Below are 100,658 nucleotides of genomic sequence, written 5' to 3' on the forward strand. Positions count from 1 at the left end.
AATCTATATATATTAATAAAGATAATTAACTAGTGTCAATCTAATTATAACTATGGGGATTCTTAGTCGAATGAAAAAAAGCCCCCTTAAAAAGGAGGCGAGATGCAGGATGGATAACGTCGATCTTGTTAGTGGTACTTATTAACTCTGCCTTCGACGAAAAAGACTTCACACTGATAACGTTGAGCAATATCGCGAAGCATTGATTGATTCATTAGGGCAATCTTGTTCGATGCGACGACAGCGCTAGCGTTACCAGACTGAATAGCTTTAATCACGATTTCCACTTCAGAAAGCTGTTGAGACGGCTTCATCTGAATGATGTTTTTACAGCAAATATTAGAAGCAGTGAGTTGTTCAAAGTCTGGACGAGGGCAGTCTGCTGTAAACAAAATCCATTGTTTCTGCTGCGATAAAACAGCCAGCTTAGATAGAAGCTGATCCGAAACGGCCATGGGCTTAGTTGCTTGTGCCAATACGTTGTAGCGAGAGTATGTATGAGATTGACTTTGTAACTGCATCTTACTGTTCCTTTATACATGCTGTATGCCTATACAGTAGTTTGTTTTGGCGACCTGATCAACAAGTTTCTCAAAAGTTATTTGCGGTTTTTTGAGAAGGAAATAAAAGGATTTTATTTTAAGTAATTGAATTTATTTGTTTATTTTTCATTTCTGATATGTCTAACATCAATTTAAAAATGTGAGGTGAGTAGAAAGTTGGACGAGAGACATACAGGGGTTTACTACTGTATATACAGGTGTTTTTCACGGACAATGGTTTGTATACAGTGGGAGAGGGCTGATAACCGATGCGACGTGCTATGTAAGATAGGAGGGAATACGAGATAGAGATTGGAAATAGGGCTTGGCCGATCAAAAAAGCGCCTTAAAAGGCGCCTTTGAAAATCAGTTCCGTTGATTCCGTCTTGCTTAGCTCGCTTGTTGCAAGCGTTCGCGCATTTGTAATTCGCCTAGGTTAAATAGGCGCACGTCGATTTTCGCCATATCGTAGCAAGCTTTACATGAGTAGTGGTGCTTGCCATCTAAATAATCGTGACGAGTTACAAGGCTAGGTTTTTTACACCAATCACAGGTGCCTTCTTCAGTGAACATTGATTTTCTCCCCACCTAGATTAATTTGAGTCGTTAGGTGTTATTTTGCGCCGGGCATTATGGCATAAAAGCGCGACTTAAGTTAAATGTCTGTTAATTTGTTTGAGAGGGAGATCGATTGCGGCGCTTGATTATATAGGTCTAAAAGCATGCTAGCCAAAGTATCCTGACCTATTTTTACTGTTTTGTAACATTTTGTGAGACGAGCTTAAAGGCATGATTGAGTCGCTTCATTTCTTCTTCACTGCCTCTTGTGTCAGGATGATAAAGCTTTGATAGCTGTCTATAGCGTAGCTTGATTGCTTGTAAATCAGGGATGTGTTGTGGTGTGTAGCCAAACATAGCACACGCGACGCTTAGCTTATGGTTCTCTGCCTGGGTTTTGGATTTCTTAAATTCTTTGAATACTTTCTCTAGCTGGCGTTTCAGTTGCTTGTTCGTAAACTCTAGCTCTTTTATTTTTTTCGCCATTCGTTGATTTTGGCTTTCCTCTTTGGCTTCAAGCGCTTTTCTATTCTGCTTAAGTTTCTTGATTACGAGAAAACTTAAGCCGCTGATGATGAGTATCGCCGCTAGCCAGATCAGCCATAAAAACTGCGAGTGTTCTACTTTGGGGTTTGCAACTGTGCTTTTCTCTTCCTGTGCTTGCTCAGCCTTTTTATCGAGCGACTTTATTTGCGAGACTTGTTTAGCTCGCAGTTGGTTGAAGCGCTGCTCTAATAGTTGATTATAAGCTTGTTCTGCTGCTGGATTATGCTGAGAAGCCATTTGATACAAGGCTTCAGTCAATTGAGAAGTTGTGACCTTATCTGGATTGCGCTGAATAAAATCGGCGAGAAGAAAGCCACGATCGGTTGGGTCATTGAGTGCGATAGAGGTTAGCCAATATAACGCTTGTGTTTCATTTTTTTCACCATTGATCCCTTTAGCAAAGTCGTTCGCGAGCTGTTTTTGTGCAGGGAGGTAACCTTGGTTGGCGGATTGCTCTAGCCAGTAGCGCGTTTCTGGTGAGGCTTCAGCTTCGTTTGATGCCAATAAACGTTGTGCGTACTCGTATTGTTCGATGGGGTCATTTGGAGCTTGAGAGGCAAGCGAGTAACCAGAAAAGCTGAGGCTAAATAAGCAGAGTAGGGCAGACGTTTTGACAGACATCAATATGTCAGGCCTAACGATAATGGTTAGGCCTGCTCCGGTAATTTTTTATTATTACCGTTATGGTGCAACCAAATTACTTCAGTGGCAAGATCTGGATTTCAACACGACGGTTGCACGCACGACCTTCAGAAGTTTGGTTTGAGCAAATTGGGTTACGTTCGCCGTAGCCGCGTGCAATTGCACGACCAGGTGCAACGTTTTGAGATACTAGGAATTGACGTACGGACTCTGCACGGCGCTCTGACAACGTTTGGTTGTATGACTCACTACCTGTGCTATCCGTGTAACCGTCAATAACGAGACTGGTATCTGGGTACTCAACTAGGATGCGAGCAACACCGCGTAGAGTATTATGGATACTAGCATCAAGCTGGTAAGAGCTTGAAGAGAAGCCGATACCGTTTTCCATACGCAGTAAAAGCTGATTTTCACCAACACGCTGAACTTGTACGCCAGAGTTTAGCAAAGCGCGACGTAACTCCGCTTCTTGTTGGTCAAAGTAGTAACCAACGCCAGCGCCAGTCGCTCCGCCTGCGGCTGCACCAATGAGTGCATGCTGACGACGTTCTTTAGCATCATCACCCGTTGCTAGGCCGATTGCTGCGCCAGCGATCGCACCAATAAGCGCGCCTTGCGTGGTGGAGTTAGTTTCGTATTCACCCGTTGTTGCATTTTGGCGTTGAGTGGCTTGACAGCCAGTAAGAGCTAGCACTAGAGCTAGTGCAATAGGCATCTTTTTCAAGGGAAAATCTCCGTATAAAACTGAGGCGAAACCATGCCTCATAATGGGATGCGAATTATGAATAAACAAGCATTAATATTTGTTATGAGAAAGTAAGATTGATAAGAGTTTCTGTAAGAAAATTCCTACCAATACTGCCAAAGCTCTCAAAGTAAGCCCCATCGACATCGAAGTCATTGCTGCTTATGTGAATCCTTTACTATTCTGGCTATTTCGATGAATCGCCCAACATTTTGCGTGCTTGTTCGCCGCCCACTCCACGGTTAACTGAAACCTTTCTACCTTTCTTTAAGCCCACTTCGTAGTCTTCAGTTAGGTTTTTCATTGCTTCTTTCAATTGCTTCTTGAACGTTTCGCGGTCAATGTTTTGGAATTCTTTATCAATATAGTCATTAATTTTATTGGCCGACTCTTCATCTGGAGAAATAATTGGCAATTTTTCAATCGCGCCTTCCACCCAGCCAGATACAAATGAGTTCACACGGCGAGTCACTTCCTGAGAAGAGGTGCCGGTGCCAGCAAAGCTGTTTCGGAATTGTCCGGTACTTTCGTTCATCTCGCGATAAACAATATCGAAAGCAAATGCAGCAAAAATAGCGCGATCTGCTTCACCGATAAATTCGACACGTTTGAGCCCTTTGTGATTCAACAATACTGCTTCGACACCGAATTTTGTGTTAATGCCGCGAATCACTCGCAATATGGTAGAACTGATGTTCGCTGGTAGCAGATGAGAAGATTGTGTTTTTCCCATTCTGATGAACTCAATATCGTCTTTATCGAGACCATATTTAAGCATGAGGCGATGTGCCATTTTGATAGCATTGGCAGCCTCATTAACATTAGCGGAATTGCCCAGTTCTAAGCACTTGGCGATTTTTTTCAGAGCTTTTTGTTTATCCATCGACAACCAGTAACGAAAGCAGAAAATTTATGAAGTCAGACATATTACCTTTTTTGACATAAAAACGAAATACAAGGTGGGACTGAAGATAATTTCAGCACATAAAAAGAAGCCTCGCATTAAGCGAGGCTGGCGTTTTAGTTCGTCGTAATCAGTATGAAGTCGTACTTGTGTCTAAGAAGCCATTCTTCATTAAGATTCGTTAGAATTACAACCCGAGCTGGTTGAGCAAGTCATCGGCATCATCGTTTGATCCCGACGATTTAGATTCTTTCTCAGCCAACTGTTTACGTGTTGCCTCTAAAATGTCGTCTGGGTTTTCGTCTTCAGCAACTTCAAACTCTTCCAGTTGGATGAACTCAGTTTTATCCATTGCTAGTTCGAGATAGAAAATATTGTTGTTTTCGGTGGAGAACGTCACTCTGCGCGCTTGAGGGCGGTCAAGGTTGGTATCAACTTGTAAGATAACTTGCTTATTCAGCGCCAGCATTTTTGGTTGGTTTTGTGTGATGTTCGTTTGCAGGTCTTTACGAATTTTATTAGTGAAGTCTCCGACCAGTTGATTCATGAGTTCACCCAGAACATCGCCTACCTCGTCAGAAGTATGAGATATTGCCAGTTCTTCTTCTGGCATGCCCATATTACGCATGTAGTTGGTGTAGATCTCCAGTGCGGCTTTTGCCGTAAAATTAATCACAACTAGCCCGGTAAATCCGCCATCAAACAGAACAAAACAGCCAAAATCTGGTTTGAGGCTAGTCTTGTGGATTTTTTGCACCATTGCTGAATAATTTACTTGAGAAGATGTCGCCGAAGTAAGTACGCCAGAAACAGACTGGCAAAGTTTGAGAAGGATATCTTCAGTGGTCACAATTTTATTTTTTTTCATTCTGAAAACTCATCTAGAAACGCGATTCGTTCCCCAATGTAGGCATCAAGCGTGAAAAAATAAAGCATAAGTTTAATTATTGTATCGAGATTCTGATTTGCTCGTCTTTTTAAATGTTGTAAAGTGACGAAATTCAAAGAATATTACTTCACTAACTCTTTTGTGGTGTTTTTTCGCTTAGCGCCAATTTGTATGAGAAGTGAGCAAATAATTACACAACCCGCAGCTGATCGGATCAGCGTCGTAGGGGCAGGAAGCAAATGTTACCAAGATTACACTCGCAAACTGATGTCGATCCTCTTGTTCTTAGTTTTCTGAAAGAGCTTGAGCACGCCGGATTCACTGGTGATATCGAAAGCCAATATTCAAGCCGACTAGCGGTTGCCACTGACAACAGTGTTTACCAGCAACTTCCTCAGTCTGTCGTTCATCCCAAAACGACAGAAGATGTTTCTCTCCTCGGGAAACTGAGCAATAAAGAAAAGTACGAACGAATTACCTTTTCACCTCGTGGTGGCGGCACAGGGACCAATGGTCAGTCGCTAACCAAAGGTATTGTGGTGGATATGTCTCGCCACATGAACAAAGTGCTTGAGATTAATGAGAAAGAAGGCTGGGTTCGTGTACAAACTGGTGTAGTGAAAGACCAGTTAAATGACGCTGTTCGCCCTTATGGCTACTTCTTCTCTCCAGACTTATCTACCAGTAACCGTGCAACGATTGGCGGCATGGTCAACACCGATGCTTCTGGTCAAGGTTCTCTGAAATACGGAAAAACATCCGATCATGTTTTGTCGCTACAAGCGGTGTTTGCTGATGGTTCAATTTTAGAGTCGGACTTGTCCCATGGTTACCCAAAAGAAGGCGAGTTTGCTGCCAAGGCGCTACGTGTAACGGAATCCGTATGTCGTGAAAAACGCCAGCAGATCGTAGATAAGTTTCCTCCTCTTAACCGATTTTTAACGGGCTACGATTTAAAAAATGCCTTGAATGAAGACGGTGACCGTTTCGATATCACACGAGTACTTTGCGGCGCGGAAGGTTCATTGGCATTTATTACCGAAGCAAAGCTGAACCTGACGCCAATTCCGAAAGCGCGTACGTTGGTTAACGTTAAATACAACAGCTTTGATTCTGCACTGCGTAATGCACCGTTTATGGTAGAGGCGAAAGCGCTGTCTGTAGAAACCGTTGACTCAAAAGTGCTTAATCTCGCGAAGCAAGATATCGTTTGGCACACCGTGAGCGATTTACTTACCGATGTTCCAAATAAAGAGATGCTTGGCATCAATATGGTGGAATACGCAGGTCAGGACGAAGAGGAAGTTGCTGCTCAGGTTGCAGCGTTGACCGCCAAGCTCGATACCATGTTGGAAACAGAAGAAGCGGGCATTATCGGCTACCAAGTTTGTAACGATGTAGCGAGCATTGGGCGTATTTACAACATGCGTAAAAAAGCGGTGGGTTTGTTAGGCGCAGCAAAAGGTCGTGCTAAACCGGTCGCATTCGCTGAAGATACCTGTGTGCCACCAGAAAACCTGGCGGACTTCATTGTAGAGTTTCGAGAACTGTTAGACAGCAAGTCTCTGAATTACGGCATGTTTGGTCACGTCGATGCTGGGGTGCTTCACGTACGTCCTGCGTTGGATTTGTGTGACCCGCACCAAGAAGCATTGATGCACGAAGTTTCTGATGAAGTGGTCAAGCTGGTGGCGAAATACGGCGGTTTGATGTGGGGTGAACACGGCAAAGGTTTCCGTTCAGAATATGGCCCTGAGTTTTTCGGCGACGAGTTGTTTACTGAACTGAGACGTGTGAAAGCGGCATTCGATCCACACAACAAAATGAACCCGGGCAAAATCTGTACACCGCTGGATAGTGATGCAGAGCTTGTCAAAGTTACCGATACCAAACGTGGTTACTATGACCGTCAGATTGACGTTCAAGTACGTGACAGCTTTAAACAAGCGATGGAATGTAACGGTAACGGTTTGTGTTTTAACTACGATACCAGCTCGCCAATGTGTCCATCGATGAAAGTAACAGCCGATCGTCGTCATTCACCGAAAGGTCGTGCGGGTTTGGTTCGCGAGTGGTTGCGTCAGCTTACTGAGCAAGGCATTGATATTCTTGACTTAGAAAAGCAAACACTAGAAAACAAAACATCAATCAAAACCATGATTGACCGCGTACGTCATTCTATCAATCGTCGTCACGAGTATGACTTCTCTCACGAAGTGTATGAAGCGATGAATGGTTGTTTGGCGTGTAAAGCGTGTGCGAGTCAGTGTCCGATTAAAGTCGATGTTCCGAGCTTTCGCTCGCGCTTTTTAAACGTCTATCACTCTCGTTACCAACGTCCTGCAAAAGACTATCTGGTTGCGAACATTGAGACTATGCTGCCGATGATGGCGAAAGCGCCAGGTGTCGTAAATGGTGTTTTGAAGCAGTCGTGGGTGAAAAGTTTAACGGCATCTACGGTCGGGTATGTCGATGCGCCGTTGTTATCAGTACCCACCTTGAAACAACGAGTAGAGTCGCTGACAACGCCTTATGATCTGCAAGCGCTCAGTGGTTTGTCTTCGTCTGAAAAGAGCAAACATGTTTTAATTGTTCAAGACCCATTCACTAGTTACTACGACGCTGATGTCGTTGAAGACTTCGTTAAGTTATTGAAAAAGCTGGGTATGAATCCGGTGCTTCTGCCGTTTAAGCCGAATGGTAAAGCACAACACATTAAAGGGTTTTTACGTCAGTTTAAGGACACAGCAGCCGACACAGCGAAGTTCTTGGCGATGGTAGCGGATCTGGATATTCCATTAGTTGGCGTCGATCCTGCTTTGGTGCTGTGTTATCGAGATGAATACGCTGAAGTGCTTGGCAGTAAGCGAGGTAATTTCGATGTACTAACAGCCCACGAATGGCTTTACCCAAGACTAGAAGCGTTTGAAAGCGGAGAGCATAAGGCGCAGGAACCTTGGTATCTGTTTGCGCACTGTACTGAAAAAACCAAAATGCCAAATGCGGAAAAAGAGTGGGGCGCTATTTTTGCTCACTTTGGTGCAGTTTTGAATACGGTGCCTGTTGGTTGTTGTGGTATGGCGGGTACGTTTGGTCATGAGGTTGATAAGTTGTCGATGTCGAAAGACATTTACAATTTAAGCTGGAAGCCAAGCTTAGATAAGTTGGATAGCGAGAGATGTTTGATTACAGGCTATTCTTGCCGCAGCCAAGTGAAACGCTTTGAAGGAACGAAGCCCAAGCATCCCGTTCAGGCATTGTTAACTTTGTTGTAATCGGACTAAATCAAGCCCAGTTTTACTGGGCTTTTTAGAAACCGTACTTAGACCCTTTCAAAGGATATGAATCTTGAGAAAACTTGAACTCAAAGTCCCACCTGTTGCGGTGTTTTTGCTAGTCATACTTTTGATGTACGGACTTAAAGTTTTGACGCCGAGCATGAACATTCGAGTCCCCTTTGTTGAATTTGTAGTAGGTGTATTAACTTTGTTGTCTGGCTACATGGGCATTGCTGGCGTGTATGAATTTCGCAAAGTAAAAACCACAGTGAACCCAGTAAAACCTGAAGCGGCATCTTCTGTTGTAAGAACTGGTGTGTTTGCCTTTTCACGCAACCCTATGTACACGGCATTATTGCTTCTAATCATAGCAACTGGTTTGTGGTGGCAGCACTTGAGTGTGGTGCTTTGTGGCGTGATATTTGTCAGTTATATGAATCGGTTTCAAATCAAGCCTGAGGAACGCGTTTTAGAGCGATTGTTTGGTGAAGAGTATGTGGATTATAAAAACCATGTTCGTCGTTGGCTCTAAGCATTGCGTTTAGTTTTGTTTGGATGAGACATAAAAAGAAAGCCCAACGGTCGACGTTGGGCTTTCTTTTAGTAAACACGTTTTTTGTGCGCTTCTGATAGGGCAGTCGACTAGGCTGCCTTAACGAACTTTGCTAGGAATGCATCCTTACGTTCATTAAAGCGGCGTACAAGGTCGTCAACCGCTTCTTGGTCATATGGCTTCAAGCCACTTGCAACCATGCGCTTAATACCTTTACCAACGACTTCACCGTCTTCTTTGAACGCAAAGTTTAAGGTGACTACACCTCGTTTTCCTTCTACATCGAATGTTGCGCCAGTGAAATCCACCTCTGGATGCGTAAGGTCTAAGCGTGAAAATTCGACTTCCATGCTTTCATAAATAACTAATGGACGCTGGCAGTTAATCATCATTTGCTTCTCTTCCATAAGAGGAACCATGATGTGAGGGAAGTTCATACCAGAAAATTGCACGTAATTTGTCACTACATGCTCAATAAATGCCGGATCGTGGTTAGTTTCACCTTCACGGGACATGTGTAAGTATTCTTTACCTGCCTCGTCAACAACAGCGCTTTCTTTGTCACACTTATTTTCAATATGAAGTGCTACACCATCGTTTACCATGCCAGAGAAGTTAAAACGCATCTTTTGGCTAACGCCTTCTTTACTAAGGAGCACTGCGAAAAGTAAATCCCCAGGGACACAAAAGCGTTTGTTGTCTTCATCATGAATTGGGTTGTAGTCACCTGCGACACGTTTTGCAAAGTGGCTTGCTTGTTCGCGAGTGAACTGAAACTGGTGATTAGTGTTTGAAAAATAAGGTGTTAGAAACATAATTTTTACGTAGTAACCAAAACTGTGTGGGATTATATGCGAATATCTGCGTAGCAATGGTCCATCCAGTGAAAACTTCACCGTATCCTAACAATAAGACACTATTTCGGCGGATAAACCGTTAAAAACGCATACTTTAGCAACGCTTTTATTTGTGAAAGCAATAAACAACGACCTTTTCGCTCGCCTATCTTTTAAAGTATAGCCATCAAAGTAGACAGGCGTTCATAAACAGTGCCATCAACATGTTTAATCGTATGTAAAAAGGCTCCACGCAGAACGTAGAGCCTTCAAGTCATCATCTGTTTATTCGATGAAATGCCAGTTATGCTTAATTATTGAATACTTGGTAACAAGCTCTCTGGCATGAGCGTGTTGTGGATAGCCAGCTTAAGCAGAGTGTTTGCCTGTTCAATGTCCGGCGCAAAGTAGCGATCTTTATCGTAGAACGATACTTTTTCACGCAACATTTGTTTCGCAATCTCAATACGCTCAGAGGACTTGTTTGGCGCTCTAAAGTCTAGGCCTTGTGCTGCTGAGAGGTATTCGACAGCCAGAATACCGCGAGTGTTTTCGCCCATTTCTTTCAATCTGCGAGCCGCGAATGTTGCCATTGACACGTGATCTTCTTGGTTTGCAGATGTTGGCAAGCTGTCTACTGACGCTGGGTGAGCGAGTGTTTTGTTTTCACTTGCTAACGCAGCAGAGGTAACCTGAGCAATCATGAAACCAGAGTTCACACCACCATTGTCGACTAAGAACGGTGGCAGTTTTGATAGCGCGCTATCGATAAGTAATGCCATACGACGTTCAGACAAGCTGCCGATCTCGGCAATCGCAAGTGCTAGGTTGTCGGCTGCCATTGCAACAGGCTCCGCATGGAAGTTACCGCCAGAGATGATGTCACCATCTTCAGCAAACACCAACGGATTATCTGATACGGAGTTCGCTTCTACTTGTAATACTTCCGCCGCATTGCGGATTTGCTGTAAACACGCGCCCATCACTTGAGGCTGACAGCGCAAAGAATACGGGTCTTGTACTTTTTCACAGTTAGTGTGCGAATCACCTATTTCACTCGATGTGTCTAACAAATGACGGTATGCGAGTGCTGCGTCCATTTGGCTGCGATGACCACGTACACGGTGAATGCGCGGATCGAATGGACGTCGGCTGCCGAGAGCGGCTTCAACAGACATTGCACCACAAACGGTTGCTGACGCGAAAAGGTCTTCCGCGATAAACAGGCCTTCCAATGCGAACGCTGTGGATGCCTGAGTCCCATTTAGTAGCGCTAAGCCTTCTTTTGGCGCCAGAGTGATAGGCTCTAGACCTGCGATTTTTAATGCTTCTTGCCCGGAAATGATTTTACCGTTGTGGCGAGCTTGTCCTTCTCCCAGTAATACAGTGCTCATATGGGCTAGAGGAGCTAAGTCACCTGATGCGCCAACAGAGCCCTTTTTAGGTACGCAAGGGTAAACTTGTGCGTTGACTAGGTCGGTCAGCATATTAATGACTTTTAGGCGAATCCCAGAAAAGCCACGAGACAGACTATTGATTTTTAATACCATCATCAGACGAACCGTTTCATCTGACATAAACTCACCGATACCTGCCGCATGAGAAAGAACGATACTGCGTTGCAGTGTTTCTAAATCTTCTGGTGCTATTCGTGTGTTAGCCAATAGCCCAAAACCAGTGTTAATTCCGTAAACCGTTCTATCTTCCGCGATGACTCGGTCTACGACCTGTGTGCTTTCTTCAATGGCCGGAATGGCTTCAGGATCCAAAGTAAGGTTGACTGGTGAACGGCTCACTTGGCGTAGTTCGTTTAAGCTAATATGACCTGGCTTTAGCGTTAAATTTAACATCTCTTTCATCCTTACTTGAGCTTCTTCAGTTCTTCGTTGAGCATTGGCAAATCTAGCCCTTGCTCTGCTGCACATTGTTTAGCGATATCGTATCCCGCATCAGCATGACGCATCACGCCTGTTGCTGGGTCGTTATGCAGCACGCGGGCAATACGTTCTGAGGCATCTTCACTGCCGTCACAGCAGATAACCATACCTGAGTGTTGCGAGAAGCCCATACCTACGCCACCACCGTGGTGTAGTGAAACCCAAGTTGCGCCGCCCGCCGTGTTGAGTAGCGCGTTTAATAATGGCCAGTCTGATACGGCGTCAGAACCGTCCATCATACCTTCGGTTTCACGGTTCGGGCTTGCTACAGAGCCAGAATCTAAGTGATCTCGACCAATGACAACGGGCGCTTTAAGTTCGCCATTTTTCACCATTTCGTTGAATGCTTGACCAAGACGCTCACGATCTTTAAGACCAACCCAGCAAATACGCGCAGGTAAACCTTGGAACTGGATGCGTTCGCGAGCCATATCTAGCCAGTTATGTAAGTGCGGATTATCTGGAATTAGCTCTTTTACTTTTTGGTCGGTTTTATAAATGTCCTCAGGATCGCCAGAGAGAGCAGCCCAACGGAAAGGACCGATACCTTCACAGAATAGAGGACGAATGTAGGCTGGAACGAAGCCAGGAAAATCGAATGCGTTTTCTACGCCTTCTTCCAAGGCCATCTGGCGGATGTTGTTACCGTAGTCGAGTGTTGCGGCGCCGCGATTTTGCAGCTCTAACATCGCTTGAACTTGCACAGCCATGGATTTTTTCGCTGCTTTTACGACCATTGCTTCATCTTGCAAACGCATTTCTGCTGCGTGAGACATGCTCCAGCCTTGTGGTAAATAGCCATTGAGCGGGTCGTGTGCAGACGTTTGGTCTGTTACGACATCAGGCGTGATATTACGTTCTACCAGCTCAGAGAAAACGTCTGCTGCATTACCTAGTAGACCAACCGATACTGGTGTGTCTGACTCTTTAATGATAGCTAGCGCTTCATCTAAAGAAGTCGCTTTCTTATCGACATAGCCTGTACGTAGGCGGTAATCGATACGTGATTCATCACACTCTACTGCAATCATGGAGAAGCCCGCCATTGTACCAGCGAGAGGTTGAGCACCACCCATGCCACCAAGACCACCTGTTAGAATCCAACGGCCATTTGCGTCACCGTCAAAGTGTTTTTTTGCAACAGATACGAACGTTTCGTATGTGCCTTGTACGATACCTTGCGAGCCAATGTATATCCAGCTGCCAGCGGTCATTTGGCCGTACATCATCAAGCCTTGTTTATCGAGCTCGTTGAAGTGTTCCCAGTTTGCCCAATGCGGAACAAGGTTTGAGTTTGCGATAAGCACGCGTGGGGCATTTTTATGAGTAGGGAAAACACCAACAGGCTTGCCTGATTGAACTAAAAGCGTTTGGTCATCTTCGAGTCTTTCAAGTACTTCAACAATCTTGTCGTAACATTCCCAGTTTCGCGCTGCTCGGCCAATGCCGCCATATACAACCAGTGAATGTGGATGTTCTGCAACATCAGGATCAAGGTTGTTCATCAGCATACGAAGAGGGGCTTCGGTTAGCCAAGATTTTGCGCGCAGTTTATCTCCGTGAGGTGCACGAATTGTTCTGCTTGTATCAAGTCGTGGATCTTGTCCCTGGCGCTGTGTCATTTCAGACTCCTTTAGTTTCTCGTGATGACCAAGTACTTGCTTGGTCGTAATAATCAGTGGCATCTGGGATGCATTATGGTTTGTGCTGTTTTTCCGCCATTGCGTTGGCGATATCCCAACACAAACGGGCAGCTAATCGTGCTGTTTGACTATCGACGTCATAATTTGGGTTGTATTCGGCGATATCAGCCAGCATTAACTTATTTTTGTAATGAAGAATTCGATCTAAAAAGGGGGCAATTGTGTCGTAACTCACTCCCCGAGCTGCTGGTGCGCTGACTCCAGGTGCGGTTGCAGCAGGGAATACATCCAGATCAATAGTCAAATAGAGGTAGTCACAGTCGTCAATAAAATGCTGAAGCTGAGTTAAGTGATAACTGTGGTTTAAGTAGCAGAGCTGATTGTCCTCTACATACCAAACATTTAACGCATCTGCTTTTTCAAATAGCGCTTTAGTGTTGCTACTGCGGCTTACACCAATACAAGCGTAATGAAAGTCCCAATCGTTACGTTGACAAAAATGGTGAATTTGGTTGAAGGGTGTACCAGAGCTCGGTCTTATGTCGGCGAGGTTACTCTCGAATGCGCGCAAATCGAAATGCGCATCGAAATTGATAATGCCGATTTTAGGCTTCTTCTCTGGATGGTGCGCTTTAAAATATTCCGCTAAGCCGGAAAACGAGGCCCACGCAATCTCATGCCCACCACCCAGCACGATGACTGGCGTATGGGGCAGTGCGCTTGAAATGGTTGCTGCACATAGAGCTTGGCTCTCTTCCAGTAAGTCGTCTTCACACACCACAGTACCTAAGTCATATAGTGGGGCGTCTTGGTGCCATGCTAAATTAGCGAGTGCTCGTCGGATTAAGTCTGGCGCTTTTTTCGCGCCAATGCGTCCTTTGTTTCTCGCAACGCCAGCGTCGGTAGCAAAACCGAGTAATGAGACGCCATGCGCAACGGCACTCAACTCATCTGCTTTTTGGCGTTGAACAACGTGATGAATTCGCTGACCAAGCTTGCCGTCCTCGGCATCATGACGGCCTTGCCAATGAAATAGGGGAGAATGTAGGTCGAATTGAGACATATTATTGGCCTCCGTGTGAAATGTATTCACCATTTACTATACGACCTACCAGACGTTTTGCTCCGACTTGATAGCTTAAATCCGCAGGGCTTTCGATATCCCATATAGAGAAGTCCGCATCAAACCCTACTTTGATTTCGCCACGTGAGTTTTGATAACCCAGAGCTTTGGCTGCATGTTGCGTTACACCACGCAGTGCTTCTTGCGGTGTAAGGCGAAATAGCGTGCACGCCATATTCAGCATGAGTGTGAGATCAGAAAATGGTGATGTACCTGGGTTGACGTCCGTAGCAATTGCCATCGGCACGTTATGCTCTCTCAACAACTCAATCGGTGGTAACTGAGTTTCTCTTAGAAAATAAAAAGCGCCAGGCAATAGAGTGGCGACGGTGTTTGATCGAGCAAGTGCTTTAACACCTTGCTCATCTAAAAACTCGATGTGATCCGCTGACAGACCGTTGTATTGCGCAGTGAGGGCTGTACCACCGAGATTAGAAAGTTGCTCAGTATGCCCTTTAACCTTTAAGCCGTGGCGTTTTGCAGCTACAAACACTTTTTCTGTTTGTTCAAGATTGAAACCAATCGATTCACAAAAAACATCGACACTCGTAGCTAATTCTTCCTTTGCGACAACAGGGATTATGTCCTGACAAATGTGCTCAATATAATCATCTGCACGACCTTGGAACTCTGGCGGAATGGCGTGAGCGGCGAGAAGTGTAGTCGTGATTTTAACTTTGCGCTCTTGCTCCAGCATTTTGGCGGCACGGAGCATTTTTATTTCATCATTCAGTGTCAATCCATAGCCAGATTTCACCTCGACAGAAGTGACGCCACTCGCGAGTAACCCATCTAAACGTGGTAACGCTAACTCAACTAGTTGTGCTTCGGTTGCAGAGCGTGTCGCATGCACCGTTGAGAGAATCCCGCCGCCTTGTTTAGAAATTTCTTGATATGGCACGCCGTTTAAGCGCATTTCAAATTCGTTGGCACGATTGCCCGCGTAAATAAGATGAGTGTGACAGTCGATCAGGCCGGGCAGCACTAACTTGCCTTGAAGGTCGATACTCTGAGGGTAATGTTGGGCAGACAGCAGAGACTCGGTTTGCGGTGCGTCTTCACCAATGGCACAAGTGCTGATCGCAACGATTTTTCCAGATTGAATACCAATGCGCGCTGGAGGCGTTGGAAGGTATCCGCATTCTCCCGATTGCATGGTAACTAGACGTGCGTTTTCAATCAGCAAATCCATGTTTGTGTCCCTGTGTTTATTTGTATCATTAAATGTATATACAAATAAATAGAGCAAAATAAGAACACTGACAAGATTGATGTTGCTAAAATGTGATCAAAACGTAGATCTAGAGGACAAATATTGTCCTTAAATGAGCACTTTTGAGCTCAGCTTATATTTGTTACCAGGGTGATAAAGTAGGGCGGTACTGACTAACTTATCTTGGCTCCACGTTCTGCGATTCAAGAGAAGGCAAGGTTCATTGGCTTGCATTTTTAAGTCTTGCTTAATACGGCTTTCAGGCACAATTGCCTCTACAGTATGTTCTATCGCGCTGAGTGGGCAATTATCTGACAGGTATTGATTTGGAGTGATTTGTGTGAAGTCTTGATTTAAATAACTCGGGGCATATTGGCTATTCACCCAGCGGAGCTCCAATTGAATCGGCGTTTGGTCTTCATAGTGAATAATTTCACTGTAAAACACTGTCGTGCCTAACATAACGCCGAGTTTTGTCGCAATGTTGTCATCTGCTTTTATAGCAATCTGTTTGAGCACTTTACTGCCATACTTTCGCCCTCTATCGCTGACTTCTTCGGCAATGTTTCGAATGTCTAGCAGGGGAGATTCTGACTTTTCACCAGGATCACACACGAACGTGCCTAAGCGTGGGCGACGTTGTAATCGGCCCTCATTTACTAAATCCCGAATTGCTTTGTTCACTGTCATTCTACTGACACCAAATTGCTCGGTAAGCTCAATCTCGGTGGCGATGCGATGACCAACTACCCACTCTCCAGCATCAATTTTATCCAGGATAAATTGTTTAATTTGAATGTAGAGTGGTGCAGACATAATGATTTCCCTTTATTTGACTATACAAATACTGCTTAATTTAGGTACAAATTGCAAACATTTCTCGACGAATGTACCGCTTAGTGACCGAGCAATCCTATTGCAGAGCTGAATGACTATTGCTGCTGAGCATTATTTGGATTGATGATTGAATTCAAACATTTTCTTGTGGTCTATTGCTTGCACAGCAGAAAACAATTGTGTAAACAAACGATTATTAGAAGAAAAGTCGCTAAAAAAGGAAAAATATGTTTAAAAAATTGAAAGCATCACTGGGGATCGGCTCTGCAAAAGTAGATACCATTTTGGACGAAATGAGCGTGTTTCAAGGAGCGACGCTGAAAGGGCATGTTCATATCAAAGGCGGAGATGTCGAACAACAAATTGATGCTATTACGATTAAATTGAACACGGAAATGAAAGTCGAAGTGGATGATAGCGTAAGTTACCAAACCTTCACTATTGATCAATTGAAAGCAGTTGACCCTTTTGTGATTCAACCTAATGAAGAAAAGCAGGTTCCGTTTGAGCTAGAACTGCATGATGAAACACCAATTACTGCGGTTAGCGCACTTAAGAATCAATGTCATGTTTGGGTCGAGACGACGTTAGATATTGATTTTGCAATTGATCCGCGTGACCGTGACTATATTGAAGTGAAACCTTTACCAGTAGCATCTCGGGTTATTCAAGCGATCGAGCAAGCTGGTTTCACTATGGTTAAAGCCGATGTTGAAAAAGGCTTTTTGCGCGGTGGCTCGTTTTCCTCTCGCTCTGGTATTTATCAAGAGCTAGAGTTCCGTAACAACGGCTTTATCTCATCAAAAGAAATTGAGCTTTCTTTTATTCTGGAAGGACAGGTCATGCATTGTTTGGCAGAGATTGACCGTTCGCTCAGTTTGGCTGGTGACCAATATCGCTCGTTTACGTTGCCGATCAATGCAACCGATGCTCAAGTCGCAGCCGCAGTTGCACCAACGCTAAATCTATAGCTCTCATCAACTTGATGAAAATATGTACCGATATCCTATTGTGAAAGCGATATCGGTACTGTTATCCATGTTTCTTGCGTTCTCTACGGCTAAAAACTCAAGCGCTGAATTTTCCATTAGATATCGATAGCCCAATACCAGTTCATTAGAGGCATCAGCAAACTCTGTGGGTCCTTCTGTTGAGCCTTGATACCAATGATATTCCAACATCAGGTGATGGTTATCTTCTAAGGCATAACGGTACCCACCTGCAATGGCAATCGTATTATGTCGATAAGGCAGATCGAGCAAGGCACGGTCATCCGAACGAAAAGTCATGCCAATCATCGAATAAAATGCATGAGCATCACTTAAGTAGCTGTAGTTTAATTGGAAGCCTTGCTCGAAACTGCTACCTTGAAAAGTACCGTGAGCCACATCGTTAAAATACAAACTGCCGCCAATCGATAGGCCGTGATGTTCATTTTGGAACACTTGATACTGTAAGTAAGTAGATAGGTTATTGGCCAGTGTTTGTCCTTCGAAATCATCTTCAAGCACATCATATTGCGACATTGAAATGTAAAAACGATCTCTGTCTACTTTATCCCGCCCATTTTGTCCGATACCGAAAAGTTTATGGAAGCTTTTCGTCAGTCCATCTAAATGGTTGTCAGCGGCAAAGACCCATCGATAGTTGAGCTCCCACTGCCAACGGTTGCTGACTTGCCATTTGCTGCCTAATTCGATTTGATTGTGGTAATAATCCAGTGCGTATTCATCAGTATGAGCCCAAACACTTGCCACGGTTCCCGAACCATAGGCTTCGACAAACCCAGAGGGCAGACTGTGTCCTGAACGTAGTATGTTGGTGTGACTAACCACTTGCATTGGGGATTGTGCGTAAGAACGCAGCGGGCCATATAAGTCACTTGATGCGAAGGCTTGCAAAGAACATATCGAGGTGCTTAGAAGCACCATAAAGCGCGATTTGAAATAGACCATGATGAATACCTACATACAAACTACTCTATAAAACAACTATATACCTAAATCGCACGTTGAGCTCTCGCCAAGCGTGTTAAGCTTTGTATCGGTTCACACGTAATAGGCAATATTGTAATTTGTTGTGTAAGTTCATTGAGGGGTAATTCCGTTTACAAGTTATGCGGTCTCTTAAAAAAGCATGATCAGATTGTCGTGACGGGTCTGCGGTTAAGTTCTTATGACAAAACAAAATCGCGCTTTGCATTCTAAATGTGAGCTAGGTACAATCCCATTTTCGATAACGGTCCGGTATTCGTGTTACCGAGAGGCCTTTATTGACTCTCAACTATTTTCAACAAATAGCTTCTAATTTGAATAACATGTGTTGCTTGGTGTGCAACACCACTGTAAAGGACATAGCATGCCTATTATTACTCTTCCTGACGGCAGTCAGCGTCAATTTGACAACCCAGTATCTACTATGGAAGTTGCGCAATCGATCGGTCCCGGTCTTGCCAAAGCAACTATCGCTGGTCGTGTAAACGGTAACCGCGTTGATGCGTGTGACCTAATTGAAGAAGACGCAAGCCTTGAAATCATCACAGTTAAAGATGAAGTAGACGGTCTAGAAATCGTTCGTCACTCTTGTGCTCACCTTCTTGGTCACGCTCTTAAGCAGCTTTACCCTCAAGCTAAAATGGCGATTGGTCCAACCATCGACAATGGCTTCTACTACGATATCGACCTAGACGAATCTCTAACGCAAGAAGATCTTGAAAAGATTGAAAAGCGTATGAAAGAGCTAGCGAAAACCAAGTACGAAGTGGTTAAGAAAAAAGTAAGCTGGCAGGAAGCGCGTGATACGTTTGAATCACGTGGCGAACCATACAAAGTGGAAATCCTTGACGAAAACGTATCTCGTGATGATCGTCCAGGCCTTTACCACCATGAAGAATACATCGACATGTGTCGTGGTCCTCACGTTCCTAACATGAGCTTCTGTCAACACTTCACTTTGCTGAATGTTGCAGGTGCTTACTGGCGTGGTAACAGCGACAACAAAATGCTTCAACGTATCTACGGTACGGCTTTCCACGACAAGAAAGCACTGAAAGCGCACCTAACTCGCCTAGAAGAAGCGGCGAAGCGTGATCACCGTAAGATTGGTAAGCAACTAGACCTATTCCACATGCAGCAAGAAGCACCGGGTATGGTGTTCTGGCATCACAATGGTTGGTCTATCTTCCGTGATCTAGAAGTATTCATCCGCGCTAAGCTAGATGAGTACGGTTACCAAGAAGTGAAAGGTCCACTTATGATGGACCGTGTTCTTTGGGAACGCTCAGGTCACTGGGATAAATACGCTGATGCAATGTTCACAACTTCTTCTGAGAACCGTGAATACGCAATTAAGCCAATGAACTGTCCAGGTCACGTACAGATCTTCAACCAAGGTCTAAAATCGTACCGCGACCTACCGCTACGTATGGCTGAGTTTGGCTCATGTCACCGTAACGAACCATCTGGTGCACTACACGGTATTATGCGTGTACGTGGCTTTACTCAGGATGACGCTCACATTTTCTGTACTGAGAGCCAAATTCAAGAAGAAGTAACAAACTGTATCAAGATGGTGTACGATACGTACCAAACATTTGGTTTCGACAACATCGTAGTGAAACTGTCTACTCGTCCAGAGAAACGTGTAGGTTCAGATGAAATCTGGGATCAATCTGAAGAAGCATTGAAGCAGTCTCTTGAATCGATGGATATTCCATACGAAATTCAAGAAGGCGAGGGTGCGTTCTACGGTCCTAAGATTGAATTCACACTATACGATTGTCTAGACCGTGCGTGGCAGTGTGGTACTGTCCAGCTAGACTTCAACCTACCAGGTCGCTTAGGTGCAACTTATGTAGGTGAAAACAATGAACGTCTTGTACCGGTAATGATTCACCGTGCGATTCTAGGTTCACTAGAGCGCTTCATCGGTATCCTTATCGAAGAATATGCTGGTTTCTTCCCAACTTGGTTGGCGCCAGAACAAGCAGTTCTTATGAACATTACTGATAAACAGTCAGGTTATGTTCAAGAAATAGTACAAAAACTACAAAAAAGTGGAATTAGAGCTAAAGCGGACTTGAGAAATGAGAAGATTGGCTTTAAAATCCGCGAACATACTTTGAAGCGTGTACCGTATATGCTTGTTGTTGGTGACCAAGAAATGGAAGCTGGCGAAATTGCAGTGCGTACTCGTAAAGGTAAAGATCTTGGTAAATTTAAAGTGGATGATTTTATTGCATACATCCAAGACGAGATCTCTAGCCGTAAGCTCAATCTGGAGGAATAAGCTATTAAAGGCGGAAGACGTGGCCAACAGCCGGTAAAACAAAACCCGCACCGTATCAACGGTGAAATTCGTGGTATTCGTGAAGTTCGACTAACAGGCGCTGACGGTGAATCAGTTGGTGTTGTATCGATTCAAGAAGCCATTGCAGCTGCTGAAGAAGCTGGTATGGATCTCGTTGAGATCAGTCCTAACGCCGAGCCACCTGTTTGTCGTGTGATGGACTATGGTAAGTTCCTCTTCGAGAAGAGCAAAACTGCTAAAGAGCAGAAGAAGAAGCAAAAGCAGGTCCAGATCAAGGAAGTAAAATTCCGTCCTGGAACTGATATTGGAGACTATCAGGTAAAACTACGCAACCTGACGCGTTTCCTTGAAGAAGGCAACAAAGTGAAAGTAACAATTCGCTTCCGTGGCCGAGAGATGGCACACCAAGACATCGGTGTTGACGTTCTAAATCGTCTTAAGGAAGATACTGCAGAAATTGCTGTAGTTGAATCTTTCCCTAAGAAGATTGAAGGTCGCCAGATGATCATGGTGCTAGCCCCTAAAAAGAAGTAATTAACGGCTCATCAAGTAATTAAAACCTAGCCGCTTTCCTTTATATAAAGGCATATGGCTGGGTTTTGTTCGCCCTAATTACGTTGTTTATTAAACCTACTCAATGCGGAGTTATTCATCATGCCTAAGATGAAAACCAACAAAGGTGCTGCTAAGCGTTTTAAGAAAACTGCTGGTGGTATTAAGTACAAGCACGCTACAAAACGTCACATCCTGACTAAGCGTACTACTAAGAACAAGCGTCAACTACGTCCGAATGCAATCCTTCCAAAATGTGAAGTGGCTGCAGTAATCCGTATGTTGCCATACGCTTAATTCTTTTTAGTTATCAATCGTTTAGTTTAGGAGAAGCATAATGCCTCGCGTAAAACGTGGTGTACAAGCTCGTGCACGTCATAAGAAAGTTCTAAAACAAGCTAAAGGTTACTACGGTGCGCGTTCACGTGTTTACCGCGTAGCTTTCCAAGCAGTTACTAAAGCTGGTCAATACGCTTACCGTGACCGTCGCGCTAAGAAACGTCAATTCCGTCAACTATGGATTGCACGTATCAATGCGGCATCTCGTCAAAATGGTCTATCTTACAGCCGTTTCATCAACGGTCTGAAGAAAGCATCTATCGAGATCGACCGTAAGATCCTTGCGGACATCGCAGTATTCGACAAAGCTGCATTTGCAGTTCTAGTTGAAAAAGCGAAAGCTGCTCTTTAATTAGCAGTTTAGGATTAAGAGAAGGAGAGCATTAGCTCTCCTTTTTTATTGCTAAAATTTATACCCAAATGACTTTTAGCTTGGCTATTTAGAGTATTGTTTATCAGTCTTCTCAATTTATTGGTTAGCATCTTATGTTAGTTATAAGGTAGCTTGGGTATAAATTTTTACGTTTATAAGGGATTAAAAATGATCTACACAACGACCGAAAGCATTCCTGGCAAGCAGATCTCTGAAATCAGAGGGGTTGTAACTGGTAATGTTGTTCAATCAAAGCATATTGGCCGTGACCTCATGGCGGGTATCAAGAGCATTGTTGGCGGCGAAATTCGTGGTTACACGGAAATGATGACCGACGCGCGTGATATTGCTATACAGCGCATGGTGGCGGACGCTGAATCTAAAGGTGCCGATGCAATAGTAGGGATTCGATTTACCACAAGCTCAATCGTAGATGGTTCTTCGGAAATTTTGGCATTTGGTACTGCAGTGAAACTAGCGGACTAGTCTACTTGAATAGCATTGCAAAAATGCTAATAGAGAGCGGTGAATTATTATGCATTTACCGTTCTGTTCCTTTTAGGTTAATTATTCTAGATTTTTGTAGAGAGAATAGGTTTATATTCTCAACTTTACGTTACTATTAAAATTAATCACGATGATTTAGAGTAATTGCTTCACTTTTATTTTGCATATTATTTTATATCTATAATGAAATTGAATTCATATTGAATTTTTCATTTGTTGTGTGAATTCTCTTTTCGGTATATTAATTCATGTTTTTCTTATAAAAATATGAACTTATACCTTGCCAAGCGGTTCTAAATTGTTACAAATACTATACAGCTGTAACATTGCCAAAAGGAATTGTAGATGAGAGATCTGACTCCCGAATACTTGCTAGCCGCATTACGCCAAGCGATTAAAACAAAAGGGCTAACATATCGAGAGCTATCTGAGAAAATGGGTATGCCACTATCTACCTTTAAGAGACATCTTACAAGCACGAATCTCGCTTTAGATAAGTTGCTGGAATATTGTAGAGCGGTTGATTGCACGTTAGATGAACTACAAAAGCTCGCAAATCAATTGCAAGGTGAAGACGAGGATTACTTTAGTCGCACACAGGATGAAGTATTCTTTCAATTCCCTCACCTTTACGACTTTTATCGTGAATTGAGAATGTTACGAGGTAAAGACGGCTATTCTATTTTAAAGAAAAAGTATGACTTGTCTGAGCAGAGCATGTCCGATTACTTAAAAGCATTAGAGTTGTTGGATCTCGTTTACGTTGATGAAGATAAAAATATAACGCTGCACGGGCCTTTATATTATAGCTATGCAGAGAACTCCAAGCTCAACGACAAATATACAGAAATCATAAAAGAGCAGACGACTACCCACGATAAGAGTGTTCGCGTTGCTTTGGCGCGTATGAAAATTACCGAAGAACAGCTTTTGTTACTGGAAGATCAAGTCGCAAAGACCGTCATCGATTTTCATTCCAAAAATGTTGTAGCAGAGAACTTTAATGTCTCTGATTTTACTAATATTGTTCTACTTGCTGGGCCACATCAGCCAGTCACATTCTCTGACGGCATTATTGAGACAGAGGGGCGATTTATTGATGATATTCGTTATGCCATCGCAGCTGCAGGTGATAAGCCAAGCCTATCGATATAGATTTTGAGCCTTTTTTGAAGAGAGTTTCTGAAAGGGCGTTGCAAAAGAAAAAGCCTAAGACAGCAAATACTTTGTAAGTAGGGCATTCAGCGGTGTTTGCTCTTAATTCAGACTTAAAGTGTTTTGGGCTTATTTCGAATAATACCTGTTCAGCATCTACTTTCGTTATTTTTAACATGCTGATTTCCTTCGTTGTTCCTCCCAAAGCCTCTCTCGCTTCCTCTACAAAGAAACCATTCTCGTTGAACCAAGCATCCAGTAGCTACTTGGGTATGCATAATTGGTAGCTATTTATCTTCTAATTATAAATTCATACTTGAAATGTTTGTTTTTTGATCTATTATGACGAAGTGTCATTTATGACGGTTCGTCAACTTTGGTTGCGTTCCTGTATTAAAGAATCGTGTTACAATTATTGGGAGTGTGTTGGTATACGGATCAAAGGATTATGTTTAACTTTCGCTGTAAAAAATATAGCAAGCAAGACGGATGTCGTGTGTCTTCAGGGCTAACAAAAAAGCAACAGGCGATTGCTGATCGTGAGATAGAGCTTATTCAATTGGCTAAGTCTTTAGTTCAAGAGCAAGGCTTTGCCAACTTAACGATGGACAAGCTTACAGCGTCAAGCCCTTATTCTAAAGGGACGATCTACAATCATTTTTGCAGCAAAGAAGATGTGATTCTTGCGCTTTGTATTCATTCGCTGAAAAGCGAAGCAATATTTTTCGAACGTACCGCCAAATTTAATGGTAATACCAGAGAAAAAATCATTGCGATGCATGTAGGTTATCGTATTTACGCTCGTATGGAGCCAGTACTATCAACCTGTGCGATTGTTGCAAAGACGCCTTGGGTTCTAGAGAAGGCTTCGCCTAAACGTGTGAATGAACTGAATAACTTGGAAGAACAAGTAATAGATGGTGCTGATGCGCTAGTGAACAATGCGGTAGAATGTGGTGATCTTAAGTTTTCTCCCGCAATTGGTTCAGATGCTATTGTATTCGCCAACTGGTCTATTGCCTTCGGTTCAAACGCTTTGGCGCAAAATGCATCGAACAGTCGATGTATTCAGCGAATTCAAGACCCATTCTCAGTACTGCACAACGCGAATATGTTACTTGATGGTTTAGGTTGGTCGCCTTTATCTACAGAATGGGACTACCGTAAAACCTGGCGTCGGGTGGAGCAGGAGTTATTTAGTGAAGAGCTTGCTTATTTAGAGTCAGTGAATCGCTAATAAACTGGAAAGGCCAATCTGACGTTATGGTTGGCTTTTTTATCGCACTATTGTGACGAATCGTCATTAAATCTCGAAGGTTGGCGTTCAGCCAATGATCACGAGAAGCATAGGAAGTTACTAAAAACTAACTTATGTAGCCAAATTCATTCGATCTAAAGTTTGCATGTCGAGTTTGTCTGGTTATTTACAGCATTTGCTGTTTTTTTAGTTTTTAAATTTGACGAAACGTCACAAAAGGAGAGTGTGATGCCACATCACAACGTTCAACAATACGCCCGTTCAGGGTGGGGTAAGCTACCAACGAATTACAGTGTATTGGTGATGCTTGCTACCGTTTTATTGATTGTCATAGCAACTATTGGAGGAAAAAATCTTTACTTTAGAGGAGATTACGACATCTTCTTTGATGGAACAAATGAGCAGTTACTTGCGTTTGATGAAATTCAAACCACCTTTGCAAAATCTGACAGTCTTGCTTTGGTTATAGCGCCAAAGAGCGGCACTGTTTTTACTCCTAGCACATTATCTCTTATTCAGCAGATCACTGACGAGGCGTGGCAAGTTCCATACTCCACCCGCGTTGATTCCCTCGCTAACTACCAGCATACCGAAGCGTTTGAAGATGATCTTCTTGTCGAAGATTTACTGTATAGCGAATATGAATTGACACCTCAACGAATAGACAAAGTCAAAAGTATTGCGTTGAGTGAGCCGGTTTTGAAAAGTTCACTGATTTCTGAAAAAGGAGATGTCACGGTCGTAAACATTACGGTCCAACTCCCTGAAATAGATAAAACTGCTGAAGTACAAGAGGTGGTTGCTTACATAAACGGAATGATTGAGCGTTATCAGCAAGTGTACCCAGACACGGAATTCCACAAGGCTGGTATTATTGCAATGAACTACGCGTTTATGACCGCAGCCCAAGATGATAGCGCAACATTAGTGCCAACTATGTTACTAGTGATATTGGTGTTTCTGACCATCATGTTGCGCTCATTGCTTAGCGTCATCGCGACGCTCATCGTTATTATCGGCTCGGTTATGGTTACAATGGGCTTGTCAGGATGGGCTGGTATGTTCTTAAGCACGGCGACCGTTAATGTGCCTACCTTGGTGATGACGCTTGCCGTCGCAGACTGTGTACACATCATCACGACAATGCGTCAGTCTATGCAAAACGGCTTTAGTAAAGCCCACTCTATTGAGCGAAGTATTGCGCTCAATTTCATGCCTATCTTGATTACCTCCATTACCACCGCGATCGGCTTTTTAATGATGAATATGTCGGATTCTCCAATCCTGAGAGATTTCGGCAACCTATCAGCCCTTGGCGTCATGGTTGCTTGTTTCCTTTCCATCACGTTACTTCCCGCCTTGCTTAATATCCTTCCGGTTACGGTGAAGTCGGATACTTCTGATGAAAGAAAGCACTTTATGGATCATTTAGGAGATTTCGTGGTGTCAAAGCGACATGCGTTATTGCCGTTGTCGGTGCTTGTTATTGTCGCGAGTGCGAGCTTGATTCCGCTGAACAAAGTCAATGATGAATCCGTCGAGTACTTTGGCCATAGCAATGAATTTCGCCGAGCGGCTGATTTTATGGAAGAGCGAATCAGTGGCATGGCGAACATCAGTATCGCGATAAAAACTAACGAATCGTAGGGCATTGCCGATCCTAATTTTCTCAATTCCGTGGGTAAATTTACTGACTGGCTAAGGTTGCAGCCAGAAACGGACCATGTTGCGACCTTGAGCGATGTTTATAAGCGCCTAAACAAGAACATGCATGGAGATGATCAGGCTTATTACTCGCTCCCTCAAGACAGAGAATTAGCGGCTCAATATCTGCTGCTTTATGAAATGTCACTACCGTATGGTTTAGATTTGAACAACCAAATCAATGTAGATAAGTCGTCGATCAAGATGGTTCTCACCGTGGAGAACTTGGGCAGCGTCGAGCTTGTTGATTTGGAAAATCGCATTTACCAATGGTTTAACGAAAACGCGCCTCAATATGATGTTGTTGCGTCTAGTCCTTCATTGATGTTTGCGCATATTGGTGAAACGAATATGGCCAGCATGCTGTCAACCTTGCCCATTACTCTTGTCTTAATCTCTGCATTACTGATCTTTGCCTTGCGTTCGTTCAAGCTTGGCTTAATTAGTCTTGTCCCGAATATTGCTCCTGCGCTTATTGGTTTTGGTATTTGGGCGCTGGTTTCTGGCGAGATTAACTTGGGATTGTCTGTCGTTGTGACATTAACGCTTGGTGTTGTTGTCGATGACGCCGTTCACTTTCTTTCTAAATATCAACACGCTCGTAAAGATGGCCACAGTGCGGAGCAAGCGGTTCGCTACGCCTTTCGTACCGTGGGGCGCGCACTCTGGATTACGACGGTCGTGCTTGTTGCTGGTTTCTCTGTTCTGGCGATGTCGAGCTTCCGTTTAAATGCCGATATGGGACAGTTGAGTGCCATTGTCATCTTTATTGCCCTTGTTGTGGATTTCATCTTTCTACCGACTCTACTGATGTTGTTTGACAAAGGCGTCTACGACGAGGTGGACCGCCGAAACAAGCTTAAATCAACTGACTCTCAAACCACGGCTGTTACTCAGTCATAACGAATCAAAGGATTGAACATGAATTTACTAAAAAATGCCTTAAAAGTATCTGCACTTTCTGTCTCGCTTTTTATGAGTCATGCGGTGTTAGCGGATGAAGCGAAAGGATTAGAGATTGCTCAAGAGCGCAAAGCCCGTGATGAAGGGTGGGGGGATTCTGTTGCTACGATGCAAATGATTCTGCGAAACGCGCAAGGAGAAAGCAGCACACGTTTAATGCGCTTACAATCACTTGAAGTTGATGGCGATGGTGACAAAGGGCTCACGATATTTGATGAACCGAGAGATGTAAAAGGCACGGCGTTTCTCAACCATTCACATACGGTGGGTGCCGATGACCAATGGCTTTACCTTCCTGCACTGAAACGTGTGAAACGTATTTCCTCGCGTAACAAATCAGGTCCTTTTATGGGCAGTGAATTCGCGTATGAGGATCTCAGTTCCTTTGAGATTGAAAAATACCGTTTCAACTACCTAAAAGATGACAGCATAAACGGGCAAGATGTTTTCGTCGTAGAGCAAATTCCGACCGATAAGAACTCAGGTTATACCAAGCAAACGGTGTGGTTAGATAAAGCGCATTATCGTCCACTTAAAGTTGAGTTTTACGACCGCAAAGGCTCTTTGTTAAAAACGCTTTCTTTTTCCGATTACAAGCAATATCTCAACCAATATTGGCGAGCGCACACTATGGCGATGACAAACCATCAAACAGGAAAAAGTACTGAGCTAACGACTAGCGAAATGCGTTTTAACACTGGATTACAAGACAATGACTTTCATAAGAATGTGTTGAAGCGAGTGAGGTAGTGGAGGAAAAATGAAGCGATTAAATGTTGGGTTGTTGCTTAGTGCAGCAGCCTTTTTTTACTCGATGCCTCTGACTGCCGTCGAGCTCGCAGGACAAGTCAATATTGAGCATCGTCAGTTTTTTAAAACGGGCTCTCAGGGTCAGAGCAAAGCGCAAACGTCATTGGTTTTGCAGCCAGAATTTTACTGGGAGATGCAAAATGGTGATGCAAACTTTACTTTCACACCTTTCTATCGTCTGGATGGTCTAGACGATGAGCGAAGTCATGGCGACATACGAGAGGCACTTTATCTGACTTATTGGGATGATTATGAGCTTCGAGTTGGGATTAGTAAGGTCTTTTGGGGAGTGACTGAATCAGCCCATTTAGTTGATGTAGTAAACCAAACAGATGCCATTGAAGCCGTCGATGGTGAAGATAAACTCGGTCAGCCGATGTTACATTTTACCTCTTTCAAAGACTGGGGCACCGTCCACGCAATGTTATTACCTTACTTTAGGGAGCGAACGTTTGCGGGTACAGATGGTCGCTTGCGAACCGACCCCGTTGTCTCTGATGATGCTATTTATGAATCAAGCAGAGAAGAGAAGCACGTAGATGTGGCTTTTCGATATTCGAAAATGCTTGGCGATTGGGACGTAGGCCTAAGCTATTTATATGGAACAAACCGGGATCCTTACTTTCGTTTAGAGTACGGAGAATTAAAGCCTTACTACGCTCTGATGAGTCATGTCGGTCTCGATGTGCAAGGAATTGTTGGCGATTGGTTATGGAAACTAGAAAGTGTTTATCGAGATAGCGCTGATAATCATGTCGGTCTTGTGACGGGTTTTGAGTATACCTTCGTCGGTGCATTTGACACGGTTTGGGATGTGGGGGTTATTGGTGAGTACCTCTATGACAGTCGTGGAAACAACGCACAAACTATCGGTCAAAATGATGTGTTTGCAGGTATTCGTTGGGCGCTCAATGATGAGGACGGAACGGAAGTATTGACGGGAATCACGAAGGATTTAGATAATGCTGATGTTTACAATGCTAAGTTAGAGGCGTCGAGCCGAATATCGAATCACGTTAAGTGGCAAATTGATGCTTGGTTGTTTAAAAATGAAACACCAAATGATTTGCTCTACTTCGCTAGAGATGACGATTTTATCGAGCTATCTATTCAATACTATTTCTAAAACAAAAGGGCACAACTAAACGGCAGATTAACTAAAGATGACATTTTTGACGTTTTTGTGCTCTTTTTATTCAATAACCTCTTCTTTTCGTAATTCAATTTGGCATTGGTGCCCGGTTTGGCTACTATGTACAGCTATCAAAAAACCAATCACTCCCTTATGGACACTACCTACAGGTAGATGAGGAAACGATGCAACATCTAGAAGAGATCATTGCTAGCGCGAGCACTGCAATTGAAGCTGCCGAATCGCTAGTCGCACTTGATGAAGTGCGTGTTCAGTATCTGGGTAAAAAAGGTGAGCTAACTGCTCAACTTCAAAGCCTAGGCAAACTACCACCAGAAGAACGCCGTGAAGCTGGTCAAGAGATCAACAAAGCGAAAGGCGTAGTTCAGCAAGCTATCGCAGCTCGTAAAGATGCACTACAACGTGCTGAGCTTGAAGCGAAACTAGCAGCAGAAACAATCGACGTAACACTACCAGGTCGTCGTATTGAAAACGGTGGTTTACACCCAGTAACTCGTACTGTAGAGCGTATTGAGAAGTTCTTTGGCGAACTTGGTTTTAACACCGAGGCTGGCCCAGAGATCGAAGATGCATTCCACAACTTCGATGCGCTAAACATCGCAGCTGATCACCCAGCGCGTACTGACCACGATACTTTCTTCTTCAACCCAGACTTGATGCTTCGTACTCATACGTCAGGCGTACAGATCCGTACGATGGAAAATGGTAAACCACCATTCCGTTTCATCGCACCAGGCCGTGTATACCGTAACGACTACGACCAAACGCACACGCCAATGTTCCACCAAGTGGAAGGCATGCTGGTTGATGAGAACGTAAACTTTGCTCAGCTGAAAGGCATCCTGCACGATTTCCTATGTAACTTCTTCGAAGAAGAAGTAGAAGTACGTTTCCGTCCATCTTACTTCCCATTCACTGAGCCTTCAGCTGAAGTAGACGTGAAAGGCAAAAACGGTAAATGGTTAGAAGTGCTAGGCTGCGGTATGGTTCACCCGAACGTGCTACGTAGCGTAGGTATCGATCCTGAAAAATACTCTGGTTTCGCATTCGGTATGGGTGTTGAGCGTCTAACAATGCTTCGTTACGGCGTGAACGACCTACGTGCGTTCTTCGAGAACGATCTTCGTTTCCTAAAACAGTTCAAGTAATCCAGAGGGTTCATCAACATGAAATTCAGCGAATCATGGCTTCGTGAGTGGGTAAACCCTGCGGTTACTACTGACGAGCTAACTCACCAAATTACAATGGCCGGTCTAGAGGTAGACGACGTTCTTCCTGTTGCTGGTTCTTTTACTGGCGTTAAAGTCGGTCACGTTGTTGAATGTGGTCAACATCCAGATGCAGACAAACTGCGCGTAACTAAAGTTGACGTGGGTGAAGAAGAGCTTCTAGACATTGTTTGTGGCGCACCTAACTGTCGCCAAGGTCTGAAAGTAGCAGTAGCAACAGTTGGTGCTGTTCTTCCAGGTGATTTTAAAATCAAAAAAGCGAAACTACGTGGCCAGCCATCTCACGGCATGCTTTGTTCGTTCACTGAACTAGGTATCGACGTTGAGTCAGACGGCATCATGGAACTAGCAGAAGACGCAGTAATCGGTACTGATTTCCGTGAATTCCTAGGTCTAGACGACGTAACAGTAGACGTAGACCTAACAGCAAACCGCGCTGACTGTTTCAGCATTCGTGGTCTAGCTCGTGAAGTTGGCGTACTAAACCGTGCTGACGTGACTGAGCCATCAGTAGAAGCAGTTGCCCCTTCAATCGACGATAAAGTGTCTATCGAAGTGAAAGCTCCTGCTGCGTGTCCTCGTTACCTAGGTCGTGTTATTAAGAACGTAAACGTTCAAGCTGAAACACCACTATGGATGCAAGAGAAACTGCGTCGTTGTGGTATTCGCTCTATCGACCCTGTAGTAGACATCACTAACTACGTTCTTCTAGAGCAAGGCCAACCAATGCACGCATTCGATCTAGCGAAGATCGAAGGTGGCATCGTAGTTCGTATGGCTGAGCAAGGTGAGAAGCTAACGCTTCTTGACGGCAACGAAGCAGAACTAAACGCAGATACACTAGTAGTTGCTGACCATAACAAAGCACTTGCAATCGCAGGTATCTTTGGTGGTGAAGAGTCTGGTGTAACAACTGAGACTAAAGACGTTCTACTAGAGTGTGCATTCTTTGCACCTGACCACATCCGTGGTCGCGCACGCAGCTACGGTCTGCACACTGACTCTTCAATGCGTTTTGAGCGTGGTGTGGATTACGCACTACAAGTGAGCGCAATGGAGCGTGCAACACAGCTTCTTGTTGAAATTTGTGGCGGTGAAGTAGCACCTGTTGTTGCAGTAGAGTCTGAAGCAGACTTACCTAAGCCAAACAAAGTTGCTCTACGTCGTACTAAGCTAGACAACCTGCTAGGTCACCACATTGCAGATAGCGACGTAGTAGAAATCCTAGAGCGTCTAGGTTTGACGGTTGAAGCTTCAGAAGAAGGTTGGATGGCAGTAGCGCCAACATGGCGTTTCGATATCGCTATCGAGCAAGACCTGATTGAAGAAGTTGGCCGTATCTACGGTTATGACAACATTCCTAACCAACACCCAGCAGCAGCACTTAAGATGCACAACCACGTTGAAGCGGATCTTCCACTGAAACGCGTTCGTGATCTTCTTGTTGATCGTGGTTACCACGAAGCAATTACATACAGCTTCGTTGAGCCTGAGCAACAAAAGCTAGTTGTACCTGGTGTTGAGCCTCTAGTGCTTCCAAACCCAATTTCTGCAGACATGTCAGCAATGCGTCTTGGTCTTATCCAAGGTCTGCTGAACACGGTTGTTCACAACCAGAAGCGTCAACAGCCACGCGTTCGTCTATTCGAATACGGCCTACGTTTCATCCCATGTGAAACTGCAGAAAACGGCATGCGCCAAGAGCCTATGCTTGCAGGTGTTATTGCTGGTACTCGCGGTGAAGAACATTGGGATATCGAAACTAACACGGTTGATTTCTTCGACCTTAAGGGCGATCTAGAAGCGATTCTAGAGCTATCTGCGAACGAAAAAGCGTACTCTTTCGCTGCACTGTCACCTGAAAGCAAAAAAGCTAACCCAGCTCTTCACCCAGGTCAATCTGCGGCAATCATCGTAGACGGCAAAGAAGTAGGCGTGATCGGTACCGTTCACCCTGAGCTTGAGCGTAAGTTCGGTCTAAATGGTCGCACTATCGTATTCGAAATCGAATGGTCTGCAATCAACAGCAAAGTGATCCCAGAAGCGGTAGCACTTTCTAAATTCCCTTCAAACCGTCGTGATATCGCGGTAGTAGTGGATGAAGCTGTTGCATCTGGTGACATCGTTAACGCTTGTCTAGAGCAAGGTGGCGAGTTCCTTAAAGATGCGAAACTGTTCGACGTTTACGTAGGTAAAGGCGTTGAAGATGGTAAGAAGAGCCTAGCAATCGCTCTGACTCTACAGTCACTTGAGCGTACGCTTGAAGATGCAGATATCGCTGGTGCGGTTGACGCTATCGTTGCTCACGTTTCTGAGAAGTTTGGTGCGTCTCTGCGTGACTAATCTCGCGTAACGTATCTTCTTAAGAAATGAAAACCCTGCCAGTTTGGCAGGGTTTTTTATTTTTAGGATTACCTTATCGTTGTTCAAGTTCCTTACTGCTCGCACCACCCCTCATTATTTTAAAATACTAGACCAAACTAGGGATGGCCCTTACCCGAGATTAGGAACGTATTGTTTTTCAGCTAATACACGCTAACGATAGCTTATTGGCGGTTAGGCAGCGAGTGAGAGGGTATAGCTAAGCAGAAGAGGCAGCGTAAGAATGCTGAAAAAGTTGCCAAATAGTACCATTGATGCCACCTTCATGGGTTCTATATTCAGTCTTTCCGCAAATAGGTAATTCATGACGGCTGGTGGCAGCATTGTGAAGAGCACCATCATTTGCAATTGCATCGTTGGAAGGGGAATTAACCAATAAATAAGTGCAAAAGCGACAGCACCAGTTGCCAGTGACTGCACGGTACACAACACACCAATCTTTAAACCGTCCAACCGTAAATGACACATTTGTGCCCCCAGAGATAAAAGCATCACGGGTACGGCCGCTTGCCCAAGTAGAGCAGTGGTTTCGTATAAAGGCGCCCATGCACCCACATTTGACACGTTGAGAAACAGAGCCAGAGACGCTGCTAAAAAGATTGGCATCTTGACTATTTGCTTAAAAGGGTTGCCATGACTAAGCAGCATTACGCCTAAGCTGATATGCAAGCATGCTGACACGACAAATAAAAGCACTGCTGAGGACAGCGCAATTTCTCCAAACGTATAGGTAAACAAAGGAATAGCTAGATTTCCGCTATTGCGAAACATATGTGGTGGCGCCCAGGTTTTAAACGAGAGTGACGTCCATCGACATACCGGGAGCATGAGTAGTGCGGGAATTAAAACCGCGACAATTGCCGCCAAAAGAAGCGGCCCCTGATTTGAATCGAGCGGCATGCTAACGAGTGACGAAAATACCAGTGCTGGCGTAAATACCTCAATATTAATGCGGTTTATTGGGCGAAAGTCAGGCTTGATGTAACGACCGACCAAATAGCCAACTCCGACAAGAGCAAAAACAGGGAAAAGAATATTTATGATTTGATTAATCATGGTCGCCTAGAAGCAGTGTAAGAAGCTAATGAGGAAATACACGAACTTCCACATTATCAATCTTTGTATATGGCGTCATCGTTAAACAGCGAGAAGCGTGGGTTTAATCAAGCTTTCTAAGCACAGTTGCAAAGTACAGGTGGTCATACCTTTTAATCTAATTGTTACGTATCGAGTTACATACAAATCACTGAATTTACGACAAGTTCTATGTCAAGTGTCTGTTAAATAACCAATATCTGATATTTTTATTAAATAGTGTTTAATGTTGATATTTAAACTAATTTTAGTTTTATAGTCTGGATGTTTTTCCTGATAAAGATGAAACGAAAACAAAAATATCAAATTTCTGGCGTTTAACAATAATTTACGTAGTGCTATTCCTTTTGTTCGCCAAGAAAAAAGTTGGCGAAAATCATAAGCTTGTCATACACTTCCTGATGTAACCCCGATATGTTGTTGAATTGGTAGGGTAAAACTGCTCTGGCGCTACACTAACGTAGCATTGTTTAACATAGCTTTGAGGAAAGTTTTATGGCGCTCACAAAAGCCGAACTGGCAGAAAACCTGTTTGATAAATTAGGATTTAGTAAGCGGGACGCCAAGGAAACGGTGGAAGTGTTCTTTGAAGAGATTCGTAAGGCACTGGAAAGTGGCGAACAGGTAAAACTGTCAGGTTTTGGTAACTTTGATCTTCGTGACAAGAATGAACGACCTGGTCGTAACCCGAAAACTGGTGAAGATATTCCAATTACTGCTCGACGTGTAGTGACTTTTCGCCCGGGTCAGAAGTTAAAAGCTCGTGTAGAAAACCTGAAGAAAGTACAGTAAGCCGAATAAATGGATCACGCTAAGGCGTGGTCTTTTTTTGCGTAAAATTCGTGTGCATACAAATGAAAACCACCGCAATGCGGTGGTTTTTCTGTTTATGAGAGACGCTTAATGATATCGGTTACGCCGCTTCTAGATGCGTTGTTAAGTATGGTTGCCATGCTTGTTGGTACAAGTTCTTAGACTGTGTACGCATGTTGTGAATAGAGGCAAGCTCTATTTCGCTTAGCTCACGTTTTTCCAACATCGCTTGACGTTCTAGTTTCTGGATTTTTTCGTATAGGTCGTGTTCGGGACCGCTTTTTACATCTGCGATTGCTTTCAAGTGCAGTTGAACTTCGGCTACTAGGTTTGTTTTTGGTAAACGAACGAGCAAGTTCAAGTCTCTATATCCTGAAGGGCCAGGTTTTTTGAATCGATTTTTTACTTTCACAATCGTTGTTTCACGCTCTAACGTTTCATAAATGGAGACTAAACTCGCGACGTCTTCAGCTACAATCGTTGCACGTGCTAGGTCAGTAATACGTTCAACTTTCCCATCTAACTCTAAAGCTATCTTTTCTTCTGCTCGTTGTTTGGATTTCACGCCTGCGAAGTATGGCTGAGCGTCATTAAGAAGTGCGGTACTTTTACAGATAGTTTCAAGTTCAAATTGCGCTTGGTGAGCTTTGCTGTAAAGAATGTCGAAGTCAGAATATGGCTGAGTTGGTGTGGTGTCGATTGACTGAATGCCATATAAACCGCTAAGGCTGTGTTTAAAAAGTTTCGAACAAACTTCGTTTTGGCTGGTTGAACGATTTTGTTCGCCATTAGGCGCAGGGGTAATTGGAAGTGCGGCAAATGCCGGTGCACGGCTAAGTACCAAAAGCATCAATGCTGTAGTACGAAGAAATAAGCTCATTCACTCTCCTTAACTTGCTTGTACTTAGAAAATAGGGAACATAAAGGTCGCTAAGTTCGGCAAATCAGGTACTAACTTATAAATGGGGCCATTACGAAAGATTCCAAGGTTTCAGTTTTATCTTGAAGTAGAATCGTGCGTTAGATCACCATTTCTCTTTTCTTTATTCTGATTATCAGATAAAGGCGCGTCTCCTATGAGACCGATTACATCCTATCACCGCAGTATTAACCAAAGATGAACGGCATAGACAAATTGAAAAAAAACGTTAGTCTTACCTCTCAAAATGAAAACAGCCGACAAGTAGAAAGTAAAATGAGAGACCAAGAATTTTGGCATAACAAATGGGCCAGCAATCAGATCGGATTTCACTTGGAAGATGTAAACCCGCTATTACCAGTATATTGGAAACACACTAATCCAAAGCGTGAAGATAAAGTGTTAGTTCCTTTATGTGGAAAGTCAGAAGACTTGATTTGGCTAGCGATGAAGCATGATTCGGTTGAAGGCGTTGAGCTAAGCCATATTGCTGTGCGTGCCTTTTTTGCTGAACATTTTTACACGCCAACGGTAACGCCTCTTAATGGCATGCACGAGCTTTATCAATTTGATGAGCTCTCTATTTATACTGGGGACTTTTTCACTGCACCAGTATCTCAAGCCGATATCATTTATGATCGCGCCGCGTTGGTTGCTTTACCGCAAGATATGCGAGAGGAGTATGTAGAGCGTCTCAAGCAACTGCTGAACCCAGGCGGTCGTATTTTGCTTGTTACACTCAACTATCCTCAAGAAGAGATGGTGGGGCCTCCATTTAGCGTGCCGGTCGAAGAAATTGAGCAGTTATTTTCAGGTTACAAAGTTACTTGTTTGAACGTAGATGAAGCTGACGAGAATCATCCTAAAATTGCGAAAAAAGGCTTAAGTCGCTTCTCTGAAGAAGTGTACTTAATCCAGAGTGAATAGGCTCTCTTCGGTTTGGAACACGAAATAGCGCAGCAATTTGAGCTGCGCTATTTTTGTATGAGTGGTTCGTATTTAATAAATGATATTCACTTTTGAAGCACTTTCAACAGCATCTTGAACGGCTTCTTCGGTGGTTTTTCGTCGCGTAAGGACAACACCTAAACGGCGGCGACCATCGATTTCTGGCTTACCGAATAGACGAACTTGTGTTTGAGGTTGAGCTAAAGCTTTGCTTAGGTTTTCAAAGCGAATGTTTGTGGAAGTCCCTTGTCCAAGAATAACAGCAGACGCAGATGGGCCATATTGCACAATATTATTAATTGGCATTCCGGTAAACGCGCGCACGTGGAGAGCAAACTCAGACATTTCCTGCGAAATCATTGTAACCATACCCGTATCGTGAGGGCGAGGAGAGACCTCATTGAAAATGACTTTATCGCCTTTGACAAACAGCTCTACACCAAAGATGCCGTAGCCACCGAGCGCGTTTACCACTTTCTCAGCCGTGTATTCAGCTGCTTTTACTGCGTTTTCTGACATAGCTTGCGGTTGCCATGATTCGCGGTAGTCGCCATCTTCCTGACGATGACCAATTGGAGCACAGAAATGCACACCGTCAACGGCTCTGATGGTCAATAAAGTGATTTCGTAATCGAAGTCGATAAAACCTTCCACGATAACGCGACCTGCACCCGTACGCCCGCCTTCCTGAGCGTAATCCCATGCTTTTGTAACGTCGTCTTCGGTCTTGATAACACTTTGCCCTTTACCTGAAGAGCTCATCACAGGCTTCACCACGCACGGAATACCCACATGCTCAACCGCGGCTTTGAAGTCTTCAAAATTATCTGCAAAACGATAAGGTGAAGTCGTCAATTCCAGTTCTTCTGCTGCCAAACGTCGGATACCTTCACGATTCATTGTTAGCCTGGTTGCCTTAGCGGTTGGAACAACATTCAGTCCTTTTTCTTCAAGCTCTACCAGTTTGCCGGTTGCGATGGCTTCAATTTCTGGTACGACGTAAGTAGGTTGTTCCTTCGTAATAACTTCTTCTAAGGCGTTCCCATCTAACATGTCGATAACATAACTACGGTGAGCAACTTGCATCGCTGGAGCATTGGCATAGCGATCACAAGCAATCACTTCTAAACCAAGTCTCTGGCATTCAAGGGCGACTTCTTTACCGAGTTCGCCAGAGCCTAAAAGTAATACACGGGTAGCATTTGCGCTAGTTGCAGTGCCAAACATAGTGTTCCCTTACAAAATAGAGTGATGAGACAGAAATTGCAGGAGATCATACTGAAGTTTTATGACAAAGCAAACGTTTGCTTTTGGTTTTTAGGTAATAAAAAAGCTCTACATGTTGTAGAGCTTTTTGTTGAATTTGTCGTTTATACGTTGACAAAACTAAGCGGAATATCTGGATTCAACGCTTCCAACGTTGATTGCGTATCGGCTAAGTGACTGATCTTACCTTCAGAGTTTTCTACCAATGCAGCGGCTTTGATGCTGTCAAAGGTTTCACCCGCAAGTAAAACTTGGATTAGCGCAACTTGTAGCGGTGGCAAGCTAGGATTAAACGCTGCATTTTCTGCATAAGCACCTTGGAATACACGGCCGCTAGTCATCTCTAATGCTAAACCACTCAAGTTGTTGGTGTATGGAGAGTGGCTCATGTTCATCGCTTCAACTGCACTTTGGATGAGTGCGTCTTCATCATCACATGAGAATTGGTGTTTAACTTCTGCCATTAAGCCGGACTCGATACCGAGATCGTTTGGTCCAAAGGCTTCAGGCAGGTATTCATGAAGTGACTTTTCTTCACGTTCTGGGAGCTGGATTTTAAGCTCGTTTGCGGTAGATAACTCATTCATGAACTGGCGGCAGTGACCACATGGGCTGAAGTTGATAGTGATATCCTTAACACCACGTTCTCCTTTCATCCAAGCATGGCTAATCGCAGACTGCTCTGCGTGAACCGTTTGACCCAACTGTACACCAAAGAATTCCATGTTGGCACCGAAGTAAAGGCGACCTGAAAGACCACGAACGATAGCGCCGACATAAAAGTCAGAAAGGGGAGCATAGGAGTACGCTGCGGCAAAAGGAAGTAGCGCAACACGAAGCTCTTTGTCTGATAGACCGGTAGCTGAAAGCAACTGCTCAAATTGTTGAACTGAAAGCGTAGCATCAAAATCATCAGCTTGGATGATAGGAGCAAGTTGTTTGGAAAGTGCTTCTGGAGCGCCTGCTAGCGCCTGTTCAATGCGACTTTTCATGTTGAATCCTTGTTATTGCATGGACAGTTATTCTATGTGAAAGATAGAAATGTTCCGTGCGTTAGATCACGATAAATAATGCAATTGATAATTCCGTTACATAATTAGAGTGAGCTCACACATTTATTCGATTGCACAGGTGTGAAGCGTTATCTCCGTCTCACAATTAACCATATCAGTATATATTCATATGACCAAGGAGCAGGAGTATGTTGCCAACGCGACTTTTACCGCTATGCTACTTTATACCTACGTAATCTAGAGCGAGTGGTAGCAGCTAGAATGCTAACGCTATGAATGTATATCTCGATCAAGTCCCTTCACGATATTACTGGGTGAGGTTGATAGATAAGATAGGGTTTTGAAAAGGGTAAGGAAGAAGCGGAAAGGCTACGGCCTGCCGGAAGGAGGGCAGACCGAGAGCGCTTAACTATTGATATAGCCAGACCGCCAAAGCAAAAAAACTTGGAGCCAAAATAGAAGTTATGATCCCACATAAAACCAATGCGAGTGATGAGAACGCGGCATCAATGGGCTGTTTCTCTGCACATGTCGCGGTGCCTAAGGCATGAGACACGGTACCCATTGTTAGGCCACGTGCAATCGGGTGTTTAATTCCAATTAAGTTGTAAATTGGGTATGCCAAAATCGCGCCCAATAAACCAACAATCAGAACCAAGATCGCCGCAACGGCAGCTTCACCACCGAGGTGACTCGAAATTTCCATTGCTATTGGCGTAGTGACGGATTTACCCACTAGACTTGCGATTAAACTGATATCCGCTTTGAAAGCGACTGCGATCAAGGTGGTTGTCATCATCGACATCACACTGCCTACTGTGCAAGCAAAAGTGATGATTCGCCAGTTTGCTTTAATCTGTGGTAGTTGTTCATATAGTGGATAAGCCAGAGCAACTACGGCTGGTTGAAGTAAAAAACTGATCCCTTCGTTATCCGCATAATACGTTTCAAACGGTACATTTAAGTAAGTAAGCAAAGGAATGAGCACTGCAATACTGATCAGCAAAGGATTTGCTAGAGGATTATTCACTTTGATTGCAATTTGGCGCGCGACAAGAAAAACCGCAATGGTAACAACTAACCACATATCAGTGCTTCTCCTTTAACAAGTAGTCCAGCAGCCAAGCGAGGCTGACTAGTACAATGAGTGAGCCTCCAACTGCGCTAGCAATGATAGGGAGGGCATTAGCGAGTAGCATATCGAAATGTTGCATTAATCCCACGCTAATAGGAACGAACAATAAGATCATATAGCGGATAAATAGCGTGGCGCCCGGTTTGACCCAGTCGACTTTTACAAGCCCAAGAGTCATGGAGAAAAACAGTACGAGCATACCGATGACACTTCCTGGAACGGAAACGCCAGTGAACTTTTGAATGGTAATTCCGATGCCAAGTGCTCCCATGATGAGGAAGATTGAAATGAGCAGTTGGATCAGTTGTAAGAATCGTTCTTTAATCATTTTGACAGTATATAAACAACAAGCACACCATAAGGTGCGCTTGTATTAGGAGGAGTTAGGAAGCTAAGCTCTCTACATAACAGTACACGGATTTTAATATCGCAATCTTCTTTTCGTCACTTTCATGTTCGTGAACTAAGTTTTCTAAATTCAGCATGTACTCTTCAATTTGGCTTTCAAACACTTCTCGACAGTGTAGTGCCCAGCGTCTTTGTTCTTGCTCGTCTAATGTGCCTGGGAAGTTACGCGCACGATAGCGGAACAATAGAGGTTTAATACGCTTGTCATCAAATTCAATGTCTAATGCAGCAAGATTATTCGGGTCGGTTTCTCGAATGATATCCATAGCTGCGCGATCAGCCGGAGAAAAGAACCCGTCGTAAAGCTGTGTATCGACGTCATCACTTTTATCGAATTTACGCTCGACTGAAAAGAGGCTAATCAGCTTTTCTCTAATTTCAGGATGTTGGCGCAACAAAGCGAGATTAGCGAGACATTGCTGGCGATCAATGCCAATAGACTCTGCATTTTCAGCCGTTAACGTTTTTGCAGGGGCGAGAATAGGGCATTTGTTCAAATGAACTAGTTTAACTGGCACTGGTAGCAATTCACCAAGATCTTCGCGCTTAGTGTAGAGTCTTTCGTGCAGCTCTTCTGCGGATAGCTCAAGAATAGGTTGAGGGTCTTTCGCTAAATCGATGGTGATAACGGCATTATTATTGGTTGGATGCCAAGCAACAGGCACAATCCAGCTAGTGTACTGGCATTCGCGCCCTAACATGCCTGAAACGTGCATCAACGGTGTCATGTTGACGATGTCGACTAAATCATTGAGCTTGCGCTTTTGGCGCATAGAAAAAAAGTAATCAAACAATTTTGGTTGCGCTGCTTTTACTTTCTTTGCCATTTCGATAGTCGCAATCACATCTGCCATGGCATCGTGCGCGTTACTATGTTCTATGCCGTTAGCCACAGACAAGTGTTCTAATTTAAAGCTAGTGAAGCCATCTTCGTTTTCTGGCCATTCTACGCCTTCTGGGCGAAGGGCATGGCACGCGCGTAGTACATCGAGTAAATCCCAACGCGAGTTACCGTTTTGCCAACTCCATGCGTATGGATCGATAAAGTTGCGATAACAAGTATAACGGGTCACTTCGTCATCAAAGCGAATGCTGTTGTAGCCTAAACTGGTGGTATTTGGTCTCGCGAGTTCAGCGTGAATCTTAGCGATAAACTCTGGCTCAGAAAGGCCTTCTTGAACCGTTTTTTTCGGAGTAATACCAGTAATAAGCGCAGCTTCAGGAGACGGAAGATAATCAGCAGGTGGCTGGCAGTACATGACTAAAGGCTCGCCGATGATATTAAAGTTTTCATCTGTACGAACACCAGCAAACTGGCTTGGGCGATCTTTCGCGGGGTTGGTTCCCCATGTCTCATAATCAAAGAAGAAAAAAGTGGGCTGATTATCTTGGTGCATTCTGCTTACCGTTTACAAAACCGATGACAGTATTAGACCATTCAACGCCTTGACTAGCAACGAAAGATGCAAGTTGAATTTTTTGAAAATGAAAAAAGCCGATGGCGAACCATCGGCTTGATATTTTACGTTTTATCGCTTTGGAAGGAATTTGAGTTCTATGCTCGTGTTTCTTCCAATGTTGCTTCACTTTCTGGTGACTTCAGCACTCGGCTAGCAATTGTACCCGCAGTCATTGAGCCTGAAACGTTTAGTGCGGTACGTGCCATGTCAATCAATGGTTCAATAGAGATAAGCAGCGCTGCGATGGTCACAGGTAAGCCCATTGCAGGAAGAACAATCAAGGCTGCAAACGTCGCACCGCCGCCGACACCTGCAATACCAAATGAGCTGATGGTGATAATCGCAATCAATGACAGGATAAAGTGTAGATCAAGTGGGTTGATGCCCATTGTTGGAGCTACCATCACTGCCAGCATTGCAGGATAGATACCCGCACAGCCGTTTTGGCCGATAGTGGCACCAAACGATGCTGATAGGTTTGCAATCGCTGGTGGTACGTTAAGCTTGGTGATTTGCGCTTCTACGTTTAGTGGAATTGTTGCTGCTGAGCTACGAGATGTAAACGCGAAGGTCAGTACAGGCCAGATTTTCTTAAAGTATTCCGCAGGGCTAACGCCAACAAAAGAGACCAATACGCCATGAACAACAAACATCAGTGCGATAGCAACATAAGACGCCACAATAAAGCCAAGTAGGTTTAGGATGTCGCCTGCGCTTGATGTCGCTACCACTTTTGCCATCAGTGCTGCGATGCCGTATGGCGTTAGGGCCATTATCATCTTCACTAATCGCATAACGATAGATTGAGCAGCTTCTACGAAAGTACGAATCGGTGATTCCAACTCTGCTTTTTCCATCATCACTTTACGAGCGGCGATACCAGTTAACACGCCGAAAATCACAACAGCGATAATTGATGTCGAGCGAGCACCTGTTAGATCAGCAAATGGGTTGGTTGGAATGAAGCTAACTAGCATTTGAGGAATAGTTAGGTCACTTACTGTACCGGCACGGCTTTCTAAAACGGCGATACGAGCGGTTTCACGCGCGCCTTCAGTTAAACCTTCTGCTGAAAGGCCAAATGTCGTTGTCACCAAGATACCGATAAGTGCAGCAATTGCAGTCGTTACTAGAAGAACAGAGATGGTCAGGCCAGAAATTTTACCTAATGATCCACCTTTCTCCAATTTAACAACTGCAGAGATCATCGATACCAACACCAGTGGCATGATGACCATTTTCAGTAGACCAACGTAGCCACTGCCTACAATGCCTACCCATTCAAGTGTTTGAGCAATTGCGCTGTTACCTTCACCGTGAATGAGTTGCAAAGCAAGACCAAAAAGAGAACCGGTAACAAGACCGATCAAAACGAGACGTGAAAGAGTGTGTTTCTTTTGTTGTTGATTAAATAGAAAGAACAATATTCCAACAAAGACGGCTAGAGAGGCTATCACTGCAAAATTCATAATTTGACCTTATCAACCAACCTAAGTGGCGGTTGTTTTTTATACGGGGTTTTATACGGATTTATTTATGGAGCGTAAGATAACGCTCGTGATATAACTTTAAAAATGACAAACGGGTATTAGCTAGATCTAAAATGAATATAAAAACGAGATCTAAGTCGCGTGAGAGTGTGAATTAGCACGTTAATTGTACAAAATGGTTATTCGTAGTGATGCAGTAAGTCACGCATTTCTTTCCTTTGTAAGTAAACCACCGAGTCTTCTTGATAACTGAAAAGTTGATAAATCATCGCTTTGGCGACATCTTCTGCTCGAATAGGTAAAAAGTTGGACAGTTTGCCAAGCATAAGTGGGCGAATTACCTTAAACAGAGTTTGTACTAACTTCTCGTCCATTCTTGGGTTTTGACGTTGACCAACAAGCGGGCCTGGGCGAACAAATACGATTTCCTCAAAATCCATAGCTTCGATTCGTTGTTCCATTTGTCCTTTACAAGCTAAGTAATGGGATGGCGATTTACTATTTGCACCGAGGCTAGAAACAACCGCAAGGCGTTTGACTCCGATTGTTTTCATTTGTTGGGCGACTTTGCACACCAGATCAACATCTACTCTACGCAAATTATCCTTACTGCCCGCTTGCTTAAGGGTCGTGCCTAAACAGATAAAGCCGATGGTTGGTGTTGGTTGGTTCTCATCCCATTGGTGGATAGAAAGGTCTGCATCAATGAGAGGAATAAGCTTGTTGTCCACATCTAGGACGCCATCGAGTGGGCGGCGAGAAAGATAATATAATGTTCCAACACCTGATTGATTTATGAGGTTTGCAATGACTTTTGAGCCTACTAAGCCAGTTGCACCGGCGATGATTGCGCAGGTGTTGTTATCCATATCTTTTCTCCTATATGGGAACATAGTCTAAGCTATTGTAGCGGATTTCAACGAGTTACTTATAATATCGTGCAAGAAAGGTGAGACGCTCTGCGAACTCGGCAGACTATCCTGAGATAAACTTGATTAGCGCTGCCCCAATTGGATGCAAGTGTATACAATAGTGGGGCGCGCAAAAACTGTCGCTGAACAAGACCTCTTGAACAACAGAACACCTCTCACCCAGACAACATCAAAGGAACGTAAAAAATGGATGACTCTTTTGCTGCGGAGATACAAGCACGCATAGATAACAAAACCAAACCCGTCGGTTCTTTAGGCTTATTGGAAAAGGTGGCACTGCAGTTAGCTCTTATTCAAAGTCAGGATAAACCTCAGCCAGTTGATTCCATCGCTATCTGCAAACCGAGCATGCTGGTATTTGCTGGAGATCACGGCGTTGCAGAGGAGGGTGTGAGCATTGCGCCAAGCGAAGTCACTCAGCAAATGGTGGCTAACTTTCTCGCTGGCGGCGCAGCCATCAACTGTTTTTGCGACATTAATGGCATTCAACTCAAAGTAATAGATTGCGGCATGTTGGCTCCTATTGATGTGCTGGTTCCAGAATTTAAATCCCATCCCAACTTGGTTGAACAACGGTTGGGTAACGGTACGGCTAATTTTTCTAAACAATCTGCGATGTCCCCAGAACAAGTGGCGTTAGGTTTAGAATATGGTGCGAAGATTGCTGAGCATACCATTTTGCATGGTTCAAACCTCTTAATGTTCGGCGAGATGGGCATCGGTAATACCAGTTCGGCCTCAGCACTGTTATCGGCGCTGAGCTCATTAGATATTGATTATTGTGTTGGCGTTGGCACCGGAATCAATCAACAGCAGTTGAGCCGCAAATATAAACTGGTAGCACAGGGGGTAAACCGATGTCGAGGTCTTGATACCAAAGCGATTCTCGCACAGGTTGGGGGCTTTGAAATCGTACAAATGGTGGGCGCTTTTTTAGAAGCCAAGCGGCTTAAAACTCCAGTTTTAGTGGATGGGTTTATCGTATCGGTAGCGGCTTATATTGCGACGTTGTTAGACGAAGAAACGCGTGAATACATGTTGTTTGCCCATCGCTCTGAAGAAAATGGACATAAATTTGTATTGGAACATCTTAAAGCAGAACCTCTGCTCGACCTTGGTTTACGGCTAGGGGAGGGAACAGGAGCCGCTCTTGCCTTGCCTCTGTTAAAAGCTGCTGCCCAGTTTTACAACAAAATGGCGAGCTTTGAGAGTGCAGGAGTTACAGTTTAGTGTCAGTCCCTGATAATTCTGAGAAAGTCATGCCGTCATCGTTAAGATACCAGTGGGAGTTATTTCTATTAGCTACCAGTTTTTTTAGCCGCTTACCCGTGCCCCAAGCGTTGCCTTACAGTGAAGAACGCATGAATCAGGCAGGCCGTTACTTCGCGTTAGTTGGTCTCGTGCTTGGAGCGCTTTGCGCTTTGGTATTCTCGCTCACCTCAATTCTTTTCCCTGAGTCGGTTGCCATAGTATTAACGATGGTGTTTAGCTTATTGTTAACTGGGGCTTTTCACGAAGACGGCTTGACCGATATGGCGGATGGCATTGGCGGTGGCATGACCGTAGAGCGACGCCTCTCTATTATGAAAGACAGTCGTATTGGCACTTATGGTGCCGCCACTCTCATTATGGCGTTATTGGCTAAGTATGTTTTTTGGAGTGAACTGGCTAACTTGCCGCACTTTTGGTTGGTCATTGTCGTCGCTTACACCGCAAGCCGAGCACTAGCAGCGACGCTTATTTATGACATGCCTTATGTCAGTGACAGTGATACGTCGAAAAGTAAACCGCTAGCAAGTCGCCAGTCTTCTCTAGAAGTCTCCATTTTGTTGTTTACTGGTGGCGTAACATTGCTTGTGCTTGGTATCGCGGATGCGATCTTGATATCGCTTGTTCTCGTGGTATTTCGTTTGATGTTCAAACGTTGGTTAACCAAGAGAATTGGCGGCTTTACGGGGGATTGCCTTGGCGCAGCGCAACAGTTGTCGGAACTGCTTATTTATCTCACTATGATTGGGTTGTATCACTCCTCATGAAGCAATTGATACTCGGTGGCGCGCGCTCTGGGAAGTCGCATTTGGCAGAAAAAACAGCTAAGCAATTATCGGTCGCTTCTCATCGATCATTACACTATGTTGCAACCGCGCTGCCATTTGACCAAGAAATGCGAGAGCGAATAGCGCATCATCAAAAGCAACGCGGGGGCGAGTGGCAAGAGCATGAATGCCCCCTTCATTTATCTGAGTTACTGACAAATTTCGCTATCACCGATGTTGTATTGATCGACTGTTTAACCTTGTGGCTCAACAATTGGATATTTGAGTTAGGTGATGAATGTTCCAATGAGAAGCTAGAAGCAGAAATTGAAAAGCTTATACAGGTGGTACGTGGCTCAGATGCGACGTTAATATTCGTCTCTAACGAGGTTGGAATGGGCATTGTACCTTTGGGGGCGGTTAGTCGTTATTTTGTGGATAATGCAGGACGGATGAATCAAAAACTAGCCAGTGTTTGCCATCGCGTTACCTTTGTTGCTGCTGGTTTGCCGTTGGTTCTTAAAGAGTAGGATGGAACAAAATGAAAACACTCAATATCTATCTTGTGCGTCATGGAAAAGTAGACGCTCCACCAGGACTCCATGGCCAAACAGATGTAAAAGTTACGCCTGCTGATCAAGAGAGTATTGCTCGGGCTTGGGCCGAGAGTGGACGAGGTGTGGGTGGAATAATTTCTTCTCCGCTTTCACGCTGTCAAGAACTGGCAAACATCATTGCTGAACAGCAATTATTACCAGTAATGACGGATGAGTCTTTACAAGAGATGGCATTTGGTGATTTTGATGGTATGCCTTTTGATATGCTCACTGAGCAGTGGAAAAAGCTAGATGCTTTTTGGCAATCGCCAGCACAACATACGTTGCCGAATGCTGAGAGCTTAAGCACATTTTCTGAGCGCATATGTCGCGTTTGGTCTCAAATCATCAACGATATCAATGACAATCTACTTATCGTCACGCATGGTGGCGTCATTCGTATGATTCTTGCTCATGTATTGGAGTTAGATTGGCGTAACCCAAAGTGGTATTCGACGTTGTCGATAGGAAACGCTTCTGTCACGCATGTAACAGTTACCATAGATGAGCAAATTTACGCCTCGGTGCGTTCGATTGGCGTACCTCTTTTAACTCGTTAATTTATAAATATTAAAATGCCCAGAACGATATTGCTTACGGGCATAGTCACGGAAGATGTCAGTGGAAGCCCATCTGCTAGGTGCAGGAAGCGAAAATTGACTCAGTTACATAAAAAGGAAATATAGAAATGACAACGCCGAGTTGGGATTTGTCCATCGTTTATAACGACCTTTCTGACCCACGAATTCAAGACGATATTGCTCTTGTGGAACAATGTATTGATCTTTTGAATAAACAATCAGCAGATTGTGGCAACGTAGAGATCATGCAAAATGCGATTTTGACCAATGAAGCCGCGAGTCGTTTAGCGGGTACAGTTGCAAATTTTGCGAGTTGTTATGCTTCTGTTGATGCAACAAACGCCGAAGCGAAATCGTTACTTGGTAAAATGACCCGCATCTTTTCGGAGCTTTCCCAAGCGTTCAGTCCCTTTGATTTGACACTAACGCATGCCGACGAAGAGTTTATCTTGCGCGTGTTAGACCATGAGAATCCTGATATCAGTGGGCAAGCTTTTTCTATCTTGAATTCTAGAAAGTTGGCGGATACTCGTCTTAGCAACGCAGAAGAACAGTTACTGGCTGCGATGAGTGTGGATGGCAAATCGGCTTGGGGTAACCTATACGATAACCTGACTGGCTCATTGAAAGTGAAGCTTGAGTACACAGATGGTAATAGTGAAGAGCTTGGGTTTTCTCAAGCGGCAAGCATTCTTTATGGTTCTGAATTCGAGCGTCAAGAAGCCGCGTGGCGAGGCGTACAAGATGCAATGCAAACGCACCAAGAATCATTCGCTGCGATTTTGAATGCGTTAGCAGGATGGCGCTTAACTGAAAACAAAAAGCGTTCTACGAAGCGTGAAGTTCACTTCCTAGAGCCGAGTTTGCATGGTAGCCGAATCCAAGCTGAAACTTTAAATGCGATGATGACCGTAGCCAAAGACAGTCGAGCTATTGGTCAGAAAGCGGGTTTATTGATGGCGCAAGTACATGGTCTGGATGAGATGAAACCTTGGAATCATCTGGCGGCTATGCCTGCTTTGAGCGGTGAAGCGAAGGTTTACGACTTTGATGAAGCGATTGATGTTATTTGTGAAGCATTTGAAACAGTAAACCCTGAGATGTCGGAGTTTGTCCGTTTGATGGTACAAAATGGTTGGATTGATGCCGCGCCAAATGCTAACAAGCGTCTTGGCGCATACTGCACCAAACTGCCAGCAACGCGAACACCACTTGTGTTTATGACTTGGAGTGGCAGTCGGTCAGACCTTATGACTCTGGCACATGAACTTGGCCATGCGTTCCATAACTGGGTTATTCGTGATTTGCCACTTTGCCAAACTTACTACCCAATGACGTTAGCAGAAACCGCCTCTATCTTTGCAGAAAACATCGTTCGTGATCATTTGATTTCGAAAGCGGAGAGCGTTGATGAAAAGCTCGAGATGTTGTGGGAAGAGTTGTCATCTGCGCTAGCTTTAATGATCAACATTCCGGTTCGCTACGAGTTTGAAAAATCGTTCTATGAACGCCGCCAGGATGGAGAGTTAACCGCAGATGAATTCTGTGAGTTGATGTCAGAAACTTGGAAAGAATGGTATGGCGACGTAATGAGCGAACCGGATCCGTACTTCTGGGCAAGCAAGCTGCACTTTTCTATTGATAGCGTGAGCTTTTATAACTACCCATACCTATTTGGTTTCTTGTTTAGCAAGGGTATCTATGCACAGCGAGAAAACAAAGGCGAAGCGTTTTACACCGATTACATCAATTTGCTGCGCGATACAGGCTGCATGATGGCGGAAGATGTCGTCGAAAAGCACCTGTCGATGGATTTAACCCAGCCAACGTTTTGGCAGCAGAGTGTTGAGCTAGTGCGTGAAAAAGTCGATGAGTTTGAGCGTTTGCTCGCACAGCGCGGCTAAGTTTTTCGCAGTGTTGATGCATAATCTGCTTTATAGCTACAAAAATTTGATCAAATCATAATGATCTTAATCAGGGCTGTGGTAAAGTTCACAGCCCTAACACTTTGTAATTGTTTGAAAATTAAACGCCTCAATGCTTGATTTGAGTGCCTGGCGCGAAAAGGCATCGGATTTTCGAGGGAAATAGTGATTTCTACTCATAAGTGAGATCGCAGCAACAAAAATCCTTTGTACAATTTATTAACATATCCGCCGTGCTATTAAGGAGTAACGCATGACGAAGTCTCTCTTTCGCCAATCGTTTTTAACTGACACGTTAGATGTTCATATTGATGTTGCACCAGCGGAGCAGGTGCTTTCTAACGGTGTAAAACTTAAACTCTATCAGCGTGGTGTATTAGAAGTAATCCCTGCGAATTATACTCAGGATACGAAGAACATCATCATCTCTTGTGGGGTTCACGGAGATGAAACCGCACCGATGGAGCTGGTGGATTCCATTATTCAAGACATAGAATCTGGGTTCCAGACGGTCGATACCCGTTGTCTGTTCATTATCGCTCACCCAGAGTCCACTCTGGCGCACACGCGATTCCTTGAAGAAAACCTCAACCGTTTGTTTGACGAAAAAGAACACAAACAGACAAAAGAGCTTGTTATCGCCGATACGCTTAAGCTGCTTGTTCGAGATTTTTATCAGGATACCGACCCGACAACACGCTGGCACCTTGATTTACACTGCGCGATTAGAGGCTCGAAGCACTATACGTTTGCAGTAAGTCCTAAGACTCGTCATCCTGTGCGCAGCAAAGCATTGATCGATTTCTTGGACAGTGCACACATTGAAGCAGTGCTCCTGTCAAACTCACCATCGAGCACGTTTAGCTGGTACAGTGCCGAGAACTTTGGTGCGCAGGCTCTCACAATGGAGCTTGGCCGTGTGGCTCGTATCGGTGAAAATGACCTCGATAAACTGACCGCGTTTGATTTGTCTTTACGTAATTTGATTGCGGAAACGAAGCCAGAACACTTACCAAAACCATGCATTAAGTATCGCGTAAGTCGCACAATCGTTCGTTTGAACGAAGACTTTGACTTTATGTTCGACGACAATGTTGAAAACTTCACCTCATTTGTTCACGGCGAAGTGTTTGGTCATGATGGCGACAAACCATTAATGGCGAAGAATGAAAACGAAGCGATTGTCTTCCCGAACCGCCACGTCGCAATAGGTCAACGTGCAGCTCTGATGGTTTGTGAAGTGAAAACCCGTTTTGAAGAGGGTGAGTTGGTTTACGATTAATCCAACATTGCTTTGAGAAGTTAATTGCAATTTACCGAGGCTTAACTGTAAGGTTAAGCCTCGTTTGTTTTTATCGGCCGCTATGGATTTTCAACAACTTATCCTGAACAAGGAACGACGCTGGCAACGTAACCTGATGGTTATGTCGATCGTGCTCGCTGTACTCTCTGCCATTCACTTGATGGTCGGAGAAATTTTCCTTTCTCCTTTTCAATCCTTATCTGCATTTGAACAGAAGTTATTGGTGGACTTGCGTTTACCGAGGTTAGTGTCTGCGGCAATTATTGGTGCTGCGTTAGCGGTATCTGGCGCGACGTTACAAGTGTTGCTTGGGAACGTGTTGGCTGAACCTGGCGTGCTCGGTATATCTGGTGGTGCAAGCTTAGCAATGGTCTTAATCATGTTCGCGTCACCTGTTCTTCCTACCCCGATTGTTTTTATGTTGGCAGCGATTGCAGGCTCGATGGTCTTCACGTTTGTTTTGGTGGCGATAGCAAGGGCAATGCACCTGACGACGGCTCGATTGCTTTTGGTTGGGGTCGCATTGGGTATTTTATCGAGCGCGATTGTGACGTGGGCTTTTTACTTTAGTGATGATCTTAGCTTACGCCAACTGATGTATTGGTTAATGGGCAGTATTGGCGGTGCGAGTTGGTATCAACATACCGTTACCTTGGTGATGTTACCGGTGCTCATCTGGTTATGTTGTAAAGGCAAATCGCTTGATAGATTGATGCTGGGTGAGATTCATGCGACCCAATTGGGTGTCGATGTGCATCAAATGCGTTGGAAACTGATCCTCGCCATTTCTGTTTTGGTGGGTAGTTCAGTCGCTTTGGGTGGCATCATCAGTTTTGTTGGTTTGGTGGTGCCGCACTTGTTGCGTTTGGCTTTTGGTACGGAAAACCGTTATTTATTGCCACTTTCTGCAATATCTGGTGCTGCGTTGCTTGTATTTGCTGACATCGGCGCAAGACTGTTATTGGACTCCGCAGAGTTACCTTTAGGTGTCATGACAACATCGATTGGCGCACCTATTTTCATCTGGATGCTGGTGAAGAGTCATGATGCACGTTAAACATATGTCGGTTGGTAGTCGATTATTGCCTCTTTCTTTTGAATGCAAAGCTGGCGAAATCGTACATGTAGTTGGGCCTAATGGTTCCGGTAAGAGCACTTTATTGGCTGCGATTTCTGGTACGTTAAGTCACCGAGAGGGTATGAGTGGTGAAGTGTACGTTGGCAACAAAAACTTGCTTACTTTACCGTTGTCAGAGCAAGCTCATGTTCGAGGTTATTTGTGTCAGCAATCGCGCCCAGCGTTTAATGTTGATGTGTTTCAGTATCTCGCTTTATCTCTGCCAAGTGGTGCTGAGATTGCGGATATCAAAGTGCGTGATGCCGTCAATATGGTGGTGGAGCTGGTACAACTGCAAGATAAGCTTCATCGCAGTATTCAAACATTATCCGGTGGTGAGTGGCAGCGTGTCCGATTAGCAGGTGTATGTTTGCAGGTGTGGCGTACCATTAATCCTTTTTCGCAGTTTTTAATTTTGGATGAGCCAGCAGCACCGTTAGATATTGCGCAAGAGGGTCTGCTCTATCAATTGATTAACGCTATGGCGGCGCAGGGGATTGGAGTATTAGTTGCTAATCACGATCTCAATCGCACATTAAAGCACGCAGATAAAGTATTGCTGCTTAACAACGGTGTGCTGCACTCATCAGGAAATGCCGATACTGTGCTAACGGAAGAAGCTCTCGGGGAAGTGTTCAATACTCAAGTCAAAAAGGTCATCGTAGATGAGCAACCTTATTTAATCTTTGATTAGTATTTAGGGACAACAAAAAACGACCTACTTGAGGTCGTTTTTTTTAATCGAGATAGCCAAACTCAACGCTTATTGAGTTAACGGTTTTAGATCTGCTGGGCGGTAGTAAACAGATTTGAGTACTTTGCCTTTACGAATGGTTTTACCTTCCGATACGAAATCTTCGGCGCATTTCGCGATGATGTATTCACCTTTCTGCACCGCCATCAACTTGATGCCTTGTTCCGCGTAGAATGCTTCTGTTTCTGAGTACTCTTGCTCGTTACGGCATACTTTGCTCATGTTGCTTGAATGGACTTCATCCCAGCAAGGAATAAATTCGATACCACGGTTTACCGCAACGTTTAATAGAAGATCAATTAAGTAGCTGATCGCCAGGTTGTCTTCTACTTTGCTGTGGCCAAGATGAACGAGACGGCCCATTAATACATACACGCTGTCTACGATGGCATCTGCTTGCTCAGTTTTACAATCTGCTTCTGCTAGCTCTGTTAGCTCTTCGATCGCCAAAGAGGTGTGTAGTGTGTCTGCTTGCGTATCAAGGCTTGCAGCGTCTGCGACTGGTAAGTCGAACGTACTACGGAACTCGGTAATATCACGGTATAAGTGATCAAAAATCTCTTGGGTTAGCTTTGACAGTTGCATTCTAATTTCCATTGAATCGATTGAAGCGGCAATGATACCAAACCGCACTTTGAACCCCAAGGGCATTGCATCTAACTGGTGATAAATCTGCCTTTGGGAATGGTGGTGCTTAACGAAATAGGTAAGGGAACAGCTTTTTACGTTCTTCCTCTGAAAGGGCGGAAACACGAGCGATGTTCGTATCGGGAATGGATTCAGGATCAGGATAGTGTTTTAGTACCTTTTCCATACTCTCTTCGCGAATCAAATGGAAGATCGGGTAAGGAGAACGATTGGTTAGGTTTTCGTCGTCTTCAGGCCTTGCGCCGCCAAAACAGTAATCAGGATGGAAAGTCGCTACTTGGAAAACACCTTCCCAGTTTTGCTGCTTAATTAATCCTTCAACCCAATCTATGCAAAAGTTGTAGTCCCAGAAATCTTGTAGCATGTTGGGAACCACAACCAACGTGGTCTCAAGTTGTTCGGGTTCTGTGTTACTCAGCTCAATCAGCTGCAATAAAATATCTTCTAGAAGCGCTTCTTCTTGAGTCGCTTCACTAACAAAGATTTTGATTTGTTTATTACGTTGCGGCTTGGCAGCAAATGGACAAAGGTTGAGACCGATTACTACATCGTTGAGCCATTGATCGACCTGTTGAGTGATCGCTTCGATATCTGTGTTTTGTGTTGAACGCGTTGACATACGACTTTCTGGTTTTTATTAAAGTAGCGCAAGCATAGCAGAGTTGGTTATCCAAGTAACCAGAGAGGTATTACGCAAATGAGCGTACCTTAGCTACTCTTTAAACTCGCAGCGTCAGGTGTTTGGTCAGTATGCTTTCTTTCGGCAATGTGTTTCAAATACGCAATTGCAGCAAACATCGCTAGGTAGACTGCGCTTCCTCCCATAAGAACACTCGACCAACCACCATGTTGCCAACAATAAAGAAGTAAGAATCCTCCTAAGCTACCGCCTACGTAGTAGTGTACTAAGTAGAGCGCTGTCGCGGTGGCTTTGGCGCGAGTGGCGTTCTGACCGACCCAACCGTAGGCGAGGGTATGAGTAAAGAAGGCACCAAAACTTATCAGCAACAACCCAAATAGCATTGCAGTCAAGCTTTCAACCGCCGCAATCCACATCCCCGCCATGCTCACTATCGCGCCTAAGAACATACCGAGGATTGATGAATAACGTTTACTCCAGTGGCCTGCGCAACGAGAGGAGAAAGTCCCTCCCAAGTAACAAATAAAGATCAGTGAGGCCAACCCGACGGGCACATTGTGAGGTTCACTCACCAGACGGAAACCCATGACGGAGTAAAGGTTGACGAACAAAGCAAAGTTGAGTCCTCCTATCAGCATTGCGAACCACACGCGTTGGTTTTTAAAATGACCAATAAGCGCACGATTTTGATGGCGCAAGCTGCTTGATGACGGGGTGAAGTTGCGCTGTGTTGGCAATAAATAGTGAACGCCAATGACACCAAGAAGAGTGAACACCATCATAACTTCAATGGCGACATCAACACTGAAATTGTCCGCCAATAAGCCGCCGCTAATACGCCCTGCAATACCGCCTAATGAGTTAGCCGCAATGTACGTTCCAATTGCCATCGAGAAAGCGTGCTTGTCGAGCTCTTCTGCCATGTAAGCTACGGCGACCGCAGCAAAAGCGGCGAGCGCGACACCGATCAGTGCTCGACATACCACCAAAAACAGAAATGAGTCACCAAACAGCATCAAAGCGGAAAGGGTAGGAATCGAAAACAGACCAGCCATCATGACTGGCTTTCGTCCCACTGATTCTGACAACACAGCCATCGGAACGAGGCTAAAAGAGAGAGCGAGTGTTGAGGCCGCAAATAGCCAGTTAACTTGCGTTTCTGAGATAGTGAAAATTTGGGCAAAAGTGGGCAGCATTGGCTGTAGTAGGTATAAATTTGAAAAAACCAAGAAGGAACCAAGCGCAAGCGAGAGCGTAATGCGTTTGTATTCCGGTGTGCCAAAACTGACCATGAATCCTGCCTAATGTGAGCAAATGGAGAGACTGTGATCAATCTATCAGTTCGTTATAAATTAAAAAAATATATTAAAAATATGGACACCATATATTTATGATCTAATGGAATCGAAACAACTTAAACATTTTCTGGTGGTCGCTGAACATGGAAATATTACCCATGCGGCGAAAGCCCTGCATATTGCCCAGCCCGCATTAAGCATTTCTATCAAAAAGTTTGAGCAGTCTTTGGGCGTTACCCTATTTCGCCGTGATGATAAAAAAATCAGCTTAACGAAAGAGGGCGAAACGTTACTTGTGCATGCTAAGCGGGTGATTCAACAGTTGCACGACGCGCAGCTCGCGATTGATGAGTTGAAAGGTTTAGCGAAAGGCGAAGTAAGACTAGGGACGCCATCAATGATGGGCAGTTATTTCTTTCCACGAATTGTGATGGCGTTTAAAAGCCAGTTCCCGGAGTTAAAATTGACCTTGGTCGAAGCTGGGACTCAATCGATTCGTCGTATGCTGCTCAATGGTCAACTCGATATCGGTGTGATCAGTTGTGATAACGTGCCTGATGACCTAGAAACTGACCATTTGTTTACTAGCCAAATGGTCGCAGTTGTTTCACCTGAGCATGAGTTAGCCCAGCGACACGCTCTTACTTTTGATGAGTTCTTTGAACACGATTTGGTTATGTTTCAGCATGGCTATTTTCACCGCGAATTTTTGGATCAGGTGAGTGAGGAGCATGGGTTTACCATGAAGTCATCATTCGAGACCAACTTACTGCCTTTGATTTTGAGTATTGTAAAACAAGAGTTTGCGATTACCGCGTTACTGGAATTGGTGACTCAACATGAGTCGGGCGTTGTTGGCTTACCGTTTGAACCACCAGTGACGCTAGATCTGGCACTTGCTTGGCGCAAGCAGGGGTACTTATCAATAGCAGATCGAACGTTTATCGACTTTATCAAGCGCTACGTTTAAACGCAGCGCAGATTCATCGTCCGAGCACTAGTCGCCTTTGTACATCTTCTCGAAGTTCTTTGGGTTCCAGCCAATCATTACCCGATCACCAATTTTTAAAACTGGCACTGAACGAGCACCAAGCGCATCAAGTTCTTTGCGACCGCGTTGCATCTTAGCATTGCACAAACGATAGTTAATATTTTTCGAATCCAGATAACGTTGAGCATCTTTGCAGTGAGGGCATTTGTCTTTGACGTAAAGGACGACACGTTTCATTGAGTTTCTCTCCATTATCATTGGGAGGCGAAGTTTAACGGCCTTTCACAATAAATGAAAGGCGAAAGCTAAGGTGAAACTGTCCTTTATCTCAGGTATATTGAGCGCCTTTATTTTGTCATAACAGACGTTAATTCTATGCATCCGTCACTTCGATACATTCAAGGCTACCCACAAAACATCGTAGAGCAGGTGAGCTCGTTGATAGCGAGTGGCAAGTTTGTTCCTTGGTTCGAGAAGCGTTATCCCGACAGGCACCAAATCAAAAGCGAAAGGGCGCTCTATGAGTACGCCATGGCAATCAAAAACCGCTACATGAAGAAAGCCGCGCCAATCAGTAAAGTCGTCTACGATAAGAAAATTCACGCGGTAAACAACGCGCTTGGTTTGCACAGTGTAATCAGTAGAAACCATGGCGGTAAGCTGAAGTCGAAAAACGAGATTCGCATTGCCAATGTATTTAAGGATGCGCCCGAGCCACTATTAAGAATGCTGGTGGTACATGAGTTGGCGCATACTCGTGAGAAAAAACACGACAAGGCGTTCTATCAGCTATGTTGCTATATGGAGCCTGAGTATCACCAACTCGAATTTGATGCTCGTTTGTTTATGATTTACCTCGATTTAAAAGCGAATTTGAATGAAGAACAATAATCACAACGCGAAGCAAGCAAAGCCAAAGACTTCAAAGGCGGCTCAGAATAAAGACGCGAATAAAGCCAAGCCGAAGCGTGTTAAAGACAAAGTTGCGCGCAAATCCTCGCAGCCTGCAGGAAAGAGCGAAGTCGAGTTCATAAAAATAGCGAAGAATGGTTTGCATGAGCGTAATGTTCATCGAGGTCGTTACGATTTTAAAAAACTCGTGGAAAGTGAACCACAGTTAAAGCCATTCGTTATCAAAAATCCGAAAGGGGAAGACTCCATAAACTTCTCTGATCCTAACGCTGTTAAAATTCTCAATAAAGCATTGCTTGCTGCGTATTATGGTATCGAGTTCTGGGGCATTCCCGACACCTACCTTTGCCCACCGATTCCGGGCCGCGCTGATTACATTCACCGAGTGGCAGAACTTCTTGATGGTGAAGTAAAAGGTCAGTACGCGCACCAAAAAGTGAAAGCGTTGGACATTGGCGTGGGAGCAAACTGTATTTATCCGATTGTTGGTGTAACAAAATACGGTTGGCACTATACGGGCAGCGATGTCGATCCAAAATCCATCCAATCGGCTCAAACGATCGTAGAGCACAATCGTGTTTTGAAGGGAAAAATTGCACTGGTACAGCAATACAATGATGCCAATATTTATCGAGGTATCATTCAACCGAATGATCGTTATGATGTGACGACATGTAATCCGCCATTCCACCGTTCGGCGGAAGATGCCGCTATGGGCAGCCAGCGTAAAATCGATAATCTAAAAGCAAACCAGCGCAAGAAAGGGCTAAAACCTCAAACCGCACCAGTAAAGACAAGTAAGCCTGCGTTGAATTTTGGCGGTCAAAACGCTGAATTGTGGTGTGAAGGCGGAGAAGCGGCGTTTATCCGAAAAATGGCGAATGAAAGCCAAGCTTTTGCCGCACAGGTCTTGTGGTTTACAACACTTATATCCAAAAAAGACAACGTTCGCCCGATGCGCAAGCAGCTTGAAAAATTGGGTGTGAAAGCCATTCGTGTGGTTGAAATGAGTCAAGGGCAGAAAGTGAGCCGCTTTGTAGCTTGGTCATACATGGATAAGCAACAGCGCAAAGCATGGATGGAATTAAAGTAACGTTGACCGTTTCACACTGAACAATAAAGTAGGAAGCCCGCTGATATCAGCGGGCTTCTCTTTTTGGGAGATCTAAAACTTAATAATGGGCTCACAATCTAGTGAACTGAGAGAGACAAAAGTATCTGTTTTGGCGTAGTACAAGCCACAGGTTTCACCTCTTATCTGCAACGTATATTGGTCTGGAAGATCCGTATAGCTGCCATCCAACAGTTGATTGTTGTTCCCTTTTACTCGTCCTTTTTCAATCAACAAATGCGGTGTGGATTCAAATACGTTATTTGCGATTCTAGGTGCAGGTGTCCCTTGGATTTCTGCGATCGCGTTTTGAATTTCTATGACTGTTTCCGGAGAGTTCTTTTTACTCAATGCTTCAACGGGTTCTTGTGACATAGCTTGACATCCTATCAAAGAAATCGAAGTCCCTAGGAAAAGCGCAACCCGAATCAGCATTCGTAAAAAGTTAGTTGATCTCAACATGAATTGCCTCTGTTCGTAGCGGAGAGCGAAGATCGCTTAACTCCGGAGATGAAATGTTACGCGGCATGGCGTTGAAACTTGAAGAGGAGACTGGCGGACAGGTTCCAGTTTCCATGTAGTTTAGTGCCGCAGAAAGCATACCTTCAGACGGATCGCCTAATGGTTTTGTTAGGTCGTCATTGACCCAGCAACCTTCCACTCTGTTGTTTAAGCCTAACTCGGTATTGATTTGGCTCTTTGGAGTAGGAATAAAACCATCAGCGAAGTCGCCAAATTTTTTCTCGTTCGCCGACTTGAACTGAATAGTGTAGTACATAGTGCCGCAGTTTTGTTCTGGTGAGAACCCATACGGTTTACCTGTGGTTGTTGAGCCTATTTGGATAACCTCCACATCAATGCCGCGCAAAGCGTTGATCAACAGTTCACTTGAGGAAGCCGTGCCTCCTGAAGTCAGTACATATACGCGCTTTTTGTTCAGTGTCGGAAGCACTTGGTCCGAATATTTCTGTGCTGCCCAGTCTATTGCTAGATTCGTAAAGCGATAGATGTTATCCCCATCTTTAATGGTACGCATCACTTTGTCATTATGAATCAACTCACTGAAGACTCGGTTCTGACCAGCACCGCTTAGCATGTAGCCTACTTGCGAGGACTGAAGGACTAAGCCACCGCCGTTGTAACGTAAATCAACGACGATCTCGTCAACATTCTCTGCTGAGAGCGTACTGAACGCCTCAATAAGCGGGGCTTGAGCGCTTGGTTCAAAGGAGTTGTATTGCAGATAGCCGATCCGCATACCATTTTGTGTAATCACTTTGGCATTTTTAACTGGAGAGGTCATGACATCAGAGGCGGTAAGCGTCACGGTTTTCTCTAGACCGCCAACACTCTCAAATGTGAAGGTGTAATCTTGATTGATGTCAGGGTTAAAGAGCGTTTTATTAATAAAATCAATGTCGGACTGACTACCGGTGTTAACCACATCAATATTATTGATTTTCAGAAGCTTATCACCACGAGCAATGCCGCTTCTATCAGCTGGCGAGGCTTCTTCAGTGTAGGAAATACGAACGTCTCGAGGTTGTACGCCACGTAGGAATGCCCAGTTAAAACCAAATCCAGCAACTAAACCGGATTGCGATGATTTCATATCATCCTCATAAGGGACGGTAAAATGGAAGCGATCTTTTGGTTTACCCGTCGCGGTAGTAGCAGAGGTGACCAGCGTATTGAAGTAATCAGTAACAGTTTTGTAGTTTGCTGGATTATTATCAGGAACCTCGTCATACCATAGATACGTTTCGTTAGTAAAAGCTCTTAAAAAGAGTTTTTCGTGTAATGCAGAGCCCAATTTATCTGGATAGGCGGCATAGTTGTCATATGGGTCCAGTCCGACGCGGGGCGTTTCACATTGGTTGATAAACGTTTTCGACGGTTGGCTAAAATCATGAACTTTCCACGTTGGACCGTTTGCACTGCTAGTGGACGGAGTAGGTGATGAGCTATCACCGCCACCACCGCCACAGCCTTGTAATAATGCGAGAGTGACTGCCGTTGCTAAAGAATACTTAAATTTCACTTTTCTATGTCCTTATAAATAATAGAATTATAATTATGTGTTTTGCTTTTGTTTTTATTAGCTAGGTGAATGTATTAATTTAATTTGTTCGTCTGCAAATTTATAGTTAAATAGTGTGAGGTAAATAACGTAAAAAAGTTGTCTTTTATACTTAAGCTAAATTAGTCATTACTTAAGTTTTCTGTCTATTTCAAAAGAGCTAACAAGACAATTAATAAGTGTGAAATTAAGACAAGTTCTTAGTTGACTAAGCGACGCTTGCTAAATAAAAAATCAGAATTAGATTCAGGAAACGCTTTGAATCAATAGTTTGGTAGGGATATATGATGTTATCTCGGGGGTGTTTGATTTATTTATCTGATGCTTTAACTTAATTTAGTGAGTTGAGCGACGTGCTTTAATAAGCTTCCGTCAATGTTAGGTAAATCATCAGCGAAAAATATCTGAGCACCGGGAGTGCAGCGCATTAATATATTTGTTAGTTCACCTTCATTGTTGGAAGTGTTAACTGCGTTAAGTTTCGCTAATTTATTACAAAGCTCGTCCTCTATTTGCACTTTCTGCTCTTCGGTGAGCCTAATGCGACCTATACATATGCCTGGGTTGATATCATGAGAAAGCGAATCTTGTTGAAATCGCTCTTTGAATAAGGTGTCTAATGCCGTACCTTCTTCCATAATAAATCGACGACCAGAACGGTAAAACAAGCCGTCTCCGAAGTTTTCGACATATCCTAGAATTTCCGCGATACGCAAATAGAATCGTAAGCTTGTATCAGAAAGTCCGTAAGTTTGGGCTATCTCTTGCGGTTTAATATCACGAGAAGTCAGCATATAAATAAAATCAAGTAAATAAGGATGCTCAACGAAAAGGGCGCTCTCTTCATCTGTTAGCATTTGCTCGTTTTGGTGCTGAAGCTCGTTGGCTAAGGTTGCGAGTTCGATGAGATCGGTATTCAGGTAGTTCAGATAAATAAGTACTTTATCCAAACCTAAAGCTGGATTATGTAGGTGGCGTTTAATACTAGATAAAGGGATGCCACTTTTCTCTGACAAGGAATTGTAGCAAAGCCCTTCTTCTTTAATCTTTTGTCGTAGCGCTGCAAGTAAAAACTTTGGTCCAACATTCATCCTTGAATATCACCTTATTCGTTATTCCGTTTACTGGCTGATATTTTGCCTTTCAAGCAGCAGGTTTCGAATCGCTGTGCCTGCTTCTAGAATGTGCTTTTTCAGTAGGTACTTGGCGCCTTCGATATCGCGATTTTGGCACATTTCAAACAAGCTTAAGTGCTCTTCTTCTGCCTTTTTAATGCCTGTAGTAAACAATAGCTGCATGCGTATGTATCGGTCACACTTTGTGTTCAGGTTGTAAATGACGTCCATAGTTTCAGGCATGTTGGCTGGCGCATATAGGGCTTTGTGGAACTCGTAGTTGTAGTTGCTCCATTCTTCTACTTCGTCGCCACTGTTCACTACTGACTCGAAACGTTCGCGAACTTCGCGCGCGCGTTCAAGGTCAGCGTCTGTCATATTTTGAATCGCGCGCTCTAAAATGTGGCATTCCACGACAGCGCGCAGTTCAAATAGCTCATTGATTTTCTCTGGAGATAGCTCAGTGACCGTCGCACCTTTGTGAGGTTCAAAGCTAACGAGTCCTTGTGCTTCCAATTGAACTAACGCTTCACGCACAGGAATTCGGCTAACATTAAACTCTTTTGCTAACGCATCTTGACGTAAAGGTTGACCAGTTTTTAACTCGCCCTTCAAGATCTGAGTTCGAATTGCTTCCTCAACGAGCTGAGTGCGCGTTTTAAAAACAGGTTTCTGTGACATTGAAGTCTCCCGTGAAATTAATATTGTATCCAATCCATTTTACTTTAGTAGTTTATTGTTTTTCTGGCACAAACCAACTAGGAAAGAAGGTTTTGAGAAGTAGAGTGAAATAAAAGGCATCAGTTGATGCCTTTTTGAGCCATTTGGTGGGCTTATTGGGACACACTGCCATCTATGGCGCGTTGGATACCCAGTGGGTTCGACGCTTTTAATGAATCCGGCAATAAAGATTCTGGCAAAGCTTGATAAGAGACCGGACGCAACCAACGATGAATAGCCTCCGCACCGACAGATGTTGAGGCAGAATTGGTTGAAGCCGGATATGGTCCACCATGAACCATAGCGTAACCAACCTCGACGCCAGTTGGCCAACCGTTGAATACAAGGCGTCCGGCGATTTCTTCCAAACTTGGAAGCAGTTGCTTGGCTTGTTCTTCGTCTTCAGCGGTAGCGTGAAGGGTTGCGGTGAGCGATCCAGTCAGTGAATCACTCAGTTTCAACATGTCATCGAAATCTTCACAGATTACGATTAACGATTGAGGACCAAATATTTCTTCCTCCCATTGCGGGTTTTCACGCCAGTTTTTACTGTCCGTCACGAACAGTGCTGGTGAGACATTGGTCGCTTCTGCTTGTTCAGAACGAGTGACGTTAATGCCTGTTTCGGAAGCTCGCTTATCCACTTCGGATTCATACGTTTCTCGGATTCCTTGCGTTAGCAAAGTGGCCGTTGATTGTTGTCGAATTAACCCTTGAGCGATTTCGATAAAGGCTTGCGTTTCTGGGCTATTCAAGACAAATACAACGCCTGGTTTTGTACAAAATTGTCCACAGCCCAAAGTCATAGAAGCCACAAATTCTTCAGCCAATGATGCGTTTGCCCGTATGGCTGAAGGGAGAATAAATGTTGGATTAATCGCCCCTAGTTCGCCATAGAAGGGGATTGGCTCTGGTCTTTGCTGGGCTAGATTGAACAGCGCACGGCCACCACCGACTGAACCTGTAAACCCAACCCCTTTAATTTTTGGATGGGTAACGAGTGCTTGGCCAAGTGCACGTTTGTTACCTTGCAATAGCGTGAAGATGGCTTGCGGTAAGCACTCTTTCTCAAGTGCAGCCTCAATACACTCAGCAACAAGTTGACTGGTGCCAGGGTGGGCGGTATGGCCTTTTACAATCACAGGACAGCCAGCTGCCAGTGCCGAAGCCGTATCACCACCTGCCGTAGAAAATGCGAGCGGAAAATTAGACGCACCAAACACGGCGACAGGGCCAATTGCGATTTGTTGACGGCGAATATCTGGTTTTGGCAGTGGTTGACGGTTTGGGTTTGGCGTATCGAAAATTGCTTGATGGTGATTACCCGATCTCACAACCTCGGCAAATAGTCTTAATTGGCTCGCGGTACGTCCTATTTCACCGCTTAAACGTGCTTCGGGAAGGGCAGTTTCTAAATGAGCACGAGCAACGATTTCTTCACTCTTCACTTCCAATTCAGAGGCGATAGAGCAAAGTAAGCTCGCTCGCTTTGCATTGCTTAGTTGGCGAAACTCACGCGCAACGCTTTGGGCGGCTGAGGAGGCTTGATTAACTTCTTGCTCTCCATGTACCGGAAACGCTATAGGTAGAGGCTCACCAGTAAAGGCGTTGACTGCGTAAAAAGTGGTTGGTTCTTGTGGGGTCATCATTCTTCCTTACTATCCTTATTACTTCACTTCAAATCCGTACGCATATGGGTCTTCATCGTCTACCCATATCGTGTTGTGACCGTATATTTGTGCCCATCCTTCAATGCTTGGCAAAATAGCGGCTTTGCCATTCACTTCGGTGATGCCTTCTATACGTCCTTGAAATAGGCTGCCGATGATACTTTCGTGAACAAAGTCTTCCCCTTGATTGAGTTTGCCTCTTGCATGCCATTGCGCCATACGTGCACTTGTTCCCGTACCACATGGCGAACGATCCAACGCTTTGTCGCCGTAAAACACAGCATTTCGGGCGGTGGCGTTTTCTTGAGTGGGCTCTCCGGTCCATAGCACGTGAGAAACACCGCACACTGTTGGATCTTTTGGATGTACGCACTCAACCGCTCGAGATACCGCTTCGCGAACTTTTGGTGAAAGCATCAAAATTTCATCTGGAGAGTAGTGTTCAAGTCCGGCGTAGTTTTCTTGAGGATCGACGATTACGTAATAGTTTCCGCCATAAGCAACATCGACAGTGAGCTCACCTAAGCCCTCTATGTCCACGGTTACGTCTTGGTGGGCAAGGTAAGCTGGTACGTTAAATATCTTCACCGACGTGACCTTGTCACCTTTTGTTTGGTAGTGCACTTCGATTTGTCCTGCTGGGACATCAAGTATCAAACGGCCTTCTTTTTTGGGAGTGATAAGGCGATTCTCGATAGCGGTAGTGACGGTTCCAATGGTGCCGTGGCCACACATTGGTAAGCAGCCACTGGTTTCAATAAACAGAATTGAAGCGTCTGCGTTATCGCTGCAAGGAGGCAAGACAACGGACCCCGACATCATTGAGTGTCCGCGAGGCTCAAACATGAGTGCCTGACGAATCCAATCATAATGCTCAAGAAAGTATTGGCGCTTTTCGCTCATGGTATTGCCTTCGAGTGGAGGCACACCGCCTGCTACCAGCCTAACTGGGTTGCCGCAGGTGTGGGCATCAATACAGAAAAAAGTTCCTTGTCTCATTTTTCGCTCCTTGCTGAAAAAATGGTTGAATTAAACAATAGTGATGTTAACGTAATGTAAAATATATTGTATACAATCTACGTTTTCAAGTGTGACTCGGAGCATATTTATGTTGGTCAAGGATGAAACTAAAAAGGAAAGGATCGCTGTGATAGGTGCGGGGATTATTGGCTTATCAATTGGCTTGAAATTGCAGCAGCAAGGTTATCAAGTCACGATTTTTGATCCCAATGGCGTGGGGAATGGATGCTCTAAGGGAAATGCAGGCCATATCGCGACTGAGCAAATCTTCCCTCTTGCAACGCCAGCGCTGCTTCCACAATTACCTAAAATGCTGCTAGATCCCAAAAGTCCGGTTTCGATCCGTTGGCAAGATATTCCAAACACAATCGGGTGGATGATTCGTTTTCTATTACAAACCAAGCCATCAGCCGCGGAGCGGGCAAAAAACGCGATTAAGAGTCTTAACGAGCGGTCAGTGGCAAGTTGGCGTGGCGTGCTTGATTCAATCGGAAAAGCGCATCTAATAAAAATGAGTGGTTCATTGCTCACTTTTGAAAACGAGAAACTGTTTCAGAATTATCAAAGCACGCTTAACTCACTGGCTAAAAACGGTGTGGCGTATCAAGTTTGGACACAAGAGGAGATTCGAGAGCGGATACCTGATCTCAGCCATAAGGTTCGTGTCGGCGTCTTTTTTCCCGATACAGGTCATACGCTAGACCCCTATCAGCTCTGTGTTGAGCTAAGTGAAGCTTTTGAAGTTATTGGCGGTAAGGTTTTACAAAAAGATGTATCTGCGTTGGCGAAAAATGGCGAGGTGCTGGTTGAGTCTCAAACGTATTCATTTGACCGAATCATTGTTGCTGCTGGTGTACATTCTAAGCCTTTGATACGGCAGCTAACCGGAGTCAAAGTGCCTATTCAAGCCGAGCGTGGTTATCACCTAATGGTGGATGACAAGCGTGATGTACTGCCATTTCCTATTAGCTCTGCAGATAGAAAATTCATCATGACTCCGATGTCTGGCGGGCTACGCTTGGCAGGCACTGTTGAGTATGCCGATGTAGAATCACTACCCAATATGAAACGTTCAGAAATGCTTTTTCAGTTAGGTGATGAGATGTTTGAATCGGAGTTAAATCCACTCAAGCAAGGAGAAAAGTGGATGGGTAATCGGCCTTCAACAGTCGACTCGTTACCGGTTATTGATAGCATTTGGGATGGAAATGTATTACTGGCATTTGGCCACCAACACCTTGGATTAACTCAAGCGGCGATTACGGCAGATCTCCTTTTAGAGCTTATCGAAGGAAAGCCGACATCGATTGATCTATCACCTTTTTCATTACAACGATTCGCCTGAAAAATTTAATATTAAATATTGTATAAAATATATTAAATGCTAATGTTAACTTAATTTTAACAAAAATGGTGTCCAACAGCCGTACTCGGATGCCTCCAGAAAAACAACCAAAAGGAGTAAAACATGTCACGAATGACCAAAGCACCATTGGCGCTGTTGATTTCAGGAATGCTGTTGGGGGCCTCTGCTTATGCTGAAGACAAATTGACGGTCGTATCTTGGGGTGGTGCATTCACCAAGAGCCAAGTGGAGGCATATCATAAGCCTTTCATTAAAAAAACAGGTGTTGAGATCGTATCCGAGGATTTCAGCGGCGGATTAGCTGAAATTAAAGCACAGGTGGAAGCGAACAACGTGCGCTGGGATTTGGTTTCTCTCGACAAGCCAGACATTGTTCGTGGTTGCGCCGAAGGGTTACTAGAACCAGTGAGCCCAAGTATTTTGCCTCCGGGCGCAGATGGAACACCAGCACAAGAGGATTTCATTGATGGTGCGATTCACGAATGCGCAATCAATACCATCGTTGTGTCCACAGTATTAGCGGTGAACGAAGACGCGTTTAAAGGTAAGGCTTTGCCTAGCAAGTTGACCGATCTTTTTGACCTAAAAACTTTTCCAGGTCGACGTGCATTGCAAAAACAACCTCAGGGCAATCTTGAGTGGGCACTATTGGCTGATGGTGTAAAGCCAGAAGAGGTCTACAGCCTGCTCGAAACCGAAGCGGGGCGTGAGCGTGCTTTTGCTAAGTTGGATACGATCAAATCAGAAGTGCTGTGGTGGACAACAGGTGCCCAGCCACCTCAAATGCTTGCAGATAAAGAAGTGGTGATCGCCTCGGCGTTTAACGGCCGAATCCACAATGCCCGTAAAGATGAAGGTCAACCATTTCGGATTATATGGGACCGTCAAATGGGTTACATGAATGGATGGGCGATACCTAAAGGGAGTGAGAACACAAAGCTTGCATTGGACTTCATTGCTTTTTCTTCAGGAACAAAACCATTAGCTGATCAAGCTAAGTACGTTGCCTATGGGCCTACGCGTAAGTCGTCTTCGGCGGAGGTGAACCCAGACATTTTAGCGAACCTTCCTACCGCACCTCAAAACTTCCAAACCGCCTTCCTGATTAACGATGAATGGTGGTCAGACTACGCTGATGAACTCAATGAAGAGTTCAACACCTGGCTGCTTAACTAGGCGTTAATTTTTGTATGAGGCCGAGTTTTCATCCATAAGCGAGGTTCCGTACTTTTCCTCAACTGTATTTATGTTTTCGGAGAAATGATGAAAGTCATCGAAGCACAGCAAGTCGCGCAATGTTTAACAATGAAGTCTCTTATTGAAACGATGCGTGAAATGTACTCGCGGCCAGCAACAATACCTCAACGCCGAGTCATGCCCTTAGAAGAGGGAGAATACGAGGCGTTTGCGCTACTTCCAGCTTGGAACCAGGAGTTAATTGCGGTGAAAGCCTTTACGTATTTCCCGCATAACCCTGAGCAAGGCAAAGATACGCTTGCATCTAAGCTGCTTGTTTTTAGACGAAACGATGGTGAGCCGCTCGCACTCGTGGACGGTAAAGTTTTAACGTTTTGGCGCACCGCCGCAGCTTCTGCGTTGGCAGCGGACTATTTGGCGCGTCCCGATGCTGATCGTCTGTTGATCTGCGGAACGGGCAATCTTGCGCCTTATTTTGCGTGGGCATACGCTGCGGTTCGCCCACTTAAGCAGGTTTATATTTGGGGGCGTAACTCAGATAAAGCCGAGGCGACGGTAGATGCCATTGTGTCATCTTCAGAGTATCAGTCGCTTCCTGATGAGCGTCGGTTTCGCGTTTCAGTCGTAGAAAAAGTGGACCACGTTATCAAACACGTTGACATCATCAGCTGTATTACTGCATCAGCAGAGCCTTTGTTTAATGGCGCAGACGTGCAGCCGGGCACCCATATTGATTTGGTCGGTAATCATGACTTGGACAAGCGTGAATGCGACTCTAAAGCAGTGCAACGAGCACAGGTGTATGTTGATAGCCGTATTAATGTATTAGCCGAAGCGGGCGATCTTCTCATTCCAATTCAAGAGGGCGTATTCACGTCAGACGATATCAAAGGGGAATTACCGCAGCTTTGCGCCCAACAAATCTCAGTACGTCAAAACGATGAGGTCATTACTTTATACAAATCAGTTGGCAGTGCTTTGGCTGATTTGGCCGCTGTAAAGGCGGTGTTGTTAGAAAATGGCATAGATAGCCATGTCTGAGCATTTTCGCTCGTTCATTTAAATTGCATACAATATACATATAAGGAAAGTAGTTCATGAAAATTGATTGGAAAGGTGTTTATCCGGCGGTCAGTACGCAATTTCGTCAAGATCAGTCAATCGACTTAGACGCAACGCAAACCGTTATAGACAACCAGATTAAAGATGGTGTGAATGGCATTATCTGCTTGGGTACCGTCGGTGAGAACTGCGCGTTGTACCCGGAGGAGAAACGCCAGGTCTTGCAAGCGGCAAAAGAAGTCGTAAATGGCCGTGTGCCTTTGATTGCTGGTACAGCAGAGTCTATTACCACAGCAGCTGTTGATTACATGCAGGATGCGTACAAAATTGGTATCGATGGTTGTATGGTGATGCCTGCCATGGTTTACCGCACGTCTGAGAGCGAAACGTTCGAATATTACCGCGCTCTAGCAGAAGCAACGCCAGAAATGCCAATCATGATTTACAACAACCCGGTTGCTTATGGTGTAGATGTAAACCTCGACATCATGGCGAAACTGGCTGAGTTTGAAAGTATTGTAGCTATCAAAGAGTCGACCACTGATACTCGTCGTATCACCGAGCTTTACAATAAATTTGATGACCGCTTTACCGTGTTCAGTGGTGTTGATGACATCGCTCTTGAATCATTGATGCTAGGTGCGACCGGCTGGATTTCTGGTTTAACCAACGCATTCCCAGAAGAGTCCGTTGCGATTTATAAACTGGCAAGCCAAGGTCGTTATGCTGAAGCGTTAGAGATCTACCGTTGGTTCTTACCCCTACTGCGTTTAGACACCATTCCTACGCTGGTTCAGTGCATAAAATTGGCCGAGCAAGTCTGCGGACGTGGCTCTGAACAAGTTCGTGCGCCACGCCAACTCTTACAAGGTGAAGAGCGTCAACAAGTCATTCAAATGGTTGAACACGCGTTAGAAACCCGCTTAGACCTATCCAAATACAATCTGTAATTGTGCTGTTTAGTAGAGCGTTAACTGACGCTCTACTCATTCGTAATATTCAAAAAATGAGAAGAGGGAAGTCATGAGCACGGAAAACAAGGACTATGTCAGCTTTCAACACGTTAAGAAAACCTACGATGGCACGAATTTGGTGGTGAAAGACTTCAACTTAGATATTGCTCCTGGAGAGTTCGTTACTATGTTGGGGCCGTCAGGATCGGGCAAGACCACTTGCTTGATGATGCTAGCAGGCTTTGAAACTGCGACCGGTGGAGACATTTATATCGATGGCGTTCCTGTCAATCATCTCGCGCCGCACAAGCGCGATATTGGTATGGTGTTTCAAAACTATGCGTTGTTTCCACATATGACCATTGCTGAGAATCTTGCGTTTCCTTTAAAGGTGCGAAAACTCGACAGTGACACGATTCAAAGCAAAGTTCAGAGTGTATTAGAAATGGTCGAGCTTGAGCATGTTGCGACTCGATACCCGAAGCAGTTATCAGGTGGTCAACAACAGCGTGTTGCGTTAGCGCGAGCATTAGTGTTTGAGCCTAAACTCGTATTGATGGATGAACCACTAGGCGCGTTAGATAAGCAGCTGCGTGAGCAAATGCAGATGGAAATTAAACATTTGCATGAAAAGCTTGGCATTACCATTTTGTATGTGACGCACGATCAAGACGAAGCTCTCACTATGTCCGACCGTATTGCGGTTTTTAATCACGGTGAAGTGCAACAACTCGCGACACCAACCGAGCTTTATGAATCTCCGAGTAATACGTTTGTTGCGCAGTTTATCGGAGAAAACAACCAACTCTCAGGTTTAGTCAAAGAGTGGAACGGAAAGTATTGCCAAGTGCTCGTTGGGAAAGAGTTATTTACTGCGAAACCTGTCAGAGTCTCTGAGCAAGGGCAGAGAACAACACTTTCCATTCGACCAGAAAAGATTGTTATTCAACCAGAGAAAGCGTCTTGCGAGAACCAAGTCTCGGGCGTCCTACGAGAATTGATTTATCACGGTGATCATTATCGTCTGGTCGTCGAAGTAGAGAGCGTTGGTCACTTCATCGTTAAAGTACCTAACGATAATCGTAAACACTTGCAGTTAACGCCTGGCTCAATTTGTCGTATTGGTTGGCAAAGTGACGATTGCCATGCTCTTGATGGGACACAAACTCAAAGTAGCGAGGTAGCAGCATGAGTCGAGAGCTAACCGCATTAGATTCTGTATTGGAAATCGAACGCCAAGTTCATGAGCAAGAAACCAATCTGAAAGCGCAGTTGCAAAAGGCCGAGCGCCGAAAAAAGCTTCGCTCCATTATGCTCACAACGCCATTGGTGTGTTTTATTCTGCTTACGTTTGCTTTTCCTATCCTCGACATGCTTTATCGAAGCGTGGATAACCGAGAAATATCCCTGTCACTACCACAAACTATTCAAGCCTTAGAAAGTTGGGATTATCAAGGTCAGCCTCATCAAGAAGTCATTGAGGCATTCTCTGTTGAGGTACTTGCGCTTTATCAAAGCAAAGAGCTACCGAAAATAGCCAACCGGATGAATATTGAAGAGTCTGGTATGCGCAGTTTACTCATGAAAACCGGCAGAAAGTTGTCTCGTTTGACGTCGCTGCCGAGCTCGGTGACACAACTAGCTAAGCTGGATAAGCGTTGGGCTAATCCTAAATATTGGGCGGCGTTTAAGAATCTTAGTGGCGCATTAACATTCAGTCATTATCTTGCAGCGCTAGACTTGCAAGTGAATGAGTTTGGAGACATTGAGCCCCAACCAGAAAAACGCCAAATATACGTCGACCTTTTCTTTAAAACTTTTTGGATGTCTATTTCAATCACCTTAACTTGTTTGGTGATGGCGTACCCCGTTGCTTACCTGCTTGCCAATTTACCTGATAAGCGCGCGAACTTACTTTTAATTATTGTGCTGCTGCCATTTTGGACATCATTGTTAGTCAGAACCACGTCTTGGATTGTTCTGCTGCAAAACCAAGGGGTCATTAATGATCTCCTTATTTGGTCGGGTTTTACTTCTGAGCGAATTCAGATGATTCACAATACCTTCGGAACGGTGGTGTCTATGGTGCACATTCTGTTGCCTTTTATGATCCTGCCTCTGTATAGCGTAATGAAAGGAATTAGCCCAACTTATTTCCGAGCCGCTCGTTCTCTAGGCGCGACGCCTTTCATTGCGTTCATCAAAGTTTATATGCCGCTTACGTTACCGGGTATAGGTGCGGGGGCCTTGCTTACTTTCATTCTTTCTATTGGCTTCTACATTACGCCTGCTTTGGTTGGTGGAAGAAGCGGACAGATGATCTCCAATATGATTGCCTATCATATGCAGACATCACTGAACTGGGGGATGGCTGGCGCATTGGGTGGACTGCTTTTGTTCGTTGTACTGGTTCTGTTTTATATGTTCAACCGTGTGGTTGGCATTAACAACCTTAAGGTAGGGGGATAACCATGGCATTACCAAACTATGCATCAAAAGTAGAGCGAGTTGCTTACGCAGGTTACTTAGCTTTTTGTGGGGTGGTGCTGTTCTTTTTAATCGCTCCAATTCTGACCATCATCCCGTTATCGTTTAATGCAACGCCTTACTTTACTTTTACCGAGGGGATGTTAAACCTTGACTCGGCAGCGTATTCTACTCGCTGGTATCAAGAAATGTTTACTAGTGATCAGTGGCTGTTGGCGCTGAAAAACAGCACGTTTATTGCTTTTATGGCGACACTCGTTGCAACAGGGCTAGGAACTCTGGCGGCGTTGGGTTTAGCAAGTAGTAACTTGCCTTTTCGCAATACGATTATGGCGCTGTTGATCTCACCCATGATCGTACCAGTCATTATCTCTGCTGCTGCGATGTACTTTTTCTACACACGCTTTGGCTTATCACAAACTTATTTAGGCATCATTTTGGCACACGCTGCGTTAGGTACGCCTTTTGTCGTCATTACCGTTACTGCGACGTTAAGCGGCTTTGACCATAGCTTGGTAAAAGCGGCGGCTAGCTTAGGCGCAAACCCTGTTTATACTTTCAGACACATTACCTTTCCGCTGATTCGTCCGGGGATGATATCTGGCGGCTTGTTTGCTTTTGGCACCTCGTTCGACGAGGTTGTGGTGGCGTTATTCCTGACTGGGGCAGAACAAAAAACCGTTCCGAGGCAGATGTGGTCAGGAATTCGAGAGCAAATTAGTCCGACCATATTGGCGGTCGCTACGTTGTTGATTTTTATGTCGGTGTGTTTGCTCGTGACATTAGAAGTTTTGCGTAGACGTAATGTACGCATTCGAGGCATTCAAGAGTAACCAAACTTTTTCTTTGTTGGTCACTTTGCACTTTTGTTTAGGGGTACCTCAATTTTTGACCAAATGCGCCTCATTGTAGGCGCTTGTCTTTTTTGTGTATCTTCAGCGATGACTGACATATCACTCTGGTAGCTTAATGCCAGCTTGCTCGAAACGTGCCAAAGGCGACTTGTTTGATTGCTGATACCAACTAGCTGGCATGTTTGATTTAAGTCGCGCTTTTTCTTCCTTGCTAATCACAACATAATGCAAAAACGTATCAAGTGTGGTTCCCATCACGTCAAATGTCATTTCCCCATCTTTGCTGATGGCTTTCAATAACCCAACCACGGCTTCCTCGAGGACTAACGGTTCAACCACCGCCTTTTTTCGCTCTTTTATTGATGTTGAAGCGGGCAGTCTTGCACGTGCCGTCTCCCAGCAAACTTTGTTGGTTTTACTGACAAGGTTGTGCTTGTAGCAGTAGTAACTGAATAAAAAGCGTGGCAGATTTTGCCAGCGTTCGGTTTGGACTTCTAACCAAAGGTGTTGTAGCTCAATATCAGCGTCGGTCATAAATATTATGGAAGATTATTAAAGTAGTGGCATTCTAACGTTTCATCAGCGATGCCGTCTATGATTCGGTTACTTCCCATCTTTATGTTGACACTTTGATTTTCAATGAAACAGTGACTTCTTATTACTGTAAATAGTGAGTGATTTGTCCAGTTTCTGACATTAGTGTTTGACTTGGGTAGTAGAGTGTGGGCGTTTTTTGTTTTGAAGCGTCAATATACATCATCACATACTTACGTCTTACTCTTTCTGAAATAAATACTTTTATCAAAGTAACTGTGTGATTTTCATTCAAATAGTATGTATTTCATGGTGATGAAAATTCTGTTTATTGCGCTACAATCGAGTGTCGTTCGTAGAATGTAGCCTAATGACGAAAACCTTGCGTCTTCTATCTGGCTTTTTGTGTGCTACTTTTTAATAAGTATCTTTTGGGTGGGTTTTTATGTTTGGAGTTAAAAGAAATGCTGCTATCTCTGGCTTGTACCAAGCGAGTGAACTTAAAGCAAAGCTGTTCTCCAAGGATTTGGAAATCTTAAGACTTAGAGCTGAAACTGAGTTTAATAAAGTGCTTGATGAGCTACTAAGAATTAAAGATAACAATTCAAGGCTTCGTGAAAGTGGGCTTATTGATAAGCTTGAGCAAGAGAAGTCTAAATGGAACAGTGATCAGCTCAAAGACATCGAGCAACGTATAAGTAATGTCGAGTTCTGTATTAAGGATTGTGCTTTATATGTCAGCAACATTGAGTCCCAATTCGCTGAGGATAGCGGTTTAGGATATGGTGAACTGAGCAGTCGTTCCCTTGAAGACGAGTTGGAAACACTATCTTTTAGTAAGATCCTTAACGCATCTGCACATGAGTACTTTTATAACTCTAAAGAGTATGAAATGTACCTTGAAAACACACCAAATACCGAATTTTTGCACGCGTTAAAAGAGCAAATTACCGCACTTTTCGACCACAAAGCAGCCTAGAACCTACAAAGTATTCGCCCATTGCCCGATTCCTTCTGCAGGGGCTTTGATTCGCGAATTTTTACCGACCCGCTTTGGAGTATACCTGGCCATTTAACGTGCTGGGTATACCCGTTTAACTACACGTTTCTTCTCTAGCTCATCTCTATTTTTTAACAAATACGAATTTTAGAAGCTCACTCCGTGTTCCTTCTAGTACCAAAAACTGACACCGCTACGTTTGGTTGTTAATAAAATGTTTCATCTTGTCTTGCGAGTAGATTATATGGAGATGCTCTTGCAGTAATAAGGGCAGTGGCGATGCAAAAGACGTAATGCATCTAAGGAAAACTCAATATAGAAGAAATTAGATGGAACTGAAGACTTTGAGTGTCGCGATTGCGACAACATTAACCAGCACTGGCGTATTTGCGTTAAGCGAGCCAGTTTCTCAAGTTACAGAGCAACATGCACATTCGGCTCATACACACGGTGTTGAATCCAATCGAGTTGAATACCAACCAACCGCAACTCTCCCTATTCAGCCTTCCAAGGCAACTCGAGTACAGTCACTTGAAAGCCTTGATGAGTCGAGCACTGCTTGTGATTTGGAAGCATTGGTTACCGAAAGCAGTAACCAATTGATCGGCGAAATTTTAAGTCAGGGCGCGACGTGTGTGAACCAGCTATTCTCTGCTGAAAGTCGGATTCAAGAGTCGGTATTTAGCTCCGCTCATATGTACAACATTGCGAAGCGTACTACGACATTGGCGAAGGGGTATACAGGTGGCGGGAGCGATGAACTAGAAACGTTGTTCTTATACTTACGCGCGGGTTATTACGCCGAGTTTTACAATGACAACATCTCATTTATTGAATGGGTCACACCAGCGGTGAAAGAATCCGTGGATGAGTTTGTTAATAACGCAAACTTCTATGAGAACAGCGACCGTCACGGCAAAGTGCTTAGTGAAGTCATCATCACTATGGATAGTGCGGGCTTGCAGCACGCGTACTTACCGCAAGTGACCCAATGGCTTACACGTTGGAATGATCAATACGCCCAGCACTGGTATATGCGCAATGCAGTTAACGGTGTTTTCACTATTTTGTTTGGTGGGCAGTGGAACGAGCCATTTGTGCAAATAATTGGCAACCAAACGGACCTTGCCAAAGCTTTAGGCGATTTCGCTCTAAGGGCGTCATCAATCGGTGCTGAAGATGAGTTCATGGCCGCGAATGCGGGGCGAGAGCTCGGGCGTCTGACCAAGTATACGGGTAACGCGAGTTCTGTTGTGAAGAGTCAGCTGAGTCGAATCTTTGAACAGTATGAAATGTATGGTCGGGGTGACTCGGTTTGGCTTGCGGCGGCGGACACCGCCTCATATTACGCAGATTGTAGTGAGTTCGGAATTTGTAATTTCGAAACTGAGCTAAAAGGCTTGGTGCTATCGCAAACTTATACTTGTAGCCCGACAATCCGAATTTTGTCTCAGAATATGACGCAAGAGCAACACGCGGCCGCATGTTCTAAAATGGGCTACGAAGAGGGTTACTTTCATCAGTCTTTAGAAACTGGTGAACAACCAGTAAAAGATGACCACAACACTCAGCTCCAAGTCAATATCTTCGATTCAAGCACTGATTATGGTAAGTACGCAGGGCCAATTTTCGATATTAGTACTGACAATGGCGGTATGTACTTGGAGGGCGATCCTTCCCAGCCGGGGAATATTCCCAACTTTATTGCTTATGAAGCCTCTTATGCGAACGCGGATCACTTTGTCTGGAACCTAGAGCACGAATACGTGCATTACTTAGATGGTCGATTTGATCTCTATGGAGGGTTTAGTCATCCAACTGAAAAAATAGTGTGGTGGAGTGAAGGCATTGCAGAGTATGTCGCTCAAGAAAATGACAACCAAGCAGCACTTGAGACGATTCTAGACGGTTCGACATATACCTTAAGTGAGATTTTCGAGACTACTTATGATGGGTTTGATGTCGATCGAATTTATCGTTGGGGGTACTTAGCTGTACGTTTTATGTTTGAAAATCATAAAGATGACGTAAACCAAATGCTGGTGGAAACACGCCAAGGGAATTGGAGCAATTACAAAGCAACGATCACCCAATGGGCGAATTTATATCAAAGTGAGTTTGAGCAGTGGCAGCAAGCCCTTGTCTCAAATGGTGCACCTAATGCAGTCATAACCGCAAACAATAAGGGGAAAGTCGGTGAAAGCATTACATTTAGCAGTGAAAACAGTACAGACCCAAACGGGAAGATCGTCAGCGTCTTATGGGACTTCGGTGATGGCTCGACAAGTACACAAACCAAGCCGACGCACCAATATGGGAGTGAAGGGGAGTATTCGGTCAGCCTAAGTGTGACAGACAGTGAAGGCTTGACGGCAACCGCCACTCATACTGTTGTTATCTCAGCGTTGGGCGGTAATGACACATTGCCACAAGACTGCGCGGTGCAAAGTAAAGTAAGCGGTGGGCGCTTAACAGCAGGAGAACCAGTTTGCTTGGCAAATCAACAAACCATTTGGCTGAGCGTGCCAGCGGTGAATGAGAGCTTAAATCTGGCGATAACGACGGGGAACGGTACGGGTAACTTAAAGCTTGAATACAGTAACTCCGGTTGGCCGGATGATACTAATCTTCACGGGTGGTCAGATAATATTGGTAATGGAGAGTGTATTACGTTGTCAAATCAGAGTAACTACTGGGGCTACGTTAAAGTCTCTGGGGACTTTGAGAATGCCGCCATCGTCGTTGATTTTGATGCTCAGAAGTGTCGTCAGTAGGGCATTTTAACTGCATCATTTTAATTTAATTGATCGCCTCGCTAACATTGCGGGGCGTTTTTGTTTTTCACGCCGTTATCTCTATAAAAAAAACCAGCCCGAAGGCTGGCAAACAAGGAGTTTGAGATGAAAATGAAAACGTTATAAAGCTTGCTGATATCCTATTTCTCAATAAGTTGGGTTGTGCGTTGAAGCCAGTTTTTATCTTGCGTATCAAGAAAAGGGCTAAGTGCTTGATAGACTCGTGAATGGTAATGATTGAGCCAGTCTAGCTCTGCTTGATCTAGCATTGATAAATCAAGGGCGTTGGTCGCAATTGGAGCAAGAGTGATGGTCTCAAAACCGTAAAACGTGCCGAACTCATTTTGTTCTACTTCTACAACTTTAAGAATGTTCTCTATTCTTACTCCGTACTCACCTTCGCGATACACGCCTGGTTCATTAGTAATGACCATACCCGGTTTTAGCTCAACCTCGCGGTGGCTTTGCGAGAAATTTTGTGGGCCTTCATGAACATTCAAGCAAATGCCTACGCCGTGTCCAGTGCCGCACTTGTAATCAATACCATGTTGCCATAAGACGCCGCGCGCCATGATATCAAGATTGGCACCCGTAGAGCCTTTCATGAATCGAGTCTGAGTCAGTCGGATGACCGCTTTGAGCACCAAGGTATAATCTTTGCGCTGCTTAATGGTCGGTGACCCGAAGTGGAAAGTACGGGTGATGTCTGTTGTCCCGCCAAGGTATTGGCCACCAGAATCGACAAGAAAGAAGTTGCTTTCATTGACCGCCGCATTACTCTCTTCATCGGCGGCATAATGCATTTTTGCCCCGTGAGCTGCGAAGCCTGCGATAGTGCGGAAACTGTCACTCACATAATGTCGGGTTTGACGGCGATAGTGGTTCAGTTGTGCCTCAGCAGACAATTCTGTAACGAATCCGCTTGGAACTTGCTCTTCTAGCCAGTTCATAAACCTTACGATTGCCACACCATCATCTGTTAATGCCTGCTCTAGGCTGGTTAGTTCGGTCTCATTTTTTATGGCCTTCATTGCCGTTACAGGGCAAGCCATTGGTTTTAGATTCACATTCCGTTCAATCGAACTCACCAATAAGCTGTCTGTGTGGGTAGGGCTAAAAGCGAGCGATAATCCCTCACATTGCTGATTCAAATACTGACTTACGTAGCTGTAATGGCGAATGTGTACACTCTGCTCGGTCAGTGCTCTTTCAACTTCTTGAGGCAGTTTGGCTTTATCAATAAACAGTGTCGCAAGTGATTGCTCTACGATTAGATAGGCTTCAGAAACTGGGCAGTAATTAGTATCACCACCTCGAATATTCATTGTCCACATGACATCATCTAGCGTTGACACTAATAAGCTATCTACTTGGTTCTCGGATAACCAAGAACGGATTCTTGCTAACTTATTTTCTGTGTCAACGCCAGCAAAAGCGGTGGGATGCTCGAATACGGGTGTACTTGGGCGAAGTGGTCTTTCAAGCCAAATCGGTGCGAGTAAATCCAGGTCGAGAATGATCTTAATACTTTTCGCTTCAAAGGCATGTTTGAGGCCTTGATAAAAAGCGTAACTGATGGCGCGCCCGTCAACCGCGACAATACTGTTTTCTGGGAGCGTGGTAGCTAGCCATTTGGCAATTGTCGGCGTTTCTGGTTGTTTGGCTTTAAACAGTTCCAACCCTGTGCCGTGTAACTGTTCTTCAGCTTGAATATAGTAACGACCATCAGTCCACAGGCCACCACCTTGTTGGGTAATGACGACATCGCCTGCAGAACCGGTAAAACCTGAAATCCAGCTTCGCGCTAACCAATGATCCGCTGAGTATTCACTGTTATGTGGGTCATTGTTGGTCACGATATATGCAGACACGTTGTGAAAGGACATTGCCTCACGCAATAACGTAAGGCGTTGGTTTACTGAGTTAGTATTGTTCATTAAATGGTTCCTAAAGTCATATTTGAGCAATAGATATGATGCTGCTCCGAGCCTGTTTTTATTGGGTTCTGTTGCCCGCATACTTCTGTGGCTTCTGGGCATCGAGTACGAAAAACACAACCGCTAGGTGGGTTAAGTGGAGAAGGAAGATCGCCGGGCAATAGTTGTATTTCACGGTCACGTGCTAATTGCGGATTAGCTATCGGGACAGCAGATAACAGTGCTTTGGTGTAGGGGTGCTGTGCATCATCAAATACTTTATCGTAACGTCCTACTTCCATAGGTTTACCAAGATACATCACCATAACGCGGTCGCTGATATGGCGCACCACGCTTAAGTCATGCGCAATCATCACCAGTGTTAACCCCATTTCTTGTTTAAGATCATCTAGAAGATTGATGACCTGAGCTTGTATGGAGACATCTAGCGCACTAACGGGTTCATCACACACGACCAAATCTGGATTGAGAATTAATGCTCTGGCAATGCCCACACGCTGGCATTGACCTCCGGAAAATTCATGTGGATAGCGGTTTCGCTGGCTCGCCAAGAGACCCACTTTATCCATCATAGCGATGACACGCTTTTCTACCTCTGCCTGTTTAAGCTTTGGCTCGTGGGTGAGCAGTGGTTCGGCGATGCATTCTGAGATGGTTAATCTCGGATTCAAACAAGCGGATGGGTCTTGAAACACCATCTGAAATTCTCTGCGTCGAGAGGAAAGCTCTTTTTTACTAAACCCGAGCATGTCTTGACCTTTCCAAGTCAACTCGCCATGTGTAGGTTCAATTAAGCGAAGTAAGGCGCGTGCAAGTGTTGATTTTCCGCAGCCTGATTCCCCCACAATGCCAAGTGTCTCACCTCGGTAAACATCTAAGTCGATACCATTGACCGCTTTCACGATTTTACGTCGACTTGGAATAAGATGACGTGAAACAGGAAAGTGGACGTTTAAATCACGAGCAGACATGAGGACTTCTTTTTTATTCATAACGCCTCCTTAAGCTTTTATTTGAATAGGAGTGATAACACTGGGTGCGTTAACGTGACAGGCAATGGACTGGCTCGTGTTTAATGGAGAAAACCGTGGGGTTTCGTATTGGCAACGCGTCTCTCGATGCTCGCACCGCTCTCTAAACGGACACCCTTGATGGTTAATCAACGCACTTGGTGGGTTACCTGGGATGGTTGGTAAACGTGGCATATCTTCAGTGATAGAAGGAATTGCCTTTAGCAAGCCTTGAGTGTAGGGGTGCGCAGGTTGAGCGAACAATGTCTCCGTATCGGATTGCTCCATTTTTTGACCACCATACATGACCAATACGCGATCACACATCTCGGCGACGACGCCCATATCGTGAGTGATCAGTAAAATGGCCGTATTGAACTCTTGTTGTAAGTCTCGTAATAGCGTCAAAATTTGAGCCTGAACGGTTACATCTAATGCGGTGGTTGGTTCGTCTGCAATTAACAACTCGGGCTTACACAACAACGCCATCGCTATCATGATTCGCTGACGCATTCCGCCAGATAATTCGTGAGGGTATTGATTCATCCGAGTTTCGGGAGAGGGAATACGCACCGCATCCAACATGTGAATCGATTCAATTTTTGCTTGTTTTCGGCTCATTCCTTTATGAATCATGAGAACTTCACAAAGCTGCTTGCCAATTTTCATGAATGGATTAAGTGACGTCATCGGATCTTGAAAGATCATTCCGATTCTCTCTGCACGGATGCGGTTGAGCTGCTTTTTCGACATCGCGAGTAAATCATCACCGTGGAACATTGCGCTTCCAGACACGGCGCCGTTATCCGCGGTTAACCCCATTAATGCGAAAACAGACTGGCTTTTTCCCGAACCTGATTCCCCAACAATCCCAAGAGTTTCGCCCGCTTTAATCGAGTAGGAGAGATTACTGACCGCTTGCACTTGCCCATCTGGCGTATCGAAGCGAACGTTCATGTTTTCAATAGATAGCATGGGTTTGTCCTTATCGGTCTTTCGGGTCAAGAGCATCACGCAAGCCATCGCCGATGAAGTTAAAACAAAAGAGGGTGGCAACCAAAAACAGAGAGGGAAAAAGCAGCATCCACAATGCAACGTCAATCGTTTTTGCGCCTTCGGAAATTAGGATTCCCCAGCTCGTGTCGGGTGGTTGAACACCAAGCCCTAAGAAGCTCAAAAACGATTCGAACATAATGAATCCTGGTACCATTAAGGAGGAATAAACCATCACGATCCCAAGCACATTAGGCAGAACATGGCGTCGGACAATTGTCAATTTAGAAACCCCAATAGAGTGTGCGGCTTCGATGAACTCTCGCTTTTTTAGACCGAAGGTGACACCACGTACAACACGGGCAATGCCCAGCCAAGATACCATTCCGATCACGATAAAAATCAGGTAGATGTTGTTGCCAAAAAGGGTAACAAACAGGATAACCATAAACATAAATGGCACCGAATCGAGCACCTCAATAATGCGCATCATTACGCTATCGACAACGCCGCCAAGATAGCCGGAAATACTTCCCCAAATCGTACCAATAACAACGGCGACTAAGGCGCCAACAAAACCTACCAAAATAGAGAGCCTGCCACCTTGCATCGTGCGAGCGAAAACATCTTGCCCGAGATCATCGGTACCAAAGTAATGGCCACTGCTCAGTGAAGGTTTCCCTAGCTCGTATGGATCGATGAGCACTTCCCAGTCAATTTCATCATGGCCAAAAGCGGCAAGAGAGGGGCCGAAAGTGATGCATAAGGTAATGAAAGCCAAAACATACACTGATGTCATCGCGGCTCTGTTTTTACGAAATCGAGTCCATGCATCCTGCCAAAGACTGCGACCTTCGACGGCTTCAATATTGTCGACGACTTGATCTTGAAGAGCTTGTGTATCCAGTTTTTTTATCGTTAACATGCCGGACTCCTAAACGCGTATACGAGGGTCGATAATCGTATATAGCAAGTCGACCACAAGGTTAAAGAAGATAGTGAGTGAGGCGACAATCAGAGTAATGCCCATTACTAGGCCGTAGTCGCGGTTGAGAGCCCCAGACACAAAGTGTTGTCCCATGCCACCTGTACCAAAGAAAATGTCGATAATTACCGAGCCTGTCACGACAGACACAAACGCAGGGCCGAGCATCGCAACGACGGGAATCAGGGATGGTCGCAAAGCGTGATGGAATAAAATGTAGGTTGTGGACAAACCTTTGGCTTTTGCCGTTCGAATGTATGGTTGGTTGAGCGTTTCAATCATTGCGCCACGCATGACGCGTGCAATACTCGCAATGGAGCCAATCGCCAGGCTGAGCACGGGAAGAACAAGAAAAGCCAGCTTTCCTCCTTCCCAACCACCAGCAGGGAACCAGCCGAGCTGAATAGCGAAGATCATGACTAAAACTGGAGCAAGCACGAAAGCCGGAACTACAACTCCAGTCATCGAAAGTGTCATCAGGCCGTAATCTAGGCGGCTATTTCGGTTCAATGCCGCAATGGTGCCAAGCAACATGCCAAGTGGAACGGAAATACAAAAGGAGAGTACGCCTAATACTGCTGAAACTGGCCATGATTGTGCGACGAGCTGTGTAACACTGAAGTCTTGATAAACGAAGCTCGGACCGAGATCTCCTTGTATGAAATTACCAATGTAAATCCAAAACTGAGTAAGGAAGGGCTGGTCCAAATGGAATTTTGCTTCGATATTCGCACGTACCACCTCTGGCATAGGCCGTTCCATATCAAATGGCCCCCCTGGTGCAATGTGCATCAGCCAAAATGATACGAGTGCGATGAATAGAAGCGTGGGGATAGCGATAGCTAATCGCTTAACAATGTACCAAATCATGATCCATCATCCTTTGGTCATCCGAAATCACTTCGAACGGTTATGAATAAAAAATGGTCTGAGCTCAGGTTGCCTTCTCCACCGAGAGATATGAGGAACGGCAAATAAACATTGAACTTGCCGACTCAGACCGAAACATGCTTTTAGTGGGCTTTTACATAGACATTCTTGCGGTAGTACGACGACTCAGGGTTTGTCAGTTCGTAGCCGCCCACGTAAGGCTTGATGAGGTATTGATCGTTACCCGGACGATAAATAGGAATAATGGCCATGTCTTCAATCAGCATGCTTTCTGCTTGTAGATACAGTTCTGATGGGTTGCTCATGGTCTTTGAGCGAGCCATTAACTCGTCGTATTGCGGGTTGTTATAACGAGAATCGTTGTACTCGCCACTAGAAACGAAGATATCCAACCATGTAGAGGCTTCATTGTAGTCGGCCGTCCAGCCGCCGCGAGTAATGTCGGTCGGCTCTTTAAGTGCGTAGAACACTTTCGGTTCTAGCTGTTTTATCGTGACTTGCGCACCCAATCGGCTTTTCCACATGCCTGCCATGGTGGTTGCCATTTTTACGTCCATCGAGAAAGTTGGTACGGTAAAGGTTAACTTAAGCGGATTGCTTTTATCGTATCCAGCTTCTGACAGTAATTGCTGCGCTTTTTCGATACGTTTATGGCGGTTCCAAGTTGCGAACTCAGGAGTGTGAGATTTAAAACCATCTGTTTGAGGTGGCACAAGGGTATACATTGGAACCCCACCGTTTCTCAAAATAGCACTCGTTAACAGTTGACGGTCAATGGCATATGAGAGGGCTTTACGAACTCGCACGTCTTTTGTTGGTCCTTGTTGAGTGTTGAGGTAATAGAATGTGGAGCCAAGAGACGCACTGTTGCTTGCCACTTCTTGTGGGCGTTGTTGAATTAACTTTTTCTTCTGAGCGGCAGGAATGGAAACCGCTTGGTCTATCTCACCAGCTAGGTAGCGGTTTAGCACTACGTTTGCATCACCAATTGGTAGCCAGGTGACTTTTTCCAGCACTACATTGCTTGCGTCCCAATAATGTGGATTTTTAACCATCACCAGTTTTTCGTTAACTTTCCATTCAGAGACAGTAAACGCACCATTTGTAACGATATGCTCAGGCTGGGTCCAACGGTTGCCATGTTTTTCAATGGTCGCTTTATGAACGGGGGCAAGCACTGGATGACTTAATAGTTTCGTAAAGAAGGGAATAGGCTCTTCGAGTGTTACCTGGAACGTTTTTTCATCCAGCGCCTTCACGCCCAAGGACTCGGGTGCGGCGTCGCCTTTCATAATGGCTTGCGAGTTTTCGATATTTGGAATGGCCGCAAACCAAGCGTAGGGTGAAGCAGTGCTTGGATTCAGTAAGCGTTGCCAGCTGTAGACAAAATCTTGTGCAGTGACTGTTTCGCCATTTGACCATTTTGCATCACGTAAGTGGAAGGTATAAACCGTATTGTTGTCATTGACTGACCAAGACTCAGCAACACCAGGAATGGTTTTACCTTGCTTATCTTGAATGACCAGACCTTCAAACAGGTCTCGACCAAGATTAAAAGCGGGCTCTGCGGCTTGCTTGGCTGGGTCAATAGAAGTAACTTCAGCCCCATTGTTTAGCGTAATTTCTTGTGTCTCATCGAGGGTCACACCTACGGGATACGGCGCGGCATAGCTTGATGTTGCCAGTATTGGACTCATCATCGACGCTAATAAAAGCAACTTAGGTAATTTCATCCTTGTCTCACTCTTTTCATCCTGAAAGATGCCAAAAATGTATATTGTATAAATTGTCTACACAATCGAGTTTTAACATTACTGTAACAGGGTGTCAGGTGTTGAGCTGTCGGGTCTCAAAAAGTGAGCTAGGGGAATTTCTTTGAAGATCTGATATCAAGTTGGCATGACGGGAAGTAATTTTGCTTCGATACAAATTAAAATCCCCTTCAAGCACAGGCTAGAAGGGGAAGATAGTCAGTCTGCTCTTCAAAAGGCACGACGTTAACTGACTAGGAAATGTTTCACGAACTCAGTGATTTTGACCATATCACTTACCGCGATAAACTCTTCTGTCGTGTGTACTTTTGCCATGCCAGTTGAAAGGTTGACCGTTGTGAGACCTTTCTTGTTAAAGTTATTGGCATCGCTACCGCCGCCAGTGCCTTTTGTGAAGGCGTCAATTCCCAACTCTGAAAACGCTGTTTTTATAGCGTTTACGTGTGGGTGGTTTTCTTCAATAACAAAAGCGTCGTAGGCTCGGCTAGATTCAATTTCGACTTCTGCACCGTGTTTTTTACAGACAGACTCTAATGTTGAGATCATATGATTGACCTGAGCATCTAGTTTATCGCCATTCAGGGAGCGTGCTTCTGCCACGATTTTTAATTCAGGCATAACAATGTTTGTGGCCTGACCGCCGTTAACTATACCGATGTTGGCTGTCGTTTCTTCGTCGATGCGAAGTAGCTTCATTTGGTTGATGGCATCTGCCGCCACCATGATCGCACTGATGCCTTCTTCTGGCGCAAGCCCTGCGTGTGCTGGTCGGCCTTTGATTTTTGCCATGATCTTTTGCTGGCCTGGGGCTGCGGTCACAATGGTGCCAATAGGGCCACCTGTGTCTAACACGATTGCTTCCGTTGAAGTGACGTGTGACATATCGAAGTATTGTGAACCGAATAAACCGCCTTCTTCATACACGGTGAAAGCAAGTTCTAACGTTTTGTGCTCACGGTTTTCCGCTTGAATACAACGAACGGCTTCCATGATGGCAGCAATACCAGATTTATCATCGCCACCAAGAATCGTATTGCCTTTTGAACGGATAACGCCGTCTTCGATGATTGGCTCAATGCCAATACCTGGAGTGACCGTATCCATATGACAGCTCATTAGAATAGAGCCGTCTTTTTTGCCGTCTAAACGGGCGTACACGTTAAAACCGTTAGAAATGTGCTCAGGTACTGGAAGTTTGCGTACGGTAAAGCCTAGCTCGCCTAGCTGTTCTGCCAGTGTTTCTGCAATTTGTTTTTCGTTTTTTGATTCGCTGTCGATACGTACTAGTTGGCAAAAGTGTTCAACTAAGCGTTCTTGATTGATGTGTGTCATTAGATGTCTCTTTTTCTGATCGAGCGTGAAGCCTTGTGGCTCGGCTCGATAGGGAACAGAGCACCACTTATGGCACAGTTACTTTTGAATAAAACTGAGGTGAATCAATAAAGGGGTATCCATGACACGATTCTGACCGATGAGCCTTTCGAACTGTATGAAGCGTCACGAAACATTACTTTTGATGTTTTGTAGGACCAAATGAATGAAGCAGATAGAAATAGGGGGCAATAGGCTTTCTATCCCTCTTTTACTTTTTGAGCTACGTTGCCAAGATAAAATGCCAAAGTAACAACTTGTTTACATTTTTCATGTTGGCGTAAAGCCGAAAATATCAATCTAATGTATTGAAAATAAGCAATTTGTTTGATTTTTGCGAAAGTGGATTCGATGCGCCTTCTGTGTGTAACATATATTTTACAATTATGCGTAAAAGTCGCCAAGATAAAGATTTCTCCCCACGTATTCCAATTTCTCAAGACCTGCGCCAAGTTAGACAAATAAGTCCAAACAAAAGCTACTGAGACAAGGAGAAAGTCATGGTTGATGCATATAACCCACTAGGAACAGACGGATTTGAGTTTGTTGAATATACCGCTGCAGACAACAAAGGCATTCAACAGCTTAAAGATCTGTTTATATCGTTAGGTTTTGCGGAGATTGCAAAGCATCGCTCAAAAGAAGCGTGGTTATATCGACAAGGTGACATTAGCTTTATTGTGAATGCGCAGCCGCATAGCCAAGCTGAGGGATTCGCCAAAGTTCACGGTCCGTCGGTTTGTGGCATGGCATTTCGTGTGAAAGACGCCACCGTTGCTCTGGCGCATGCGTTAGAGAATGGCGGTAAAGAATATAAAACGGAAATTGGGCCGATGGAGCTAAGCATTCCTGCTATTTATGGCATCGGTGAAAGCTTGCTTTATTTTGTCGACCGTTATGGAAAGCAGAGTATTTATGATGTCGATTTTCGTTTTTATGATGATGCTGATGAGCGTTTATCAAAAGCGAATGTTGGTCTTTACGAAATCGACCACTTAACGCACAACGTTAAGCAAGGCAACATGGATGTCTGGTCTGGTTTCTATGAGCGCATTGGTAACTTCCGCGAAATTCGTTATTTCGATATCGAAGGTAAGCTGACTGGTCTTGTCAGCCGTGCGATGACCGCACCTTGCGGCAAGATCCGAATTCCTATCAATGAGTCGTCAGATGATAAATCACAGATTGAAGAGTTTATCCGTGAATACAATGGCGAAGGTATTCAACACATCGCATTGACCACAGACGACATCTACGAAACGGTCAAAACCTTGCGTGAGCGAGGCATGGACTTTATGCCAACGCCAGATACTTATTACGAGAAAGTCGATCAGCGTGTTGAAGGCCACGGTGAAGATGTAAGCAAGCTTCGTGATTTGCAGATTCTTATTGATGGTGCGCCAACGAAAGATGGCATCTTGCTACAAATCTTTACTCAAACCGTTATCGGCCCTGTGTTCTTCGAAATCATCCAACGTAAAGGCAATGAAGGCTTTGGCGAGGGTAACTTCAAAGCGTTGTTTGAATCGATAGAAGAAGACCAAATTCGCCGAGGAGTATTGAGCGATGCATAAATGGATCACATTCCCTCATCGGGAGGGAGTCTGCTCTAAACAAGCACATGCTGACTTCCCGGAAGAGGCAATTTATGAACGTGAGGCAGGTCGAAGTGGCTTCTTCGGCCCCGCAACACATTTTCATCATCAACATGCCCCAACGGGGTGGTCTGAGTGGGAGGGCGAGCTACGTCCACGAGCGTTCGATTTTAATCTAGTGGAGAAAGTCAGCCATATTACCCCGTGGGCAGTCCCGCATCTATTACACAACGCGAATTGTAAAGTTCGTGTTTGGCGTATGGATGAAAAAATGGATTTCTTGGTGAGAAACGCTGATGGCGACGAACTGCTATTCATCCACCAAGGTACGGCAGATCTCTACTGTGATTATGGTCATTTGAAAGTGAGCGAAGGGGATTATGTCATGATCCCTCGCTCAACGAGCTGGCGTTTAGAGCCAAGCGAGCCGATGTTCATTCTGATGATCGAAAACACCGATGCGGCTTATACATTGCCCGAAAAAGGCATGGTTGGAAACCACGCGGTGTTTGATCCGGCGGTTTTAGAAACGCCGTCGATCAACGATCAGTTCCGTGCTCAATATTCTGAGAATCAAACACAGGTTCAGGTGAAACGCCACGATAAAGTCAGTGTTATCACTTACCCATTCAACCCGCTGGATGCGATTGGCTGGCATGGTGATTTGGCGGTAGTAAAAGTGAACTGGCGTGATATTCGTCCACTTATGTCACATCGTTACCATTTACCGCCTTCTGCACATACTACATTTGTAGGAGCAGGATTTGTGGTGTGTACCTTCGTTCCTCGTCCAATTGAAAGTGATCCTGGAGCGCTCAAAGTACCGTTCTACCACAACAATGACGATTATGACGAAGTCTTGTTCTACCATGCAGGTGATTTCTTCAGCCGTGACAACATTGAAGCAGGTATGGTGACATTCCATCCAGCAGGATTTACACATGGCCCTCACCCGAAAGCATTCAAAGCAGGGCGAGAGCACAAGAAGACTTTCACCGACGAAGTTGCGGTCATGATCGATACGCGTCACGCACTTCAGTTTGCGGATGAGCTGGAAAAAGTAGAAAACAAAGAATACGTCTATAGCTGGCAAGAGAAGTAAGAGGCAAGGATGAAATTAGCAACCAAGAAAAATGGCACTCGTGACGGTTTGTTGATGGTCGTGAGCAAAGACTTAACGCGCTGCGTACCTGCGACAGAAATTTTCCACCCCATGAACTTAGCTCCGACGATGCAGGTGGCGCTTGATAACTGGGATACGCTAGCACCACAACTGGAAGAGCTATACGTTGCACTGAACAATGGCACGGTTGCAGGGTATGAAGAGTTTGAAGCGCACTACTGTGAGTCGCCGCTTCCTCGCGCTTATCAGTGGGCTGATGGCAGTGCTTACGTAAACCACGTTGAGTTGGTTCGAAAAGCTCGCGGCGCTGAAATGCCAGAGAGTTTTTGGACGGATCCGTTGATGTACCAAGGAGGCTCTGATGCCTTTATTGGTCCTTGTGACAACATCGAGTTTGCGAGTGATGAATGGGGTATTGATTTCGAAGGTGAAGTTGCTGTGGTAACTGGTGACGTACCAATGGGCGCGAGTGTTGCAGAGGCTCAGGAGTCGATTCGTTTGATCATGCTGGTGAATGATGTCTCACTACGTGGCCTAATTCCGGCAGAGTTAGCTAAAGGGTTTGGTTTTTTCCAATCTAAACCTTCTTCTGCGTTTTCTCCTGTGGCAGTAACACCTGACGAACTCGGCGAAGCGTGGTACGAAAGCAAAGTGCATTTACCATTGCTCTCGACCTACAACCACAAGCCGTTTGGTCGCCCAAATGCGGGTATCGATATGACGTTTGATTTTGCAGACTTAATTGTTCATGCGACTAAAACGCGCCCGCTATCTGCTGGGGCAATTATAGGTTCTGGCACGGTATCTAATAAGCAAGGCACCGAACATGGCACTTCGATTGAGGAGGGTGGTGTTGGTTATTCATGTATCGCGGAAGTTCGCATGATTGAAACCATTCGTGATGGTAAGCCGTCGACTAACTTTATGTCGTTTGGAGATTCAATCAGATTGGAAATGTTCGATGCGGATGGCAACAACATATTCGGTTCGATTGACCAACAAGTTAGCCAATATCTCAAGCACTAATAGTGCTGGTTGGGAGACGATATGAGCGATAGCATGATTTTATACGGATACTGGCGATCATCGGCGGCGTATCGTGTGCGTATTTGCTTGAATCTTAAAGAGTTATCGTATGATTCAAAATCGGTACACTTGGTGCGCAATGGTGGCGAACAACATAGTGACGAGTACCATGAGTTAAACGCTTCTGAACTGGTTCCTTTGCTGGTGGATGGGGAGGTTCAGTTAACCCAGTCACTGGCGATCATTCAATACTTAGAAGAACACTACCCGGATGTCACTGTGATCCCCGAGCAAACGCCGCTTCGATACCAAGCGCTAGCTTTGGCTCAGGATATTGCAATGGAGATTCATCCCCTGAATAACTTGAGAGTTCTACAGTATTTAGAGGGGGAGTTAGCTTGCGAGCCAGAGCGCAAAGTCGCTTGGATTCATCACTGGATCCACAAAGGTTTTACAGCATTAGAAGAGAAACTTCAGAAGCATCGTAAACTAAATGGTGATTGCAAGTTTAGCCTGACAAGCTCGCCATCTATTGTCGATATTTGTCTGGTACCACAATTTTATAACGCACAACGCTTTGGTGTAGATACCTCTCTTTATCCAACCATTAACGCTGTTGTGCAGTCATGCAATCAACTGCCCGCTTTTATTGATGCGATGCCAGAGAATCAGCCAGACGCTAATAGTTGATTCTTAGCATACATAATGTATTAACAAAATTTAAACGAGCCAATCCAAGTGTGTGATTGGCTTGTTTTTATTGGTGAGCAAAATTTTCTGTTTCTCGCTATCGTCGTGGCGCCTCAAAATTGCGAGGTTTTGTTGCTCTGCATAACATTTCCATTTACGCTTTGAGCAACGAGTTGTTTTGGATGCACTTTATTTATGACCAACATTTTTATCATTGTTGTTCTTCTGGTTTTATTCTTCTTTGTTATTCAAAAGTACGTGATTAAGCACGATGACACGCGTGATTATCCTTATCGCTCGAAAGGCCCTCTGCTCAGAGGTCAAGAGGGTGCGTTCTATAATGCGTTAAGAGCTGCGGTCGGGGAGCATGCCGTAGTATTCGCGAAAGTAAACATGTCCAGTTTGGTTACGCCAAAAGAAATCAAAAATAAGAAGCAGTTTTTTGTCGCGAACAATCGTATATCTCGAAGCTATTTTGATTACGTTATTTGTGACCCAAGGACACTAGAGCCGCGCGTTATCGTTGAATTGGATAATGGGCAGGAGCTAAACAAGGGTAAGATAGAAAGACAAAAGTTATTGATTCATGTTTGTAAGACGGCCAACCTGCCTTTAATTGGCGCCTCGGTAAAGCACAGTTATCAAGTTGGGCGATTACGTCGTTTGCTTGCGGCACACATTGATTTGATTGAGCCTGATAAAGAAGTGCGCTTTTGCAAAAAATGCGGCAGTCCGATGATCATTAAAACCGCAAGCCAAGGTGAGTTCAAAGGGAGACGTTTCTTTACTTGTAGCCGTCAGCCGAATTGTACATACACCGAAAATTATAACGTTGTGTTTGAGGCGGACGACTAAACACGACAATTAACCTGCAGAAATAAGGGGCTTTGATTAGAGATGATCAAAGCCTTTTTTGTATCTGTCCTCAAGGCAAGACCTATACTTTGAAAAAGAGTGCAGAATAGGGCAGCCATATGCGATACGGATGGATTTTGTCAGCATTGTTCATCGCATCTAATGTTAGTGCGATACCTAATTTGAAACCACTGGAGTGTGAATTGACAGAGACACCCCAAGATCATTTCTTGTTTTACCGAGAGCAAATGGTTTACCACAGTGAGCAGTTTGTCATATTTCAAAACTTCAAAGGCAGGGTGAGCACTCAAGTGGACGTCAAAACAGGAGAGTTGATTCGTACAACCTATATCGGCGAACCATTTAAACCTAAATATCAGATTTTGTTCGGCACTTGCCCTAAGGTATCGCAAACCTTACAGATTTGGATGCTCAGTGAAGTGCCTTACGACAATTAAGTGAGATAATAAAAGTTATATAGATCACACTTTTAAACCCTGCAGGCTCAGTCCTTGTCGATAAAATCATCTGAAAACGCGTGTTGAGTTTACATTTTCGCCAAACGGTTCAAAGTTGGTAAATTTGTGCTTGCACCGTCGTTCGCTTATAGCTAATATCCTCGTCGTTCCAGAGAAATGCGTCCGTAGCTCAGCTGGTTAGAGTATCGCCTTGACATGGCGGGGGTCGGTGGTTCGAGTCCACTCGGACGCACCATTCTGAATTGAATGGTTAGGAACATAAAAATTTGGGTCCGTAGCTCAGTTGGTTAGAGTACTACCTTGACATGGTAGGGGTCGGCGATTCGAGTTCGCCCGGACCCACCAAATTTTAAAAAAGCCCACCTTTTGGTGGGCTTTTTTGTGTCTGTAATTCATTGATACTCAAGTAAAACTACTTCTTTTCTTGTCCCTTGTTTTTGCTCTGCTTTAGCCCCTTGTCAGAGATAAAAGCGCACTACTTGATCCGCAACACAACCTCAAACCCTAAATGCAATGCATAAGGTGCATACGCTTCAAACCCACTAGAGCCGTCTATAAATCATGTTGCGTGCCACTAGCCGTGGCATTAGAGACACTGACTATTAATCTAAATTATCTGGCGTGTGAAGATTGGTGCCGCATATTGTACATTTGTAGTCACCAGTCGCTTCGCCTTCCATTAATGAGCTAATTATTGCTGCAAATAGACCTGAGAAGAAACCTTTAGCTTTTTTCTCGGTCTTTTCCTGCGCTTTAGAGAAGCTTTCGTACCGATGTAGCGTTACTTCTTTACAATTACAGCAAAACGCTCTTGTCTCTTCAGAACCGTACATTTTTACCAATTGATTTACTCCCTGTAAGTTAATTTCCCCAAGTGGCGTTATGTTCAAGGGTAAGTCACACAAGACTGATGTGTGACTTACCCTAAACACTAAAACTAACGTAATGTAAAACACCACATGTTATGAATGATTATTTAACGCCTTGTTATCCGAGCTTGCTAACTCTGCTGATTGAATAGTTGTGGCAATAAGCTCTTCAAATAGAGCTAATTGCCCAGCAGGTATCAATTGATTTTGTATAGCTTTTCGTTTGTTTGAGTCAAATAGCCGCTCTGTTAACCAACCAATTAGATACATCAGTGAAAGACAGCCACCAGCCGTCGCTACATTACCGTCTATCACGAGAGGCAGATCCTGAACATCTCCTCCCATACTTTGTAGAACGTCCTTTGCATCTGGGTTTGTTGTTAATCGCTTGCCTTTTAGTAAACCGAGTTCATGGAGGATGAATGATCCCGCACAAATCGAACCTATTAGCTGCCTATTTGGATCAAGATTCAACGCCGACATAAATTCAGCATCTTTTAAAGCGGCTGGAATACCCCGTTTGCCGCTTGTAATAAGAACGACATCTTGATTCGTCACCTCAGAAAGGTGTCCGTCTGTTTTAACTTTCATACCGAGGTGGGAATGATGTTCAGATTTAGTTCCAAGTATACTTACTGTCCAACTGTCGGTTGTGCGCCCCAGCAAGTCATACATAAGAAAGAAATCGACATCCGTGAAATCATCAAATAAAACAACGCCGATTTTATACATAACATTTATCCTTTTGGACTTACTCGTAAGTCGCAAAATCTGTAGTAGGAGGGGAGGGGCATTCGATACACAAGCTTCTGCTAAGCACCTTAAATACCAAAGGCGGTGCAAACTAACAATGCCATGTGTACCAAATCCCTATTATAAAACTTTGTTATGTTTGTTTTATGAGCCCGCCCAGAAAAACTCAACCCTAATACCACTTGGGTCGTAACACATTAAATGTTTTGCGGGTCCTGTTTTAACAAGCTCGGGACCAAACTCAATTTCGATTCCCGACGCCATAAATTGATCACGCAACTCATAGAGTTGCTTCTCAGTCTCTACGAGTAAAGCTAAGTGATGCAAACCAATATTCGTTTTTCTGTCAAATGGAGTGGCGGCATCAGCCTTAGCCGCCCATAGTGTAAGCATGATATGCCCATCACACACAAATATTGCCGGGTAGTCTGGATTTCTTTTTACTTCACTCCAACCTAATTGTTCAGTGAAAAACTTCGCGCTTGCTTCTAGGTTAGATACGGTTAAACCTACGTGGTGTATGCCTTTTGTTAACACAGTCACTTTGTTTCCTTACTCGTTTTAATGGCTATCAAACAAAGATAACTCGATAAAAAGTAAGCATCAATACACATATATTGATTAACTTCGTCAATCTATTCGAATACGGTAATCCAACTGGAAACATAACATTGTAAACAAGAAACCCAATCTTGAACTAAAAATTAAACTTAGAGTTCATTCTTAAGTCCTGTATTAATCAAATACATTAATAGCCATAATATTTAAGCCAGCCTATAGGGCATATCATTCCATTAAAGGTTTGAATGTTCTTATTCAAGCTAACGTCTTCCAATTTGTAACAGTGAACAACATTACTAGTCGAAGTAGATGCTGGTGTTGAATACGTCACAGGTTTAGAAGCGTTTGCTTTATGTATTTCATGTGCTCGCTGTTGGTCTATCGCCACTTGATTCTTATGATTGTTAACTTCTCGCAATCCAGATTCTAGGGATAGGTGCCAATCCTTACATGTTGTTCCTAAACCATCATTCTGAGACTGATATTCTGATAACGCTACACGAGCTTCATTTACCGACTGATCGATATCGGACTGATCGACTAGCCAAGTAGAAAAAGAATAGTTAATGGCCTCTCGATAGTTTACCGATTGCTCTAAGCTATAAGCATCGGAATGAAAACAGGCCTCTACCACTGCCCATTGAGTCGATAGGTTTGATAATACGTTTTCAGGTATAGGCTGTAGCTGGCTTTGCGTAGACTGGCAACCGGCTAGAAGAAAAGGGACAGGGAGTAGTTTTAGAAAAAATTTTTGGTTCATTTTAATCTTAAAATTAATGCAATCTTTTTCATTATCATAATACAGGACGATTGAAGAAAGTAGCATTTCTATCAGTAAGGGAATGTGGCTAACGCACTGATAAGGTGTGAGTAAAGCGATATCAAAGCCCTCAACACACCTTAACTACGAATACTACCGCATAACAAAGATGCTATGCGGTAACGGTAGTATTCAGGCTTGAACAGTTTGTCGCACGTTGTTCTCGCCTGCCAGCACGGAAATTCTCTCAAAATCTCGACTCGGGAAGTCAGGATCTACGTACACAAACATACGACTTATCATTTTTCCTTCAAACTCAAATACACTACAAAAACGCCCTGTGGAAACTTTGTTGTCCGGCCAAGAGGTACCATCACTCATTACGCCGCCTTCCTGTCCTTCAACAATGACCTTGTTTCCAGCAGTCGTTATTTGAAAGCCGTCTATGTCGTGCCAGATATTAATCAACGAGCTACCAATCCTATTGCCAAACTCCACTAAGGCACTCTTTCCTTTCGCTTGCCCAAATTTAGGAAAGAAAAAATCAACATCCTCTGAGAATAGATCCAGATAGCTAGGATCACCGGCATCTATTTTCTCGAAATACTTAACTACTAGCCCAACTAAATCGTCTTTTTCCATAATTATTTCACACCCATATTAGCTTTACGCACAACGCAGAGTTAAATAGTAAGCGGAGCGACCACTCAACCTGAACGTTTGCATCTTAAACACCGAGTACATTTAAACTGAAATTGCCAAGAGTTGCGAATCTTATTGAAGTGCTTTGTTAGATGTAATCCGTTTAGCCTACGTATACACCATTGAAGTATTCGACGCGTTCTAACGTCATTCTTAACTTACATTCTTCAATCTGGACACCTTGCCAGGGTGAGGGCGTGGAAGACAGGCCCGTAAACTCACATTCGGCGTCTCTGTATTTTAGCCAAGCTCTTTGGGCCTTTCGAAATGGCTCTACCAGTTCGGTCTGAGACCATGTTTCCCTTAGTGCTTTTTCTTCCTCACCTATTCTAGCGATTGCTTCCTTGTAACTTTCGTTAAGCTCTTTATCTGCAGATTCCATTTTCTTTTCTACACACTGATAACCAGCCATAACGCCACCGCCTTTTACTTTGCAGGGATCTTCAACATCATCAGAGGCCAAGCAAGGTAAAGAAACCAACGCAAATATCATAAGTAATTTGTTCAAAATTGCCTCCAAGCTCCGAGTGCTTGTTAAACCGTTATCAGCTATTTTTCCTTTTTAATCATGCAGCTTTTTGCCTGTGCCTTCAAAGATAAAATAGAAGGTTAGTGATTCTAGTGCCTAAACAGAAGGTAAAAGAAGATTGATACACGGGTTAAATGACGCCTTAATCTGAGTTATTTTTAGTGGGCGTTTTGTATCAATTTTTTCTGTGGAATCATTAGTTTGATGGCGTCTGAGGATGTTAAGATGACTCCCATTGAATTTATTATCGCCCTGAAACACCTAGGTTGAATTAAGTGGTGACTATTCCCCTCCAATCATGGAGTTGATTCAAAGGTAGGGCGATAAATGTTGCGATTCGTAATAAAAATTTATGCCAAGTGCAGTTCGCTATCGCGGCTTATATTGAGTTGGGCAATAACCTCTAATGATGTCTGAGTTTCGTAGCTTGTTGTGTTTTGTATTGCGCCCCGAAACCCTTTTACGCCACAATTTAAAGCTACTTGATTTGAGCCGGCTACGCATAAACTGAATCACGTCGGATTCATTCAAACCAAATTGAAATTCGATAGCCTCATATGGGGTGCGGTCTTCCCATGCCATTTCTATTATTCTTGACTCAGTTTCCGAGGTCAGTTTCATTTCAAATAACCTATTTTAGAAAAGAGAATTCTACGACGGAAATTGAGTCTTGGTTCAAATGTTCTTATATGCGTGCTTAGTGTTTAGCGACTTAACACCTACAAAAACTTCTCAATGAGGACTTCGTCTACGTATCTCCCACGAACTTTTGCATGCTTCTTCGCGGTCCCTACGATTTCAAAGCCTTGTTTGAGATAGGCTGATAACGCTCGCTCATTATCGCTGCGAACGTACGCAAATAGTTTTTCGTAACCCTTTTGTTTGGCTACTTCGAATGTCGATTTGAAAAGCTGTTTAGACACACCTTGGCCACGAGCACCGTCACTAACAAACGTACCAATTATGCCAACATGGTCAAAAGCTTTTGTATATTGTGCAAAGGGCTCGATATTTTGGAAACCAATGACTTGTGAGCTATTTTCGGATAAAGCGACTGTAAACACGCCCCGTTCTGGGAAATGAGTAATGAACTCTTTTTCTTCTTCAGGTGTGAAAGGCGTATCTAATACAGTGTATAAACCTTCAATATTGATGGGATTGAGGACGTTTGTAATGCCTTCAGCATCACCTAAAGTTACCTGACGTACAATTAAATTCATGCCACTTAGCTCCTATTAAATTTAGGGCTGTTTTGTACATGAGTTGGAGACTTGCAGCAACAAGTAACGTCATTAAGTCGTAAAGAATATACCTATTACACTTAAACGGCGGTTAATAGTGCTGATTGTTATTTGGTATTTCTGATATATCACTTTTTAAGTGACGGCTTAACTTCTACAGAATATTTCCACATCACGACCCCGTTTTCTACAAGATCATAACTCGCGCTTTGACCCTCGGAGTTGAGTACAAATACCGGCATTTCCATCCTTGACGTAGCGCCATCTCGGTTGCATGACATGGTAGCTTCAAGCTGTATGCTATTTTTGCTCGGTTCTGAAAGGGTTCCTAAGTACGCGCAGCCGTCGACAAAACTGGTTTTGCTTTTTCCTTTAGAGGATATTTCAAAAGTCGGAAAAATGAATGTTGATTGAGGCTCTGTTACTACCACATTGACTTGATAGTTCGTCGCTGAAAAAGCATTGAAATGAGCTCCAAGCATAAGTAAGAACAAGATTTTTGATTTCATAAACTCTTCTTTATTTCGATATTACTAGTTTGGTAACGGCGCTATTAACGTGACCACTTAATCTAAAACTTTACTGCGTAAGCATTAAAAAGGATACAAAGGTAGAGTAGTTGAATATGGTTAATCGGCCGTAAATAGTTTTATTAAGCGATCTTACATACCTAAAAGAGGTAAGTTCTTTCGCTTTTGATAGGTTAATGCTAATTCTAAACAGGTCTTGATTGAAGCTTCTGGCAAAGGAGCGGATAAAGATAGAATTATTGCTCGATTACCCTGAAACTCAAGTGAGTCACTATACAGTTCGCGGAATGTGTCGACGAGCTTAGTTTGGCAATTAAAGAACAGATAATAACGACTAGGCGTTTTCTGTTTCCAATCCATCCTTACCGGGCTACCTGTTTTCACACTGTAGCTTGGCTCTCCCCATTTTAGAGATTCTTCAACTTCCCCCAGTTTTAATTCAGAAGCGATAGTTAAGACGATATTTCGTAGCTCTTCTATCCGAATACGCACATGTTTTGGATACTCATCAAATCTTGCCTTCACTGCATGGTTCATTGGTATCTCCTATAAATAGCGCTGTTTTGGGGTGAAGCCCAAGCATACTTTGGCTATGTAGCAATTACGTCATAATGTTATTAATCAATAAATCTAGCACATAGCCAAAATACTAAGCGTAAGGGTTTCCCTCGGTTACGTTTAGGATGCTCTGGGTGAAAACATGATGATTGACATGCCAAGCATAGCGACAGAAACCCCCACTATGTCCCAGAGCGTTGGTTGAACGCCGTCGATACACCACAACCATAGAATTGCGACAAAAATATAGACACCACCGTAAGCGGCATAAACTCTGCCAGTTGCGGTAGGATGTAAAGATAGAAGCCAAGCAAACATAGCAAGGCATAGCGCTGCTGGTACCAAAAGCCAAACTGACTTATCTTCCTTTAACCAGAGATAAGGTAAGTAGCAGCCTAATATTTCTGCAATGGCGGTTATAAAGAAAAGCCCAATGGTTTTGACTTCAGTCACTTAAACATTCCTATCTTTCTCTACAAATATATGATGCTTGTTAAATGGGCAATTGTTCGGCTCATTACATTTCGCCCAGCTTAATCTTGGATTGAGCCTCACTCACGGTTTGTTTACCGAATAACAGATCCATCATCGAAATGATTCGTTTGTTGTCTTTACCCCATTTATCTGGATTCGCGCTGTTTGGTGCTTTAAATTCAACTTGTCCTACTTTTTCGTTATTTTTGTAGGCTTTGATCTGAGCATCAGCGATAAATGTTCTAAAATCCCAGCTCCAGCGTGATACGTAAGTAAGTGTCAGCTCAGAGCTAACAGGAGGCGTGCCGTCGCTTACGACTGTGCATTTATGGGCGGTATCCAAACACCAGTCTTGCATCGAATCTAAGAAAACATCTCGCGTGGCGTTGTCTTTTACGATGGTGATTTCCTTGCTCTGATTTTCTTTCGAGATTGTTTCTACCGTATACTTTGGTGCCGCACATGCAGCTAATAGAATAGGCAAGCTTAGAATGATGAGTTTTTTGTGCATCTTATGTCTCTTTTTTTTAAATTTATATATTCAAACAACTTCAAGATACTGAGTTCAACGAGAATAACTAACAAGCATGGCAACTGTTATTAACAAAACCTTTAGAGTAGAAGGGTTTGTTTCGGGAGTATGCCAATGTCTCGATGCAAAATAATTAGTAAGAGATTGCTATTGCGTTACGTTAACTCTTGAACTTATGTCCGTATCAATGTCCAGAATTCTTCGCATTGAAGTTTTTGAAGTGCAATTCTAACGGAATTTTAAATTGCTGCATAATGCTCAATTAAGAGGAATAGGGGAGCTTATCGTTAAACATAACGTGTAGTGCTGTAAATTCGTCCCTAAGACTAAGCTAAAAGGGCCTAATGTTTTAAAATAGCTTCTTGTCTATTCTGTTGAGTGAGTTTTCAATGTTGTCTCATACTAGCCACTTAAAAGAGCGCTGTAAGAACTCGTCTGCATTATCAAGGACGATTTCACCGTGAGCCATAACCAATATATTAGGTTTCCAAGACAGCAATTTATTTAAGTGTTTTCGAGCCTCTTGTTTGCTAAACATAAAACTTAGGCGCCAATCCAAAGGCATTTTTCCATTCGGAGCAAGAATACCGGCCCCTTTAGCCACAAACCGCTGCCAGTAGTTAAAGTCCTGGCCAGAAAAATTCTCGACGAGGTCAGTAACAATTAAGGTCTTTGAAAGTCGATGATAAAACACACACTCTTCCATTAATGGAGAGCCAGAAAATAGTTCTTGTTCAATCTCAGAGTTCCAAGCATTACCGCCTTGGTTAAGTGAAGCGTGAAAGTGTATATCACGGCACTTCTTAATGACTTCATTTGTGCCATAAACTTCTGCGCTAGGATAGGCAGATACCCATTCAGATAAGAACAAGTGGTGTAAATGATTAGGAGCGATTAAGTATTTCACTTGGCCTAGATTGTTGATTTGCTCTCTAATCGAATTTGATAACTTAATTGGACTATGAATCCAAAGGCCACCATCAGAAAGCCTAACAATAGTCATACGAGTGGTGTATGGGAGTCCTAAAAATTGGACGGGATCTCCGTCAAATATCCATATCTCATGGGCTAGCTTTTTCATGTCTCTCCAACCGTTAACACTGTATTAAGGCGGCATTTAAGTGGCTTTGTTGCGTAATTCGATGGAACTAAATCAAGAAACTACGATCTGAGCGGCTACGCCCATCAATCGTCGTAGC

The 100,658-nt window shown here is 44.2% G+C and carries 95 protein-coding genes, 2 tRNA genes and 1 pseudogene; 45 read left to right on the forward strand and 53 right to left on the reverse strand.

The annotated features are described in order from the left end of the window. Window positions 1–128 precede the first annotated feature (128 nt). The 6 genes from R7E78_RS15420 to R7E78_RS15445 all read right to left on the reverse strand — a co-directional run bounded on the left by R7E78_RS15420 (window position 129) and on the right by R7E78_RS15445 (window position 4,805). The gene (locus R7E78_RS15420; protein ID WP_130546007.1) at window positions 129–521 is read right to left on the reverse strand and encodes a SulA-like leucine-rich domain-containing protein; all 393 of its coding nucleotides are present in this window, start codon (window positions 519–521) and stop codon (window positions 129–131) included. 411 nt (window positions 522–932) lie between these two features. Continuing rightward, window positions 933–1,115: a hypothetical protein gene (locus R7E78_RS15425; protein WP_182016170.1), complete on the reverse strand. Its 183-nt coding sequence runs from the start codon at window positions 1,113–1,115 to the stop codon at window positions 933–935. 177 nt (window positions 1,116–1,292) lie between these two features. Then, window positions 1,293–2,267: a J domain-containing protein gene (locus R7E78_RS15430; protein WP_226082917.1), complete on the reverse strand. Its 975-nt coding sequence runs from the start codon at window positions 2,265–2,267 to the stop codon at window positions 1,293–1,295. A gap of 76 nt (window positions 2,268–2,343) precedes the next feature. Continuing rightward, a complete protein-coding gene (locus R7E78_RS15435; RefSeq protein ID WP_005377956.1) occupies window positions 2,344–3,003 on the reverse strand; it encodes an OmpA family protein in 660 nt (219 codons plus the stop codon). 217 nt (window positions 3,004–3,220) lie between these two features. Then, entirely contained in the window at window positions 3,221–3,916 is a 696-nt protein-coding gene (locus tag R7E78_RS15440) for a DUF2786 domain-containing protein (protein WP_005377954.1), read from the reverse strand. Between the two features lie 208 nt (window positions 3,917–4,124). Continuing rightward, window positions 4,125–4,805: a DUF3334 family protein gene (locus R7E78_RS15445; protein WP_005388843.1), complete on the reverse strand. Its 681-nt coding sequence runs from the start codon at window positions 4,803–4,805 to the stop codon at window positions 4,125–4,127. A 260-nt stretch (window positions 4,806–5,065) separates the two neighbouring features. On the opposite strand from R7E78_RS15445, the gene R7E78_RS15450 reads away from it, so the two are divergent. Both R7E78_RS15450 and R7E78_RS15455 read left to right on the forward strand, forming a co-directional pair. Then, window positions 5,066–8,101 carry an FAD-binding and (Fe-S)-binding domain-containing protein gene (locus tag R7E78_RS15450; protein ID WP_318058032.1) on the forward strand — a complete coding sequence of 1,012 codons (3,036 nt, stop codon included), beginning with the start codon at window positions 5,066–5,068 and terminating at the stop codon, window positions 8,099–8,101. 73 nt (window positions 8,102–8,174) lie between these two features. Continuing rightward, on the forward strand, window positions 8,175–8,636 hold the full coding sequence (locus tag R7E78_RS15455) for a methyltransferase family protein (protein ID WP_033905135.1): 462 nt from the start codon (window positions 8,175–8,177) through the stop codon (window positions 8,634–8,636). Window positions 8,637–8,746: 110 nt separating this feature from the next. On the opposite strand, the gene R7E78_RS15460 is transcribed toward R7E78_RS15455, so the two are convergent. The 6 genes from R7E78_RS15460 to hutC form a co-directional block, all read right to left on the reverse strand. Then, complete coding sequence (locus R7E78_RS15460) at window positions 8,747–9,472, reverse strand: DUF3581 domain-containing protein (RefSeq protein WP_017821813.1); 726 nt, start codon at window positions 9,470–9,472, stop codon at window positions 8,747–8,749. Between the two features lie 335 nt (window positions 9,473–9,807). Beyond that, window positions 9,808–11,343, reverse strand: a complete 1,536-nt coding sequence (gene hutH, locus R7E78_RS15465; protein WP_064368094.1) for a histidine ammonia-lyase — start codon at window positions 11,341–11,343, stop codon at window positions 9,808–9,810. A gap of 11 nt (window positions 11,344–11,354) precedes the next feature. Further along, window positions 11,355–13,052 (reverse strand): urocanate hydratase, encoded by a 1,698-nt coding sequence (gene hutU / locus R7E78_RS15470; RefSeq protein WP_033905347.1) that lies wholly within the window; start codon window positions 13,050–13,052, stop codon window positions 11,355–11,357. Window positions 13,053–13,125: 73 nt separating this feature from the next. After that, window positions 13,126–14,136, reverse strand: coding sequence for a formimidoylglutamase (gene hutG, locus R7E78_RS15475; RefSeq protein ID WP_033905138.1), 1,011 nt, complete (start codon window positions 14,134–14,136; stop codon window positions 13,126–13,128). Between the two features lies 1 nt (window position 14,137). Further along, window positions 14,138–15,388 (reverse strand): imidazolonepropionase, encoded by a 1,251-nt coding sequence (hutI, locus tag R7E78_RS15480; RefSeq protein WP_169628417.1) that lies wholly within the window; start codon window positions 15,386–15,388, stop codon window positions 14,138–14,140. 129 nt (window positions 15,389–15,517) lie between these two features. Beyond that, window positions 15,518–16,225: a histidine utilization repressor gene (hutC, locus tag R7E78_RS15485; RefSeq protein WP_005385493.1), complete on the reverse strand. Its 708-nt coding sequence runs from the start codon at window positions 16,223–16,225 to the stop codon at window positions 15,518–15,520. A 248-nt stretch (window positions 16,226–16,473) separates the two neighbouring features. Between hutC and R7E78_RS15490 the strand changes: the two genes are divergently transcribed. After that, a complete protein-coding gene (locus tag R7E78_RS15490; RefSeq protein ID WP_318058033.1) occupies window positions 16,474–17,217 on the forward strand; it encodes a sporulation protein in 744 nt (247 codons plus the stop codon). 6 nt (window positions 17,218–17,223) lie between these two features. On the opposite strand, the gene R7E78_RS15495 is transcribed toward R7E78_RS15490, so the two are convergent. Beyond that, window positions 17,224–18,201 (reverse strand): DUF3187 family protein, encoded by a 978-nt coding sequence (locus tag R7E78_RS15495; protein ID WP_318058034.1) that lies wholly within the window; start codon window positions 18,199–18,201, stop codon window positions 17,224–17,226. A 403-nt stretch (window positions 18,202–18,604) separates the two neighbouring features. Here R7E78_RS15495 and thrS point away from each other — a divergent pair, with 403 nt between their 5' ends. The 12 genes and pseudogenes from thrS to pheT all read left to right on the forward strand — a co-directional run bounded on the left by thrS (window position 18,605) and on the right by pheT (window position 32,940). Next, window positions 18,605–20,533 carry a threonine--tRNA ligase gene (thrS, locus tag R7E78_RS15500; RefSeq protein WP_005395892.1) on the forward strand — a complete coding sequence of 643 codons (1,929 nt, stop codon included), beginning with the start codon at window positions 18,605–18,607 and terminating at the stop codon, window positions 20,531–20,533. 3 nt (window positions 20,534–20,536) lie between these two features. Next, window positions 20,537–21,088 (forward strand): translation initiation factor IF-3, encoded by a 552-nt coding sequence (infC, locus tag R7E78_RS15505; RefSeq protein ID WP_080276913.1) that lies wholly within the window; start codon window positions 20,537–20,539, stop codon window positions 21,086–21,088. 120 nt (window positions 21,089–21,208) lie between these two features. Continuing rightward, entirely contained in the window at window positions 21,209–21,403 is a 195-nt protein-coding gene (rpmI, locus tag R7E78_RS15510; RefSeq protein ID WP_005377932.1) for a 50S ribosomal protein L35, read from the forward strand. A 40-nt stretch (window positions 21,404–21,443) separates the two neighbouring features. Next, entirely contained in the window at window positions 21,444–21,797 is a 354-nt protein-coding gene (gene rplT, locus R7E78_RS15515; RefSeq protein ID WP_004727974.1) for a 50S ribosomal protein L20, read from the forward strand. 189 nt (window positions 21,798–21,986) lie between these two features. Further along, window positions 21,987–22,304: a heavy metal-binding domain-containing protein gene (locus R7E78_RS15520; protein ID WP_005377919.1), complete on the forward strand. Its 318-nt coding sequence runs from the start codon at window positions 21,987–21,989 to the stop codon at window positions 22,302–22,304. 366 nt (window positions 22,305–22,670) lie between these two features. Next, window positions 22,671–23,480, forward strand: a complete 810-nt coding sequence (locus R7E78_RS15525) for a helix-turn-helix domain-containing protein (RefSeq protein ID WP_318058035.1) — start codon at window positions 22,671–22,673, stop codon at window positions 23,478–23,480. 448 nt (window positions 23,481–23,928) lie between these two features. Continuing rightward, a complete protein-coding gene (locus tag R7E78_RS15530; RefSeq protein WP_005377913.1) occupies window positions 23,929–24,717 on the forward strand; it encodes a TetR/AcrR family transcriptional regulator in 789 nt (262 codons plus the stop codon). Window positions 24,718–24,966: 249 nt separating this feature from the next. Next, a pseudogene (locus R7E78_RS15535) lies at window positions 24,967–27,345 on the forward strand (efflux RND transporter permease subunit). 18 nt (window positions 27,346–27,363) lie between these two features. After that, window positions 27,364–28,155 (forward strand): outer membrane lipoprotein-sorting protein, encoded by a 792-nt coding sequence (locus tag R7E78_RS15540; RefSeq protein WP_005385474.1) that lies wholly within the window; start codon window positions 27,364–27,366, stop codon window positions 28,153–28,155. 10 nt (window positions 28,156–28,165) lie between these two features. Beyond that, a complete protein-coding gene (locus R7E78_RS15545; protein ID WP_064368098.1) occupies window positions 28,166–29,341 on the forward strand; it encodes a hypothetical protein in 1,176 nt (391 codons plus the stop codon). A gap of 191 nt (window positions 29,342–29,532) precedes the next feature. Continuing rightward, on the forward strand, window positions 29,533–30,516 hold the full coding sequence (pheS, locus tag R7E78_RS15550) for a phenylalanine--tRNA ligase subunit alpha (protein ID WP_005385470.1): 984 nt from the start codon (window positions 29,533–29,535) through the stop codon (window positions 30,514–30,516). An 18-nt stretch (window positions 30,517–30,534) separates the two neighbouring features. After that, a complete protein-coding gene (gene pheT / locus R7E78_RS15555) occupies window positions 30,535–32,940 on the forward strand; it encodes a phenylalanine--tRNA ligase subunit beta (RefSeq protein WP_149191888.1) in 2,406 nt (801 codons plus the stop codon). A gap of 213 nt (window positions 32,941–33,153) precedes the next feature. On the opposite strand, the gene R7E78_RS15560 is transcribed toward pheT, so the two are convergent. Beyond that, window positions 33,154–34,035, reverse strand: coding sequence for an AEC family transporter (locus R7E78_RS15560; protein WP_149191887.1), 882 nt, complete (start codon window positions 34,033–34,035; stop codon window positions 33,154–33,156). 534 nt (window positions 34,036–34,569) lie between these two features. Between R7E78_RS15560 and ihfA the strand changes: the two genes are divergently transcribed. Next, window positions 34,570–34,866 carry an integration host factor subunit alpha gene (gene ihfA, locus R7E78_RS15565; RefSeq protein ID WP_005377899.1) on the forward strand — a complete coding sequence of 99 codons (297 nt, stop codon included), beginning with the start codon at window positions 34,570–34,572 and terminating at the stop codon, window positions 34,864–34,866. A 121-nt stretch (window positions 34,867–34,987) separates the two neighbouring features. Here ihfA and R7E78_RS15570 read toward each other — a convergent pair whose 3' ends face one another. Then, window positions 34,988–35,767 carry a phosphoribosylglycinamide formyltransferase gene (locus tag R7E78_RS15570; RefSeq protein ID WP_149191886.1) on the reverse strand — a complete coding sequence of 260 codons (780 nt, stop codon included), beginning with the start codon at window positions 35,765–35,767 and terminating at the stop codon, window positions 34,988–34,990. A 315-nt stretch (window positions 35,768–36,082) separates the two neighbouring features. Between R7E78_RS15570 and R7E78_RS15575 the strand changes: the two genes are divergently transcribed. After that, on the forward strand, window positions 36,083–36,733 hold the full coding sequence (locus R7E78_RS15575) for a thiopurine S-methyltransferase (RefSeq protein WP_149191885.1): 651 nt from the start codon (window positions 36,083–36,085) through the stop codon (window positions 36,731–36,733). A 72-nt stretch (window positions 36,734–36,805) separates the two neighbouring features. On the opposite strand, the gene purT is transcribed toward R7E78_RS15575, so the two are convergent. The 7 genes from purT to R7E78_RS15610 form a co-directional block, all read right to left on the reverse strand. Then, window positions 36,806–37,981 (reverse strand): formate-dependent phosphoribosylglycinamide formyltransferase, encoded by a 1,176-nt coding sequence (gene purT, locus R7E78_RS15580; protein ID WP_064368105.1) that lies wholly within the window; start codon window positions 37,979–37,981, stop codon window positions 36,806–36,808. 143 nt (window positions 37,982–38,124) lie between these two features. Continuing rightward, a complete protein-coding gene (gene cdd / locus R7E78_RS15585) occupies window positions 38,125–39,012 on the reverse strand; it encodes a cytidine deaminase (protein WP_005377892.1) in 888 nt (295 codons plus the stop codon). A gap of 430 nt (window positions 39,013–39,442) precedes the next feature. Further along, a complete protein-coding gene (locus tag R7E78_RS15590) occupies window positions 39,443–40,120 on the reverse strand; it encodes an LrgB family protein (RefSeq protein ID WP_005377888.1) in 678 nt (225 codons plus the stop codon). Between the two features lies 1 nt (window position 40,121). Next, window positions 40,122–40,496 (reverse strand): CidA/LrgA family protein, encoded by a 375-nt coding sequence (locus tag R7E78_RS15595; protein ID WP_005397786.1) that lies wholly within the window; start codon window positions 40,494–40,496, stop codon window positions 40,122–40,124. 55 nt (window positions 40,497–40,551) lie between these two features. After that, entirely contained in the window at window positions 40,552–41,973 is a 1,422-nt protein-coding gene (gene sbcB / locus R7E78_RS15600; protein WP_318058036.1) for an exodeoxyribonuclease I, read from the reverse strand. A gap of 158 nt (window positions 41,974–42,131) precedes the next feature. After that, the gene (locus R7E78_RS15605; RefSeq protein ID WP_005377885.1) at window positions 42,132–43,505 is read right to left on the reverse strand and encodes an L-cystine transporter; all 1,374 of its coding nucleotides are present in this window, start codon (window positions 43,503–43,505) and stop codon (window positions 42,132–42,134) included. A 200-nt stretch (window positions 43,506–43,705) separates the two neighbouring features. Further along, window positions 43,706–44,395 (reverse strand): NAD(P)H-binding protein, encoded by a 690-nt coding sequence (locus R7E78_RS15610; RefSeq protein WP_053350419.1) that lies wholly within the window; start codon window positions 44,393–44,395, stop codon window positions 43,706–43,708. A 249-nt stretch (window positions 44,396–44,644) separates the two neighbouring features. On the opposite strand from R7E78_RS15610, the gene cobT reads away from it, so the two are divergent. The 8 genes from cobT to btuD all read left to right on the forward strand — a co-directional run bounded on the left by cobT (window position 44,645) and on the right by btuD (window position 52,710). After that, entirely contained in the window at window positions 44,645–45,688 is a 1,044-nt protein-coding gene (cobT, locus tag R7E78_RS15615) for a nicotinate-nucleotide--dimethylbenzimidazole phosphoribosyltransferase (RefSeq protein ID WP_085569560.1), read from the forward strand. Window positions 45,689–45,717: 29 nt separating this feature from the next. Beyond that, window positions 45,718–46,494: an adenosylcobinamide-GDP ribazoletransferase gene (locus R7E78_RS15620; protein WP_258496415.1), complete on the forward strand. Its 777-nt coding sequence runs from the start codon at window positions 45,718–45,720 to the stop codon at window positions 46,492–46,494. Continuing rightward, window positions 46,491–47,024 carry a bifunctional adenosylcobinamide kinase/adenosylcobinamide-phosphate guanylyltransferase gene (gene cobU, locus R7E78_RS15625; protein ID WP_065274411.1) on the forward strand — a complete coding sequence of 178 codons (534 nt, stop codon included), beginning with the start codon at window positions 46,491–46,493 and terminating at the stop codon, window positions 47,022–47,024. The genes R7E78_RS15620 and cobU overlap by 4 nt, the downstream gene beginning before the upstream one ends. Window positions 47,025–47,035: 11 nt before the next feature. Then, window positions 47,036–47,650, forward strand: coding sequence for an alpha-ribazole phosphatase (cobC, locus tag R7E78_RS15630; RefSeq protein WP_005389801.1), 615 nt, complete (start codon window positions 47,036–47,038; stop codon window positions 47,648–47,650). Between the two features lie 128 nt (window positions 47,651–47,778). Beyond that, a complete protein-coding gene (locus R7E78_RS15635; RefSeq protein WP_054729866.1) occupies window positions 47,779–49,575 on the forward strand; it encodes a M3 family oligoendopeptidase in 1,797 nt (598 codons plus the stop codon). A 274-nt stretch (window positions 49,576–49,849) separates the two neighbouring features. After that, window positions 49,850–50,878, forward strand: coding sequence for a succinylglutamate desuccinylase (locus R7E78_RS15640; RefSeq protein WP_005377878.1), 1,029 nt, complete (start codon window positions 49,850–49,852; stop codon window positions 50,876–50,878). A gap of 82 nt (window positions 50,879–50,960) precedes the next feature. Further along, on the forward strand, window positions 50,961–51,956 hold the full coding sequence (gene btuC, locus R7E78_RS15645) for a vitamin B12 ABC transporter permease BtuC (protein ID WP_005377877.1): 996 nt from the start codon (window positions 50,961–50,963) through the stop codon (window positions 51,954–51,956). Next, the gene (btuD, locus tag R7E78_RS15650; protein ID WP_082245220.1) at window positions 51,943–52,710 is read left to right on the forward strand and encodes a vitamin B12 ABC transporter ATP-binding protein BtuD; all 768 of its coding nucleotides are present in this window, start codon (window positions 51,943–51,945) and stop codon (window positions 52,708–52,710) included. Before btuC ends, btuD begins: the two co-directional genes overlap by 14 nt. A 69-nt stretch (window positions 52,711–52,779) precedes the next feature. Here the strand turns inward: btuD and R7E78_RS15655 are convergent, their stop codons facing one another. The 3 genes from R7E78_RS15655 to R7E78_RS15665 all read right to left on the reverse strand — a co-directional run bounded on the left by R7E78_RS15655 (window position 52,780) and on the right by R7E78_RS15665 (window position 55,350). Beyond that, window positions 52,780–53,355: a nucleoside triphosphate pyrophosphohydrolase family protein gene (locus R7E78_RS15655; protein WP_005377875.1), complete on the reverse strand. Its 576-nt coding sequence runs from the start codon at window positions 53,353–53,355 to the stop codon at window positions 52,780–52,782. A 109-nt stretch (window positions 53,356–53,464) separates the two neighbouring features. Continuing rightward, complete coding sequence (locus R7E78_RS15660; protein ID WP_025766766.1) at window positions 53,465–54,037, reverse strand: DUF1415 domain-containing protein; 573 nt, start codon at window positions 54,035–54,037, stop codon at window positions 53,465–53,467. Between the two features lie 89 nt (window positions 54,038–54,126). Then, window positions 54,127–55,350, reverse strand: coding sequence for an MFS transporter (locus R7E78_RS15665; protein WP_047100700.1), 1,224 nt, complete (start codon window positions 55,348–55,350; stop codon window positions 54,127–54,129). A 106-nt stretch (window positions 55,351–55,456) separates the two neighbouring features. On the opposite strand from R7E78_RS15665, the gene R7E78_RS15670 reads away from it, so the two are divergent. Beyond that, window positions 55,457–56,326 (forward strand): LysR family transcriptional regulator, encoded by an 870-nt coding sequence (locus R7E78_RS15670; protein WP_318058037.1) that lies wholly within the window; start codon window positions 55,457–55,459, stop codon window positions 56,324–56,326. A gap of 27 nt (window positions 56,327–56,353) precedes the next feature. Here R7E78_RS15670 and R7E78_RS15675 read toward each other — a convergent pair whose 3' ends face one another. Continuing rightward, window positions 56,354–56,584: a glutaredoxin family protein gene (locus R7E78_RS15675; RefSeq protein WP_005377871.1), complete on the reverse strand. Its 231-nt coding sequence runs from the start codon at window positions 56,582–56,584 to the stop codon at window positions 56,354–56,356. Between the two features lie 138 nt (window positions 56,585–56,722). On the opposite strand from R7E78_RS15675, the gene R7E78_RS15680 reads away from it, so the two are divergent. Together R7E78_RS15680 and rlmF are read left to right on the forward strand one after the other, a co-directional pair. Next, window positions 56,723–57,238, forward strand: coding sequence for a M48 family metallopeptidase (locus tag R7E78_RS15680; RefSeq protein WP_318058038.1), 516 nt, complete (start codon window positions 56,723–56,725; stop codon window positions 57,236–57,238). Further along, complete coding sequence (gene rlmF / locus R7E78_RS15685) at window positions 57,225–58,352, forward strand: 23S rRNA (adenine(1618)-N(6))-methyltransferase RlmF (RefSeq protein ID WP_318058039.1); 1,128 nt, start codon at window positions 57,225–57,227, stop codon at window positions 58,350–58,352. The genes R7E78_RS15680 and rlmF overlap by 14 nt, the downstream gene beginning before the upstream one ends. A gap of 72 nt (window positions 58,353–58,424) precedes the next feature. On the opposite strand, the gene R7E78_RS15690 is transcribed toward rlmF, so the two are convergent. The 6 genes from R7E78_RS15690 to R7E78_RS15715 all read right to left on the reverse strand — a co-directional run bounded on the left by R7E78_RS15690 (window position 58,425) and on the right by R7E78_RS15715 (window position 64,954). Beyond that, window positions 58,425–58,745, reverse strand: coding sequence for a hypothetical protein (locus R7E78_RS15690; protein ID WP_054577908.1), 321 nt, complete (start codon window positions 58,743–58,745; stop codon window positions 58,425–58,427). A gap of 70 nt (window positions 58,746–58,815) precedes the next feature. Then, window positions 58,816–60,411, reverse strand: a complete 1,596-nt coding sequence (locus R7E78_RS15695) for a S41 family peptidase (protein WP_054577907.1) — start codon at window positions 60,409–60,411, stop codon at window positions 58,816–58,818. Between the two features lie 365 nt (window positions 60,412–60,776). Further along, complete coding sequence (locus R7E78_RS15700; RefSeq protein ID WP_213880136.1) at window positions 60,777–61,541, reverse strand: transcriptional regulator; 765 nt, start codon at window positions 61,539–61,541, stop codon at window positions 60,777–60,779. A 30-nt stretch (window positions 61,542–61,571) separates the two neighbouring features. After that, the gene (locus tag R7E78_RS15705; RefSeq protein WP_005377862.1) at window positions 61,572–62,246 is read right to left on the reverse strand and encodes a GntR family transcriptional regulator; all 675 of its coding nucleotides are present in this window, start codon (window positions 62,244–62,246) and stop codon (window positions 61,572–61,574) included. Window positions 62,247–62,398: 152 nt separating this feature from the next. Next, window positions 62,399–63,931 (reverse strand): aldehyde dehydrogenase (NADP(+)), encoded by a 1,533-nt coding sequence (locus R7E78_RS15710; RefSeq protein WP_171342760.1) that lies wholly within the window; start codon window positions 63,929–63,931, stop codon window positions 62,399–62,401. A 21-nt stretch (window positions 63,932–63,952) separates the two neighbouring features. Further along, on the reverse strand, window positions 63,953–64,954 hold the full coding sequence (locus R7E78_RS15715; RefSeq protein WP_171342701.1) for a 4-hydroxyproline epimerase: 1,002 nt from the start codon (window positions 64,952–64,954) through the stop codon (window positions 63,953–63,955). Window positions 64,955–65,063: 109 nt separating this feature from the next. Between R7E78_RS15715 and R7E78_RS15720 the strand changes: the two genes are divergently transcribed. The 7 genes from R7E78_RS15720 to R7E78_RS15750 all read left to right on the forward strand — a co-directional run bounded on the left by R7E78_RS15720 (window position 65,064) and on the right by R7E78_RS15750 (window position 72,873). Further along, complete coding sequence (locus R7E78_RS15720) at window positions 65,064–66,320, forward strand: FAD-dependent oxidoreductase (RefSeq protein WP_318058040.1); 1,257 nt, start codon at window positions 65,064–65,066, stop codon at window positions 66,318–66,320. A 123-nt stretch (window positions 66,321–66,443) separates the two neighbouring features. Continuing rightward, window positions 66,444–67,517 carry a polyamine ABC transporter substrate-binding protein gene (locus R7E78_RS15725; RefSeq protein WP_005377854.1) on the forward strand — a complete coding sequence of 358 codons (1,074 nt, stop codon included), beginning with the start codon at window positions 66,444–66,446 and terminating at the stop codon, window positions 67,515–67,517. A gap of 87 nt (window positions 67,518–67,604) precedes the next feature. Continuing rightward, on the forward strand, window positions 67,605–68,579 hold the full coding sequence (locus R7E78_RS15730; RefSeq protein WP_054577903.1) for an ornithine cyclodeaminase family protein: 975 nt from the start codon (window positions 67,605–67,607) through the stop codon (window positions 68,577–68,579). Window positions 68,580–68,635: 56 nt separating this feature from the next. Then, window positions 68,636–69,550 (forward strand): dihydrodipicolinate synthase family protein, encoded by a 915-nt coding sequence (locus R7E78_RS15735; RefSeq protein WP_132936606.1) that lies wholly within the window; start codon window positions 68,636–68,638, stop codon window positions 69,548–69,550. Window positions 69,551–69,623: 73 nt separating this feature from the next. Further along, complete coding sequence (locus tag R7E78_RS15740; RefSeq protein WP_048626301.1) at window positions 69,624–70,745, forward strand: ABC transporter ATP-binding protein; 1,122 nt, start codon at window positions 69,624–69,626, stop codon at window positions 70,743–70,745. Next, window positions 70,742–72,022, forward strand: a complete 1,281-nt coding sequence (locus R7E78_RS15745; protein WP_171344740.1) for an ABC transporter permease — start codon at window positions 70,742–70,744, stop codon at window positions 72,020–72,022. Before R7E78_RS15740 ends, R7E78_RS15745 begins: the two co-directional genes overlap by 4 nt. 2 nt (window positions 72,023–72,024) lie before the next feature. Next, window positions 72,025–72,873, forward strand: a complete 849-nt coding sequence (locus tag R7E78_RS15750) for an ABC transporter permease (protein ID WP_171344739.1) — start codon at window positions 72,025–72,027, stop codon at window positions 72,871–72,873. Window positions 72,874–72,993: 120 nt separating this feature from the next. Here R7E78_RS15750 and R7E78_RS15755 read toward each other — a convergent pair whose 3' ends face one another. After that, a complete protein-coding gene (locus R7E78_RS15755) occupies window positions 72,994–73,428 on the reverse strand; it encodes a hypothetical protein (RefSeq protein WP_258457678.1) in 435 nt (144 codons plus the stop codon). 445 nt (window positions 73,429–73,873) lie between these two features. Here R7E78_RS15755 and R7E78_RS15760 point away from each other — a divergent pair, with 445 nt between their 5' ends. Next, window positions 73,874–74,407, forward strand: a complete 534-nt coding sequence (locus R7E78_RS15760) for a hypothetical protein (RefSeq protein ID WP_054574080.1) — start codon at window positions 73,874–73,876, stop codon at window positions 74,405–74,407. A gap of 350 nt (window positions 74,408–74,757) precedes the next feature. Beyond that, complete coding sequence (locus R7E78_RS15765) at window positions 74,758–77,202, forward strand: collagenase (protein WP_258476687.1); 2,445 nt, start codon at window positions 74,758–74,760, stop codon at window positions 77,200–77,202. A 161-nt stretch (window positions 77,203–77,363) separates the two neighbouring features. Here the strand turns inward: R7E78_RS15765 and R7E78_RS15770 are convergent, their stop codons facing one another. From R7E78_RS15770 to R7E78_RS15800, 7 genes are all read right to left on the reverse strand, one after another. Continuing rightward, window positions 77,364–79,160 carry an aminopeptidase P family protein gene (locus R7E78_RS15770; protein WP_171344736.1) on the reverse strand — a complete coding sequence of 599 codons (1,797 nt, stop codon included), beginning with the start codon at window positions 79,158–79,160 and terminating at the stop codon, window positions 77,364–77,366. Beyond that, complete coding sequence (locus R7E78_RS15775; protein WP_064353857.1) at window positions 79,160–80,152, reverse strand: ABC transporter ATP-binding protein; 993 nt, start codon at window positions 80,150–80,152, stop codon at window positions 79,160–79,162. Before R7E78_RS15775 ends, R7E78_RS15770 begins: the two co-directional genes overlap by 1 nt. A 9-nt stretch (window positions 80,153–80,161) precedes the next feature. Next, a complete protein-coding gene (locus tag R7E78_RS15780; RefSeq protein ID WP_225466654.1) occupies window positions 80,162–81,145 on the reverse strand; it encodes an ABC transporter ATP-binding protein in 984 nt (327 codons plus the stop codon). 10 nt (window positions 81,146–81,155) lie between these two features. Further along, a complete protein-coding gene (locus tag R7E78_RS15785; RefSeq protein ID WP_005377839.1) occupies window positions 81,156–82,088 on the reverse strand; it encodes an ABC transporter permease subunit in 933 nt (310 codons plus the stop codon). A gap of 9 nt (window positions 82,089–82,097) precedes the next feature. Continuing rightward, the gene (gene oppB, locus R7E78_RS15790) at window positions 82,098–83,018 is read right to left on the reverse strand and encodes an oligopeptide ABC transporter permease OppB (RefSeq protein WP_005377838.1); all 921 of its coding nucleotides are present in this window, start codon (window positions 83,016–83,018) and stop codon (window positions 82,098–82,100) included. A gap of 143 nt (window positions 83,019–83,161) precedes the next feature. After that, the gene (locus R7E78_RS15795; RefSeq protein ID WP_054577897.1) at window positions 83,162–84,772 is read right to left on the reverse strand and encodes a peptide ABC transporter substrate-binding protein; all 1,611 of its coding nucleotides are present in this window, start codon (window positions 84,770–84,772) and stop codon (window positions 83,162–83,164) included. A 264-nt stretch (window positions 84,773–85,036) separates the two neighbouring features. Further along, window positions 85,037–86,143 (reverse strand): M20/M25/M40 family metallo-hydrolase, encoded by a 1,107-nt coding sequence (locus R7E78_RS15800; RefSeq protein ID WP_054577896.1) that lies wholly within the window; start codon window positions 86,141–86,143, stop codon window positions 85,037–85,039. Between the two features lie 539 nt (window positions 86,144–86,682). On the opposite strand from R7E78_RS15800, the gene hppD reads away from it, so the two are divergent. From hppD to R7E78_RS15840, 8 genes are all read left to right on the forward strand, one after another. Further along, window positions 86,683–87,756, forward strand: coding sequence for a 4-hydroxyphenylpyruvate dioxygenase (gene hppD, locus R7E78_RS15805; RefSeq protein WP_005377835.1), 1,074 nt, complete (start codon window positions 86,683–86,685; stop codon window positions 87,754–87,756). After that, complete coding sequence (locus tag R7E78_RS15810; RefSeq protein ID WP_213972310.1) at window positions 87,749–88,879, forward strand: homogentisate 1,2-dioxygenase; 1,131 nt, start codon at window positions 87,749–87,751, stop codon at window positions 88,877–88,879. The genes hppD and R7E78_RS15810 overlap by 8 nt, the downstream gene beginning before the upstream one ends. A 9-nt stretch (window positions 88,880–88,888) precedes the next feature. Then, window positions 88,889–89,926 (forward strand): fumarylacetoacetate hydrolase family protein, encoded by a 1,038-nt coding sequence (locus R7E78_RS15815; RefSeq protein ID WP_170897123.1) that lies wholly within the window; start codon window positions 88,889–88,891, stop codon window positions 89,924–89,926. A 21-nt stretch (window positions 89,927–89,947) separates the two neighbouring features. Beyond that, window positions 89,948–90,616, forward strand: a complete 669-nt coding sequence (gene maiA, locus R7E78_RS15820; RefSeq protein ID WP_005377832.1) for a maleylacetoacetate isomerase — start codon at window positions 89,948–89,950, stop codon at window positions 90,614–90,616. Between the two features lie 195 nt (window positions 90,617–90,811). Further along, the gene (locus R7E78_RS15825; protein WP_047100684.1) at window positions 90,812–91,471 is read left to right on the forward strand and encodes a DUF2726 domain-containing protein; all 660 of its coding nucleotides are present in this window, start codon (window positions 90,812–90,814) and stop codon (window positions 91,469–91,471) included. A gap of 119 nt (window positions 91,472–91,590) precedes the next feature. Beyond that, window positions 91,591–91,929 (forward strand): hypothetical protein, encoded by a 339-nt coding sequence (locus R7E78_RS15830; RefSeq protein WP_005377830.1) that lies wholly within the window; start codon window positions 91,591–91,593, stop codon window positions 91,927–91,929. Between the two features lie 179 nt (window positions 91,930–92,108). After that, window positions 92,109–92,185: transfer RNA gene (locus R7E78_RS15835), tRNA-Val, on the forward strand. Between the two features lie 33 nt (window positions 92,186–92,218). Beyond that, window positions 92,219–92,295 (forward strand) — tRNA-Val (locus R7E78_RS15840). Window positions 92,296–92,552: 257 nt separating this feature from the next. On the opposite strand, the gene R7E78_RS15845 is transcribed toward R7E78_RS15840, so the two are convergent. The 13 genes from R7E78_RS15845 to R7E78_RS15905 all read right to left on the reverse strand — a co-directional run bounded on the left by R7E78_RS15845 (window position 92,553) and on the right by R7E78_RS15905 (window position 100,540). Then, on the reverse strand, window positions 92,553–92,783 hold the full coding sequence (locus R7E78_RS15845; protein ID WP_017820907.1) for a hypothetical protein: 231 nt from the start codon (window positions 92,781–92,783) through the stop codon (window positions 92,553–92,555). Between the two features lie 129 nt (window positions 92,784–92,912). Further along, a complete protein-coding gene (locus tag R7E78_RS15850) occupies window positions 92,913–93,551 on the reverse strand; it encodes a DJ-1/PfpI family protein (RefSeq protein ID WP_047100683.1) in 639 nt (212 codons plus the stop codon). A 165-nt stretch (window positions 93,552–93,716) separates the two neighbouring features. Next, the gene (locus R7E78_RS15855; RefSeq protein ID WP_318058041.1) at window positions 93,717–94,115 is read right to left on the reverse strand and encodes a VOC family protein; all 399 of its coding nucleotides are present in this window, start codon (window positions 94,113–94,115) and stop codon (window positions 93,717–93,719) included. A 205-nt stretch (window positions 94,116–94,320) separates the two neighbouring features. After that, window positions 94,321–94,893, reverse strand: coding sequence for a hypothetical protein (locus tag R7E78_RS15860; RefSeq protein ID WP_235429158.1), 573 nt, complete (start codon window positions 94,891–94,893; stop codon window positions 94,321–94,323). Between the two features lie 192 nt (window positions 94,894–95,085). After that, complete coding sequence (locus tag R7E78_RS15865) at window positions 95,086–95,535, reverse strand: nuclear transport factor 2 family protein (RefSeq protein ID WP_047100681.1); 450 nt, start codon at window positions 95,533–95,535, stop codon at window positions 95,086–95,088. Between the two features lie 163 nt (window positions 95,536–95,698). After that, on the reverse strand, window positions 95,699–96,088 hold the full coding sequence (locus tag R7E78_RS15870; RefSeq protein WP_017820912.1) for a lysozyme inhibitor LprI family protein: 390 nt from the start codon (window positions 96,086–96,088) through the stop codon (window positions 95,699–95,701). 405 nt (window positions 96,089–96,493) lie between these two features. Next, window positions 96,494–96,745, reverse strand: coding sequence for a TIGR03643 family protein (locus R7E78_RS15875; RefSeq protein WP_080960059.1), 252 nt, complete (start codon window positions 96,743–96,745; stop codon window positions 96,494–96,496). Between the two features lie 98 nt (window positions 96,746–96,843). Continuing rightward, complete coding sequence (locus R7E78_RS15880) at window positions 96,844–97,344, reverse strand: GNAT family N-acetyltransferase (RefSeq protein ID WP_318058042.1); 501 nt, start codon at window positions 97,342–97,344, stop codon at window positions 96,844–96,846. Between the two features lie 149 nt (window positions 97,345–97,493). Beyond that, entirely contained in the window at window positions 97,494–97,874 is a 381-nt protein-coding gene (locus tag R7E78_RS15885) for a hypothetical protein (protein WP_047100679.1), read from the reverse strand. Between the two features lie 153 nt (window positions 97,875–98,027). Then, a complete protein-coding gene (locus tag R7E78_RS15890) occupies window positions 98,028–98,432 on the reverse strand; it encodes a DUF1801 domain-containing protein (protein WP_017633973.1) in 405 nt (134 codons plus the stop codon). Between the two features lie 141 nt (window positions 98,433–98,573). Beyond that, window positions 98,574–98,906, reverse strand: a complete 333-nt coding sequence (locus R7E78_RS15895; RefSeq protein ID WP_047100678.1) for a YnfA family protein — start codon at window positions 98,904–98,906, stop codon at window positions 98,574–98,576. Between the two features lie 64 nt (window positions 98,907–98,970). Next, the gene (locus R7E78_RS15900) at window positions 98,971–99,438 is read right to left on the reverse strand and encodes an Sbal_3080 family lipoprotein (RefSeq protein WP_005385757.1); all 468 of its coding nucleotides are present in this window, start codon (window positions 99,436–99,438) and stop codon (window positions 98,971–98,973) included. Between the two features lie 418 nt (window positions 99,439–99,856). Continuing rightward, complete coding sequence (locus tag R7E78_RS15905) at window positions 99,857–100,540, reverse strand: DUF4336 domain-containing protein (RefSeq protein WP_047100677.1); 684 nt, start codon at window positions 100,538–100,540, stop codon at window positions 99,857–99,859. Between the last annotated feature and the right edge of the window lie 118 nt (window positions 100,541–100,658).

It is taken from the genome of Vibrio sp. YT-19(2023), assembly GCF_033337395.1.

Bases quoted from the DNA above. Each gene is read 5' to 3' on its own strand.
- R7E78_RS15420 (WP_130546007.1), bottom strand. From the start codon at position 521: ATGCAGTTACAAAGTCAATCTCATACATACTCTCGCTACAACGTATTG.
- R7E78_RS15425 (WP_182016170.1), bottom strand. From the start codon at position 1,115: ATGTTCACTGAAGAAGGCACCTGTGATTGGTGTAAAAAACCTAGCCTT.
- R7E78_RS15430 (WP_226082917.1), bottom strand. From the start codon at position 2,267: ATGTCTGTCAAAACGTCTGCCCTACTCTGCTTATTTAGCCTCAGCTTT.
- R7E78_RS15435 (WP_005377956.1), bottom strand. From the start codon at position 3,003: ATGCCTATTGCACTAGCTCTAGTGCTAGCTCTTACTGGCTGTCAAGCC.
- R7E78_RS15440 (WP_005377954.1), bottom strand. From the start codon at position 3,916: ATGGATAAACAAAAAGCTCTGAAAAAAATCGCCAAGTGCTTAGAACTG.
- R7E78_RS15445 (WP_005388843.1), bottom strand. From the start codon at position 4,805: ATGAAAAAAAATAAAATTGTGACCACTGAAGATATCCTTCTCAAACTT.
- R7E78_RS15450 (WP_318058032.1), top strand. From the start codon at position 5,066: ATGTTACCAAGATTACACTCGCAAACTGATGTCGATCCTCTTGTTCTT.
- R7E78_RS15460 (WP_017821813.1), bottom strand. From the start codon at position 9,472: ATGTTTCTAACACCTTATTTTTCAAACACTAATCACCAGTTTCAGTTC.
- hutH (WP_064368094.1), bottom strand. From the start codon at position 11,343: ATGTTAAATTTAACGCTAAAGCCAGGTCATATTAGCTTAAACGAACTA.
- hutU (WP_033905347.1), bottom strand. From the start codon at position 13,052: ATGACACAGCGCCAGGGACAAGATCCACGACTTGATACAAGCAGAACA.
- hutG (WP_033905138.1), bottom strand. From the start codon at position 14,136: ATGTCTCAATTCGACCTACATTCTCCCCTATTTCATTGGCAAGGCCGT.
- hutI (WP_169628417.1), bottom strand. From the start codon at position 15,388: ATGGATTTGCTGATTGAAAACGCACGTCTAGTTACCATGCAATCGGGA.
- hutC (WP_005385493.1), bottom strand. From the start codon at position 16,225: ATGTCTGCACCACTCTACATTCAAATTAAACAATTTATCCTGGATAAA.
- R7E78_RS15490 (WP_318058033.1), top strand. From the start codon at position 16,474: ATGTTTAAAAAATTGAAAGCATCACTGGGGATCGGCTCTGCAAAAGTA.
- R7E78_RS15495 (WP_318058034.1), bottom strand. From the start codon at position 18,201: ATGGTCTATTTCAAATCGCGCTTTATGGTGCTTCTAAGCACCTCGATA.
- thrS (WP_005395892.1), top strand. From the start codon at position 18,605: ATGCCTATTATTACTCTTCCTGACGGCAGTCAGCGTCAATTTGACAAC.
- rpmI (WP_005377932.1), top strand. From the start codon at position 21,209: ATGCCTAAGATGAAAACCAACAAAGGTGCTGCTAAGCGTTTTAAGAAA.
- rplT (WP_004727974.1), top strand. From the start codon at position 21,444: ATGCCTCGCGTAAAACGTGGTGTACAAGCTCGTGCACGTCATAAGAAA.
- R7E78_RS15520 (WP_005377919.1), top strand. From the start codon at position 21,987: ATGATCTACACAACGACCGAAAGCATTCCTGGCAAGCAGATCTCTGAA.
- R7E78_RS15525 (WP_318058035.1), top strand. From the start codon at position 22,671: ATGAGAGATCTGACTCCCGAATACTTGCTAGCCGCATTACGCCAAGCG.
- R7E78_RS15530 (WP_005377913.1), top strand. From the start codon at position 23,929: ATGTTTAACTTTCGCTGTAAAAAATATAGCAAGCAAGACGGATGTCGT.
- R7E78_RS15540 (WP_005385474.1), top strand. From the start codon at position 27,364: ATGAATTTACTAAAAAATGCCTTAAAAGTATCTGCACTTTCTGTCTCG.
- R7E78_RS15545 (WP_064368098.1), top strand. From the start codon at position 28,166: ATGAAGCGATTAAATGTTGGGTTGTTGCTTAGTGCAGCAGCCTTTTTT.
- pheS (WP_005385470.1), top strand. From the start codon at position 29,533: ATGCAACATCTAGAAGAGATCATTGCTAGCGCGAGCACTGCAATTGAA.
- pheT (WP_149191888.1), top strand. From the start codon at position 30,535: ATGAAATTCAGCGAATCATGGCTTCGTGAGTGGGTAAACCCTGCGGTT.
- R7E78_RS15560 (WP_149191887.1), bottom strand. From the start codon at position 34,035: ATGATTAATCAAATCATAAATATTCTTTTCCCTGTTTTTGCTCTTGTC.
- ihfA (WP_005377899.1), top strand. From the start codon at position 34,570: ATGGCGCTCACAAAAGCCGAACTGGCAGAAAACCTGTTTGATAAATTA.
- R7E78_RS15570 (WP_149191886.1), bottom strand. From the start codon at position 35,767: ATGAGCTTATTTCTTCGTACTACAGCATTGATGCTTTTGGTACTTAGC.
- R7E78_RS15575 (WP_149191885.1), top strand. From the start codon at position 36,083: ATGAGAGACCAAGAATTTTGGCATAACAAATGGGCCAGCAATCAGATC.
- purT (WP_064368105.1), bottom strand. From the start codon at position 37,981: ATGTTTGGCACTGCAACTAGCGCAAATGCTACCCGTGTATTACTTTTA.
- cdd (WP_005377892.1), bottom strand. From the start codon at position 39,012: ATGAAAAGTCGCATTGAACAGGCGCTAGCAGGCGCTCCAGAAGCACTT.
- R7E78_RS15590 (WP_005377888.1), bottom strand. From the start codon at position 40,120: ATGTGGTTAGTTGTTACCATTGCGGTTTTTCTTGTCGCGCGCCAAATT.
- R7E78_RS15595 (WP_005397786.1), bottom strand. From the start codon at position 40,496: ATGATTAAAGAACGATTCTTACAACTGATCCAACTGCTCATTTCAATC.
- sbcB (WP_318058036.1), bottom strand. From the start codon at position 41,973: ATGCACCAAGATAATCAGCCCACTTTTTTCTTCTTTGATTATGAGACA.
- R7E78_RS15605 (WP_005377885.1), bottom strand. From the start codon at position 43,505: ATGAATTTTGCAGTGATAGCCTCTCTAGCCGTCTTTGTTGGAATATTG.
- R7E78_RS15610 (WP_053350419.1), bottom strand. From the start codon at position 44,395: ATGGATAACAACACCTGCGCAATCATCGCCGGTGCAACTGGCTTAGTA.
- cobT (WP_085569560.1), top strand. From the start codon at position 44,645: ATGGATGACTCTTTTGCTGCGGAGATACAAGCACGCATAGATAACAAA.
- R7E78_RS15620 (WP_258496415.1), top strand. From the start codon at position 45,718: ATGCCGTCATCGTTAAGATACCAGTGGGAGTTATTTCTATTAGCTACC.
- cobU (WP_065274411.1), top strand. From the start codon at position 46,491: ATGAAGCAATTGATACTCGGTGGCGCGCGCTCTGGGAAGTCGCATTTG.
- cobC (WP_005389801.1), top strand. From the start codon at position 47,036: ATGAAAACACTCAATATCTATCTTGTGCGTCATGGAAAAGTAGACGCT.
- R7E78_RS15635 (WP_054729866.1), top strand. From the start codon at position 47,779: ATGACAACGCCGAGTTGGGATTTGTCCATCGTTTATAACGACCTTTCT.
- R7E78_RS15640 (WP_005377878.1), top strand. From the start codon at position 49,850: ATGACGAAGTCTCTCTTTCGCCAATCGTTTTTAACTGACACGTTAGAT.
- btuC (WP_005377877.1), top strand. From the start codon at position 50,961: ATGGATTTTCAACAACTTATCCTGAACAAGGAACGACGCTGGCAACGT.
- btuD (WP_082245220.1), top strand. From the start codon at position 51,943: ATGATGCACGTTAAACATATGTCGGTTGGTAGTCGATTATTGCCTCTT.
- R7E78_RS15655 (WP_005377875.1), bottom strand. From the start codon at position 53,355: ATGCAACTGTCAAAGCTAACCCAAGAGATTTTTGATCACTTATACCGT.
- R7E78_RS15660 (WP_025766766.1), bottom strand. From the start codon at position 54,037: ATGTCAACGCGTTCAACACAAAACACAGATATCGAAGCGATCACTCAA.
- R7E78_RS15665 (WP_047100700.1), bottom strand. From the start codon at position 55,350: ATGGTCAGTTTTGGCACACCGGAATACAAACGCATTACGCTCTCGCTT.
- R7E78_RS15670 (WP_318058037.1), top strand. From the start codon at position 55,457: ATGGAATCGAAACAACTTAAACATTTTCTGGTGGTCGCTGAACATGGA.
- R7E78_RS15675 (WP_005377871.1), bottom strand. From the start codon at position 56,584: ATGAAACGTGTCGTCCTTTACGTCAAAGACAAATGCCCTCACTGCAAA.
- R7E78_RS15680 (WP_318058038.1), top strand. From the start codon at position 56,723: ATGCATCCGTCACTTCGATACATTCAAGGCTACCCACAAAACATCGTA.
- rlmF (WP_318058039.1), top strand. From the start codon at position 57,225: ATGAAGAACAATAATCACAACGCGAAGCAAGCAAAGCCAAAGACTTCA.
- R7E78_RS15690 (WP_054577908.1), bottom strand. From the start codon at position 58,745: ATGTCACAAGAACCCGTTGAAGCATTGAGTAAAAAGAACTCTCCGGAA.
- R7E78_RS15700 (WP_213880136.1), bottom strand. From the start codon at position 61,541: ATGAATGTTGGACCAAAGTTTTTACTTGCAGCGCTACGACAAAAGATT.
- R7E78_RS15705 (WP_005377862.1), bottom strand. From the start codon at position 62,246: ATGTCACAGAAACCTGTTTTTAAAACGCGCACTCAGCTCGTTGAGGAA.
- R7E78_RS15710 (WP_171342760.1), bottom strand. From the start codon at position 63,931: ATGACCCCACAAGAACCAACCACTTTTTACGCAGTCAACGCCTTTACT.
- R7E78_RS15715 (WP_171342701.1), bottom strand. From the start codon at position 64,954: ATGAGACAAGGAACTTTTTTCTGTATTGATGCCCACACCTGCGGCAAC.
- R7E78_RS15720 (WP_318058040.1), top strand. From the start codon at position 65,064: ATGTTGGTCAAGGATGAAACTAAAAAGGAAAGGATCGCTGTGATAGGT.
- R7E78_RS15725 (WP_005377854.1), top strand. From the start codon at position 66,444: ATGTCACGAATGACCAAAGCACCATTGGCGCTGTTGATTTCAGGAATG.
- R7E78_RS15730 (WP_054577903.1), top strand. From the start codon at position 67,605: ATGAAAGTCATCGAAGCACAGCAAGTCGCGCAATGTTTAACAATGAAG.
- R7E78_RS15735 (WP_132936606.1), top strand. From the start codon at position 68,636: ATGAAAATTGATTGGAAAGGTGTTTATCCGGCGGTCAGTACGCAATTT.
- R7E78_RS15740 (WP_048626301.1), top strand. From the start codon at position 69,624: ATGAGCACGGAAAACAAGGACTATGTCAGCTTTCAACACGTTAAGAAA.
- R7E78_RS15745 (WP_171344740.1), top strand. From the start codon at position 70,742: ATGAGTCGAGAGCTAACCGCATTAGATTCTGTATTGGAAATCGAACGC.
- R7E78_RS15750 (WP_171344739.1), top strand. From the start codon at position 72,025: ATGGCATTACCAAACTATGCATCAAAAGTAGAGCGAGTTGCTTACGCA.
- R7E78_RS15755 (WP_258457678.1), bottom strand. From the start codon at position 73,428: ATGACCGACGCTGATATTGAGCTACAACACCTTTGGTTAGAAGTCCAA.
- R7E78_RS15760 (WP_054574080.1), top strand. From the start codon at position 73,874: ATGTTTGGAGTTAAAAGAAATGCTGCTATCTCTGGCTTGTACCAAGCG.
- R7E78_RS15765 (WP_258476687.1), top strand. From the start codon at position 74,758: ATGGAACTGAAGACTTTGAGTGTCGCGATTGCGACAACATTAACCAGC.
- R7E78_RS15770 (WP_171344736.1), bottom strand. From the start codon at position 79,160: ATGAACAATACTAACTCAGTAAACCAACGCCTTACGTTATTGCGTGAG.
- R7E78_RS15775 (WP_064353857.1), bottom strand. From the start codon at position 80,152: ATGAATAAAAAAGAAGTCCTCATGTCTGCTCGTGATTTAAACGTCCAC.
- R7E78_RS15780 (WP_225466654.1), bottom strand. From the start codon at position 81,145: ATGCTATCTATTGAAAACATGAACGTTCGCTTCGATACGCCAGATGGG.
- R7E78_RS15785 (WP_005377839.1), bottom strand. From the start codon at position 82,088: ATGTTAACGATAAAAAAACTGGATACACAAGCTCTTCAAGATCAAGTC.
- oppB (WP_005377838.1), bottom strand. From the start codon at position 83,018: ATGATTTGGTACATTGTTAAGCGATTAGCTATCGCTATCCCCACGCTT.
- R7E78_RS15795 (WP_054577897.1), bottom strand. From the start codon at position 84,772: ATGAAATTACCTAAGTTGCTTTTATTAGCGTCGATGATGAGTCCAATA.
- R7E78_RS15800 (WP_054577896.1), bottom strand. From the start codon at position 86,143: ATGACACACATCAATCAAGAACGCTTAGTTGAACACTTTTGCCAACTA.
- hppD (WP_005377835.1), top strand. From the start codon at position 86,683: ATGGTTGATGCATATAACCCACTAGGAACAGACGGATTTGAGTTTGTT.
- R7E78_RS15810 (WP_213972310.1), top strand. From the start codon at position 87,749: ATGCATAAATGGATCACATTCCCTCATCGGGAGGGAGTCTGCTCTAAA.
- R7E78_RS15815 (WP_170897123.1), top strand. From the start codon at position 88,889: ATGAAATTAGCAACCAAGAAAAATGGCACTCGTGACGGTTTGTTGATG.
- maiA (WP_005377832.1), top strand. From the start codon at position 89,948: ATGAGCGATAGCATGATTTTATACGGATACTGGCGATCATCGGCGGCG.
- R7E78_RS15825 (WP_047100684.1), top strand. From the start codon at position 90,812: ATGACCAACATTTTTATCATTGTTGTTCTTCTGGTTTTATTCTTCTTT.
- R7E78_RS15830 (WP_005377830.1), top strand. From the start codon at position 91,591: ATGCGATACGGATGGATTTTGTCAGCATTGTTCATCGCATCTAATGTT.
- R7E78_RS15845 (WP_017820907.1), bottom strand. From the start codon at position 92,783: ATGTACGGTTCTGAAGAGACAAGAGCGTTTTGCTGTAATTGTAAAGAA.
- R7E78_RS15850 (WP_047100683.1), bottom strand. From the start codon at position 93,551: ATGTATAAAATCGGCGTTGTTTTATTTGATGATTTCACGGATGTCGAT.
- R7E78_RS15860 (WP_235429158.1), bottom strand. From the start codon at position 94,893: ATGAACCAAAAATTTTTTCTAAAACTACTCCCTGTCCCTTTTCTTCTA.
- R7E78_RS15865 (WP_047100681.1), bottom strand. From the start codon at position 95,535: ATGGAAAAAGACGATTTAGTTGGGCTAGTAGTTAAGTATTTCGAGAAA.
- R7E78_RS15870 (WP_017820912.1), bottom strand. From the start codon at position 96,088: ATGATATTTGCGTTGGTTTCTTTACCTTGCTTGGCCTCTGATGATGTT.
- R7E78_RS15875 (WP_080960059.1), bottom strand. From the start codon at position 96,745: ATGAAACTGACCTCGGAAACTGAGTCAAGAATAATAGAAATGGCATGG.
- R7E78_RS15880 (WP_318058042.1), bottom strand. From the start codon at position 97,344: ATGAATTTAATTGTACGTCAGGTAACTTTAGGTGATGCTGAAGGCATT.
- R7E78_RS15885 (WP_047100679.1), bottom strand. From the start codon at position 97,874: ATGAAATCAAAAATCTTGTTCTTACTTATGCTTGGAGCTCATTTCAAT.
- R7E78_RS15890 (WP_017633973.1), bottom strand. From the start codon at position 98,432: ATGAACCATGCAGTGAAGGCAAGATTTGATGAGTATCCAAAACATGTG.
- R7E78_RS15900 (WP_005385757.1), bottom strand. From the start codon at position 99,438: ATGCACAAAAAACTCATCATTCTAAGCTTGCCTATTCTATTAGCTGCA.
- R7E78_RS15905 (WP_047100677.1), bottom strand. From the start codon at position 100,540: ATGAAAAAGCTAGCCCATGAGATATGGATATTTGACGGAGATCCCGTC.